The 115,343-nt window shown below is 41.8% G+C and carries 100 protein-coding genes (2 of these 100 cut by a window edge); 50 read left to right on the top strand and 50 right to left on the bottom strand.

Annotated elements, in window-relative coordinates:
* From QZ407_RS02400 to QZ407_RS02390, 3 genes are all read right to left on the bottom strand, one after another.
* Nucleotides 1–130 carry the beginning of a PAS domain-containing protein gene (locus QZ407_RS02400; protein WP_295767460.1) on the bottom strand. 3,353 nt of this gene lie to the left of the window's left edge, so the window shows 130 of its 3,483 coding nt (coding positions 1–130); it begins with the start codon at nt 128–130; its stop codon lies off the left edge, out of view.
* A 132-nt stretch (nt 131–262) separates the two neighbouring features.
* Nucleotides 263–3,058 carry a hypothetical protein gene (locus QZ407_RS02395; RefSeq protein ID WP_295767459.1) on the bottom strand — a complete coding sequence of 932 codons (2,796 nt, stop codon included), beginning with the start codon at nt 3,056–3,058 and terminating at the stop codon, nt 263–265.
* Between the two features lie 117 nt (nt 3,059–3,175).
* Complete coding sequence (locus QZ407_RS02390) at nt 3,176–4,042, bottom strand: PAS domain-containing protein (RefSeq protein WP_295767458.1); 867 nt, start codon at nt 4,040–4,042, stop codon at nt 3,176–3,178.
* Nucleotides 4,043–4,326: 284 nt separating this feature from the next.
* On the opposite strand from QZ407_RS02390, the gene QZ407_RS02385 reads away from it, so the two are divergent.
* The 3 genes from QZ407_RS02385 to sprA all read left to right on the top strand — a co-directional run bounded on the left by QZ407_RS02385 (nt 4,327) and on the right by sprA (nt 14,420).
* Entirely contained in the window at nt 4,327–6,627 is a 2,301-nt protein-coding gene (locus QZ407_RS02385) for an NADP-dependent malic enzyme (RefSeq protein ID WP_295767457.1), read from the top strand.
* 155 nt (nt 6,628–6,782) lie between these two features.
* The gene (ruvA, locus tag QZ407_RS02380) at nt 6,783–7,367 is read left to right on the top strand and encodes a Holliday junction branch migration protein RuvA (protein WP_295767456.1); all 585 of its coding nucleotides are present in this window, start codon (nt 6,783–6,785) and stop codon (nt 7,365–7,367) included.
* Between the two features lie 87 nt (nt 7,368–7,454).
* Nucleotides 7,455–14,420, top strand: a complete 6,966-nt coding sequence (sprA, locus tag QZ407_RS02375) for a cell surface protein SprA (protein WP_295767455.1) — start codon at nt 7,455–7,457, stop codon at nt 14,418–14,420.
* Nucleotides 14,421–14,489: 69 nt separating this feature from the next.
* On the opposite strand, the gene QZ407_RS02370 is transcribed toward sprA, so the two are convergent.
* Together QZ407_RS02370 and QZ407_RS02365 are read right to left on the bottom strand one after the other, a co-directional pair.
* The gene (locus QZ407_RS02370) at nt 14,490–16,073 is read right to left on the bottom strand and encodes a PAS domain-containing sensor histidine kinase (protein ID WP_295767454.1); all 1,584 of its coding nucleotides are present in this window, start codon (nt 16,071–16,073) and stop codon (nt 14,490–14,492) included.
* A gap of 82 nt (nt 16,074–16,155) precedes the next feature.
* Nucleotides 16,156–16,749: a DUF4202 domain-containing protein gene (locus QZ407_RS02365; RefSeq protein WP_295767453.1), complete on the bottom strand. Its 594-nt coding sequence runs from the start codon at nt 16,747–16,749 to the stop codon at nt 16,156–16,158.
* A gap of 269 nt (nt 16,750–17,018) precedes the next feature.
* On the opposite strand from QZ407_RS02365, the gene QZ407_RS02360 reads away from it, so the two are divergent.
* The 6 genes from QZ407_RS02360 (at nt 17,019) to QZ407_RS02335 (ending at nt 22,561) form a co-directional block, all read left to right on the top strand.
* Nucleotides 17,019–17,708 carry a Crp/Fnr family transcriptional regulator gene (locus QZ407_RS02360; protein WP_295767452.1) on the top strand — a complete coding sequence of 230 codons (690 nt, stop codon included), beginning with the start codon at nt 17,019–17,021 and terminating at the stop codon, nt 17,706–17,708.
* Nucleotides 17,709–17,775: 67 nt separating this feature from the next.
* Nucleotides 17,776–18,429: a hypothetical protein gene (locus QZ407_RS02355; protein WP_295767451.1), complete on the top strand. Its 654-nt coding sequence runs from the start codon at nt 17,776–17,778 to the stop codon at nt 18,427–18,429.
* Nucleotides 18,404–18,673: a hypothetical protein gene (locus tag QZ407_RS02350; protein ID WP_295767450.1), complete on the top strand. Its 270-nt coding sequence runs from the start codon at nt 18,404–18,406 to the stop codon at nt 18,671–18,673. The genes QZ407_RS02355 and QZ407_RS02350 overlap by 26 nt, the downstream gene beginning before the upstream one ends.
* Nucleotides 18,674–18,702: 29 nt before the next feature.
* Nucleotides 18,703–20,799: a phosphate acetyltransferase gene (gene pta, locus QZ407_RS02345; RefSeq protein WP_295767449.1), complete on the top strand. Its 2,097-nt coding sequence runs from the start codon at nt 18,703–18,705 to the stop codon at nt 20,797–20,799.
* Nucleotides 20,800–20,886: 87 nt separating this feature from the next.
* The gene (locus tag QZ407_RS02340) at nt 20,887–22,089 is read left to right on the top strand and encodes an acetate kinase (protein WP_295767448.1); all 1,203 of its coding nucleotides are present in this window, start codon (nt 20,887–20,889) and stop codon (nt 22,087–22,089) included.
* Between the two features lie 169 nt (nt 22,090–22,258).
* A complete protein-coding gene (locus QZ407_RS02335) occupies nt 22,259–22,561 on the top strand; it encodes a GIY-YIG nuclease family protein (protein ID WP_295767447.1) in 303 nt (100 codons plus the stop codon).
* Between the two features lie 135 nt (nt 22,562–22,696).
* Here QZ407_RS02335 and QZ407_RS02330 read toward each other — a convergent pair whose 3' ends face one another.
* From QZ407_RS02330 to QZ407_RS02310, 5 genes are all read right to left on the bottom strand, one after another.
* Nucleotides 22,697–23,716: a type I asparaginase gene (locus tag QZ407_RS02330; protein ID WP_295767446.1), complete on the bottom strand. Its 1,020-nt coding sequence runs from the start codon at nt 23,714–23,716 to the stop codon at nt 22,697–22,699.
* 52 nt (nt 23,717–23,768) lie between these two features.
* Nucleotides 23,769–24,536, bottom strand: coding sequence for a TatD family hydrolase (locus QZ407_RS02325; protein ID WP_295767445.1), 768 nt, complete (start codon nt 24,534–24,536; stop codon nt 23,769–23,771).
* A gap of 51 nt (nt 24,537–24,587) precedes the next feature.
* Nucleotides 24,588–25,616 carry an FKBP-type peptidyl-prolyl cis-trans isomerase gene (locus QZ407_RS02320; RefSeq protein WP_295767444.1) on the bottom strand — a complete coding sequence of 343 codons (1,029 nt, stop codon included), beginning with the start codon at nt 25,614–25,616 and terminating at the stop codon, nt 24,588–24,590.
* 109 nt (nt 25,617–25,725) lie between these two features.
* Entirely contained in the window at nt 25,726–26,700 is a 975-nt protein-coding gene (locus QZ407_RS02315; RefSeq protein ID WP_295767443.1) for an FKBP-type peptidyl-prolyl cis-trans isomerase, read from the bottom strand.
* A gap of 7 nt (nt 26,701–26,707) precedes the next feature.
* Nucleotides 26,708–27,718: a DHH family phosphoesterase gene (locus QZ407_RS02310; protein ID WP_295767442.1), complete on the bottom strand. Its 1,011-nt coding sequence runs from the start codon at nt 27,716–27,718 to the stop codon at nt 26,708–26,710.
* Nucleotides 27,719–27,837: 119 nt separating this feature from the next.
* Between QZ407_RS02310 and QZ407_RS02305 the strand changes: the two genes are divergently transcribed.
* Together QZ407_RS02305 and QZ407_RS02300 are read left to right on the top strand one after the other, a co-directional pair.
* The gene (locus QZ407_RS02305) at nt 27,838–28,257 is read left to right on the top strand and encodes a nucleoside-diphosphate kinase (RefSeq protein ID WP_295767441.1); all 420 of its coding nucleotides are present in this window, start codon (nt 27,838–27,840) and stop codon (nt 28,255–28,257) included.
* A 146-nt stretch (nt 28,258–28,403) separates the two neighbouring features.
* Complete coding sequence (locus tag QZ407_RS02300) at nt 28,404–28,607, top strand: hypothetical protein (protein ID WP_157540611.1); 204 nt, start codon at nt 28,404–28,406, stop codon at nt 28,605–28,607.
* Here the strand turns inward: QZ407_RS02300 and QZ407_RS02295 are convergent.
* Together QZ407_RS02295 and QZ407_RS02290 are read right to left on the bottom strand one after the other, a co-directional pair.
* Nucleotides 28,594–28,884, bottom strand: coding sequence for a DUF721 domain-containing protein (locus QZ407_RS02295; RefSeq protein ID WP_157540610.1), 291 nt, complete (start codon nt 28,882–28,884; stop codon nt 28,594–28,596). The genes QZ407_RS02300 and QZ407_RS02295 overlap by 14 nt on opposite strands.
* A gap of 84 nt (nt 28,885–28,968) precedes the next feature.
* Entirely contained in the window at nt 28,969–30,069 is a 1,101-nt protein-coding gene (locus QZ407_RS02290; RefSeq protein WP_295767440.1) for a DNA replication/repair protein RecF, read from the bottom strand.
* 142 nt (nt 30,070–30,211) lie between these two features.
* Here QZ407_RS02290 and QZ407_RS02285 point away from each other — a divergent pair, with 142 nt between their 5' ends.
* The 6 genes from QZ407_RS02285 to QZ407_RS02260 all read left to right on the top strand — a co-directional run bounded on the left by QZ407_RS02285 (nt 30,212) and on the right by QZ407_RS02260 (nt 34,429).
* Entirely contained in the window at nt 30,212–30,889 is a 678-nt protein-coding gene (locus tag QZ407_RS02285; protein ID WP_157540608.1) for a tetratricopeptide repeat protein, read from the top strand.
* Nucleotides 30,890–30,939: 50 nt separating this feature from the next.
* Nucleotides 30,940–31,434, top strand: a complete 495-nt coding sequence (gene ribH, locus QZ407_RS02280) for a 6,7-dimethyl-8-ribityllumazine synthase (RefSeq protein ID WP_295767439.1) — start codon at nt 30,940–30,942, stop codon at nt 31,432–31,434.
* Nucleotides 31,435–31,657: 223 nt separating this feature from the next.
* Nucleotides 31,658–31,987, top strand: a complete 330-nt coding sequence (gene ytxJ / locus QZ407_RS02275; RefSeq protein WP_295767438.1) for a bacillithiol system redox-active protein YtxJ — start codon at nt 31,658–31,660, stop codon at nt 31,985–31,987.
* Between the two features lie 133 nt (nt 31,988–32,120).
* Complete coding sequence (lipA, locus tag QZ407_RS02270) at nt 32,121–32,999, top strand: lipoyl synthase (RefSeq protein ID WP_295767437.1); 879 nt, start codon at nt 32,121–32,123, stop codon at nt 32,997–32,999.
* 33 nt (nt 33,000–33,032) lie between these two features.
* On the top strand, nt 33,033–33,584 hold the full coding sequence (locus QZ407_RS02265; RefSeq protein WP_157540604.1) for an RNA polymerase sigma factor: 552 nt from the start codon (nt 33,033–33,035) through the stop codon (nt 33,582–33,584).
* Between the two features lie 2 nt (nt 33,585–33,586).
* The gene (locus tag QZ407_RS02260) at nt 33,587–34,429 is read left to right on the top strand and encodes an anti-sigma factor (RefSeq protein WP_295767436.1); all 843 of its coding nucleotides are present in this window, start codon (nt 33,587–33,589) and stop codon (nt 34,427–34,429) included.
* 205 nt (nt 34,430–34,634) lie between these two features.
* Here QZ407_RS02260 and QZ407_RS02255 read toward each other — a convergent pair whose 3' ends face one another.
* From QZ407_RS02255 to QZ407_RS02240, 4 genes are all read right to left on the bottom strand, one after another.
* Entirely contained in the window at nt 34,635–36,143 is a 1,509-nt protein-coding gene (locus QZ407_RS02255) for an NAD(P)H-hydrate dehydratase (RefSeq protein WP_295767435.1), read from the bottom strand.
* A gap of 42 nt (nt 36,144–36,185) precedes the next feature.
* Nucleotides 36,186–37,109: a DUF6624 domain-containing protein gene (locus QZ407_RS02250; protein ID WP_295767434.1), complete on the bottom strand. Its 924-nt coding sequence runs from the start codon at nt 37,107–37,109 to the stop codon at nt 36,186–36,188.
* 95 nt (nt 37,110–37,204) lie between these two features.
* A complete protein-coding gene (uvrA, locus tag QZ407_RS02245; protein WP_295767433.1) occupies nt 37,205–40,051 on the bottom strand; it encodes an excinuclease ABC subunit UvrA in 2,847 nt (948 codons plus the stop codon).
* 151 nt (nt 40,052–40,202) lie between these two features.
* The gene (locus QZ407_RS02240; RefSeq protein WP_295767432.1) at nt 40,203–40,967 is read right to left on the bottom strand and encodes a lytic transglycosylase domain-containing protein; all 765 of its coding nucleotides are present in this window, start codon (nt 40,965–40,967) and stop codon (nt 40,203–40,205) included.
* A 231-nt stretch (nt 40,968–41,198) separates the two neighbouring features.
* Between QZ407_RS02240 and QZ407_RS02235 the strand changes: the two genes are divergently transcribed.
* The 3 genes from QZ407_RS02235 (at nt 41,199) to QZ407_RS02225 (ending at nt 45,399) form a co-directional block, all read left to right on the top strand.
* Nucleotides 41,199–42,671 (top strand): pseudouridine synthase, encoded by a 1,473-nt coding sequence (locus tag QZ407_RS02235; protein WP_295767431.1) that lies wholly within the window; start codon nt 41,199–41,201, stop codon nt 42,669–42,671.
* Nucleotides 42,672–42,800: 129 nt separating this feature from the next.
* Nucleotides 42,801–43,880, top strand: coding sequence for a lactonase family protein (locus tag QZ407_RS02230; protein ID WP_295767430.1), 1,080 nt, complete (start codon nt 42,801–42,803; stop codon nt 43,878–43,880).
* Nucleotides 43,881–44,256: 376 nt separating this feature from the next.
* Nucleotides 44,257–45,399: a lactonase family protein gene (locus tag QZ407_RS02225; protein WP_295767429.1), complete on the top strand. Its 1,143-nt coding sequence runs from the start codon at nt 44,257–44,259 to the stop codon at nt 45,397–45,399.
* Nucleotides 45,400–45,509: 110 nt separating this feature from the next.
* On the opposite strand, the gene QZ407_RS02220 is transcribed toward QZ407_RS02225, so the two are convergent.
* A complete protein-coding gene (locus QZ407_RS02220) occupies nt 45,510–45,992 on the bottom strand; it encodes a hypothetical protein (protein WP_157540594.1) in 483 nt (160 codons plus the stop codon).
* Between the two features lie 105 nt (nt 45,993–46,097).
* Entirely contained in the window at nt 46,098–47,234 is a 1,137-nt protein-coding gene (gene bshA, locus QZ407_RS02215) for an N-acetyl-alpha-D-glucosaminyl L-malate synthase BshA (RefSeq protein WP_295767428.1), read from the bottom strand.
* A gap of 221 nt (nt 47,235–47,455) precedes the next feature.
* Here bshA and QZ407_RS02210 point away from each other — a divergent pair, with 221 nt between their 5' ends.
* The gene (locus QZ407_RS02210; RefSeq protein ID WP_295767427.1) at nt 47,456–47,665 is read left to right on the top strand and encodes a hypothetical protein; all 210 of its coding nucleotides are present in this window, start codon (nt 47,456–47,458) and stop codon (nt 47,663–47,665) included.
* A 59-nt stretch (nt 47,666–47,724) separates the two neighbouring features.
* On the opposite strand, the gene QZ407_RS02205 is transcribed toward QZ407_RS02210, so the two are convergent.
* Both QZ407_RS02205 and QZ407_RS02200 read right to left on the bottom strand, forming a co-directional pair.
* Nucleotides 47,725–49,548 (bottom strand): serine hydrolase, encoded by a 1,824-nt coding sequence (locus QZ407_RS02205; protein ID WP_295767426.1) that lies wholly within the window; start codon nt 49,546–49,548, stop codon nt 47,725–47,727.
* The gene (locus tag QZ407_RS02200) at nt 49,535–51,178 is read right to left on the bottom strand and encodes an amidohydrolase family protein (RefSeq protein WP_295767425.1); all 1,644 of its coding nucleotides are present in this window, start codon (nt 51,176–51,178) and stop codon (nt 49,535–49,537) included. Before QZ407_RS02200 ends, QZ407_RS02205 begins: the two co-directional genes overlap by 14 nt.
* 183 nt (nt 51,179–51,361) lie before the next feature.
* Here QZ407_RS02200 and mutL point away from each other — a divergent pair, with 183 nt between their 5' ends.
* From mutL to QZ407_RS02155, 9 genes are all read left to right on the top strand, one after another.
* Nucleotides 51,362–53,227, top strand: a complete 1,866-nt coding sequence (gene mutL / locus QZ407_RS02195) for a DNA mismatch repair endonuclease MutL (protein ID WP_295767424.1) — start codon at nt 51,362–51,364, stop codon at nt 53,225–53,227.
* 9 nt (nt 53,228–53,236) lie between these two features.
* On the top strand, nt 53,237–53,923 hold the full coding sequence (locus tag QZ407_RS02190) for a rhomboid family intramembrane serine protease (protein WP_295767423.1): 687 nt from the start codon (nt 53,237–53,239) through the stop codon (nt 53,921–53,923).
* A gap of 42 nt (nt 53,924–53,965) precedes the next feature.
* On the top strand, nt 53,966–54,826 hold the full coding sequence (locus QZ407_RS02185; protein WP_295767422.1) for a rhomboid family intramembrane serine protease: 861 nt from the start codon (nt 53,966–53,968) through the stop codon (nt 54,824–54,826).
* Complete coding sequence (locus QZ407_RS02180; RefSeq protein WP_295767421.1) at nt 54,816–55,937, top strand: endonuclease/exonuclease/phosphatase family protein; 1,122 nt, start codon at nt 54,816–54,818, stop codon at nt 55,935–55,937. The genes QZ407_RS02185 and QZ407_RS02180 overlap by 11 nt, the downstream gene beginning before the upstream one ends.
* Before the next feature lie 82 nt (nt 55,938–56,019).
* Nucleotides 56,020–57,480 (top strand): cysteine--tRNA ligase, encoded by a 1,461-nt coding sequence (cysS, locus tag QZ407_RS02175; protein ID WP_295767420.1) that lies wholly within the window; start codon nt 56,020–56,022, stop codon nt 57,478–57,480.
* Between the two features lie 210 nt (nt 57,481–57,690).
* Nucleotides 57,691–58,560 carry a DUF4440 domain-containing protein gene (locus QZ407_RS02170; protein ID WP_295767419.1) on the top strand — a complete coding sequence of 290 codons (870 nt, stop codon included), beginning with the start codon at nt 57,691–57,693 and terminating at the stop codon, nt 58,558–58,560.
* 134 nt (nt 58,561–58,694) lie between these two features.
* A complete protein-coding gene (locus QZ407_RS02165) occupies nt 58,695–59,468 on the top strand; it encodes an ABC transporter ATP-binding protein (protein ID WP_295767418.1) in 774 nt (257 codons plus the stop codon).
* A 15-nt stretch (nt 59,469–59,483) separates the two neighbouring features.
* A complete protein-coding gene (locus tag QZ407_RS02160) occupies nt 59,484–61,190 on the top strand; it encodes a hypothetical protein (RefSeq protein WP_295767417.1) in 1,707 nt (568 codons plus the stop codon).
* 143 nt (nt 61,191–61,333) lie between these two features.
* On the top strand, nt 61,334–61,882 hold the full coding sequence (locus QZ407_RS02155; protein ID WP_295767416.1) for a ferritin-like domain-containing protein: 549 nt from the start codon (nt 61,334–61,336) through the stop codon (nt 61,880–61,882).
* Nucleotides 61,883–61,972: 90 nt separating this feature from the next.
* On the opposite strand, the gene QZ407_RS02150 is transcribed toward QZ407_RS02155, so the two are convergent.
* A complete protein-coding gene (locus QZ407_RS02150) occupies nt 61,973–62,905 on the bottom strand; it encodes an SPFH domain-containing protein (RefSeq protein ID WP_295767415.1) in 933 nt (310 codons plus the stop codon).
* Nucleotides 62,906–62,983: 78 nt separating this feature from the next.
* On the opposite strand from QZ407_RS02150, the gene QZ407_RS02145 reads away from it, so the two are divergent.
* A complete protein-coding gene (locus QZ407_RS02145) occupies nt 62,984–63,169 on the top strand; it encodes a hypothetical protein (RefSeq protein ID WP_295767414.1) in 186 nt (61 codons plus the stop codon).
* Nucleotides 63,170–63,281: 112 nt separating this feature from the next.
* Here QZ407_RS02145 and QZ407_RS02140 read toward each other — a convergent pair whose 3' ends face one another.
* Complete coding sequence (locus tag QZ407_RS02140; protein ID WP_295767413.1) at nt 63,282–63,830, bottom strand: NlpC/P60 family protein; 549 nt, start codon at nt 63,828–63,830, stop codon at nt 63,282–63,284.
* Nucleotides 63,831–64,102: 272 nt separating this feature from the next.
* Between QZ407_RS02140 and pdhA the strand changes: the two genes are divergently transcribed.
* From pdhA to QZ407_RS02125, 3 genes are all read left to right on the top strand, one after another.
* Nucleotides 64,103–65,098: a pyruvate dehydrogenase (acetyl-transferring) E1 component subunit alpha gene (pdhA, locus tag QZ407_RS02135; RefSeq protein ID WP_157540577.1), complete on the top strand. Its 996-nt coding sequence runs from the start codon at nt 64,103–64,105 to the stop codon at nt 65,096–65,098.
* A 42-nt stretch (nt 65,099–65,140) separates the two neighbouring features.
* Nucleotides 65,141–66,814 carry a pyruvate dehydrogenase complex dihydrolipoamide acetyltransferase gene (locus QZ407_RS02130; RefSeq protein ID WP_295767412.1) on the top strand — a complete coding sequence of 558 codons (1,674 nt, stop codon included), beginning with the start codon at nt 65,141–65,143 and terminating at the stop codon, nt 66,812–66,814.
* Nucleotides 66,815–66,893: 79 nt separating this feature from the next.
* Entirely contained in the window at nt 66,894–67,577 is a 684-nt protein-coding gene (locus QZ407_RS02125) for a hypothetical protein (RefSeq protein WP_295767411.1), read from the top strand.
* Between the two features lie 7 nt (nt 67,578–67,584).
* Here QZ407_RS02125 and QZ407_RS02120 read toward each other — a convergent pair whose 3' ends face one another.
* From QZ407_RS02120 to QZ407_RS02075, 10 genes are all read right to left on the bottom strand, one after another.
* Nucleotides 67,585–68,430 carry a hypothetical protein gene (locus QZ407_RS02120; protein WP_295767410.1) on the bottom strand — a complete coding sequence of 282 codons (846 nt, stop codon included), beginning with the start codon at nt 68,428–68,430 and terminating at the stop codon, nt 67,585–67,587.
* An 81-nt stretch (nt 68,431–68,511) separates the two neighbouring features.
* On the bottom strand, nt 68,512–71,649 hold the full coding sequence (locus QZ407_RS02115) for a CusA/CzcA family heavy metal efflux RND transporter (protein WP_295767409.1): 3,138 nt from the start codon (nt 71,647–71,649) through the stop codon (nt 68,512–68,514).
* Nucleotides 71,650–71,713: 64 nt separating this feature from the next.
* On the bottom strand, nt 71,714–72,811 hold the full coding sequence (locus QZ407_RS02110; RefSeq protein WP_295767408.1) for an efflux RND transporter periplasmic adaptor subunit: 1,098 nt from the start codon (nt 72,809–72,811) through the stop codon (nt 71,714–71,716).
* Nucleotides 72,812–72,864: 53 nt separating this feature from the next.
* Nucleotides 72,865–74,139 (bottom strand): TolC family protein, encoded by a 1,275-nt coding sequence (locus QZ407_RS02105; RefSeq protein ID WP_295767407.1) that lies wholly within the window; start codon nt 74,137–74,139, stop codon nt 72,865–72,867.
* Nucleotides 74,140–74,269: 130 nt separating this feature from the next.
* Entirely contained in the window at nt 74,270–75,637 is a 1,368-nt protein-coding gene (locus QZ407_RS02100; RefSeq protein ID WP_295767406.1) for an ATP-binding protein, read from the bottom strand.
* A 3-nt stretch (nt 75,638–75,640) separates the two neighbouring features.
* The gene (locus QZ407_RS02095; RefSeq protein ID WP_295767405.1) at nt 75,641–76,324 is read right to left on the bottom strand and encodes a response regulator transcription factor; all 684 of its coding nucleotides are present in this window, start codon (nt 76,322–76,324) and stop codon (nt 75,641–75,643) included.
* Nucleotides 76,325–76,470: 146 nt separating this feature from the next.
* Nucleotides 76,471–77,913 carry a TolC family protein gene (locus tag QZ407_RS02090; protein ID WP_295767404.1) on the bottom strand — a complete coding sequence of 481 codons (1,443 nt, stop codon included), beginning with the start codon at nt 77,911–77,913 and terminating at the stop codon, nt 76,471–76,473.
* Nucleotides 77,914–77,924: 11 nt separating this feature from the next.
* Complete coding sequence (locus QZ407_RS02085) at nt 77,925–81,086, bottom strand: efflux RND transporter permease subunit (protein WP_295767403.1); 3,162 nt, start codon at nt 81,084–81,086, stop codon at nt 77,925–77,927.
* Nucleotides 81,087–81,173: 87 nt separating this feature from the next.
* Nucleotides 81,174–82,310, bottom strand: a complete 1,137-nt coding sequence (locus QZ407_RS02080; protein WP_295767402.1) for an efflux RND transporter periplasmic adaptor subunit — start codon at nt 82,308–82,310, stop codon at nt 81,174–81,176.
* A 106-nt stretch (nt 82,311–82,416) separates the two neighbouring features.
* Nucleotides 82,417–82,815, bottom strand: a complete 399-nt coding sequence (locus QZ407_RS02075; protein ID WP_295767401.1) for a hypothetical protein — start codon at nt 82,813–82,815, stop codon at nt 82,417–82,419.
* A gap of 393 nt (nt 82,816–83,208) precedes the next feature.
* On the opposite strand from QZ407_RS02075, the gene QZ407_RS02070 reads away from it, so the two are divergent.
* The 6 genes from QZ407_RS02070 to QZ407_RS02045 all read left to right on the top strand — a co-directional run bounded on the left by QZ407_RS02070 (nt 83,209) and on the right by QZ407_RS02045 (nt 88,374).
* Nucleotides 83,209–83,892, top strand: a complete 684-nt coding sequence (locus QZ407_RS02070; RefSeq protein ID WP_295767400.1) for a response regulator transcription factor — start codon at nt 83,209–83,211, stop codon at nt 83,890–83,892.
* Nucleotides 83,893–85,248 (top strand): HAMP domain-containing sensor histidine kinase, encoded by a 1,356-nt coding sequence (locus tag QZ407_RS02065; protein WP_295767399.1) that lies wholly within the window; start codon nt 83,893–83,895, stop codon nt 85,246–85,248.
* A 102-nt stretch (nt 85,249–85,350) separates the two neighbouring features.
* Nucleotides 85,351–85,836: a hypothetical protein gene (locus QZ407_RS02060; protein ID WP_295767398.1), complete on the top strand. Its 486-nt coding sequence runs from the start codon at nt 85,351–85,353 to the stop codon at nt 85,834–85,836.
* 216 nt (nt 85,837–86,052) lie between these two features.
* Nucleotides 86,053–87,351 carry an amidohydrolase gene (locus QZ407_RS02055; RefSeq protein ID WP_295767397.1) on the top strand — a complete coding sequence of 433 codons (1,299 nt, stop codon included), beginning with the start codon at nt 86,053–86,055 and terminating at the stop codon, nt 87,349–87,351.
* A gap of 18 nt (nt 87,352–87,369) precedes the next feature.
* A complete protein-coding gene (locus tag QZ407_RS02050) occupies nt 87,370–87,669 on the top strand; it encodes a hypothetical protein (RefSeq protein ID WP_295767396.1) in 300 nt (99 codons plus the stop codon).
* Nucleotides 87,670–88,041: 372 nt separating this feature from the next.
* On the top strand, nt 88,042–88,374 hold the full coding sequence (locus QZ407_RS02045; protein ID WP_295767395.1) for a protein tyrosine phosphatase: 333 nt from the start codon (nt 88,042–88,044) through the stop codon (nt 88,372–88,374).
* A gap of 29 nt (nt 88,375–88,403) precedes the next feature.
* Here QZ407_RS02045 and serS read toward each other — a convergent pair whose 3' ends face one another.
* On the bottom strand, nt 88,404–89,675 hold the full coding sequence (serS, locus tag QZ407_RS02040) for a serine--tRNA ligase (protein WP_295767394.1): 1,272 nt from the start codon (nt 89,673–89,675) through the stop codon (nt 88,404–88,406).
* Between the two features lie 148 nt (nt 89,676–89,823).
* Between serS and rsmI the strand changes: the two genes are divergently transcribed.
* Entirely contained in the window at nt 89,824–90,507 is a 684-nt protein-coding gene (rsmI, locus tag QZ407_RS02035; RefSeq protein ID WP_295767393.1) for a 16S rRNA (cytidine(1402)-2'-O)-methyltransferase, read from the top strand.
* A 9-nt stretch (nt 90,508–90,516) separates the two neighbouring features.
* Here rsmI and QZ407_RS02030 read toward each other — a convergent pair whose 3' ends face one another.
* Nucleotides 90,517–91,056, bottom strand: coding sequence for a DUF922 domain-containing protein (locus QZ407_RS02030; RefSeq protein ID WP_295767392.1), 540 nt, complete (start codon nt 91,054–91,056; stop codon nt 90,517–90,519).
* A gap of 197 nt (nt 91,057–91,253) precedes the next feature.
* On the opposite strand from QZ407_RS02030, the gene pdeM reads away from it, so the two are divergent.
* Nucleotides 91,254–91,913: a ligase-associated DNA damage response endonuclease PdeM gene (pdeM, locus tag QZ407_RS02025; RefSeq protein WP_295767391.1), complete on the top strand. Its 660-nt coding sequence runs from the start codon at nt 91,254–91,256 to the stop codon at nt 91,911–91,913.
* Here pdeM and QZ407_RS02020 read toward each other — a convergent pair.
* Entirely contained in the window at nt 91,910–92,974 is a 1,065-nt protein-coding gene (locus tag QZ407_RS02020) for a thioredoxin-like domain-containing protein (RefSeq protein WP_295767390.1), read from the bottom strand. The two genes, pdeM and QZ407_RS02020, sit on opposite strands and share 4 nt — an antisense overlap.
* Before the next feature lie 166 nt (nt 92,975–93,140).
* On the opposite strand from QZ407_RS02020, the gene QZ407_RS02015 reads away from it, so the two are divergent.
* The 6 genes from QZ407_RS02015 to QZ407_RS01990 all read left to right on the top strand — a co-directional run bounded on the left by QZ407_RS02015 (nt 93,141) and on the right by QZ407_RS01990 (nt 98,602).
* Nucleotides 93,141–93,923, top strand: coding sequence for a succinate dehydrogenase cytochrome b subunit (locus QZ407_RS02015; protein ID WP_295767389.1), 783 nt, complete (start codon nt 93,141–93,143; stop codon nt 93,921–93,923).
* A gap of 90 nt (nt 93,924–94,013) precedes the next feature.
* Nucleotides 94,014–95,948 carry a fumarate reductase/succinate dehydrogenase flavoprotein subunit gene (locus QZ407_RS02010; protein ID WP_295767388.1) on the top strand — a complete coding sequence of 645 codons (1,935 nt, stop codon included), beginning with the start codon at nt 94,014–94,016 and terminating at the stop codon, nt 95,946–95,948.
* A gap of 89 nt (nt 95,949–96,037) precedes the next feature.
* Nucleotides 96,038–96,832: a succinate dehydrogenase/fumarate reductase iron-sulfur subunit gene (locus QZ407_RS02005; protein ID WP_157540552.1), complete on the top strand. Its 795-nt coding sequence runs from the start codon at nt 96,038–96,040 to the stop codon at nt 96,830–96,832.
* 128 nt (nt 96,833–96,960) lie between these two features.
* Complete coding sequence (locus tag QZ407_RS02000; RefSeq protein WP_295767387.1) at nt 96,961–97,512, top strand: hypothetical protein; 552 nt, start codon at nt 96,961–96,963, stop codon at nt 97,510–97,512.
* A 27-nt stretch (nt 97,513–97,539) separates the two neighbouring features.
* On the top strand, nt 97,540–98,088 hold the full coding sequence (locus QZ407_RS01995) for a hypothetical protein (RefSeq protein ID WP_295767386.1): 549 nt from the start codon (nt 97,540–97,542) through the stop codon (nt 98,086–98,088).
* Nucleotides 98,089–98,227: 139 nt separating this feature from the next.
* Entirely contained in the window at nt 98,228–98,602 is a 375-nt protein-coding gene (locus tag QZ407_RS01990) for a hypothetical protein (RefSeq protein WP_295767385.1), read from the top strand.
* 27 nt (nt 98,603–98,629) lie between these two features.
* On the opposite strand, the gene cdaA is transcribed toward QZ407_RS01990, so the two are convergent.
* From cdaA to QZ407_RS01945, 9 genes are all read right to left on the bottom strand, one after another.
* Nucleotides 98,630–99,418, bottom strand: coding sequence for a diadenylate cyclase CdaA (cdaA, locus tag QZ407_RS01985; RefSeq protein ID WP_157540548.1), 789 nt, complete (start codon nt 99,416–99,418; stop codon nt 98,630–98,632).
* Nucleotides 99,419–99,482: 64 nt separating this feature from the next.
* On the bottom strand, nt 99,483–100,187 hold the full coding sequence (locus QZ407_RS01980; protein ID WP_295767384.1) for a carboxypeptidase-like regulatory domain-containing protein: 705 nt from the start codon (nt 100,185–100,187) through the stop codon (nt 99,483–99,485).
* 122 nt (nt 100,188–100,309) lie between these two features.
* Entirely contained in the window at nt 100,310–101,320 is a 1,011-nt protein-coding gene (locus QZ407_RS01975) for an acyltransferase (protein WP_295767383.1), read from the bottom strand.
* Nucleotides 101,321–101,416: 96 nt separating this feature from the next.
* Nucleotides 101,417–103,384, bottom strand: a complete 1,968-nt coding sequence (locus QZ407_RS01970) for a M1 family metallopeptidase (protein ID WP_295767382.1) — start codon at nt 103,382–103,384, stop codon at nt 101,417–101,419.
* Between the two features lie 97 nt (nt 103,385–103,481).
* Nucleotides 103,482–103,829 carry a Spx/MgsR family RNA polymerase-binding regulatory protein gene (locus QZ407_RS01965; RefSeq protein ID WP_295767381.1) on the bottom strand — a complete coding sequence of 116 codons (348 nt, stop codon included), beginning with the start codon at nt 103,827–103,829 and terminating at the stop codon, nt 103,482–103,484.
* 13 nt (nt 103,830–103,842) lie between these two features.
* Complete coding sequence (locus QZ407_RS01960) at nt 103,843–106,278, bottom strand: TonB-dependent receptor (RefSeq protein ID WP_295767380.1); 2,436 nt, start codon at nt 106,276–106,278, stop codon at nt 103,843–103,845.
* A gap of 189 nt (nt 106,279–106,467) precedes the next feature.
* A complete protein-coding gene (gene pth, locus QZ407_RS01955; protein ID WP_295767379.1) occupies nt 106,468–107,028 on the bottom strand; it encodes an aminoacyl-tRNA hydrolase in 561 nt (186 codons plus the stop codon).
* A gap of 74 nt (nt 107,029–107,102) precedes the next feature.
* Nucleotides 107,103–108,068, bottom strand: a complete 966-nt coding sequence (locus tag QZ407_RS01950) for an AAA family ATPase (protein WP_295767378.1) — start codon at nt 108,066–108,068, stop codon at nt 107,103–107,105.
* A gap of 5 nt (nt 108,069–108,073) precedes the next feature.
* On the bottom strand, nt 108,074–109,450 hold the full coding sequence (locus tag QZ407_RS01945; RefSeq protein WP_295767377.1) for a peptidylprolyl isomerase: 1,377 nt from the start codon (nt 109,448–109,450) through the stop codon (nt 108,074–108,076).
* A 188-nt stretch (nt 109,451–109,638) separates the two neighbouring features.
* Here QZ407_RS01945 and QZ407_RS01940 point away from each other — a divergent pair, with 188 nt between their 5' ends.
* Both QZ407_RS01940 and rdgB read left to right on the top strand, forming a co-directional pair.
* On the top strand, nt 109,639–110,247 hold the full coding sequence (locus QZ407_RS01940) for a hypothetical protein (RefSeq protein WP_295767376.1): 609 nt from the start codon (nt 109,639–109,641) through the stop codon (nt 110,245–110,247).
* 3 nt (nt 110,248–110,250) lie between these two features.
* Nucleotides 110,251–110,838, top strand: coding sequence for an RdgB/HAM1 family non-canonical purine NTP pyrophosphatase (gene rdgB / locus QZ407_RS01935; RefSeq protein ID WP_295767375.1), 588 nt, complete (start codon nt 110,251–110,253; stop codon nt 110,836–110,838).
* A gap of 73 nt (nt 110,839–110,911) precedes the next feature.
* Here rdgB and QZ407_RS01930 read toward each other — a convergent pair whose 3' ends face one another.
* The 6 genes from QZ407_RS01930 to QZ407_RS01905 all read right to left on the bottom strand — a co-directional run.
* Entirely contained in the window at nt 110,912–111,367 is a 456-nt protein-coding gene (locus QZ407_RS01930; RefSeq protein WP_295767374.1) for a tail fiber domain-containing protein, read from the bottom strand.
* 88 nt (nt 111,368–111,455) lie between these two features.
* Nucleotides 111,456–111,776 carry a hypothetical protein gene (locus tag QZ407_RS01925; protein WP_295767373.1) on the bottom strand — a complete coding sequence of 107 codons (321 nt, stop codon included), beginning with the start codon at nt 111,774–111,776 and terminating at the stop codon, nt 111,456–111,458.
* 180 nt (nt 111,777–111,956) lie between these two features.
* Complete coding sequence (locus tag QZ407_RS01920) at nt 111,957–112,991, bottom strand: DUF2157 domain-containing protein (protein ID WP_295767372.1); 1,035 nt, start codon at nt 112,989–112,991, stop codon at nt 111,957–111,959.
* A 120-nt stretch (nt 112,992–113,111) separates the two neighbouring features.
* A complete protein-coding gene (locus QZ407_RS01915) occupies nt 113,112–114,044 on the bottom strand; it encodes a bifunctional riboflavin kinase/FAD synthetase (protein ID WP_295767371.1) in 933 nt (310 codons plus the stop codon).
* Nucleotides 114,041–114,817 (bottom strand): tRNA pseudouridine(55) synthase TruB, encoded by a 777-nt coding sequence (truB, locus tag QZ407_RS01910; RefSeq protein ID WP_295767370.1) that lies wholly within the window; start codon nt 114,815–114,817, stop codon nt 114,041–114,043. The genes QZ407_RS01915 and truB overlap by 4 nt, the downstream gene beginning before the upstream one ends.
* Before the next feature lie 150 nt (nt 114,818–114,967).
* Nucleotides 114,968–115,343, bottom strand: the 3' portion of a protein-coding gene (locus tag QZ407_RS01905) for an undecaprenyl-diphosphate phosphatase (RefSeq protein ID WP_295767369.1). It continues 419 nt past the right edge of the window; only the last 376 of its 795 coding nucleotides appear in the window; its start codon lies beyond the right edge, outside the window; it ends in the stop codon at nt 114,968–114,970.

The raw sequence follows: 115,343 nt of genomic DNA, 5'->3' as shown, positions 1-115,343 counted from the left end.
TACTAATCGCCTGCTTCAAACTTTCGGGCCAGGCATCGGGCATTCCCAGTGGATGGTTGGACCAGTCAGTTGAGCGCAGTAGCTTGCCGGTCTGGCCTCCGCCATGCAGGAATATGGTAGAATCACTCACGATAGTAGTATTATAGTAAATTGGCTAACCGCAAAATAGCATTAATAATCTTAACCTAAAAATCTAAAAATAGTTGACGGATTTAATAATTTTAACTATTAATTAGTTGTGTTAAATACAGTCTGCCGGTAATTATTTTTCAACCCTTATTGTTGACCTTTGTATACCAACATTACCCTGCAAATCGGCACCTTCAATATTAATAGTATAGCTGCCCACGTTATCAGCAGTGTAAAAGGTAATTTTTGCCTTGCCATCTTTACTGGTAACAATATTAGGGTCCCAGTGTACTGTTGAACGTATATCAGTCATATCCGGATTAGCACCTGCCTTATATTTTGGGGCATAAAAAACTTTAGGCAGTGCAAATGGCATAGGGCGGTAAACATAAGTACCAACCGCCTTTTTCATGAAAGGCCCGCTGCCGCTGCGTGTGGTAACCTCAACAAAGCAATGCTCAAACGGAATAGCTAATGGGTTTTTAGATGCAATAAACGCCGAAAAGTAGTTTAGCGAATATTTTGAGCTCGACATCACCTCAATTCCCTTAATTTCCTCGGCATCGTAATAATCCAGGTACTGGTCATAATATTGATAGCGTGCCAAGCCACCATCAGGGTTAAAAAAGTAGTCAATTTCAACGCCATCAATAATTAAGTGCAGCAAGTTGCTATTGATTACATACTCTTTGTTAAAATTCTTTAACGTTTTAAGATAAAAGCCTTTTACCCTTTTTTCGAGTAGTTGCCGCAAGGCTGTACGGCCCGATCGTTTTAGCTCTTCCTCGTCTATAACCACGTCAGACCCGCCTGCGCCATTGAGGTTTTTTGAACCCTTAATTACCTTTTTTGCTTTTACCTCTACGGCTTTCAACACATTGCCTTGCGTAACGCGGTTCTGCTCTTCTTTAAGTTGCTTTTGTTTATTCTTTAAGCGCAACTGTGTGGTATCAATATTCACATACCATGGCACAAGCCTCCCTGCCGGAGCTTTAAAAACAGGTGGTACAAACTCTTCCATTTCAATACCTACGTTGAAGCTTTTGCCGCGCTTATTTTTTGCCTGCAAGAAATAAACTGCCGTATCAGACGGGTAAATACCATTAAATATAAATATGCCTTTATCGTTAGACGTAGTATCAGTAATTAAAAATGGCTTTTTTGAAAACAGCGTTATACCTGAATTTGATACAGGTTTGTTAAAAGCGTTGGTTACCTTACCACGTATGGAAAACTGCTGTTCGGCATTAAATGTCATTGGTGCTGCCGGTTTAAAATAATTATCCCATTTGTAGCCTACCCATCCATGCACCATAAGTAACTGATCGGTTTGCTGCCACTTAAGTGCATCGGCGGCAGGGTTAGTATAGTACCCGGGATCTTCAATTACACCATTCAAACTTGAGGTAACGTACAAATAGCTATTGATACGATTGGCAGCAAGCGTATCGGTCTTAGCCTGACTATCATCTGTCACGGCTAAAGAAAATGATCCTATAACGGGGTTGCCATCTTTATCCCTCACTTCCATTTGTAAGGCAACACTGTCTCTGCGCCCGTAAGCCGGCTTTGAAGCAGATAGCTTTATTTTAAGCTTATCGGCATGATCAATATAAATCATACGTTCGTTTAAAACCGTCTTCCTGGCGTCAAGCAGCATAAAGCGTGTAATACCTGTAGGCAGTAGATTTTTTGCAATGCAAAGTTTCGTTGGTTCGGCCAGCAATTTGAACGATGCTCCGTAGCAAATCATGCCACGTGCCTGCGCAATTAAGTAATACGTTCGGCCAACAATTAACGAATCGGCAGAGCCATTAATTATTACCTCACAAGAGTCGGCTTTGTACGGATTACTAACCCGTAAACTGAGCCCTTTTAAGGCAACAGCAGGCAAAGTAAAACTTTTAGATAATACGCCATTATTTTGAAGCCTGGCGGTATAAACCTCATTTGCAGCAGGAGTAAAATCAAAAACACCAATTCCTTTATGTATTGATGCAAATGAAGCCACTTCCTCCATCTTTCTGTTGAAAACCTTTCCGCTAACGTTTGTACTTAAACCGTTTTCGGTAACTGCTTTAAATGCAACATGCGCAGGTATACCTGCAACAAGGTTACCACCTTCGGGCATAAACTGCACATCAATATTTTCCCTACGGTTAAGCATGAGGGGCATTTCGATAACACGGTTACCCGCATTTTTGCGCATGTCTTTAAGGCTTAATGAAAGGTTTTGGATATTGACCTTATCAGGCAAATTAAAATTGACATCCATTTCGCCCCCCAGGTCGGTTTGTACATCGCTCCGGAGCAAGGTACGTTTACCATCACTCAGCCGCAGTTGCATCTCTCTTACCCGTACCGGGTCTTTGTCTAACTGGTTAACCAACAATTTAAGGCGCACGTTATCTTTACCATTTAAGCTTGTTGTTGCAGCATTATAGTTCACCAGCCAGCTATCGTTAGTGGCAGCACCCGATACATAGAAGTGCTTTTGAAACGCTGCATCTTCACCAAAGTTGCGCATCCAATTGGTGTAGCCCCTTAAAACATATCCGCCTTGCGGCACATCCTCCGGTTGCAGCACAATGTTACCATAAGTTAAGCCCATGTAAACCGGCAGCATAACGCGCTTAACTAACCGGTTGCTGTCACTGGCCAATTCAACATATAACAAACCACTTTTAGTTGATGAGCTAAGCGATGCCTCGTTTAACAAATAACCTTTAAACCACAGGGTATCACCGGCCTGGTAAGATTGTTTATCGGTTTGGAGGTATAATTTTTCAATAGCAAGTTTTTCGGTAGTTGAATTTACTGTTGTAATTACGCTATTAAGGTAAGCCCGCGTTGGCGATTGCGCAAAGCAATTACCGCAAATGATTATACCGGTAATAAGAACATACCAGGTTATTAAACATTTTAGCATAAGGAGGTAGATTAGGTTAGCAAAAATAAAGTTATAGTTTATTATTCTAACTTTCAAAACATCGGCAATAACATGTATGCCATACTAATAAGTTCGCTTAGCTCTTACAAGCACCTATCAAAAACAAACCTGTGCGTTTATTCTCTTTACAGTTTCGTCGAGCTCATTAGCCGAAGTTTCTAAATAGTTTATAAGCTCAGGTAATGCTGCATCATCATTCACGTTAGCTTTAACCATAGGCATAAGTCCGAGCATGTTACAAAGCGGGCGCCTTATTTCATGCGAGTTTAGCCATGCAATTTCCTTCAATTTTTCATTTTGTGCTTCCAGGCGCAACCCGTAGTTTTTTCGCACGTCAATGTCTTGCATTGCGCCCAGCATGCGCACAGGCTCACCATGCTCGTCTAATATCAGATATCCCCTATCGGCAACATACTTATATGCACCATCGGCGCATAAGTAGCGGTACTCTGCGTTCCATTTGCGCTCTTTTCCCTCCAGTACTGTTTTAAAACTTTCTATAGTTGCCTTTCTATCATCCTCATGTATACGGTTCATGTTCCAAAAGGCATTCTCAACCGGTAATTCGTCGTCGCTGGCATAGCCAAATACTTCACTGTATCCGCTTAACCATTTAAGCTTATTATTTGCTATATCATAATCCCAAATTACATCATTGGTGGCCTTCATTACATATTCATAAGTATTAAGCAAGTGCCTTAGCCTACCTTCACTTTCTGTAAGCTGGCGGTTTAATATAGTTTGGCGTGCCAGTAACTGGCTGTAATAGTTAGCCACGATGTAAACAAGAGTTATTACGCTTACAACCAGAAATAATATGTTTTTAATTACTAATGCCAAGTCAAACCCGGCAAAGTAATCATGTAACTTCAATTGGTCAATTAACCATGTACCGCCAACCAGCCATAATAACCCGGCGGCAACATATCCAAGCATCAGCTTTAAAACAAACTTTTTACCCATCGGTATTGTAGTAACTACATTTACCTAATATAAGCAACAATATTTATTCTTAAAAAATATTATATAAGCTTTAAATTGACCTTATTTGATAAGCAATTGCAGTAACTCAACATCAGCTGGCCGAATAAAATTTGGGCGCACAGCGTTAATGTAGAAAAATAAAATAATGCCTTTAATATTTACGCAACCAAACCCTGCGAATGCTGCCAACTTCATAATATTGAGGTAATATGCAGCATGTTAAAAAGGAATCGTAATTTTGCCAACCTGAAAATTCGAGAAGAATGAGCACAACCAACAACAATAATAATGCTAAACGCCGTCAGGATGCTTTGAGCTACCATGCTAAAGGCCGCCCCGGTAAAATACAGGTGGTTCCAACAAAACCAACTAATTCACAGCGCGATTTAACTATGGCGTACTCTCCGGGTGTGGCCGAGCCCTGCCGCGAGATTGCCAAAAACACCGACGATGTTTATAAGTACACTGCCAAAGGTAATTTGGTGGCGGTAATAAGCAACGGTACCGCGGTATTAGGTTTGGGTGATATTGGCCCTGAGGCCAGTAAGCCGGTAATGGAAGGCAAAGGCCTGTTGTTTAAAATATATGCCGATATTGACGTATTTGACCTTGAGTTGAATACCAAAAACGTTGATGAGTTTGTAAATATTGTAAAAGCGTTGGAGCCTACCTTTGGCGGTGTAAACCTCGAGGATATTTCGGCACCAACCTGTTTTGAAATTGAGCGCAGGCTAAAAGCTGAAATGAACATTCCGGTTATGCACGATGACCAGCATGGCACGGCTATAATTTCGGGCGCTGCGCTGATGAATGCATGTGAAATTCAAGGCAAAAAGCTTAGTGAGATAAAACTGGTGATTAACGGAGCCGGTGCCGCTGCAGTATCATGTACTAAAATGTATTTGCAGTTAGGTGTGAAAAAAGAAAACCTTATCATGTTTGATATTAATGGTTTGATTACGCCCAACCGTACCGACCTTGATGATATACGCCTGGAGTTTGCTACGCACCGTACTGATGTAAGCAACCTTACCGAAGGCATGAAAGGCGCTGATGTTTTCATCGGACTATCTGCAGGTAACGTGGTTACTGCCGAAATGCTGCAAGGCATGGCACCCAACCCTATTGTGTTTGCTATGGCCAATCCTGAGCCTGAGGTTACCTATGATATTGCCGTAGCAGCCCGCCAGGATATTATTATGGCTACCGGCCGCAGTGATTATCCAAATCAGGTTAATAACGTTTTAGGATTTCCTTACATTTTCCGTGGTGCATTAGACGTGCGCGCTACTGCAATTAACGAGGAAATGAAAATTGCCGCAGTACATGCCATTGCCGAACTTACCCGTAAACCTGTTCCGGAAGAAGTTAACTTGGCTTATAACACCACCAACCTGCGTTTTGGTAAAGATTACATCATTCCAAAACCAATGGATCAGCGCCTTATTGTGGAGGTATCGGCCGCGGTGGCTAAAGCTGCAATGGAATCAGGCGTGGCCCGTACCGAAATTACCGATTGGGCCGAATATGCCGAAAAACTACACGGCCGCATAGGAAGCGATAATAAGCTGATGCGTAACTTAAGCGGTAAAGCCAAGCAAGATCCAAAACGTGTGGTTTTTGCAGAGGCCGATAACTACAAAATATTACGTGCTGCACAAATAGTAAAAGATGAAGGCATTGCCATTCCAATTTTGCTGGGCAACACCGAAAAAATTCAAAAGATAATTGCCGATCACAAACTTGATTTGGGTGATGTAAAAATCATTAACACCCTGCTGCCATGTGACCGCCAGGATGAATACGCACAACACTTGTACCAAAAGCGCCAGCGCCGTGGTATAACGCTTTATGAGGCTAAAAAAATGATGCGCGACCGTAACTATTACGGTGCAAGCATGGTTGAATTTGGTGATGCCGATGCCTTAATTTCAGGTTTAACCAAAAACTATGTATCAACTGTAAAACCTGCCCTGCAAATTATTGGTACTGCCGAAGGTGTTAGCCGTGTAGCGGGTATGTACATGATGATCACTAAAAAAGGTCCGCTGTTTTTTGCAGATACCACAGTAAATGTAAACCCAACCGTGCAGGATTTGGTTGACATTACTGTACTGGTGGAGGAATCAGTTAAACAGTTTAACATCAGCCCGCGTATAGCAATGCTATCTTATTCAAACTTTGGTTCGAATGATGGAGACGTGCCTGATAAAACACGCGAGGCAGTCAAGATTTTGCATAAGCAATACCCTGATATGGTTGTTGACGGTGAAATGCAGGCTAACTTTGCCATGAACCCGGCGTTGTTAGAAGACAACTTCCCATTCTCAACCTTAAACGGCAAGGCTGCTAACACCTTAATTTTCCCTAACCTGGAGTCGGGCAATATTGCTTACAAGCTTTTACAGGAAGTTGGCGGAGCCGAGGCTGTTGGTCCGATTTTACTAGGCCTTAAAAAGCCTGTACACGTACTTCAGTTAGGCAGTTCGGTACGTGAAATTGTGAACATGATTACCATTGCTGTAGTTGATGCTCAGCAAAAAGCTAAAGACGGCGCATTATAAGCTTCCGCTGGTTTAGCACTTATATTTATTATCAATTTAAAGTCATTTAGGCCTATCTTGCAGATAGGCCTAAATCTTTTTTACAAGCCCGCCGTATAAGCGTATGTTTTATTATTTTTAACGAAAAATAATAAACACACACTTATTGATTATACATGTACGCATACATTGATGGCAAGTTGGCTTTTAAAAGCCCGGCCTATGTGGTGATTGATGCTGGCGGGGTAGGCTATCACATAAACATCTCATTAAACACTTTCTCAAAACTGGGCGATACCGAACGCTGCAAGCTATTTGTATGGCTGCATGTTAAGGAAGATGGTCACACGCTTTACGGTTTTGCCGATGAAGGTGAAAAACGCCTGTTTCTTCATTTAATTTCGGTATCGGGCATTGGCCCAAACACCGGGCGCATGATGCTGTCATCCATTACGCCCGAAGAAATACAAACCGCTATAGTAAAAGGAAACGTTACCCAAATACAACGCATAAAAGGTATAGGACCCAAATCGGCCCAGCGGGTAATACTGGAGTTACAGGACAAATTACGAAAGGAAGGACCGGATACACTCATAAGCATGCCGGCCAACAATACGGTTAAAGATGAGGCACTTTCTGCACTGGTTATGCTGGGTTTTGCCCGTAACGCAGCCGAGAAGGTACTCGACGCAGAAATAGGTAAAAACACCGAAACTTTAACGGTGGAACAACTAATTAAATCGGCTCTCAAAAGTTTATAATTACAGCTTTTAATACCATTGGTAAGCTCGGTAAACAAATTTGCTGCAAGTGTTTTAGTGGGATTGTTGATGTTAACCTGTGGCGGGATGAGGCCTCTTTTTGCCCAGGTTACGCCTAATTCTAAAGACTCACTTACCATTAAGGTACCTTACAAAAAGCCGCAATCACGCAACGCTCGTGTGAGGCAGGGAGATTTCATGCCCGATCCGCCAAACCTTGAGCGGGTTATACAGTACGATGCAGCTACCAACCGTTATGTGCTTATTGAAAAGGTGGGTAACCTTATGTACCGGGCACCGCGTTATTTAATGTTCACCGAGTACCTGCAACTTACCCAACAACAAAACCGCCGCGAATACTTTCGGGAGCTGGCTGATAAATATGCCTATGACTCACAGCAACCGGGCTTTATACCGCAAATAAAGGTACGCAGCCGTACGTTTGAGCAAATATTTGGCAGTAATACTATTGATATCCGTCCGCAGGGGTCAGCCCAGCTCATATTTGCAGGACAGGTAAACAGCAACCAAAATCCGCTGTTTAATACCCGCCAGCGCAAACAGTTCAATTTTAATTTTGATCAGCGCATTCAAATGAACATTACGGGTGCTATTGGTGATAAGCTTAAACTGGCTACAAACTACAATACTGATGCCCAGTTTCAGTTTGAAAACCAGGTTAAGTTGGATTATACCGGCCGCCCCGATGAAATCATTCAAAAAATAGAAGCAGGTACCGTGAGTATGCCGCTTAACACGTCGCTAATTCGTGGCAGCCAAGCCTTATTTGGTTTAAAAACCAAAATGAAGTTCGGCAAATTGGATGTTACCAGTATTTTTTCGCAGCAGCGCTCGCAGGCCAAAACCATTACTATAACCAACGGCTCACAGCAAGGAGAGTTCAGGCTTACTCCGGCCGACTATGAAGCCAACCGTCACTTTTTCCTGGCGCAGTACTTCAGAGATAATTATAACAAAGCGCTTGCTAACATTCCTATTATCAGCTCAAACGTTACGATAACGCGTGTAGAGGTTTGGACTACCAACCGTACCAATTCCACTACCGATTCACGCGATATTATAGGTTTACTTGATTTAGGCGAAAACCGCCCTTACAATACTGTGCGCGTTCAGGGTGGTACTTCGGGCTTGCCGGCGGGGTTCATTGGCCCGGGGTTTACGCAGCAATCAAACAATTTGCTTCAAAACCTGCAAGCTTTGCCCAATCAAGGCCGTTTAACAAACTCAAATGACGTTGCCACATTCTTTCAGGCTACCGGTGCTACTGATAATTACGTAAAGCTGCCTTATGCACGTAAGCTTACCACGCGCGAATACACCCTGCATGCGCAATTAGGTTATATATCACTTAACTACCCTTTGAACAACGATGAGGTGTTGGCCGTGGCCTACCGGTACACCTATAACGGCAGGGAATATCAGGTAGGCGAATTTTCAAACGATATACCGGTTGATGCAGTAAACCCTAAGGCACTTTATGTAAAGATGCTGAAGAATGAGATATTGAAAACCAACCTGCCCACCTGGGACCTGATGATGAAAAACATTTACTCATTAGGTGCTTACCAGGTTAGTCCGGTAAATTTCAGGATGACCATTGCGCGGGTTGACGACCAATCAAACATTGAAAAGCCACTGCTTACCGAAGGTGATACAACCGTACGCGGCAAACTTTGGCTTCAGCTTACCAACCTTGATAACCTTAACCAGCAAAATGATAAGCGACCTGATGGATACTTTGACTTTCTGGAAGGTATTACCATTGATTCGCAAAACGGGCGCATTATGTTCCCAACCATTGAGCCCTTCGGCAGCGATTTGGCCCGGCGGTTATCAAACAGCCCTAACCTGCAAAGCCGTTATGTTTACCAGCCGCTGTATGACTCGGTACGTACCATTGCTCAACAATATTTTCCTCAGCTCAACCGCTATGTAATCAGGGGTACTTACACGTCACAATCCGGCTCAGAGTACCAATTAAACGCAGTGAACATACCTCAAGGGTCGGTAGTAGTTAACGCAGGAGCTTTACGCTTGCAGGAGGGAGCCGATTTTACGGTTGATTATAGCATTGGCCGCATACGCATCCTTAACCAATCGCTGCTATCATCAGGTCAACCCATTACCGTTAACATCGAAAATAATGAGCTTTTTGGCGTACAGCAAAAAACTCTGTACGGCTCAAGGTTTGATTATAGGGCCAACTCCAAGCTTAACTTAGGTGCCACTATAATGCACTTGTCTGAGCAGCCTCTCACTCAAAAGCAAATTATTGGCGAAGAGTCGGTTTCAAACACCATTGCCGGTTTCGACGTAAATTACAGTTCCGAGTCGCGCTGGCTAACTCGTATTATTGATCGTTTGCCGCTCATTAACACTAAAGTTCCGTCATACATCAATTTTTCGGGCGAATTTGCCCAGTTAATGCCGGGCAGCCCGCGTGCCATAAATTTTGCAGGATCAAAAAACGGAACGTCATATCTTGATGATTTTGAAAGCAGCCAATCAGTAATTGACCTTAAAAGTGCACTTGGCTGGCAAATATCAGGAACACCGCAGCTGTTTAACGAGTCGCGGCTGTTTAATGACTTAAGCTACGGTTATAACCGCGCCCGTTTAGCCTTTTACAACATCGACCCCATATTTTATACATCAACCGCTCAATTCAATTTAACACGCGCCGATTTATCAAACCATTACGTGCGCCAGGTGCTTGAAACCGAAGTACTACCCTACCGGCAGTCGGTAACGGGGCAGCCGTTAATTTTACCCACTCTCGATTTAGCTTTTTACCCAAACACACGCGGTCAGTACAATTATACCACAACGGGCATCAATCCTGATGGTACCCTGCAAAATCCACGCAGCCGTTGGGGTGGCATGTTCCGTAAGCTGGAGACTAATGATTTTGAATCGCTCAACGTTCAGTATATTGAGTTTTGGATGATGGATCCGTTCATTTATAAACCCAACTCGCAAGGGGGTGATTTATATTTAAACCTTGGAAGCATATCTGAAGATATTTTGAAAGACGGCCGTAAGTCTGTAGAGAACGGCTTACCTCCTGATGGCAGTGCTAACGGAACCGACGAAACCGTTTGGGGACGCGTACCCCGCCTGCAACCCGTAATTAATGCTTTTGACAATAACCCAGATGCACGCCGGCTGCAGGATATAGGTTTAGATGGTTTGAATGATGCCGGTGAGCAAACTAAATTTTCTGGCTTTGTACAGCAGTTAAGGTCTCAGTTAAGCCCGGCAGCGGCCAACGCACTTGCGGCCGACCCTTCTTCAGATAATTACCAGTACTACCAGGGACCACAACTAGATCAATCACGTGCCGGCATCTTGCAGCGCTACAGTAAATACAACGGAACTGAGGGCAACTCTAAAACAGCGGAGCAGTCACAAACCGAACTTGGCGTATCTACCTCGGCCTCCACATCTTTTCCTGACGGGGAAGATTTGAACAGAGATAACAGCATGAGCCAGGCCGACGAGTATTTCCAATACAAAGTATCCATCCGCCCGCAGGATATGGTAATCGGTCAAAACTTTATTAACGATCGTGTTACCGCACAAGTGCGTTTGCCTGATGGCACCACGCAAAGTGTTAACTGGTACCAGTTTAGGGTTCCTATTGCTGGTTATAACTCGCGCGAGGGAAATATTCAGGATTTTAAGGCCATACGTTACATGCGTATGTTTATGACCAACTTTGCCGATACCGCCGTTTTGCGTATGGGTACCCTTCAACTGGTAAGGGGCGAATGGCGTGGTTATAATGTAGAAAACAATGCTACCAAGGTTATTGCCGACCCTGCGCTCATCAATCCACCTTTAGATGCTTCGGTACTAAATGTACAGGCAGTAAACCTGGAGGCTAATGGCAATCGTTCGCCAATACCTTATGTGCTGCCTCCGGGTATTGAGCGTCAGCGTGATTACAATAACCTCCGTACTGATACGCGCCTTAATGAGCAATCTTTATCTTTAAATGTTACCAACCTGCGTAACGGTTACTCGCGGGCTGCATACCGTACGTTTTATAATGACTTACGCTCATACAAACGTTTACAACTCTTTGTACATGCCGAAGGCGAACAGCTTAACGATAACGACCTAAGCGCTTTTATACGTTTAGGTGTCGATTACCAGGATAGCTACTATGAGTACGAGGTTCCGCTGAAAATTACCCGCCCCGGCACATCAGATGCCAGTGCTATATGGCCTGCTGCCAATAACATGGACATTGAGCTGGCCGCACTTACCCGCGCTAAGCTTGCGCGCGATAACGCCATTGCAGCCGGACAGCTTGCATCAATAAATATTCCTTTCACGGTAACCGATGGTAACAATAAAATAACCATTAAGGGTCAGCCCGATTTAAGCCGCTTGAGGGCTATTATGCTGGGTATACGTAACCCGTACAGGCAATCGGGCGGGTTCGATAAAAATGCCATTGTGTGGTTTAACGAACTACGCCTTACCGATTTTGACCAGCGTGGTGGCTGGGCTGCAACTGCACGCCTAAACGCAAAACTTGCCGATTTTGCCGACATTACGTTGGCTGGCAGCAAAACTACCATTGGTTTTGGATCAATTGAGCAGCGCGTAAGCGAGCGTAGCCGTCATGATAGTCACACTTTTGATATGGCCGGCAGTTTAGAGTTAGGTAAGTTTTTCCCGGCTAAAACCGGTATGCGCATACCAATGTATGTAAACGTATCGCAACAGGTAGCTATGCCGCAGTTTAACCCGGCACAACCCGATGTTGAGTTAAAGACTGCTATTGCTAATGCACCAACGCAGGAGAAAAAAGATGAGATAAAACGTGTAGCGCAAGATTATACCATGCGCAAAAGCATAAACTTTACCAACGTACACAAGTCAAAATCAAACCAGGCAGCACCGGCCAAATTGTGGGATGTAGAGAACCTTAACGCTACATATGCTTACTCTGAGTATGAGCACCATGACTTCATTACCGAGAACGATATTCAAAAGATATACAAGGTTGCCCTGGCTTACAATTATCTTAACCAGGCAAAGTATTATACGCCTTTAGAAAAAGTAATAAAAACCAACATGCTGAACCTGTTGCGCGATTTTAACTTCAGCATTCTTCCTTCAAGGTTAAATTTTGCCATTAGTTTTGATAGGTTTTATTCAGAAAACACCCTGCGTAACAACGACCCTAATAATTACCTGCCCATACCTACCACAACGTTTAACAAAAACTTCAACGTTACCCGTGTTTATGGTATAGGCTGGAATTTAACCAAATCATTGCAAATGGATATTGATGCCACCAACCTTGGTGTTATTGATGAGCCTGCCGGTCGTATAAACGGAATGAAGCGTGATACGCTTTGGGAAAACCTTAAACGTTTAGGCCGTACTACCAACTATAATCACACCATTAACTTTAACTATACATTACCTATAAGTAAAATACCGGGATTTGATTGGGTAAGTGCCATTGCACGTTACAGCACCAATTTTAACTGGCAAACCCAACCTAAATTTGCTATTGATAATGCAGCTTATGATGTGGGCAATACCATACAAAACTCACGTTCGGTTCAACTCAACCCTACCCTTAACCTGAGCAATTTGTATAATAAGTTTAGTGCCATACGTAAGTTTAATAATGCCGATGCTAAAGGTGGCGGAAAGTTTTTAGTGAATTTGCTAACCAGCGTAAAAAATCTGGGCGCAACCTATACGCGCACACAAGGAACATTTTTACCCGGATATTTGCCAACAACCGGCTTTGGTGGACAGGATTTTAGCGCAAACGCGCCAGGTATAGGATTTTTATTAGGCAGCCAGGCCGATTTACGTTCAAGAGCCGTTGCAAATGGATGGCTCAGCCGCGATACGTTGCAAAATCAATTATACACAACCACGCTAAATGAGGATATGCACCTGCGCAGCACCATACGCCCAATACCCGATTTAAATATCGAGCTTACAGCCTTCCGCACGCGCGATCGTAATTTTCAAACTAACTATAAATTCAATCCGGCCACTAATAATTTTGAAGACCAAAGCCCTATAACATCCGGTACTTACAGTGTATCATTCCTTTCAATAGGTACCGCATTCAGCCGCGACAGGGGATTGAATAATACCTCTGCGGCTTTTCAACAACTTTTAAACAACCGGCAAATTATATCGCAGCGGTTAGCTGCACAAAACAGCAACGCCACCGGCGCTGGTAACAATGGCTATGCCGATGGGTACGGACCTAACCAGCAGGATGTACTGGTAAATTCATTCTTAACCGCTTATGCTGGCAAAGACGCGAGTAAATCGGGGCTAAATTCGTTTCCACAGATACCTATTCCAAACTGGCAAATTACCTATAACGGATTGAGCCGGGTAAGCTGGCTTAAAGACTTTTTTGATTCATTTGATTTACGCCACGGTTACCGTTCAACCTACAGTGTAAATAGCTATAATTCGCTCATCCGCTACCGTGAAGTAAATGGCGCGTCTGTTGAGCGCGATGTAAATAATGATTTCTTACCGTTTTATCAATTTACCCAGGTAACGCTTTTTGAACAGTTTGTGCCGCTTGTAGGCGTTGATGTGCGTTTTAAAAACAGCATGACGCTTAGCGCCGAATACCGCAACAGCCGTACCCTTAGCTTAAGCGTACTTAACAGTCAGTTAGCGCAGCAAAATGAGAATATAATGGTGGTAGGATTTGGTTACCGTACACGCAACTTTCATTTTCCGTTTGGCTTGTTCAGCAACTTTAAGCTCAATAATGATTTGAACTTTAAGTTTGACTTTGCCCTGCGCGACAACAAGATTGTGATTTACCGTGCCGATGTAGAAACCGCGGAGATATCATCAGGAGCTAAAAATATCACCATTCGCCCCTCTATTGATTATGTAATTAATCAGCGCTTTAACTTCAATATATTTTACGATTCAAACATTACCCGGCCCTACACTTCGCAAACCTTTAATACCGCCTTTACCAATTTTGGTATAAACCTTAAGCTTTTGCTACAGTAGTAGCGGTTTAAAAGTTTGTGCATTACATTATACGTTGTAAATGCTACCGATATAAGTTAATATAGTGTTTTACCCGGCCTGAGCAGCAAGCCATTGTTTGGCCTCATTAAGGCTGTCAAAGAATTGAGCAGTAACCTTCCCCATGGTAATATCGATGCTTTTATGTGCCGAAAGCCTGCTAAAGGTGCTTGGAGAGTAGATCCAGGCAAAATGTTTAAGCCCCGCTTCCTGCATAGCCGGAAACCAGTACTCGCCGCCCCAATCAGCCGCTTCCGACCAGTTTCCTAACACATGTGTGTTATCGTTCAAAACCTTCGCGCATTTGTTTTTTCGCAGCAGATCAAGCATAATGAGGCAACCCTTTTTCACCGAGTCATAATTTTGATAACCTAACCAATTAACATCAAGCCAGTTCATTTGCTCGTTGTAGTTTATAGTTATGAAGTTGCCTTTGTAAAAGGTTTGGTTGTCGGTATCTATATCTATAAAGTATTGTTTGCCATTAAGCGGCAATAAAAAATAGAACGTAGATCCCTTTCCTGCTTCACTCTCAATCCATAAACTGCCGTTATGCCTTTTGATAATCTCGGCAGCTATGTACAATCCTAACCCTAAGCCCTGAAAGCGCATATAGCTATTATCGGCGCGATAATACCGGTCAAATATACGGTTGAGGTTTTCTTCGCTTATTCCTATACCAAAATCCTGCACAGATACTACCAGGTTATCATGCTGTACAGACGACCGTATTACAACCTTGTTGGCATCAGGCGAATATTTGATGGCATTTGAAATAAGGTTATTAATCACCTGTTCAATACGCACCTGGTCACCCGTTATGGTAACGGCATCATTTTGTTCAAGTAATAACTGATGGTTACCGGCGGTGGACTGTAATAGGGAGATGGTGTCTTGAAGTACGGCTGCAAAGTCAAAGCTTTCTTTATTGTAAACCATCTTTCCTGCATGTATTTTTGATACATCAAGCAAGTCGGCAATTAGCCTTTCAAGACGCTTAAGCTGCCCTGATGCACGGTCAACAAATTGAAATACCTTTTCAGCCGGATCGGCCATTCGTTTACTTAAGTCAATAAGCGCCTTTGCACTTGTTAAGGGTGTGCGCAATTCATGACTGGCTATGCTTAAAAACTCGTCTTTTGCAGCTTCGGTTTCCTTTTGCTCGTGTATATCTATGATGGTGCCAAACCACTGTATGGTTTGCCCTTGAGCATTACTTATAGGCAAGGCCCTGGCCTGATGCCAGCGAAACGAATTATCACTTGCACGCTTTAACCGGTATTGTATTTCATAAGCGTTACCGGTTTCTATGGCCATTTGCCAGGCTCTTGTAGTAGCATCCAGGTCATCGGCAAACACAATATGAACCCAACCGTCACTTAATGCCTCTGCAATAGTTTGCCCGCAGTATTCTGTGTAGCCTTTGTTTACAAAGTCAACAAACCCGTCGGGCTGTGCAGTCCACACCATTACGGGTAAATAATCAGCTACTGTACGCAGCATCATCTGGTCAGTAAAAACCGTACTGCTGTTGCTTTCCTGTTGCGATTCAAGCAGGGCAACACGCTCCGTTAAAAGCTTTCGTTCGGCTTTTAAAAACTCAATCTCCTTTAACAGTTGGCTATGCTCGCTCAAAATGGGTAACGCTTATAATTGCAACCAACAAAGTAACTATAATTAGCGGGCTGTGTTTACAATTAAGAAAAATTTAATTCAATTAAGACATTTTAGCCATTGCCTGTTGCACTAATTTAAATCCCCCTTCACTATATTTAAGCTGTAATGCAAAATGATGCCCATGCGCATCCATCTTCAATAATGATTTGTAAAGAATATTGATCATTTTCTCTGGCTCATTCTCGTATTTTAACCTAAAATCGTCATACTGGTACTGCAAGAAAACAAGACATAACGCATTCTCGATAGTTTGTACATCAGCATCAACCTTAATACGCTTTTTGAGTATAATTTGCACTACACGTTCTATATCTGCATCGTTGTAGCCTGCCTCCATCATTAATTTACCAGCTATTGCACTATGATGTAAAGCTAAATCCTTACGCCATTTTAAATATGCGTCACGTCCTTCGGGGTATGATTCGCGCGGTATTTCCCACCTGCCTATGTGCTGACATCGCGAAGCTAAAATTAATTCGTTGGTAGCATCAGCATTAAGCGTTATTATCCAATCGTATAATTTGAGTGCATAAAAATATTCCTGCGGATAGCTTTTGCCATTGCTATCTATAACACGCGGATCTTGCTGATTATAGCTATCAAAAAGCTGTAGTGCAGCCTGCAAATTACTCATTATGCAAAGTAGCACCTTTGGCTCACTTTGCGAAATAAACAATTTTATAAGGGATACGATATTGGAACACTCAAATTATCGATTTACTTTTAATATATACTTCGCGACGACAAAACCATCAAAAATCAACGCTTAGATATAAATTACATAACAAACGCACATCTATTCTATACAGATGTTACATTTATATGCGTTTAAACATTAGTTTTGTCATTTAATTAGACATATTTTAATAAAAGACTCTAATTTTTAGTATTTAAAGCGCAATAATGAAAAGAAATAAAGCTACTTGTGACGCAAACTCCTGTTTTATGTGTCAAAATTGCATTGAGGAATGGCGTCCGGCTATATGCGCTAACAAAACCAACTATAAATTAAGAAAAGGTGAGCTTATTTTCAAGGAAGGTGATCCTGTTACGGGTATATACTTTGTTTACAGCGGAAACGTAAAGGTTTATAAAAAATGGGATGCTGATAAGGAACTGATTTTACGTTTTGCTAAAGATGGTGCTATTTTAGGTCATAGGGGTATTGGCGACGACTTAATTTATCCGATATCCGCCTCGGCACTTGAAGACTCGGTGGTTTGCTACATAGATATGAAGTTTTTTGAAAGTACGCTAAAGGTAAACAACCAACTTACTTTCCAATTGGTAAACTTTTTTGCAAATGAACTGCGCATATCAGAACGCCGTATGCGCAACCTGGCGCATATGCCGGTCAAAGGCCGGGTAGCAGATGCGCTGTTGAAATTACAAGCCCAGTTTGGCAAAACCGATAGTGGTTTAATAAACATTAACCTAAGCCGGCAAGACCTTGCCTCATACGCAGGAGCAACCTACGAAACCGTTTTTAGGGTAATTAATGAATTGGTAAATGAAAATTGCATAAGCTTAACCGGTAAAAGCATAGCCATTGTAAATACTGATGCGCTCACTGAGCTTACCAAATCAATATAAGTAATTTATTTACATCAGAGAATGTAAAAGTTTCTTAATACCTTTCGGCAAAGGTCATGATAAAACTATGATGACACATACCGAACAAACCTTATGGCGCAAGATTGAGAATTTCAATCTTGACGATGATGAAAGCAGTTTTAATTTTACGGCCCGGCTGTCACGCGAGAACGGCTGGAGCAGCGCTTACACAAAACGCGTGATTGAGGAATATAAAAAATTCATTTTCCTTTGCTGTATATCACCAACAGGTGTTACCCCGTCTGATGCAGTTGACCAGGCCTGGCACCTGCACCTCACTTACACACGTTCATATTGGTTTGATTTTTGCCGTGACACTTTGGGACAGGACATTCACCATAACCCCACCAAAGGTGGCATTGCCGAAGCCGAAAAATTCGACAGTTATTACACACAATCTTTCAAGCTTTACGAAGATAAATTTGATACTCAACCTCCTGCAGATATATGGCTGGATAATGAAAGCCGCTTTACAGATATTAATTTTCAGCGGGTAAATATTAGCCAGTACAAGCCAGTTAAGCGCTCTATCATTAGCAAAATGCAGTTTTTACTGTTTGCATTTGTATTCATAGCTCTTTGCTTTATTATACCTTACATTATCAGCCATTTTGATGATGTAAAGATTCACCTATTTTTTTGTGGGGTCTTTTTATTTATAAGCATAAGTATTTATGCTACTGAAAAACGCCAACGCTAAAATGAAAATTCGGCTGGAGGGTGTGGTGACAGCAATGATTCGTCATTTGACAATGATTCGCATGGTGGGCATAGCCACGGAGGGCATGGACATAGTGATAGCGATGTCGGACATGGTTGCAGCAGTGGCTGCTCGGGCTGTTCATCATCCGGATGCAGCGGTTCTGGAGGAGGCTGCGGAGGCGATTAAGCCAAATCAAATAGCAATTGCACAAGAACTATTAGCTCCTATATTTGTCATGTAAGCTATTGGCTTACTAACACCTCTGCCTGTATGATAAAAACCGTTTTTATTACCAGTACCGAGCCGTACAGCGGTAAATCCATCGTATCTCTCGGCCTTATAAATATGCTGTTGGGCAAGGCTCAAAAAATAGGCTACTTTAAACCCATTGTAAGCCGGCCGGCTACTCAGCATAAAAGCGATCATATACAAACCGTACTAAGCTACTTTGATTTACCTATTACCTATGATGAGGCACATGCCCTCAGCTGGCAGGAAGCTATGCGCCAGTCAGAAACAGGCAGCCAGGGCGAAATGATTGATACCATCATTCGCAAATACAAACAGCTTGAAGACAAGTACGACTTTACCGTTATAGAAGGTACCGATTACCAGGGCGAAGGTTCGGCGTTTGAATTTGAGGTAAATGCATCTATTGCCAAAAACCTGGGCGCACCGGTTATTGCCGTAATATCAGGGGAGAACAAAACCACGGCTCAGATTGCTAATTCGGCCATTACAATGGTGCGCAACTTTGAAGCACGCGAAATACAGGTGCTTGCTGTTATTGCCAACAAAATAACTGAGGAACAAACAGACGACGTACGCGAACTGCTTGCTGCCCAACTGCCTGACGATGTTATTGTTGCTATCATACCTGCTATGCGGGTATTGCAGGCGCCCACCATGAAGGAGATTTGTGAAAGCTTAAACGCAACACTCCTATTTGGCGAAGAGCGCTTAAGCAACCAGGTAGATAATTTTGTTACTGGTGCTATGCAGGTGCCTAATTTTTTAAACTATATTAAAGATAACCTGCTCATTATTACACCGGGCGACAGGGGTGATATCATAATTGCTGCATTACAAGCAAATCTATCTACCAGCTATCCGCAAATTGCCGGCATAGTTTTAACTGCCGATACTATACCGGAGGAACCTATTATAAGGCTGATACAAGGTTTGCAAACTGTTGTACCTATTATAGCGGTTAAAACCGGCACCTTTCAAACTACTACCGAGATTGGTAACATCCGCTCAAAAATTACGGCCGATAATACCAAGAAAATACAATTGGCTATTGATGTATTCAACAAGTACGTTGATGTAGCCAAGCTCGATGAGCAGATTGTGACTTTTAAACCAAGCGGAGGCATTACGCCGCGCATGTTCCAGTATCAAATTACCAATTGGGCAAAAAGCCAAAAGAAACATATTGTATTGCCCGAAGGTAACGATGAACGTATTTTACGAGCCACAGCTCGCTTAGTAAGCCAGGATATTGTAACGCTTACCCTGCTGGGTAACCCCGATGATATTACTGCCAACATCAAACGCCTTGGCCTTAATCTCGACGTAAGCAAGATTAATATTGTTAACCCGGCTGCTTCTGAATTTTACCAGGACTATGTAAACACGCTTTACGAGCTTCGTAAAAATAAGAACGTAAATATGGAAATGGCTACCGATATGATGACCGATGTTTCATACTTCGGCACTATGATGGTTTATAAAGGCCACGCAGATGGTATGGTATCAGGCGCAGTGCATACCACGCAGCACACCATTCGCCCGGCATTGCAGTTTGTTAAAACCAAGCCGGGTATTTCTGTGGTTTCGTCGGTATTTTTTATGTGTTTGCCTGATCGTGTTTCGGTATTTGGCGATTGTGCCGTTAACCCCAACCCTACCGCCGAGCAGCTGGCCGAAATTGCTATATCATCAGCCGAAAGCAGTCAGCGATTTGGTATTGAACCACGCATTGCCATGCTATCTTACTCATCAGGCACCTCCGGCGAGGGCGAAGATGTAGAGAAAGTACGCCGCGCTACCGAAATAGTGAAAACCAAGCGACCCGACCTTAAAGTTGAAGGACCAATACAATACGATGCCGCAGTTGACCCTATTGTGGGTAAAAGTAAACTTCCCGGCTCAGAGGTTGCCGGTCAGGCCAGCGTACTTATCTTTCCTGACTTAAATACCGGCAACAACACTTATAAAGCCGTTCAGCGTGAAACGGGTGCTTTGGCCATTGGCCCTATGTTGCAAGGCTTAAACAAACCGGTGAATGATTTAAGCAGAGGTTGTACAGTAGACGATATTTTTAATACGGTGATCATTACGGCTATTCAGGCACAAGAAGATTAATTTTAGTTCATAGTTGATGGTTCATTAACTATGATAATTTGATAAACTATGCTATATATATGGTCTATTGACCATAAACAAAATCACATGAACATCTTTGTAGTTAATTCCGGCAGCAGCTCTATTAAATATCAGTTATTTAAAATGCCAACCAACACGCCTGTTTGCAGCGGATTGGTGGAGCGCATTGGCTTGAGCAATCCAACCATAACCCACAAGGTTTTTGTTGATGGCGAGGAGAAAGTGATTAAACTTACGCCTGAAGAACTGCCCGATCATGAAGCCGGACTTAAAGAAGTAAACACTTTGCTTACAGAAGGCGAACTTGCCGTTATACAAGACCCTGCCGACATTAAGGTAGTTGGACATCGCATTGTGCATGGCGGCGAGCGTTTTACCACCACTACCATTATTGATGCCAAGGTAAAAGAGGAGCTGAAAGGCACTTTTCAATTAGCCCCCTTACATAATCCGGCCAGTTATTTAGGTATTGAGGTAGCTGAAAAGATATTTGTTAATGCTACCCAAATAGGTGTTTTTGATACCGCATTTCATCAAACTTTACCTCCTGAGGCGTTTCGTTTCGCTATACCAAATTCATATTATACAGATTTTAATATACGCACCTACGGCTTTCATGGCACCAGCCATAAGTATGTGACTGAACAAGCTGCCGACTACTTGGGTAAGGCTGATAGCAAACTCATTAGCATACACCTGGGCAACGGCTGCAGTATGGCTGCGGTTAACGATGGGCAGTCGGTTGATACCAGTATGGGATTTGGTCCGTTGAGCGGGCTAATCATGGGCACACGTTCGGGCGATATTGATGCTACGGTGGTATTTTACCTGGTTAACCAATTAGGCTATGACATTGAACAAGTGAGCAACCTGCTTAATAAGCGCAGCGGTATGCTGGGCCTTACCGGCCACAGCGATATGCGCGATATTACCGCAGCCATTGAACAAGGCGATGAGCAGGCAAAACTAGCTTACGACCTGTATGCCTACCGCATTAAAAAGTACATTGGCTCATATACTGCTGTTTTAAACGGACTTGACGCCATCATTTTCACTGCCGGCGTTGGAGAAAACGACGCCCTGATACGCGAGCTGATTTGTACCGATTTGGAGTATTTAGGTATTGAACTTGACACTCCAGTAAATAGCACCCGCGCTAAAGGCATTCGTGAAATTAGTACGGCAAACTCAAAGGTTAAAATTTTAATTGTGCCAACTAACGAAGAACTGGAGATTGCGCAGCAGTGCTATGAAATAGTGAACAAATAACTATCACGTTGAACTCATTTCACATACAACAAGAAAACAGATTTCCAACTAAGCATCTGGGGTGCTAAACAGGTTGAACATGACCTTAAAAGGATTAGTTAACGAAATACAGTCATGCCGAATTTATTTCGGCATCTCACAGGACAGGTTATGAAGGGATTATAGTAATATGCTATTCAAACAAGGCCATGTGTACATTATGTCGAACCAGTACAGAACAACTTTCTATATTGGTGTTACCAGTAACTTAAGCGCAAGAGTTTGGCAGCATTTAAACAGCAGTGAAGGCTCAAAATTTGTAAAGAAATATCGCCTTTATGATTTGATTTATTACGAATACTATGAACGCATTAGTGATGCTATTGATAGAGAGAAGCAATTAAAAAATTGGCACAAAGACTGGAAAATCAATCTCATTACTTCAGTTAATCCTACTATGAAGGATTTAAAACTTGAGTTGGAGCTGGATTAGATTAGCATGGTTGAATGCCATTGTTTGTTATAATAAATTTATTTCAGCACCTCATTAGGCAAGCAAACAATCGGCTTAGCATAAGGGATGCTGAAATAAATTCAGCATGACGCGCGGGATATAAAGCCCTTCTTCTTACGAAACTGTCAATTCGCCGCGAATATCCTGCTCAAGCCAGTAGTTCACTTCCTTAGGATCTTCAAACTGGCTTAATAAAAACATTGTTTTAGTGATAGCGGCTTCAAACGTCATATCGTAACCATTGGCAACGCCAATATCCTTAAGTTGCTTGCTGGTTTCGTAACGGCCTAACTCAACAGTACCCACCTTACATTGAGATATATCAACAATAACCTTTCCGCTGTCAATTGCACCTTTCAGTAAATCGGTAAACCATTGGTCGGTTGTTGTATTACCTGCTCCGAAGGTTTCCATTACAATACCACGCACATCAGAATTTACAATGTTTTCAACAACTTTAGGGCTAATACCCGGATACAGCTTTAAAACGGCAACATCACTTGTAAACTCTTTATGCACAATCAATTCACCTTCGCCTGGTTTGCGTATATCATTTATACTGAAGCGCAGGTGTACACCCGACTCGGCTAGTACCGGATAGTTTGGTGAGCGGAAAGCCTCAAATTTTGATGAATTATATTTAAACGCGCGGTTACCTCTAAATAATTTGTAATCGAAATATATACAAACCTCAGGTACGCGTACTCTATCGTTCTTTTTAGCCTTGGCCAGCTCTATGGCCGTCATTAAATTCTCTTTAGCGTCAGTACGTATAGCACTGATAGGCAATTGCGAACCAGTAAAAATTACAGGCTTGGCCAGGTTTTCAAGCATGAAACTTAATGCAGATGCCGAATAGGCCATCGTATCTGAGCCGTGTAAAATCACAAAGCCATCAACCTCGTCGTAATGCTTTTGAATTAAACCGGCCAGGCGGCTCCAAATAGCCGGACTCATGTTTGATGAATCGATAATATCCTCAAACGAGTGTACTTTAATACGGCAGTTTAAACGCTCCAATTCAGGAACGTTCTCCATAATTTGCTCAAAATTTATGGGCACTAAGGCTTTAGTGCGTGGGTCGCTCATCATACCTATTGTCCCACCGGTATAGATGATCAGTATCTGGCACATTTAATAATTGGTTATACTTTTGAAAATAATAAATTGTTAATTAATAACACCATTAAACCCCAAAAATCATTTTGGAGTTTTCAGTTGTAATTTCGGCAACTGCCTCAATACTTATACGGTGCAAATCGGCTACCTTTTGGGCCACATGTACCAAATATGAGCTTTCATTAGGCTTACCACGAAACGGTACGGGAGTAAGATACGGAGAATCTGTTTCTAAAACCACATGTTTTAGGTCTATTTGTTCAACAACCTTGTCCAACCCGGCATTTTTGTAAGTTACAACACCGCCAATTCCAAGCTTAAAACCCAGGTCAATAATTTTATTGGCCTGCTCTAGCGTTCCCGAAAAACAGTGAAATATCCCCCGTAGCTTATCATCATACTGCTCGGTTAATATCTCATATACCTCATCAAACGCATTGCGGCAATGAATATTAATGGGTAAACCTGCAGCTTTGGCCCAACCAATTTGTCGGCGAAAGGCTTCCTGCTGCTCGCTTATAAAGGTCTTGTCCCAGTATAAGTCAATTCCTATCTCGCCAACAGCATATACTTTGTTTTGTTGCAGGGCAGCGTAAATAACCTCAAGTTCCTCCTCCCAATTGGCTTTTACATCGCATGGGTGCAATCCCATCATGGCGAAGCAGTTTTGCGGATACCGGTTTACCATATCCATCACTTGCGCAATACTACTGCTATCAACATTAGGTAAAAACAACCTGCTAACACCGTTGCTTATGCACCGCTGTATAACTTCATCCTTTTTAACAGAATCAGTTTCATAATATTGATGAGTATGCGTATCGGTTAGTACCATGGCGCGAAAGTAAAAAGCCCTGCGATGTTAACGCAGGGCTTTTGCACAATATTATTTTTTGGTGACTTTTCTTTTAGTTGCAGTCCTTTTACCTGTGGCTTTTTTTGCCGGGGCTCGCTTAACACCCGTCTTAGCAACGGCCTTCTTGCGTACACCAGGTATTACCTTTACAACCTCAACATCAAAAACCAGCGGACTATAAGGCTTAATATCAGCACCGGCTCCGCGCTCACCGTAAGCTAAAGCCGATGGGATAATGAATTTGGCTTTTGCGCCTTCGTTAACCAATAACAAACCCTCATCCCATCCGCGTATCACTTGTCCGTCTCCAACTACTACTTTGATAGGCTCATAGTTCCGGCCGGGTTGCTGAAGGCCTCCGGCTTTTGCTACCTCTTCAATGCTTGAATCAAATAGTTTACCATCCATGGTACGCCCTGCATAGTTGACCAGTAATGTATCGCCATTTACGGGCTTCCTGCCGGCAGATGGAGTAGTAATAATATATTTTAAGCCGGATGTTGTGGTTTGTGGCGTAAGTTGATTATCGGCTATATACCTCGCTAAAGTTGCTTTCTCTTCACCGCGTAATTTTTCGGCCATGGCTGCGCGTTCGGTCTTTTCTTTTTCCATAGCAGCATTCCGTTCGGCCATAGCCTCATCAAGGCTTTGCGTTTTCTCAACTTTTATAGTAAAGTTAAGGTAGCTGCCTTTTGGTAAAAACGGCGGACGCCCATCCTCATGCCCTGCAAAAATAGAATCAGTTGGTATACGTACACGTGCGCTGTCATTAACACTAAGCACTGTAAACACCTCCATTAAATCAGAAACGCTACGGCTGGGCTGCACCTGTACCATTGCGGGCTTACCCATTTGGTATGAGCTGCCTAAAAGCGAGTCGCGATCATTTTTTTGTGTAAACTGGAAGGTTATTACCTCACCCTGTTTAATTTTTGCACCGCCACCGGCTTTTAAGATAGCGTATAATGCCCCTTTAGGTGTTTTGATATAGTTGGCTTGTGCAACAGCCTGACCAATGTATGCCGCTGCAAAAACCGTTAATAAGAAAGCTTTTTTCATTCTGTAAATGTCCTAATACATCAATTGCGAGGAACAACGCAACCGTGCTGTTTTTTAAACGTACAGTTGCATTGTTTCTCGCAATGAGGAGAAAGTATAATATTAAATTTTATTGTTTTGCCGGAGCCTGAGTTGGTGCAGGTAGTTGCATAGTTGGCGCTGCTGCACCAGCTTTTGGATGCACAATGTCAACCAATTCAACATCAAATACAATTGGCGCAAACGGAGGAACCGGGCCTAAGCCTTGCTCGCCGTATGCCAGGCTTGATGGTATAACCAATGTAGCTTTAGCACCCTTGTTAAGCAACTGCAAACCTTCATCCCAACCAGGTATAACAGCACCTGCACCTACAGCAATGCGAATAGGCTGGTAAGGGCGGTTAGCGTCATAAGTTTTTTCTTTTTGAGCAATTTCTTTGATGCTGGTATCAAATACTTTACCGCTAACAAGTTTACCTGTGTAGTTTACTACAGCGGTATCACCTTTTGCAATAGTTGGGCCTGAGCCTGGTTTAGTTATTTGATACTGGAGGCCGGTTGAAGTTTTGGTAGCTTTGATGTTGTTTGCAGCAATATATTTACTGATTTTGCCTGGCTCAACACCTTTAAGCTTAGCCGACTCTGCTTTAAAGTAATCAGTTATACGACCCTGAAATACCTGATCGCTCAGCTTACCTTTTGGAATAATTTTAACAACCTTCACCTGGTAAATAATGTATTTACCTTTTAAGTTAGCCGGGCGCGGAGTTGGGCTTGCCTTAAACATTGAGTCGGTGTTGATTTTGAAGGTTGCGCTGTCACCTTCGCTCAGCTTGCTTATACCCGCATAAATATCACCTTTATACTGTGGTTTAGGCATTAAGGTAGGCATAGGTTTACCCTGATCATAAGAGTTAAAAAGTACCGAATCGGCATCAGTTTTAGCAATCAGGTTTACACTTATAAAATCCCCCTCCTTAACCGGAGCACCTTCTTTATCTTCATGAATGGTGTACAGCAAACCGCCGTCACCCTTTTTAAATCCGCTGTTACAGCTGGCCAGGCCAATTGCTGCTGCGGTTAAAAACATTAAACTTTTTCTCATTGTTTGTTTATTGAATTAACAGTGTTTTGTATTCGGGTAGTATTTGTTTAAATTGTTGAATAGTCTCTTCAAGGCTATTGCCCGACTGGCCGCCCGCTGCATTCCGGTGCCCGCCGCCGTTAAAATACTTTTTACATATTTCATTTGCCGGGAACTCGCCTGTTGACCGTAACGATAGTTTAACCATGTCAGTACGTTCAACTATAAAGGCCGCTAACCGTATGCCGGTTATTGATAAAGCATAATTTACAATGCCTTCGGTATCTCCGGTGTTTGATTCGTATTTTTTAAGTTCTTCTTTAGTAACGCTGATTAAGGCCGTATTGTATTCGCGTAAAATTTCGAGCTTGTTACTTAAACAGTAGCCTAAAAACCTAAGCCTGTTTTCAGGAGCATTGCTGTATACCAACTCGTGTATGCGCCAGTTAACAGCACCTGCATCAATAAGGTTAGCCACAATGCGGTGCACCGCAGCAGTAGTATTTGGCAAACGGAATGAAGCAGAATCAGTCATGATACCTGTATACAGGCAAGTAGCAACATCGGCATTAATAAGCTCGGGGTGTTGCAGCTCTTCAACTATGAAGCTATAAACCAACTGGGCAGTTGCACAGGCATTAATATTCCAGTAGCGATAGTCATCAAAATCCTGCGGCTCAAGGTGATGATCAATCATCACTTTAACAGCACTGCTTTCGCCAACCAGTTCACCCATTTGGTTAATACGACTCAGATGATTAAAATCGAGGCAGAAAACAATTTCAGCTTCGGCAATCAACCGGGCTGCAGTTTCGGTTTTTTCGGTATAGATGATAACCTCTTCGTTACCCGGCATCCACCATAAAAACTCAGGATAATCTGTTGGTGCTATAACTACGGCGTGGTGCCCTTGCTGCACCAGGTAATTATATAAACCCAATGAAGAACCCATAGCATCACCATCAGGTTTATGATGCGTGGTGATAACAATTTTGCGGGGCTGGTTTAATAATTCGCTAAGCGAGGCTATATCTAACATCAACTAAAAAAAGAAGTGCAAATCTAAATAATAATATCAAAAACGCGCCATGCAAATTCTATAAAAAGCTTTAGGTTTCAGTAACAAAACTCTATTTTTGCCGCAACTTTAAAACAAACATGGAAAATAACAAAACTTTCACCATGATTAAGCCAGATGCAGTACGCAACGGCCACATAGGTGCTATATTAAACCACATTACCAAAGGCGGTTTCAAAATTACTGCTATGAAGTACACTTATTTAACCCCTGAAAAAGCAGGTGAGTTTTATGCTGTGCACAAAGAGCGTCCTTTTTACAAAGATCTTGTTGGCTTTATGTCTTCAGGCCCTATTGTAGCGGCAATTTTAGAAAAAGAAAACGCTGTTGCTGATTTCCGTACCCTTATTGGTGCAACTGACCCAAGCAAAGCTGACGAAGGAACTGTTCGTAAACTGTATGCAGAATCAATTGAGGCTAACGCCGTTCACGGTTCTGACTCTGATGAGAATGCTGCTATTGAAGGTAGCTTCTTCTTCTCAGCTTTTGAGAAATTTTAATTTTTCCTTTTAAGGAATTCAAGCTAAAAGACCAAATTTTACTCTTAAAGAAATCCAAATTTCACTTAAGGTAAAATTTGGTCTTTTTTTATAGCCTGCTGGCATAATATTTTCTTGGTAAAAAGAGTGTTTATTATATTAGCAATATGAAGAAAGCATCAAGAGCCGCTATTTACTCAGTTTGTGTGGTGTTGTTTATAATTGGAAGCTGGTCACTGGTTAAGGCGCATCCTGAAGTGCAATTTACTTTCTATATCCCTGCAGCCTTGGTAATTATCTATGCTGTAATACGCGATGATCTTTTCAGCAAGCCAGGCGCTCACGTTCGTCACGCGCTTAGAGAAGAATAATTTCTTCTATTATTGCGCTGCCTGCACGGGCATTGATTTTCTCTATAATTTGTGAACGCATCATCATCAATTCGTTTTTTACTACTGATGATTCTATACGCAAAAACAATCGTTTGTTATTAACAAAAAGTTCGCTTGTACGGTTGGCTACCGGCTTACCTACAATTTCGGGCCAGGCGGCAATCATTGACGTTTCATCAAACCGCTGCTTTATTTTGTAAACACTAAGCATTTGCTCAATTGCTTCCTTTATTGATTTATCGTTAGGCTTGCGCATGTTTTCTAATTAAATATAGTTTAAAGTAGCAACACCTTATTAAAAGCTGCACTCTCGATCTCACTACTTTTTAAAGACTTACAATTAACCGGAAACCTCTCCCCGGCTTACCTCAAATAACTTCACCTCAACCTTTATCTTGTTAAAAATATTGGTAACTCGTTTAGGGTTGGCATCGGTTATAAACACCTGACCAAACTCCTTATTGCTCACCAACTGCATTAGCTTGGTAATACGGCTATCATCCAGCTTATCAAAAATATCATCAAGCAATAACAAAGGCTTAAACCCTTTTTGCTGCTGCAGGTAAACATACTGCGCAAGTTTAAGTGCAATCAAAAAAGACTTTTGCTGCCCCTGCGAGCCAAATTTCTTTAATGGCATACCGTGTACACTAAAGTGCAAATCATCGCGGTGAATACCCGCCGTAGTACGCTCCAGCACCCTGTCTTTTTCAATTACCTTTTTTAAAAGTGCTGCAAAATCATTTTGCAGTAACTGCGAATCATAAATTAGCTCAACCAGCTCCGCATCCTCACTCAAAAATTGATAATATTGATTAAACAGTTGGGTATAAACTTCGAGAAATGCTTTCCTTTTATTGAAAATTTTTGTTCCGGATATTATAAGCTGTTCATCCAAAACTTCGAGTAATCCAGGATCAAACCTACCTGTATCGGCTATACGCTTTAATAGGGCGTTACGGTTAGCCAATACTTTGTTGTAAACAATAAGCTCGTCAAGGTAATGGTTATCTGTTTGCGAAATAACGTTGTCAACAAACTTACGCCGCTCTTCGCTTCCTTCCATGATGATACTGCTATCATACGGCGAAATCATCACGAGGGGAATAAGACCTATATGATCGGCCAAGCGCTGATAATCCTTTTTATTGCGTTTGAATATTTTCTTTTGATTACGTTTTACCGAACAGGCAACTGTTTCGGGCAACTCGTTACGTTCAAACGTGCCGTTGATGATAAAGAAGTCGGCACCCTGCTTTATCTGCTGGCTATCAATAGGGTTAAAATAGCTTTTACAAAGCGAGAGGTAATGAATAGCATCAAGAATATTGGTTTTGCCGGCACCATTATTACCAACAAGCGCATTTACACCACTACTGAACGTTAATTCGGCCTCGGTATAATTTTTAAAATTGATAACAGATAGTTGCTGCAAATACATAAAGCGGCTTCAAAGTTAGCACTAAAACCCGACGAATGGAGCTTTTAACACGCTTAAATAAGAGCTACAAATATTTACGGTTTTTAATATTGTATAAAAAAATAGAATAACGTAGTTTTGCAAACTTAATTTTAGCATAGAAATGTCAAATACGGAAGTGAATGCCAACGTTGCACCAGAAAGAAAAACTCATGTACCAACAGGTGGCTTCGTAAGAGAGAACCAGAAAAGTTTACTATTTATTGGTGCAGCTATTATTGCACTGATAGCCATATACATTGCCTACCAAAAACTGTACCTGGCTCCGCGTGAGGTTGAAGCTGCAAACCAAATGTATGTAGCACAGGATTACTGGGCTAAAAAAGAATGGGATAAAGCTTTAAAAGGTGATGCCAGCTATCCGGGTTTTGAAAAAATCATTTCTAACTACAGCAACACCAAGGCAGCTAATTTAGCTTATTACTATGCAGGTATTGCTTACCTTAACAAAGGTGAATATAACAAAGCCATTGATAATCTTAACAGTTTCAGCAGCAACGACAAAGTAGTATCTGCAGAGGCACTAGGTGGTATTGGCGATGCTTATGTTGAACTAAAAGAATTTGATAAAGCAGAAAGCAATTTTAAACAAGCTGCTGATAAGGCCGATAACAAATTTTTGTCGCCGTTTTACCTTAAAAAATTAGGTTTGGTTTACGAAAAACTTAATAAGGCGAAAGAAGCTGCAGAAGCTTATAAGAAAATAAAAACCGACTATCCGGCAAGCACTGAAGCTCAAAATATTGATGCTTATATTGCTCGTGTTGAAGCAAAACAATAATTAATAGTTTTACGTATAACATCCTGCGGTTAACAAATTAATTATTTTGCATGGCTACACAGCTTAAAAATCTTTCTGATTTTTCAAACACCACCATACCCAACGCGGGTGCATACCGCTTTGGCATTGTAGTGGCCGAGTGGAATGCAAAAATTACAGGAGCCCTTTACGAAGGTGCTTACCAGAGTTTAGTTGATAACGGCACGTTAGAAGAAAACATTTTCACCTATTCTGTTCCGGGTAGCTTTGAATTAACAACAGGGGCCGATATTTTACTTAAAAACAAAAACTTAGATGCCGTTATTTGCTTAGGCTGCGTTATACAAGGCGAAACACGTCATTTCGACTTTATTTGCAATGCCGTAGCAAATGGTGTAAGTAATGTTAGTATTAAATATTCAAAACCTGTTATATTTGGTGTACTAACCACTGATAATGAGCAACAAGCCGAAGACAGGGCCGGAGGAAAGCACGGAAACAAAGGCGTTGAAGCTGCTGTAACTGCTATCAAGATGGCTGACCTTAACAAACAGTTACAAGATTAATTATTTGATTTAAGCAGTTAACATGAAAAAGCTAATTTACATTGCCTTGCTGGCCGCCACTTTAATCGGCACCTTCTCATCGTGCTCAAATAAATTATGCCCTGCGTACGGTAACTCACGCCGCCGCTAAACCAACACAGCCATATTTTGACAAATTGCTGAAAACCATTTGTAACAGATAGCGTATTTTTGCTAACAGTTATACAATTGACTAATTTTAAATATGACCTGGACGGCATTAGACTCGGCTGAGCAGTTAAGCAGTATTAAGCAACAACCCGGCTACAGTATTATTTTTAAGCACAGCACACGTTGCTCAATAAGCATGATGGCTAAACGCCGTTTTGAACTTGACTGGGATCAGCTGCCCGATAGCATTCCGCTTTATTTTCTTGACCTGATTAAATTTCGCGAAATATCTAATCAAATTGAGTCAGATTTTAAAGTTCATCATGAATCGCCGCAATTGCTTTTGATTAAAGACGGCGAGTGTATACTTGACCAATCACACGGTGGCATCTCGGTTGAAGAGACACTGGAGATGGTACAATAACTGCAGAGATAGTAGATAAGAAACAAGAACCATTAGCCAAAATTGATGTGGCGTATTGGTTATGTATTGTAAAAAATCTTGTTTCTTGACTCCTGGCTCTTGCTTCTATCCTAAAATCCCTACTTTTGTTATTATGATTGATTTACCGGTAATTCCAGCCAACCAGGTACAACGTAAGCCCGATTGGCTTAGGGTTAAACTGCCTGTTGGTAAAGAGTATGCACATGTACGTAGTTTGGTTGATACCCACAAGCTGCATACCATTTGCGAAAGCGGTAATTGCCCAAACATGGGTGAGTGCTGGGGTGCCGGTACTGCAACGTTCATGATATTGGGTAATATTTGCACGCGCTCATGTTCATTTTGCGCCGTAGCCACAGGCCGTCCATTAGCGGTTGACATGGATGAACCAAACCGTGTAGCAACATCGGTTAAACTTATGCAGGTTAAACACTGTGTAATTACCTCGGTAGACAGGGATGACCTTAAAGATGGAGGATCAATTATATGGGCCGAAACCATCAATGCCATACGTAGGGAAAGTCCCGAAACTACTTTAGAAACGCTTTTACCAGATTTTAAAGGAAACTGGGATAACCTTGCCCGTGTATTGGAGGTACGCCCCGAAGTAGTATCTCATAATCTTGAAACCGTACGCCGCTTAACCCGCGAAGTACGTATACAAGCCAAATATGACCGTAGCCTGGAATGTCTTAGTCAGATATCTGCTGCCGGCTTACGTACAAAATCGGGCATAATGCTTGGTTTGGGCGAGCAGCAAGAAGATGTGCTGGAAGCAATGCAGGACTTATATAATGCCGGAGTGCATATATTAACACTGGGCCAGTACCTTCAACCAACCCGTAACCACCACCCGGTAATTGATTGGGTTACACCCGAGCAATTTAACTATTATAAAGAGGTAGGCCTGCAAATGGGCTTTAAGTATGTAGAGAGCGGACCCCTTGTACGCTCATCTTACCATGCTGAAAAACATTTGTTTGATTTATAATGTTGTGGTATAATATTTTATATTTACTGCACTTTGGCCAAAAAGCATAGAATTACCCTTACTGAAGAAGAACTTGTTTCAGCACTTCAGCGCCATGATAAAATAGGCGCTGAAGCATTGTATGATATGTATTCTGCAGCACTTTACGGGGTGATTGTACGCATTGTTAATGATACGTCGACAGCCGAAGACGTTTTACAGGAAACTTTTGTTAAAATTTGGCATTCTGCCGCCAGCTACAGCGCCGAAAAAGGCAGGCTGTTTACCTGGATTGTGAATATTGCACGCAATCTTGCAATTGATAAAATAAGATCGAAAGATTTTCGTAATCAATTTAAAAACCAGGAGCTCGAAAATAACGTAGGTTATATTGATCAAAACAACAGCACGGTTTATAAGCCTGAGCTGCTGGGTGTAAAGGATTTGATTAATACGCTGAGACCCGAGCAAAAATCAGTACTTGATTTGATTTATTTTAAAGGTTACACACATACCGAAGCTGCTGATGAGCTGGGTATGCCGTTAGGAACCATTAAAACCCGCCTGCGTATGGCAATACAGCAATTACGTAAGCATTTTAACTAAAAGTGGAAGAGACAAGGGAATATATAGAATCGGGTATTTTGGAGCTTTATGTTCTGGGCGATTTGAGCACAGAAGAAAAGCTGCAGGTACAAGCTATGGTTCAAAAACACCCCTTAGTTAAAGCCGAACTTCAGGAAATTGAAAAGGCAGCTTACCTTTACGCAGATCTTCACCAAACAGAACCCTCTCCCGTATTACGCGACCGTGTTTTAAACAGTTTACTTACCAACTTAGCCGACGACAGAAATTTAAAGACTGTAACAAACAGGCATGAAGAAGCTACTGTAAGAAAAATGAATGCCGCGTCTGCAGCCAAGCCTACTGTAAGTGTATTTTACAAATATGGTTTTGCAGCAAGTTTGCTTTTATTATGCGCAAGCATTGCCGCTACGGCAATTTTATACAGCCGCTTACGTCAATCGCAGCAGCAGTTAATCACTTTAGCGCAAAGCAATCAAAAGTTTGCCAATCAGGTAAGCTTCATGCAGGATGAAATCAGTGTGTTCCGCGATCCGTCTTTCAAACTTATTCAATTAAAGGGAACGGCTAAAGCGCCTAACAGTGCACTTACTGTTGCCTGGAGTGCAACACGTAAAAAGGTTATGGTTGATTTAAAGAGTGTTAAACTTCCGGAAACCAACAAAGATCAGCAATACCAATTGTGGGCAATTGTAGATCAAAAACCGGTTGATCTTGGCGTGTTTGATGGAGCTCTTACCGATAATGCTGATATGCAGCTTATGAAATCAGTAAGCACAGCACAGGCTTTTGCTGTTACAATTGAACCAAGGGGAGGAAGCTCAAACCCAACTATGGAGCAAATGGTTGTAATAGCCAGTTTATAGAATTTTATTTTAGTAAATTATATAAATCAATATTTAATTTCAAATCCAAGTTTTTAAGCTTCGCAGATAAAATAAAATTTTGATTGAATTTTGTGTAACTATTTACATTTGACCGCGTCTTATGAATAACTTTTAAAAAGTATTTGTTGTTCTTTATAAGGTCAGTTAATAGTGAAAGGGTTACATTCAAATACATGTAGCCCTTTTATTTTTGCATCAGCTTAGCTATTGTTGCAGGTACACGTGCAGCAACCTGCCCCGGCAATACAACATTTAATTTATCAGGCAGTGCAAGCTCATCGCCGGCACGGCCATGCAGGTATACTCCTGCTAAACAAGCTTCCAAAGGGCTGTAGCCTTGCGCTAGCAAAGCCGTTATAATTCCCGTCAAAACGTCGCCCATACCGCCTACCGCCATTGCGGCATTACTGCTTGAGTTAAAATATAGTTGCCCTTCTGGGGTTCCGGTGATGGTGTAACTGTTTTTTAAAACGATATAGATATCAAGTTCACTTGCTTTTTGCCGCATGGTTTGTAAGCGTTGCCACCAACTTGTGTGATTGCCAAACAAGCGGTCAAACTCTTTCATGTGTGGTGTAATAATACTTTTTGCGGGCAACTGATTCAGCAGTATTGTGTTACCGGCCAATAAGTTTAGTCCATCTGCATCTATCACTAACGGCTTTTGGTAATCTGTAATTACATGTTGCAACAAAGCCAAAGCATCATCGCCTGTGCCTAATCCAGGCCCAATAGCAATTGCCTTTAACTTTTCCAGCTCTAAATCAGGCAACTGATATTCGTTTCTTACAATGGCCATTACTTCAGCCTGATAACTGTTTAGCGCGGTTAAACCAGCCTCAGGTACACATGCTGTGGTTAACCCTGCGCCTGCATACACGCACGCTGATGAGGATAGTAATGCAGCACCCATTGTTTTGGCCTGCCCAGCAATAATTAAGGCATGTCCAAAAGTGCCTTTATGGCTAAATCTCGTTCGCGGCTTAAGTATGCTTTGGATATCCTTGTCCTCAACCATTTGATAAGGCGATTGCAGCGAACGGATAAACTTGGTATCCAGTCCAATGTTAACCGCTTCCCAGCAGTCAACGTATGCACCAGATTCGGGTAGCAAAAAGTTTATTTTAGGTTGCTGGAAAGTGATCACCAAATTGGATTTTAGTGCGCCCCCCTCCAACTCTACTACTCCATCGGTATAAAATCCGGTAGGAACATCTACTGCTACTACACATTTGCTTAAGCTGTTAAGGTGATCAACCAAAGCCTTAAAACTACCATCTAACGGTTTATTCAACCCGCTTCCTAATAAGGCATCAATAAGTATATCGGCGTTTTCTTGTGGTGAGGTTTCCGACTCGGATAATTCAATTAAGGGAATTTGCATGGCTTGCAGTCTTTGCAAGTTAATGTCAAAATCTGCTGTTGACCTGGTTGAATAACGCGCAATTTTAACGTTGATTCGCCTGTAATCATGCTCAAAAAGCAAACGGGCAATAGCCAGTCCATCTCCACCATTATTTCCGGTACCACAGTAAACTGATATAGCTTCATGCTTATCAGGAAAATGATTTACGAACCAACTTACAAAAGCTTTAGAGGCGCGCTCCATTAAATCAACGGAGCTTATGGGCTCATGAGCTATGGTGTAAGCATCGGCTTCGCGAATTTGTTGTGCAGTAAGTAATGGTAGCATAACTTGTTAAGATGAGTTACGCGCTTTTGTTTGCAACCAGTGCTAATTGGCTGGTAGATGATACTCAATTCCCCATTGTTTAACATAGTCCTCCAGCGGTTGCAAGCCAACTGCAGCCCTACGCTTATTTACGTTAGGTTCATCATCAATAGGATCAATAGTGGCTTTGCCGGTTTTATCAATTGAAATTTGGCTACCGTAAATTTGCTTTTTACCTTGGCGTATAGCAACTCGGTCTTCAAGTAAAGCCAGGTTTGCCGGGTGTGCCTTGCCTTCCTTAACGGCTGCTCGCAGCATAGGAAGATACTTTTCCTGCGTTTTAATATCGGCATGCTGAATTACCAAAAACAAGGTTAAATTGCCTTTATCGCCTACAACATCAGCTCCAAGCCAACCATGATCATCTAGAATTGCTTTTACTTTTGATAAATTAATAGAATCTTTTTGCTGGATGGTGGACCACAAATCCTTTAGTTCTTTAGAATTGCGTCCGTATTTCTTACCTACCGAATCCAGTTTCAACCGGTACGACTGATCATCGTTATAAATACCGGTAAGTTCTTTTACCAAAGGTTTATTGAGTTTTTTTTCAACCTCTTGCTCATTTAACTTTACCTGCTTAAGTAATTTAGGCCAACGTTTATCGGCATATAACGAGGTTAAGTCAGTGTCTTGCGTAATATGCTGGTAGTTATGGTAGCCACCTATATAAACTACACGCTGTAAATTAGTAAAGGCACTATCCGTATAATTTGCAAGTGCCCAGGCGCAGGCAGCATTGTAACGATCATTTATAAGCCCTTGCCACTTGTTACTTTTAAAAGCAGAAGAATAAGCCCACGCCGAGGCTTTATAATTTTTAGCCTGATATAAGGAGTCGGCTTTAGAAATTAGTGCTGTGTAAGTTGCTTGTTGTGCTTTGGCAGAAAAAGCTAGTAATAGAAAACAGATGTATAAATATTTCATCGTGTAAAACTGTGATAAGCAAATTAAACAAAAAGAGGCACAAATTATTGTGCCTCTACATATTTTGTCCTGGTTCCTGTCTCTAACTTCTTTCTCTATTTTACACCCATCTCCTTAGCCAGGAATTTACCAGTAAAGCTTTCTTTAACTTTGCACAAACCTTCGGGTGTACCTTTGTACAAAATTTGTCCACCTCCCGAACCACCTTCCGGACCAAGGTCAATTACGTGGTCAACTACTTTAATTACATCGAGGTTATGTTCAATCACCAGTACGGTATTGCCTTTATCAACCAATTGTTGCAATACGCCTAACAGTACGTTAATATCTTCAAAGTGTAAACCTGTAGTAGGCTCATCAAGAATATAAAATGTGTTTCCGGTATCTTTTTTAGACAACTCGGTTGACAACTTTACACGCTGTGCCTCACCGCCTGATAATGTTAAGGATGACTGCCCTAACGTGATGTAGCCCAAACCAACATCATTTAATGTTTTCACCTTACGATAGATGGCCGGGATATGCTCAAAAAATGCTGTGGCATCCTCAATACTCATATCGAGCACATCACTGATGGATTTGCCACGATAGCGCACTTCAAGAGTTTCGCGGTTGTAACGTTTACCACCACATTCTTCGCAAGGCACCTGCACATCGGGCAAAAAGTTCATTTCAATAACCTTCATACCGGCGCCCTGGCAGGTTTCACAACGGCCACCCTTTACGTTGAACGAAAAGCGGCCCGGTTTATAACCACGTATCTTTGATTCGGGCAATTGCACGTACAAAGCCCGGATATCCGAGAATACACCAGTATAAGTAGCCGGATTTGAGCGCGGCGTGCGGCCAATTGGCGTTTGGTCTATCTCAATAACCTTATCAATATTTTCGAGTCCTTCAACCTTGTCATAAGGTAGCGGCTGCTTTTTAGCCCTGAAAAAGTGATGATTCAGAATAGGGTACAGCGTTTCGGTAATTAAACTTGATTTACCACTACCCGATACGCCTGTTATACCTATAAGCTTTCCCAACGGAAACTCTACCGTTACCTTTTTAAGGTTATGCCCTGTAGCCTTTTTAAGGGTTACAGATTTACCGTTACCCTTACGGCGTTGTTTTGGTATGGCTATTTCCCGTTCACCATTAATATATGATGTAGTGAGTGTATGCATAGCCATTAACTGCTGCGGTGTACCCTCGGCAACTACAGTACCACCATGCACGCCTGCTGCAGGCCCCATATCAATAACGTAGTCGGCCTCAAGTATCATGTCTTTATCATGCTCAACAACCAACACTGTGTTACCTAAATCGCGCAGGTTTTTTAGTGCGTTGATAAGGCGATCATTATCGCGCTGGTGCAGACCTATGCTTGGCTCATCTAAAATGTACATTACATTCATTAGCTGCGAGCCAATTTGCGTAGCTAAACGTATGCGCTGCGCCTCACCGCCCGATAGGGTACGCGCCGTACGGTCAAGCGTTAAATAGCTTAAGCCTACATCAAGCAAAAAGCCAATGCGTGCCCGAATTTCTTTAAGTATCTCTCGTGCTATGACGTTTTGACGCTCGCTAAGCCTGTCTTCAATACCTACAAACCAATCTTGCAGGGTGCGTATATCCATTGTAGCCAGCTCGAAAATATTCTTCTCGCTAACCTTAAAGTGTAATGACTCCTTTTTAAGTCTTGCGCCTTCGCAAACGGGACAAACCTTTAACGTGCGGTAAGCTTCTAAATCGTCTGATACATCCTCGCTTTTGCGTTCTTGCTGCTCTTCAAGCATACGGATGATACCATCAAAAGTAACCTGGTAATTTTGAACGTTCCATTTATTGTATTCAACAGCAACAGAAATAATTTCCTGTGAGCCGTTTAATATAATGTCCAGCTTTTCGCGTGGAATTTTTTCAATAGGCACTGATAAAGAGAAATCATACTTTTTACCTAAAGCTTTTAACACCTGAAAAACCCAGGTTTCGCGGTACTCGCCAAGGGGCGCCAAACCGCCGTTAATAATACTCAGTTTTGGGTTTGGTATAACTGATGACTCATCTACAACAAAAATATAACCTAAGCCATCGCACTTATCACAGGCGCCATAAGGCGAGTTAAATGAAAATGTATTGGGCTGCGGCTCATCATAAGAAATACCCGAAACCGGATCCATTAAAAACTTGCTAAAATAAGATACATTGTTGTCCTTATCGGCAATACGTATAATGCCTTTAGCTGTTTTAAGTGCCGATTGTATCGAAGTATGTAAACGCTTGCTGTCTTTTTCGCTAACCACCAAACGGTCAACTACAATATCAATATCATGAATTTTATAACGGTCTACCTGCATTTTAGGCTCAACATCCATAATGTTGCCATCAACATATACTTTCAGGTAACCTTGCTTGCGTATTTGCTCAAATAATTCGCGGTAATGACCCTTACGGCCTTTCACCACCGGTGCCAGAATATTTACCGGCTGCCCGTCAAATTTTTCGGCAATGGTGCGCATAATCTGATCTTCGCTCATGCGCTCCATTTTTTGCCCGCTTACATATGAGTATGCCTCACCGGCACGGGCATATAGCAAGCGCATAAAATCATATATCTCGGTAATGGTACCTACTGTTGAGCGTGGGTTTTTACTGGTTGTTTTTTGCTCAATGGCAATAACCGGACTCAAGCCTGATACCTTATCAACATCGGGCCGCTCCATACCGCCCATAAACTGGCGCGAGTAGGCCGAAAAAGTTTCCATGTAACGGCGTTGCCCTTCGGCGTAAATAGTATCAAAAGCCAACGATGATTTACCGCTGCCGCTCAACCCGGTTACCACCACCAGCTGGTTACGCGGAAATGAAACATCAATATTTTTAAGATTATGCACCCGGGCCCCGTATACCTCTACTTCACTTTGTTCGCCCAGGTCAATTGTTTTTTCAGCCATAAATTTTTTAAACAACAAGTATGTAACTTGTAAACGGCCGCTAAGTTTTTTGGCCGTGTATAATTATCTAAAAACGAGCCGCAAATATACTAAAAAAGGCCTGCATGCACAATGCATACAGGCCTCGCTTGCTCCGTAATTACTAAATATTTTAGTTTAATGACAATGTGTCGGCAGGTACTATGTTAGCCATCATAGGGCCATAGTTTTCCTCTATTTCCTTATCCATAACCTCTTTCATGGCTACAAGGTTGTAAACGTACATGCCCGTTTCGCGGTTAAGGTGCATAAAGAAATAGTTGCCGCCGTTTTTGCGGTTAATTGCCTTGTGCATACGCGGCGAACCGGCGTTGTAAGCCGCTGCAGCCAGCGTCCAGCTACCCATTTCATCATATAAGTCTTTAATGTACTTGCAGGCGGCAATAGTAGCTTTACGGTTGTTCAGGCGTTCATCTTTGCCGTGTCCAACCTTAAGACCGTACTGACGTGCGGTACCAGGCATAAATTGCCATATACCTGCTGCGCCTCGCGGCGAACGCACATGTTTTTGAAAACCCGATTCCAGTAAAGGAATATATTTAAAATCTTCGGGGATACCATAAACCTGCAAAATGGGTACAATCATCGGAAACCATTTTGCGGCCTGAGCCTGCAGTTGTTTGGCTTGAGAGGTGTATCGGCTATGCTTCCAAATGGAGTAGCTGATCTTGCGTTTTACTTTAACGTTTTTCACCGGCACTTTCTCGTCGGCAAAGTTTAAATTTGGTTTCTCTTCAACTTTTTTGGTTTCAAAAACGTTGAAAAGAACAGGACTGCTTTTCAATTCCTCTTTGTGATCAACACTGAAAACAAAGAGCCTTGAAATGATAAACAGCACACATATTACGGAGCACGTAATGAGGTGATTTTTAATCATTCAATTTAATTTAGTTCAACAATACACAGGTAAATGTGTGGCGCAAAGGTATAAAACATATCACACAATCAAACACTTAGGCCTGCTTAGTGTTTTGAGCGATGTGGAAAAAATGTGAAAACAATGGGTTGACGGGTGTTTAAACGCCGATTTCGCATGTGGAAACTTTTTTTGCAATAAGGCAATTTTTCGTACCTTTGCTCCCCGCTTTTAAAGCTTTAACAAAAAAATATGGTATTCAAAAAACCAGGGAACAGTCGCGACGACAAGTCCAACAAATCAGCCGGCAGGCGCACCGGCGGCAGTGGCCACGAACCACGAAACAGCTCTTCACCGCGTACACGTAATGCTAATTCAGGTTTCAAAAAATCAGACGATGGCGCACCTAAAAAAAGGTTCGGTACCGATGGCGACAAAAAACCGTTTACAGCAGGACGCAAAACTTCATCAGGTGGTTTTAACGCAGATGACAGGCCAAAAAGGAGCTTCGGCTCTACCGCCGGAAAAAAACCGTTTGGCGACCGCAGCAACCGTGGCGAAAGCACAGGTGCTGACCGTCCGTTTAAGCGCAATAGCGAAAGCCGTGGCAGCAGCACCGACAGGCCATTTAGAAAAAGCACAGGCGGTGACTTTAAAGGTGGCGATAGAAGCAACTTTAAATCACGCACAGGTGAGCAAAGCGAAGGTGGCGAAAAGAAATTTAACCGTGCTGTAGGTAGTAGCCGCACCTGGGCTGATAAACCAGCGGGTGATGACAATGGTAACAAACCATTCCGCGAACGCCGCGAACAATCAGGCGAAAGATCTTCAAACTTCCGTAAAAGCGGCAATGATGAGCGTAACAAACCTTTTCGTGAACGCCGGGAGCAATCGGGAGAAAGGTCATCAAGCTACCGTAAAAATTCTACCGAGGATTTTAACGAAGACCGCTCTAAAACGAACTTAAGGGGCCGCAACAAAAAAACTTCAGAAAACGACGACAGTCATTTAATACGTCTTAACCGTTATATATCAAATGCAGGTATTTGCTCGCGCCGTAAGGCTGATGAACTTATTACCGCGGGGGTGGTATCGGTAAATGGCGAGGTAGTATCAGAGTTAGGCCATAAGGTTGATCCATCAAAAGATGTGATACGCTACAATGGTGAAACTTTGAAGCGCGAGAAAATGGTTTATGTATTACTTAACAAACCTAAGGATTACATTACCACTACTGATGACCCACAGGAGCGCCGCACCGTTATGCACCTGGTTGACAAGGCAAGCAAAGAGCGCATTTACCCTGTAGGCAGGCTGGACCGAAACACAACAGGCTTAATACTAATGACTAACGATGGCGAACTGGCCGACAAGCTTTCGCACCCACGCAATAGCATTACTAAAATATACCAGGTTGAACTTAATAAAAGTTTAACCCAGGGCGACCTTAATAAAATTGAGTATGGTTTAGAGCTGGAAGATGGCTTTATTAAACCAGATATGGTAAGCTATGTGCAAGGTGGAACCAAACGTGAGGTTGGCATCCAAATTCATAGCGGCAAAAACCGTATTGTTCGTCGTATTTTTGAACACCTGGGTTATGAAGTGGTAAAGCTCGACCGCACTATTTATGCAAATCTTACCAAAAAAGATTTACCACGCGGGCGCTGGAGATTCCTCGAAGAAAAAGAAATAATTCAATTAAAGCATTTGGTTAAAGCTTAATAACAATCTATCTGTACAATTTACAGTAGCAATAAGTAAAGGGAAATTTCTACAAGGAAATTTCCCTTTTTAACTTTTATGAAAACCCAAAGCCTGCTATAGCGTTAAACAAATACAACTTATAGCTATATGAAGAATCTGGTTTTCAATTTAATTATAGGTTCGTACACTGAAGACGGTACCGATGGACTATATGTTTACAGGTTTGATGCAGAAAGCGGAAAACTATCGTTTTTAAATAAAACCGCTGTACCTGTTGAAAACCCAACTTACCTTTGCATATCAGCTAACAATCGCTTTGTTTATACTGTTAACGAGGTTGGAATAGAAAGCAGCGGCTACGTTAGTGCATTTTCTTTTGATGCTAATGATGGTACTTTACACCTGCTTAATACACAGCACACTGGCCCCGGCCCCTGCCATGTTACCATAGACGGGGCACATAAACACTTGTTTGTTGCAAACTATGAAGGAGGTAGCGTTTATGTTTTTCCTATAAATGAAGATGGTTCTCTTGCACCGGTAAAACAAATAATACAGGAACATGGCTCAGGCCCTAATCATGAACGCCAGGATAAATCACACGTTCACATTGCGCTTCTATCGGCCGATGAAGACCACTTGGTATATACCGATTTAGGTGCCGACAATATAAACATCCGCAATTACAACCCTTACAGTAATGATGATGTATTAGTTCCTGTTTCAGCACCTCTTGCAAAAGCGGAGCCTGGTGAAGGCCCCAGACATGTGGTATTCAGTCCGGACAATAAAAACCTTTACCTGGTAAATGAAATGAGCGGCAACGTTACCGCGTTCAAATATGACAACGGTACGCTTGAACAAATTCAAAAAAAAAGCATGTTACCTGATGGTTTTGACGGAGAAATTAGCGGTGGCGATATCAGAATTTGCCCTAACGGTCGTTTTGTCTACGCTAGTAACCGGGGAGATGCAAATGAAATTATCGTTTTTGAAAGAGATTTTGCAAGCGGTTTACTGACTTTTGTACAACGGCAGGATAGTGGTGGTAAAGAGCCTCGTAACCTTGCCATTGATCCTACCGGAGGCTTTTTGTTATCGGCCAATCAAAAAAGCAATAATATAGTTGTTTTTAAAATTAATGGCGAAAAGGGTGAACTTACTCCCGCCAGGGTGCAAGTTTCAATAAGAAGTCCAAGCTGTCTGAAGTTTTCACCTGTAGCGTAAGCTCAAATCCAGTATTTACTTAGTTCCTTACGTGATATAATGTGGTAGCGACTTTTGACACAGCAGGCACAGAAGAAGATTTTTACCGGAATAATATCTTCCAGCCACTTAAATATAAGTGGCGTATTTTTTTTATAATGATACGGACGCTTACACTTCGAACAACACAACTCCGGCTTTCTCATAATTTAAGGTTAGTAACATTATATATAACATTTTTGTTACAAAAAAATTGTATTTGACTATCAAATACTTACAACCCATGCTATTAACACTGTGCTTTCGTAACGCCGAGGGAGGACTAAACAGCACTCATGCGTAAACCATACCTCAACCAAGAATTTGCTACCTTGCAAATAATTAAAGCGTTTTCCTTATGAAAAAACTAATACTGATTTTGTGCTTACTACCTGGCTTACTTAGTGCACAAAGCAAAAACAAAGGACCTAAAATATTGGATTTACTTATTGGCACTTACACCACCGGAACCAACAGCGAAGGCATTTACGTTTATCGGTTTTACACAGAAACCGGTCATGTAGCGTATTTAAGCCGTACCGGTCAGGGTGTTGATAACCCATCGTACATTTGCGTTTCGAATGACAGGAAGTTTGTTTACGCAGTAAATGAAATTGGTGATGATCGCAAAGGCAGTGTAAGCTCTTTTACTTTCGACCCTAAGGTAGGCACGTTGAATTTAATTAATAAACAGGTATCGGGTGCGGGTCCGTGCTACATATCCGTTGATAAGGATCAGAAGCACGTATTTTCGGCTAATTACGCAGGTGGAAGCCTATATATTTACCCGGTTGCTGCTGATGGATCATTAGGTGCGGCCTCTCAAATTATACAAGACCCATCGAATGATCTTGGTCCGGATAAAAAACGCCAAGAAAAACCGCACGTGCACACGGCAGTACTATCTCCTGATGAGAAACATTTGTTATACACCAATCTCGGCAGCGATAAAATTCATGTTTATAAATATAAAGCCTCGCAACCACAACCGTTAAGCGAACCAGTATCGGTAAGCGTAACAGGTGGCGATGGCCCGCGCCATATTGATTTCAGCACCAACCGTAAATACATGTACGTTATTACCGAAATGGGGGCCCATGTATTTACTTACGAGTACAACAGTGGCAAACCAAAAATGCTGCAAAAAGTAAGTATGATGGAAGATGGCTCAACCAAAGAACCCGGAGGTGCAGATATCCACGTATCGCCCGACGGCTTGTTTCTTTACGCCAGCAACCGTGGTACAGCTAATGAAATTGTGGTATACCGCATTAATCAAGACAACGGCATGCTGAGCTTTGTGGAACGTCATAATACCGGCGGCAACCATCCCCGCAATTTTGTGATTGATCCTACGGGAAACTTCCTGCTGGTAGCTAATAAGAACAGCAATAACGTGGTTGTATTTAAAATTAACCGTAGTACCGGTCAGATCACTCAAACAGCTAATAAAATTGAGGTGGATAGCCCGAGTTGTTTAAAATTTGCCTCGATAGAGTAAGTCACGAAGCCATTTTATACTTTTCAATTTGAACTGTTCCAGTTCAAGACGCAAAAAAAAACGCCGGCTATTACTAACCGGCGTTTCCTTATTAAAAGAAAAAAACTATTTTATTGCTTGTTGAAGCTGTACACCACGTAACCGGTGCTGTTACCAATGGCTACAGGTGTTTTTAGCACCATGCTATTACCATCATTGCTGCTAACCATTAACTGGTAACCTTGCTGCACATTTTTGGCTTTATCACCTTCAAATATCTTTTTAAACTGGAACATTTGTCCGCTTGGTCCATTGTTGTTAATTGACCAGAAGATGGTTTGTGACACGCCGCTGGTTAAGGTATAAATACCGTTACCGCTATTGGTAAGTTTCCAGGTGCTGCCAACAAAAGCCGATGGTTTTGCTTCGTCAAACGCGCTTGAAACTGCGTTTTCAACCAAGCCTTCATAACTTACGTTATTTACTACCCAAGTGCCGGTAAACTTACCGCGGCCAACATTTTGAACGCCGGTTGCAGCGTTTTGAGTTGAACAAGCCGTTACAGCAAAACCTATTACCACGGCTGTTAAAACAATTTGAAGTATCTTTTTCATTGTAGTGTTTATTTGAACGTATAATAATACACACAACCGGCAACCTTGTTTTTGCCGGCCCTGAGCTTTATTACCAACAGACGTTTTAAAGGAGAAACGGTTTAATTAAAAGCGCTTACTGCTTTCGATTACTTCCATGTAAAAGTTTTCGTATTCAGGCAAAATGTTGGCCAAATCAAACTTACGTGCATGTTGCAGGGCATTTTCCTTGAACTGGGCAAGCCGGGCTTCATCTTGCAGCATGTAAACAGCACGCTCGGCCATACCATCAACATCACCTACATCGCGCAGGTAGCCGGTTACACCTTCCTCATTTAACTCGGGCAAACCACCGGCGTTACTGCTTATAACCGGTACACGGCAAGCCATAGCTTCCAGCGCAGCTAAACCAAAACTTTCTGACTGTGATGGCATCAGGAATAAGTCAGATACCGACATGATTTCTTCAACGGCATCCTGCTTACCTAAAAACCGCACGTTTTGACTTACGCCAAGTTCACGTGCCAGCTCTTCACATTCAGGGCGGTCTTGCCCATCGCCTACCATTAATAATTTTGATGGTATTTGTGCATTCACCTGTGCGAAAATCCTGATGACATCTGGCGTACGTTTTACCCTGCGGAAATTGGAGGTATGTACCAGTATTTTCTCGCCCTCAGGCGCTATTGCTTTTTTAAAGTGCTCCTTAGGCGAGTGACTGAAACGGCTCAGGTCAATAAAGTTGGTTATTACCTTAATATCCTTTTCTATTTCAAAAAACTTGTAAGTGTCCTGCTTAAGGTGCTCCGATACCGATGTTACGCCATCGCTTTGGTTAATGGAAAATGTTACCACTGGCTTATAGGTACGGTCATTACCCACCAGCGTAATATCAGTACCATGCAAGGTTGTTATTACCGGTATGTGGATGCCATAGGTTGCCAATATTTGCTTGGCCATAAAAGCTGCCGATGCATGCGGTATAGCATAATGCACGTGCAACACGTCCAACTTTTCAAACCGCACCACATCAACCAAACGGCTAGCCAGCGCCAGTTCATAAGGCGGATATTCAAACAGCGGGTACTTGCTTACAGCAACCTCGTGGTAAAATAAATTTTCGGAGAAAAAATCGAGCCTTACCGGCTGGTTATAGGTAACAAAGTGCACCTGATGACCGCGGTCGGCCAGGGCCTTGCCCAGTTCAGTTGCCACAACACCGCTACCGCCAAAGGTTGGATAGCAAACTATGCCAATTTTCATGAAGATGTTTTGATTAAGCGTTGAAATGAAGCCATACCATAACTCTCAACCTCTTGGTACCCGATAATTTGGTTTGATTTCATGCCCACAAGTTTAACAGCTATTTATGGCAAATGTGTTATGTATATGTAAACTTTACACAGCCTTACAATTGTTGTATAAAGCACAACAATACAACGCTAAACATCTATATTTACTTTACAACTTAAACCAAAAAAATCATGGGCTTATTTTCTGCCGAAGAACCTAAATCATACGAGATTGATAACAGGCAACTCATTTGCACTTTTTGCAAAAACACTACCTTTTATACCCGCCGCGAACAACTACACTCACCAACCCGCACATTCTTTAATGTAGAATGGACAGATAGTACAGCCATATGTTTTGTATGCAGCAACTGCGGTTTTATGCATTGGTTTATGCGATAGCCTTGAGCAAAGAATATCTAAAGTTGATGCAACAGGCAATACCATCAACGCTTAATGCACTACTGCATTCCCTTTTGTATGGCTTCATAAACCACATCCATAATGCGCGGCCTTATACGGCGACTGTTTAACAGCTGCGAATCTTTAGGATATACCCTGTTTGACAAAAACACATACACCAAACCCGACTTAGGATCAACCCAAACACACGTGCCAGTATAGCCTGTATGTCCGTATGTTTCTGAAGAAGCATAATTTGATGGATAGTGCTTGCTTACCTCAGGGTCCCAACGGTCAAAACCCAGCCCCCGGCGACTTACATTTGATTGCCTGGCAGTAAATTGTGCTACCGTTTCGGGTTTAAAGTATTGAGCCCCTCCGTAACTGCCGCCGTTAAGCACCATTTGGAATAAAATGGCCATATCATTTGCCGAAGCAAATAAACCGGCATGGCCAGACACTCCCCCAACCATTGCTGCACCCTGATCATGCACATAACCGGTCAACAGGTTGTGCCTGAAATAAGTATCGTTCTCGGTAGGTACTATTTGTTCTTTAGCAAAGCGATTACGTGGCAAAAAGCCGGCAGTTTGCATACCCAGCGGGTTGTAGAAATGAGTTTGCACATACTCGTTAAGCGGAGTGGCAGTTACTGTTTCTACAATTTCCTTCATAAAGTACATACTCAAGTCGCTGTACACGTACTTGCCACGGGTGCGTAATGCCGTGTTGAGCATTTGTGGCCACATCACATCCTTAAAATAATCTTTACGCATGTAATATCCATCAGTAACTTTAGTAGGATAAGCGGCAGATGAGTCGGAACTATGGTCGGTTGGCTTTATACGTTCATAAAAGGGTATATAGGGTATTAACCCGGCCTGATGTAGCATTAACTCGCGTACACTGATATTCTTTTTATTGGTATTGCGCGCCAAAGCAATATATGAGCTTACGGTAGAATCGAGGTTCAACTTGCCCTGCTCCACCAACTGCATAACCTCCATAGTAGTGGCCGAAATTTTGGTAACCGATGCAAGGTCAAATATGTCGGTGATTTTATCAGCCTGAGTGTTATCATACACATGATATCCGTAAGCCTTGTTTAAAATAACCTTTCCGTCTTTAGCTACCAGTACCACAAAACCCGGTGTTGCCCGATCACTGATAGCCTCGCGGGCAATATTATCAATAGGCAAAAGGTTTTCGCTTTTAATACCCACAGCTTCGGGTACGGTATATTGCAAACGTGTTTTGACAGTAGCAAAGCCTGAGCCTGCAACATACTTGGCAGACATTGTTTTCTGCATTTTTTGCGTAATTGCCACTCCTCCAAATATTGCCTGTGCAGTAAATGCAGCAGCCACCGGTGATATACGCGAACACCATAAAACCGGCGTAGTAACGGCGTTAAGCTTATCAAGCATAAGCCCGCTGCCAAAATAAGCTATTACAACTTTTTTAAGCTTATCGTTCATCGCAACAAACTCGAGCAAACGCGGGTTATTTAAATCACGATCAGTAACCTGTAAAATAACTGTATTGAAAAGCTTTAAATCATCGGTTAGCTTGCCTACAGCTAAGTAAGTAAGCCCATTAAACGGCTTAATAAGGGTATACTTGTTAAGCAGACTATCAAAAGATGTAGCATACTCATGATTAAAGCGCACACTTGCAATAGCAGATCTATCTAAATCTTTTAATGGAATCGCACCTTGCTCATTATTAAGCAACACGGTTGACTGTGCTGAAAGATTTTCTTCACTTAAATAAGCTGCACCTACAGGCATTGGCTGCACGGGCGGAACCTGCGCACATGCAGTATTCAGAACTACAAAACCACAAAAAAAGGCCGCAATAAAACTTAACTTATTTCTTCTCATACACTTTCTCGCCGTTCACGTAAGTTTTTAACACTTTAATATTTGGCAGGTCGGCTCCTTTTACTTTCATAATGTCTTTATCCAGTATTACAAAATCTGCGTACTTACCCACCTCTATGCTTCCCTTTTCAGTCTCTTCAAAATTTGATTTTGCTGCCCATATGGTCATGCCACGCAATGCTTGTGTACGGTTTAACGCATTTTCTTTTTGAAACCCTTGAGCAGGTAAACCCTTTAAATCCTTTCGCTCGGTTGCTGAATAAAACGTTAGAAGCGGATTGATATTTTCTACCGGAAAATCAGTCCCCAGCGGAATCCATCCGTTTTGTTGCAGCAGTTGTTTATAGGCATAAGCACCTTTTAAACGTTGCTGTCCAAGGCGCTCAGCGGCCCATCCCATATCTGATGTGGCATGCGTTGGCTGTACTGATGGTACAATATTATTTTCGGCAAAGTATTTAAAATCATCAGGAGCTATAACCTGGGCATGTTCTACACGCCAACGGCGGTCGTTTTTACCTTTTAAAGCCCCGGCATATATTTTTAATATCGTACGATTGGCCGAATCGCCTATGGCATGTGTACACATTTGAAACCCTTTGGCTGCTATACGCCCCGCAACATCTTCAAAGTGTTTTTGATTGCTAAGCAAAAAGCCTTTCCAGCCTTTACGGTCATTATAATCATGTAGCAAACAAGCACCACGCGATCCAAGTGCGCCATCAGCATACACCTTAAATGAGCGTACGTTGAGTCCGGGTGTTTTGTAAACGCCCCTTTTAAACAGGTAATTAATATTTGCTTCGTTGTCAGACAACATCACATACATGCGCATTTTCAACGCTTTTTTATGTTGCAACTCGGCAATAACGTTTACCATGGGGTAGTCCAGCCCGCAATCATCTACAGTAGTTAAACCAACGGCAAAGCAATTACGTTGAGCATCAAGCAAAGCCGCCTGCACTTGTGCCTCAACCGGATCAGGTATTTTGCGGGTAACTAAACCCACCGCATTATCAACCAAAATTCCGGTAAGCTTATTATCCACCGTCTCTAAGGTTCCGCCATCAATTTTTTGTCCGGGCTTAATGCCTGCAATATTAAGCGCGGCCTGGTTGGCAATGGCGGCATGCCCATCTACCCTGCTCAAAACAACAGGGCGTACAGGGTATAACGAGTCGAGCTTTGCTTTATTTGGAAATTGCTTTAACTGCCAATCATTCTGATCCCAGCCGCGGCCAATAATCCAGCCATCAGCATTACGCCCCGCATAAGTTTGAACCGAGTCTAAAACCTCATCCCAGCTTTTAGTGCCTTCAAGGTGAACTTCGTTCAAACTCATACCGTAACGGTAAAAGTGGGTATGGGCATCAATAAAACCAGGATACACTGCTTTACCGCCTGCATCAACCACTTCGCGTGCCAGGTAAATTTTCTCTAAACTATCGGCCTTGCCAACTGCTACAATTTTCCCGGCATTTACAACAAAAGCTTCGGTGGTTGTAAATACACTGTCAACAGTATAAACCGTTGCGTTTTTAACCAGCATATCGGCATTATAATCTTTCTTTTGCTGCTTACAGGCTATACCCAAAGGCAGCAGTAAAAGCAGAGCCAGCTTTTTATTCATAAGTATTGATTTAGCCCCTCCTTAACCCTTCCCCTGAAGCGGGAAGCCTATGCCATGTATCAACAATCTCCTACGTTAAAGGACACGGAAGGGGCAGTAGTTTTATTATATACAACGTTTCAAAGGTAAAGTTATGCCATCAAATATTTAATTTAGCCGATTGAAATTGAAGGGATTTTTTTGATGTCAGATATAATACAGCTTTTACCCGATTCGGTAGCCAACCAGATTGCAGCAGGTGAGGTAGTGCAGCGCCCGGCGTCGGCAGTGAAAGAGCTGGTGGAGAACGCAATAGACTCGGGGGCCGACAAAATACAGCTAATTTTAAAAGATGCAGGCAAAGCGCTTATACAAGTAATTGATAATGGTTGCGGTATGAGTGCCACAGATGCGCGCATGTGTTTTGAACGCCACGCCACTTCAAAAATACGCAAGGCCGAAGATTTATTTGCGATACGCACTATGGGTTTCAGGGGTGAAGCCATGGCCTCAATTGCCGCCATTGCACAGGTTGAAACCAAAACCCGTCGCCATGAGGATGAATTGGGCAACTGCATTATAATAGAAGGCTCAGAAGTAATAAGCCAGGAACCTTGTGCTACCGGCGCAGGTACGTCAACATCAATTAAAAACCTGTTTTACAATACGCCCGCCCGCCGTAACTTTTTAAAGAGTAACCCGGTTGAGCTGCGCCATATTATTGATGAATTTCAGCGTGTAGCATTGGCTCACCCGCAAATATTTTTCACCATGCACCACGACGGGCAGGAAGTTTACCACTTACCGGCCTCACAACTAAAACAGCGCATTGTACACCTGTTTGGTAATAATTATAACCAGCGCCTGGTGCCTGTTGAAGAAGATACTACCATTATTAACTTACGTGGTTTTGTAGGCAAGCCCGAGTTTGCGAAACGCACCCGTGGCGAACAGTTCTTTTTTGTAAATAACCGTTTCATTAAAGACAATTACCTTAACCACGCGGTAATGACTGCCTTTGAAGAATTGCTGCCCGAAGACACCTATCCGTTTTACGTGTTATTTATTGACATTGATCCGGCTAAAATTGATATCAATGTTCATCCTACCAAAACCGAAATTAAGTACCAGGATGAAAAGGCAATATACGCCATCATCCGGTCGGCGGTTAAACGGTCATTAGGCCGCTATAATATAACACCTACTTTAGATTTTGACCAGGAAAATAGTATTGAGCACCTGATAACGGCCAAACCACTGGAGCAAATAACTCCGCCAGGCATAACCTTTAATCCTAACTTTAATCCTTTCGATACCCCTGCAAAGGCAACGCCGTCTTCACGCGAAGGCAGTTATCAATCATCAAATAACCCTTACAGGGGAGGTATGCCCAATAACTGGGAAACGCTTTATGAAATAAGCAAACAACCAACTGAGCAGGCACAACAGGAAATATTGCTTGATGCCAGTTTTGAGGTTAATAACCAGGCAGTAAGTAAAAATAGCGAGCGCCAGCTATTTCAGATACATAACCGGTATATTCTGTCACAAATAAAATCGGGCTTTATGCTCATTAATCAGCAGGCGGCTCATGAGCGTATTTTATACGAGCGCTTTTTGCTGCAATTGCAAAACCACTCGGGCACCAGCCAGCAAAGCCTGTTTCCGCAAAGTGTTACCTTAAACGGCAGCGACTTCGCTTTACTCATGGAGCTGTTGCCTGATATTAAAGCCCTTGGCTTTGATATACGCGAATTTGGCAAAAACACCGTTGTTGTTGACGGCGTACCTGCTGACGTTAATCAATCAAGCGAGCATCAATTGCTTGAGCACTTGCTTGAAGGGTTTAAAAACAACATGGCTATATTGAAGTTAGATAAGCGCGACAACCTGGCACGTACGCTGGCCCGCAACGCAGCTACCAAAGCCGGCGTGCGTTTAACTTTAGAAGAAATGAACCTGCTGATTGACCAGCTCTTTGCATGCCAGATGCCTAATTCGGCGTTAAACGGCAAACCGGTAATCAGCACTTTTACAATGAACGAACTTGCTGAAAGGTTTGAAAAATAAATAATTGATATGTACAGGCAAAGCCCTTTTGGTGATATAACACCGGTTGTAAAAAACCTCCTGATCATTAACGTGATTTTTTTTATAGCTTCAAACGTTATACCCGTTTTAAACGAGATACTTGCTGCCTATTACCCGGCATCGCCCCTTTTTAAGCCATGGCAAATTATAAGCTATATGTTTATGCATGGCAACATATTCCATATATTTTCAAACATGCTGGGGCTTATTTTCATTGGGCCGATATTAGAGCAAACGTTTGGACAGAAGCGGTTTTTTAACTACTACTTTTTAACCGGCATTGGCGCGTTGGCCTTACAATTTGCAGTGCAGGCATACGAGGTGCACCAGATAACCGGCTCATTTGGTATTCCTGCCGACTACCAGCCTAAAGACATGTCTGAGTCACTTACCCTGCAGAGTATTTACGGCATAGGTATCGTTGGCGCGTCAGGTTCTATATTTGGTTTAATGATGGCAATTTTTTTACTTTACCCCAATTTAGAAGTATATTTATACCTCACGCCCATCAAAATCAAGTACTTTGTTCCGCTGTATCTTCTGCTTGAGGTATTCCAGGGATTAAGGCCAACTCCGGGCGATTCGGTTGCGCACTTTGCCCACATAGGTGGTGCGTTATTCGGATTCATTTTAATTAAATTGTGGGGATATAAAAACTCAAACAATTTTTATTAACTAACGTAAGTTATGTAAGTATAAAACAACATCTCTTCGGTTATGAACTCGCTCTGGCAAGATATTCGTATAAAGTTAACTCAATCAGGCAGCCGCATAAACCTGCTTATAGGTATTAACGTACTGGTATTTTTACTCATCAATATACCAAATGTGTTTTTGCACATGATGGGTAATGACATGGTTGCCTATTATGCCAACGAATACCTTGCCCTCCCTGCATCATTAAGCAAATTAGCAACCCGTTTTTGGACACCTGTTAGCTACATGTTCATGCACGACGGAATTTTCCACATTCTGTTTAACATGCTTTGGCTGTATTGGATGGGGCAAATTTTTGAAGAGTATTTGGGCAACAAACGCATTGTAAACCTTTACCTTATGGGTGGCCTCGTTGGCGCAGTATTCTTTGTGCTTTCATTTAACGTATTCCCCATATTTGCGGGTACCAATGCCGTAGTGGTGGGCGCATCAGCCAGTGTTACTGCCATTGTAATAGCAACCGCTACGTTACTGCCTAATTACACCATTTATATGATGTTTATCGGCCCTGTTAAATTAAAGTGGCTTGCCCTGTTTTTTGTGGTGGTTGACTTTTTGAGCATTGCCGGCCCTAACGCTGGTGGAGAAATTGCGCATTTAGGCGGTGCGCTTATGGGTTTCATTTATGTCAAACAGCTTAACCGCGGCAATGATTTAAACCGCTCGGTAAATCAAATTTTCAGCCAGCGGCCTAAAGTAAAGGTAGCTTCGGTAAACAGATCATATCAGCAACAAAGCTCCTCTATACCCCGCCAGGAAGAAATTGACCGTATACTTGATAAAATTTCGGCTACCGGCTATGACAGCCTGAATAAACAGGAAAGAGATGCACTGAGCCGCGCCAGCAAACATGAGGGCTAAACAGAAAAAAAGAAGGTTATTTTTTCTTGATAAGATATTTTTATGGCTAAGCATAGGCTTTGGCCTTGCATTGCTTGTTTGCTACCTTGCCCCGGTTACTGATCCGCGAACGTTTTGGCCTGTTGCCTTTTTTGGTTTAGGATATCTGCCCCTGCTGCTTGTAAATTTTTGTTTGTTGCTTTACTGGCTCATCAGGCGCAGCAGGTATATATTGGTACCGCTGTTATGCATTGGGCTGGGCTGGAATATACTGCGAGATAATGTTGGCTTGCGCACAAAAAAGCATCAAAATACAGGTAGCAATGCTATAAAGGTAATGACATACAATGCCCATAACTTTAAACCCTATGGGCAACAGGTAAATGACCCTGTTACCAAAAAGCGCATGCTACAACTAATAAGCGCCCAAAACCCTGATATTATAGGCATAGATGAGTTTTACACGCGCAGGCGAGGCGAATATGCCATTAAAGACTCCATGAAAAAGCTTATGCACTCTGATGAGTGCTATGTTGAACCGTTTAGCTTTAACACCGATCATGAAGCTATGGGGATGGCTATATTTTCAAAGTTCCCGGTTGTAAACAAAGGCATTATCATGCTTTCTACAAAGCCTAACAGCAGCAATCAATGCATTTTTGTTGACGTGAAGAAAGGTGACAAAACCTTCAGGTATTACAACGTTCACCTGCAATCTATAAGGTTTGACCCTGTTGACTATGAATACCTGAGCAGGGTTTCAAAAAAAGGAAAGCCCGATGTGAGCTCATCGCGCCGAATAGGCAGCAAACTTAAACGTGCTTTCATTAAACGTAGCGAACAGGTGTTTAAAATTAAGGCCCATGCAGCGCAATGCCCCTACCCTTATATTATAGCCGGAGATTTTAATGATACGCCTGCATCCTACGCAGTAGCCCAAATGACCAAAGGTTTGAAAAATACCTTTCGTGAAAAAGGCGTTGGCTTTGCACGTACCTATAACGGCTCGTTCCCTAATTTTCAGATTGATTATATACTGGTAAACAGCGGCTTTGACGTAGCTGATTATTACACCTTACGAAAGAAATTATCTGACCATTACCCGGTTTGCAGCACCCTTTTACTTAAATAACAGCCATTTTTTTGACTTTGCAATAGCTGTACATTGCAGCAAAAAATTACAAGCCTGAACTAAAAATTGTAAGTTTGCCATCATGAAACAAAATGTATTTGTTTACAATACGTTAACCCGCACTAAAGAAGAGTTTATACCGCTTGATGCTCCGTATGTGGGCATGTATGTTTGCGGCCCTACCGTTTACAGTGATGCACACTTGGGCAACGCCCGCACCTATATATCTTTTGATTTAATTTTCCGTTACCTTACTCATCTTGGCTACAAGGTTAGATATGTACGCAACATAACCGATGCCGGGCACCTTGAGGGCGATAGTGACGAGGGTGAAGATAAAATATCAAAAAAGGCAAAGTTATCGCAGCTTGAACCCATGGAAATTGTACAAAGGTATGCTACAGGTTTCCATGAGGTAATGCGCCAGTTTAACGTATTGCCGCCAAGTATTGAGCCAACAGCAACCGGCCATATTATTGAGCAAATTGAGTTGGTTAAAATTATGCTCGACAGGGGGTTTGCTTATGAAGTTGACGGCTCTGTTTATTTTGATGTTGAAAAGTATAACAGCACCCAAGATTACGGCGTACTAAGCGGCCGGCATCTTGAAGATTTGCTTAACAATACCCGTTCGCTTGGCGGTCAGGAGGAAAAACGTGGCAAGCTGGATTTTGCCCTATGGATTAAAGCAAAGCCCGAACACCTGATGAAGTGGCCGTCGCCATGGAGCCTTGGCTTCCCGGGCTGGCACCTGGAGTGCTCGGCCATGAGCCATAAATATTTAGGAGAGCAGTTTGATATACACGGTGGCGGGTTAGATTTAATACCTACACACCATACCAATGAGGTTGCGCAAAACATGGCATGCTATGGTAAAAATCCGGCTAAATACTGGGTACATACCAACATGCTTACTGTTAACGGGCAAAAGATGTCAAAATCATTAGGCAACAGTTTTTTACCGCATGAATTATTCAGTGGTGATAATAACATCCTCAACAAGGGCTACAGCCCTATGACGGTGCGTTTCTTTATGCTTCAGGCCCATTACCGTAGCACGCTTGACTTTAGCAATGATGCTATGGAGGCATCTGAGAAGGGCTTTAAGCGTTTAATGAACGCCTATACTTTGCTTGATGGTTTGAAACCATCTGCCGAAACAGAAATAGAGATACAGCCTTTGCTTACCCGTTGCTACGAAGCTTTAAACGATGATTTTAACAGCCCGGTGCTAATAGCTGAACTGTTTGAAGCATCGCGCATTATCAATTCGGTACACGATGGCAAGATGAAGATTAACGAAGCTAACCTTGTTGAGCTTAAAAATTTAATGAACACTTTTGTTAACGGCATTTTAGGCTTACAAAATGAACAGGCCGGCACTGATGAACTGCCTCAGCTTATGGAGTTTATTGTAGACTTACGCAGCCAGGCGAAATTAAACCGCGATTATGCAACATCAGACCGTATACGCGATGGATTACAGCAAATTGGCTTTCAGTTAAAAGACAGCAAGGAAGGCACCACCTGGAGCAAAATTTAATTTATTAAAAAATTTAAACACCTGATAAATATTATAACCATCAGTATAATTTGCAGGCGGGCACAAACAAATGGTTCACTTTTGTTTTTTGTACACACGCGATAGCAATATACCCGCATAATAAATTTACTGATTTTAAGTTATCATTCTAAACTACCGCAGCTACATCAGCTTGTTAAAGCATGCCGATTGGGTTGCATCAATCTAACTATGAACATGATTAAAGCTTTTTTAACTGTAGCTGCTGTAAGCATAAGCACCTCAATTTTTGCCCAAACCGCTACGGTACAAACTGTAATTAAAGCCGAAGAGGATTTTGCTAAACTTACTCTTAAGAAGGGAATTAAGGACGCATTTTTAACCGTAGCCGATCAGGAAGGGATTGTATTTAAGCCCGAGGCTGTTAAAATAACCGAATTTTACAGCAAAATTGACAAGCAGCCTGGCACACTTACCTGGACACCAAAGTTTGCCCGCATAGCAACAAACGGTGACCTTGCCGTTACTGCCGGCCCTTATGTTTATCAAAATGGCAAAACTGATGACGATAAGGTTTACGGCGATTACGTGTCTATATGGAAAATGGATGCTTCAACCAAAAAGCTTAAACTGTTTACCAATTTGGGTATACAGCATCCGCAAACAGATAAGGTTGAGCTAACCGATATTAAAGATCCGGCATCTGCCAGCAAGGTAGCACCCAGTACAGATCCGTTCAACCCTAAAAAAATCATCATTGATAATGATCGCCAGCTTAATCAGGCGTTGCGTATATCAACGGTGGGTGCATACAAAGAATTTTTTATGCCTGAGGGACACTATTACTTTCCGGGCTTTAACCCTATGGTTGGGTCAGATAAGGTATTACAGTTTTTTGCAAACCAAGCCATTGTTATATCAGGAGAAACTGTTGACGCAAACCGTTCAACCAGTAATGATTTAGCCTACAGTTACGGCAGAGCCCGTATTCAAAAGGGCAATATTGTAAGTAATTACAACTATGTACGCATTTGGCAACAGGACGAAAAACACCGCTGGAACATTCTACTGGAAATACTATCAGCAGTTGAAAACGAGTAAACCAAAATCCGATATTAAAGACCTGCCCAAACAAGGCAGGTTTTTTTATGCCTATTATTTAAAGTTTACATTTTGACGCACTAAGGCTATAAATTATGATTTGATTACTATATTACGGTAACTTAATTAATGCTATGAGCAATAATCCGCTAATTCAAATTCGTAATCTGTCAAAATCATACGGCTCAAAACTGGTTCTTAAAAACCTGTCGCTTGATATATGCCCTGGTCAGGTTATAGGCTATATTGGGCCTAACGGAGCTGGTAAATCAACAACTGTTAAAATACTCACAGGTTTGATTCCGGAGTTTGAGGGCGAAGTTTTGGTGAACGGTATAAGCATGCAAAGCAATCCTCAGGAAATTAAGAAGCTCATAGGTTACGTTCCTGAAAACGCAGAGCTTTATGAAGTGCTTACTCCAATGGAATATTTAGACTTTATTGGCAAGCTGTACAACATGGAAGATGAGCAGTTGTACTCGCGCGCCAGCAGGTTGCTAACTGCATTTGGTTTGGGCAACAATAAGGATGACCGTATGGATACCTTTTCGAAAGGCATGCGACAAAAAGTACTGCTTATTTCAGGCATCATACATAATCCTCAAATTATTATTCTGGATGAACCACTTTCGGGTTTAGATGCCAATGCAGTAATTATGATCAAAGAGTTAATTATGCGCTTATCACAAGAAGGCAAAACTATTTTTTACTGCTCGCATGTAATGGATGTAGTTGAAAAGGTATCAGACCGCATACTGTTAATTAATAAAGGCGAAATTATTGCCGACGGAACCTTCGAATCATTAAAGCAAAACCACGCCGACACGCTTGAAAGGGTATTTGCAAAACTTACAGGGCGAGACGAGTCAGACAATGAAACAGATGCCATTATAAACGCCTTTAATTAATAAGCCGCCGTTGATATGAATAAATTGCTGCTTAAAATGGTTGGTCCGCTTATGCCCATGCTGCAACGTACGGGTGTGGATACCTATCAGCTTCACCACATACTAAGGGTAAAGCTACTGATGGACGACCGCCGGCCCAATAATACATTTGCACACACGCGTAAAGCCTCGGCTAACGGCAAAACTACAAACCCATGGGCGATATCATTATTTACCGTGCTTATGGGCCTCTTCATAGGTGCATTTCTGGTTATGTTTGATGCACCGTTTATTGGTCACACTATATACTTCAGCATCTTTATGGTGCTTATATCGCTAACCCTCATTACTGATTTTACCACGGTGCTGTTTGACGTTCGCGAACAATTTATTATTCTGCCACGCCCCGTTAATGATCGCACCCTGGCAGTTGCGCGTATAATGCACATAAGTTTGTACGTTTTTAGGTTAGCCTTTTTGCAAGGCCTGGCCGGAATGGTGATTGTAGGTTACACTGATGGCATACTTGCCGTTCCTGTATTTTTAGTGCAGCTTGTAATGGCTACGTTTTTAAGCATTTTGTTTGTAAACATTGTTTACCTGCTGCTAATGAAGTCAGTATCGCCTCAACGGTTTAAAGACATCATCAGCTACTTTCAAATTGGCTTATCTGTTTTTATTTTTGCTGCTTACCAAATACTGCCACGTGTAATTAATGCAAGCGCTTTAGCAAAAATTGAGTTGCTGAGCCAGTGGTGGGCATACCTGCTTCCGCCGGTTTGGATTGCAGCATTAAATGAAGTTTTGATGCATCCCGGCCGGTCAAATATCTTCACCAGTTTAATGGCCATTATTGGCATTACCTTACCGATTGCTGGCTTATGGTTGGTGGCCAAAGTATTAGCTCCCGGCTTTAACAAGCGTCTTGCCGTAGTTTCAACTTCTGACGCCAATACAGAAGCCAAACCCATTGCTGACAAAGCTGTAAAAAAGGGCAGGTTTAACATTGTTGACAAGTTGGCTAATATTATTGCTCGCGATCCTGTTGAAAATGCAGGCTTCAAAATAACCTGGAAATTAGCGGCCCGTATACGTGAGTTCAAGATTAAAGTATATCCGGCGTTTGGCTACGTCCCGGTGTACTTTGTATTTTTTATGCTCAACCGCCAGGGCAGCCTTAATAACCGCATGGAAGATGTACAATCAGGCTATAGTTACATAGCACTCATTTACATGAGCACATTTGTTTTATCGGCAGTATTGCAGCACATATCCTATTCTGAAAAGTTTAAGCCGGCCTGGGTATATTATGCGCTTCCTATAGACAAGCCGGGTAAAATTCTTTCGGGAATGTATAAAGCCGTAATCAGTCTTTATTATTTGCCGTACTGTGCTGTGTTAGGTATTGTTAGTATTGTGGTATGGGGACCTGATGTAATAAACGATGTTATTTTAGCTACACTGGCCGGAATGAATTACGGCATATTTATGGCGCTGTTTATGGTAAAAGGGCTACCATTTTCAAAACCTGTATTAGTTAAACAATCGGGCGGACGTGTTATTATCTCTTTACTAATAACTTTTTTTATCGGCGCCGTTGGCTTTGGGCATTACATGCTGGTAAAAATGAAGTGGAATACTGCGGTTAGCATACTTATTGTACCGGCGTTCTTGCTCTATTTACTCATGATGTATTACTATAAACGTCAGAGTTGGGAAAGCATCGAACAGGAGGAGTTTTAAAACCTAATTAAACACCCGTCACTTCAACGAAATAATTGAAACCACGAAAGACCTTCAATAATTTAATACTATTATTTTTTAATAAATAATTAAAACCTAACCATTTGCCGTGTGTTGAATACTTACTTAAAAGAATCTACACTATGGCAACTACAAAATCAAAAAAACAACCGGAGAATACCGAAAACGTTGAAGAGTCGGCATTAAAAGAATTATTTGTTGATGAGTTAAAAGACATTTACTGGGCTGAAAAACATTTGTCAAAAGCACTGGTAAAACTGGCTAAGGCAGCAACATCAGAAGAGTTGCGTTCAGCATTAGAAACTCACAAAGAAGAAACCGATAATCAGGTATCACGCCTTGAGCAGGTATTTGAAATAATTGGCGAAAAAGCATCAGCTAAAAAATGTGATGCGATGGAAGGCCTAATCAAAGAATCTGAAAGCATTGTAGGTGATACTGAAGACGGATCAATTACCCGTGATGCCGGTATTATTTCAGCAGCACAAAAATCAGAACATTATGAAATTGCATCATATGGTACATTACGTACCCTTGCCAACACACTGGGCTTCGGTGATGCAGCGCAATTGTTAGAGGAAACTTTGGCCGAAGAGAAAAAAACTGATGAGATGTTGACTCAACTGGCCGAAAATATGATTAACGCTACAGCCAAAACTGAAAAAGCATAATCAAATAGTCAATTATAAAAAAGGCATCAATGTGCTAACTTAACAGTTGCATATTGATGCCTTTTTAGTTTTATATAAGCTTTAAACAGCTTAGGCCTTCTTTACTTCGTCTGTTTGCAACGCATGCATAGCCATCATTTCTTTCATGGTTTTTTGCATGTTCTCTGCCGATCCGTCAAGGAATATGACGTTGCCTTTTGAGTTTTCGCTAAAATGCTTGATAGCTTCCGTCCACATGGTAAATAAAATAACCGACGTATCCATGTTGGCCTGATGCATTTCTTTTGCAGCTACCGACATACCCTTGGCTACCTCTTCTCTGAACAATGCCACTCCCTGTCCGCGCAATTGCGACGCTTGCCTGTCGGCTTCGGCAGCAATTTTTATGGCGTTACCTTCGGCTTCCGCAGCTTTAGTTTTGGTAATTAACAAAGCCTGACCTTCGTTTTCAGCGGCTGCCTTCAGGTTGTTAGATGCCACAACCTGACTCATTGATTTCATAATGATATCATCAAAGGTAATATCGTTAAGCTGCAGGTCTTGCAGGTGGTAGCCCCATCCTTCTAATATATTGTCAATCTGCTCTTTAACATGTTCTACAATTTCGCGGCGCAGAATAAGAACGTCACTTTGCCTTTTTGTAGCAACGTAAGCACGTATCGAACCTTCAACCGTGCGCACCAAGGCTTGCATCAGGTTACGCTCGTCAACAAATTTAAAGGCAACCGCTTTTATCGCTTCTTCGCTCTGGTCAAACACCGAATACAGTATCATGGCTTTGAAGTATACATTAGCCTGATCAACGGTTACAGCCTGAAATTCTAACTCCACCGAGCGATTTTGAATTGAGATGCGCGAGTACAACACCTCAATCAACGGAATTTTCCAATTAAGGCCAGGTAGTAGAATACGCCGGTATTTTCCAAAAATGGTAACCACACCTACAGTACCTTGTTTTATGGTAACAAAGGATGTAAATATTACTACAACTAAAATTAATACAATAATCCAAACGGCAATCATAAATTGGTGTTATAAGGTAACGAATATAGAGAAATGATTATTAATGCATTGTATTCTGTTTAACCAAATTTATTACATATGAACTTAAAGCGTACTTTCGGCGCCATACTCACGGTACTGGGTATTATTGGCCTAATTTATACCGGCATTGGTATAATTCAAAAAACATCATCAGTTACCACACTGGTTGTAACCGGCATTATTGCAGTCATATTTTTCTTCGCAGGCATTGGCCTGGTGAAGAATACGAAAGATACCGACTAACATTGGTTTATCTTTAGCAATAAGCATTAAACAAACACAAAAACGTAAAACGAAAAAAGCTCCTGCTTAAAACAGGAGCTTTTATTATGCAACTAAGTGTTGACAATATATATTAGTTATTTTGAGGGGCATCTGCAAGTAACCGGCCGCCTTTAAAATAGTAGCGGGTCCAGTACGGATCAGCAAGATAACTGATCATTACACCTTTACTGGTTGAGGCGTGGGCAAATTTACCGTTGCCGATATAAACACCAACGTGAGTAATTGAGCGGCTGTGTATTTTAAAGAAAACCAAATCGCCTTCCTTTAAATCAGTTTTACCAACAGGATTAACCATGCTGAAAATGTTACGGCTGTTATTACCTATGGCAGTGTTAAACACTTTGGTGTAAAGCTGGTAAGCAAATCCAGAGCAATCAATACCACGTTTGGTATCGCCACCTAAGTGGTAAGGGGTACCAATCCAGTCGTAAACAAATTGAAATAATTTCACATTTGAGGTGGCCGACATTGCCACACCCATAATTTGCGAAAAGTAATCTTTTGCTAAACTCTTATCTTCATCGGTTTCTTCAACCTGCTGATTTGGAACACTTTTTGTTTGCGCGCTCGACGCTAAAACACTAAAACACAGAGCGAAAGCCAGGAACAATTTCTTCATTTAATCAACAATAATTAGGGGTATCTGATCTATATGTTTATTAAAATGGACATCAATGTCTACTGTTGTCTACAAAGTTATATAATCCTTTTAATTATGCAAATCCTGAAAACAAATTATTTTAAAATTAATTTTTATACGGATTAAGTTAATCAGAGGTTACTATTGCGGGCCGCAAGATAAAATATTTTTAATATAGGCCTCCCAAAATCTGTTTTTTTCAAGGATATAATTAGATTTGCGAATCCTAAAACAGAAAGATTGTTTAATAAATGAGTTCAATCGAAATAACTAAAGACACCTACCTGAAGTGGTACGAGTTGATGCTGTTGATGAGACGGTTTGAAGAAAAAACCGGCCAGTTATACGGACAGCAAAAGATCAGAGGATTTTGTCACTTATACATCGGGCAGGAGGCTGTTTTAGCCGGAGCCGTTTCAGCATTACGTCATGAAGATAGTATGATTACTACTTACCGTGATCACGCGCATGCTTTAGCTAAAGGCACTTCTCCAAAAGCTATTATGGCCGAAATGTATGGTAAAGCTACCGGCTGTTCAAAAGGCAAAGGTGGCTCTATGCACATGTTCGACAAAGAGAACCATTTTTACGGTGGACATGGTATTGTAGGCGGTCAAATTCCGTTAGGTGCCGGTATTGCTTTTGCCGAAAAATATAAAGGTACTGAGTTTGTTAACGTTTGCTACATGGGCGATGGCGCTGTACGCCAGGGTGCCCTGGGCGAAACCTTTAACATGGCCGCACTATGGAAATTGCCGGTAATTTTTGTTTGCGAAAACAATGGCTACGCAATGGGTACATCAGTTGCTCGTACCACTGCCGATGTTGATATTTATAAATTAGGATTACCTTACGGCATACCATCATCAGCGGTTGACGGTATGGACCCGGTTGCTGTACACAACGCAATGGATGAGGCTGCTCAGCGTGCCCGTGCCGGCGAAGGACCAACTTTCCTGGAGATGCGTACCTACCGTTATAAAGGTCACTCTATGTCCGATCCTCAAAAATATCGTACTAAAGAAGAAGTTGAAAGCTACAAAGCCAAAGACCCTATCGAGATTGTAAAACAAGAGATAGAGAAAAATGGTTATGCTGATGAAAAATGGTTTGAAGAAGTTGCGGCTCGCATAAAGGCTGAAATTGAAGAGGCTGTTAAATTTGCCGAGGAGTCACCATGGCCTGAGGCATCTGAGCTTTATACTGATGTGTATGTTCAGAGCGACTACCCTTACATCCGCGACTAATACTATTACTAACAATATTTAACCAAACTATTCATCAACACTATGGCTGAAGTAGTTAAAATGCCCAAAATGAGCGATACTATGACCGAAGGGGTCATCGCTAAATGGCATAAAAAAGTTGGCGACAAGGTAAAATCAGGCGATTTATTAGCCGAGGTTGAAACCGATAAAGCCACAATGGATTTTGAATCGTACCAGGAAGGCACCCTGCTTTACATTGGTGTAGAGGAAGGTAGTGCTGTACCGGTTGATGCTGTAATTGCCGTTATTGGTGATGAAGGTGAAGATTATAAACCACTTTTAGAAGGTGGTGACGCTGCGGCGAAAGAAGAAAAACCAGCCGAAGACAAGAAAGCCGATGCTCCTAAGGAAGAAAAACCTAAAGAGGAAAAAGCTGAGGAAGCGGTTGACACATCTAACATTAAAGCTGCTGTTATTCGTATGCCGCTGTTAAGCGACACCATGACCGAAGGAACCATTAACAAATGGAACTTTAAAGTGGGCGATAAAGTAAAGGCTGATGATTCATTAGCTGACGTAGATACCGACAAAGCTACCATGGAAGTGGTTGGCTACGAAGAAGGTACCCTGCTTTACATTGGCGTTGAAGAAGGCGCCGCTGCTAAAGTGAATGATATTATTGCCATTGTTGGCGAAGAAGGTACCGACATTCAGCCTTTGTTAAAAGGCGGATCAGGCGCACCAGCTGCTAAAAGCGATGATAAAGGTGAAGCTAAAGAAGAGAAATCTGCTGAGGCTGCTCCTGAAAAATCAGAATCAACATCTGATGATAGCCGCGTAAAAGCATCCCCGCTTGCCCGTAAAATGGCAAAAGATAAAGGCATTAACTTAAATGAAGTTAAAGGCACTGCTGAAAACGGCCGTATAGTTAAAAAAGACATTGAAGGCTTTACGCCATCAACCAAAGAGGTTACACAAAAAGCTGCGGCTGAAGAAGCTGCAATAAGTGCAAACGCTAAGGAAGGTGCAGCAAAAGCTGGTCCAACTATTACCTTAGCTCCTTTTATTGGCGAAGAGAAATACACCGAGAAACCGGTTACTCAAATGCGCAAGGTGATTGCCAAACGTTTATCTGAGAGCTTGTTTACCGCGCCTCACTTCTTTGTTACCGTTTCTATCGATATGGATTCGGCAATGGAAGCCCGCACTAAAATGAACGAGGTATCGCCAATAAAAATTTCATTTAATGATATGGTGGTTAAAGCTTGTGCTGCTGCGTTAAAACAGCACCCGGCTATAAACTCATCATGGTTGGGTGATAAGATACGCTTTAACGAGCACGTTAACATTGGTATTGCTGTTGCTGTAGACGAAGGTCTTTTAGTACCTGTTGTACGCTTTGCTGATGGTAAATCATTAAGCCGTATTAGTGCCGAGGTTAAGGAATTTGCTAAAAAAGCAAAAGACAAAAAACTTCAGCCATCTGATTGGGAAGGTTCAACCTTCACCATTTCTAACTTAGGTATGTTTGGTGTTGATGAATTTACTGCAATCATTAACTCTCCTGACTCATGTATACTTGCTGTTGCAGGTATACAACAAGTGCCTGTAGTTAAAAACGGTGCTGTTGTACCGGGCAATGTTATGAAAGTTACTTTGAGCGCTGATCACCGTACGGTTGATGGTGCTACTGCTGCAGCTTTCTTAAACACTGTAAAATCTTTACTGGAAGAACCTGTAAGATTACTAATATAACCATACAAGCTCTTAATACTGAAAGCCCTTTGGTGAAAACCAAGGGGCTTTTATCTTTAACCAACCAATTATAAGAGTTATGAAAAAAGCATGGCTCCTTTTTTTAATGTTGCTAACGGCTGCCCTGCTTGCGCAAGCTCAAACTAAGCGGAGTAAGCTCAAGAAGCTTTTGGAGCGCAACATTGCTTGCAATATGGAAGGGCGCACCATTTCGCTTTCTGACACCGCATTATATGCGCAAAGCCGCAATGTATCATACAGCTACTCATACGTATATCCTAAAAATTTCCGCGAGAGTTGGCCTAAAGAGGAAGTGGTGAGCGAAGTAAGGCAAAACAATGATCCTTATATTGACACGGTTACCTACACCAGCCAGGACAAGAAAGCTGTATTTAAAATTTATGCCGGGAATGTAGTTGTTTTACCATCGGGCAGGGTACGCAAAATAGGCATAGCAGATGTGATGAAGATTGACCAGTTCGCCAACGACCATATCGCCAATATTAAAAAAGGCAAGGATAAAGAGTTAGGACCGGCAAAAATTCAACACATATGTAAAGGTGTAAAAGGCTATAACTACACCATATGTGTGAAAGCCAATAAGGGCGATGAACAACTTTTATATAAAATAATAATGGTTGAAATGCCCGTATCGGGCGACTTAATATTCTCCCACTTTTTATACCGCTATCCTACTATAGATAAAGATAAGTACGAAGCATTAGGCATAAGTCTGGCCCGCGAATTTAAAGCCGACGAATAGTACCGCACTAACAACCAGTGATAGTATGCGTGCCGGCATGCTTAAATAGCTTACCTATCTCAGCCGGTTTTGACAGGTATAGCGTAATTGACATTACATTTTCGCTGCCCGATGTATCCACCAACAAGTCGGGAACGGAATCACCGTCAACGTCACCTACAAACAGAATAGTACAACCGTAGTCGGGCTTACTATGTGCAACTAATAAATCATTATAGCTTATTCCGCTTTTTACAACGGAGCAATGTAGCCGGTAACTAGTAAAAGGATATACGGCGTTTGCCTTCAAAGCCTTTTTACCGCCTGCAGCAAGCGTATAATCAACATCATTATACTGATACTTTTGCACCTGCCCCGATATCATTTCTCCCGCGGTTGGCAGCAATCGTTCAACCGTATGGGTTGACAGCGTGTAGCCCGATAACAGAAAGAAACAGGTATCTTTAACATCAGTAGTTACCTCCCAGCCTGTTTTAGCTACGCCTTCATCAACCATATCATCCTTAACCTGCTTTATTTTAATTTGTGCCGGAGAGATAAAATATCTGCCGTGTTTACTTTTAAAAAGCCCGTACCACGTTAATGTTTCTGAACCGGCGGCAACCTCATCATGATGAAAAGTACCCGTTGTTAATAATTTAAACTTGCCTTGCGCATCATCCGGAAGCTCTTTGGTTACAGTATCGTTCTCGCTTTGTTTAGTCACCAAACCAGAACCCGCCAACTTTATTGCCGGTTCTTGTTTGTTTCGGGGCCTACAGCCTACGTAGGATGCTACAATAACAGCTGAAATAATTAACGGCAGTACACGCATGTTTTTTTCTGTTAAGCCAAAGTAACCTTTATTTATCATATAGCTAAAAAGAAAAACGCAGTCCGGCTCGCCCGGGCTGCGTCTCAACAAACACACTCAACCTCAACCGTTACCACACGGTTAAGAACTTATGGCCCCAAGCTTTTTAAGCAGCTTGCGGTTTTCGCGACGGTGTATAAGTTTATACACCATTGCATATATGATTGGCAAAATCAATAACGTAAGAATGGTAGAGGTAACCAATCCACCTATAACCACAATGGCTAAAGGCTTTTGCGTTTCAGAACCAATACCGGTTGATATTGCTGCCGGCATCAAGCCTATAGCAGCCATTAACGCCGTCATCACTACCGGCCTTACCCTTGATATTACACCTTTAAGTATAGCGTCATCAAGGTGCATGCCCTCTTCAATGTTTTTGCGGAACACCGATATCAGTATTACACCATTTTGTATACATACCCCAAACAAGGCAATAAAACCTATACCGGCTGATATACTGAAATTGATACCCGTAATGTGCAGTGCAAGTATGCCCCCTATTAAGGCAAATGGTACATTAAGGATAACCAATATGGCATCTTTAGCATTACCAAACATGCTAAACAGTATAAGGAATATCACCACCAAACAGATAGGAACAACTTGTGACAAGGTTTTTGACGCACGAATTTGATTTTCAAACTCGCCATTCCAAGTAAAGCTGTAACCATGGTCAAGCTTTACCACCTTGCCCACTTTATGCTGTGCTTCGTCAATAGTACTGCCCAAATCGCGGCCACGCACCGAGAATTTAACAGCAATATAACGGCTGTTATTATCACGGAATATGAACGCCGGGCCTGTAATTTGCTTAATTTTTGAAATTTCTTTAATTGCTATCTGCGATCCGTTCAGTGTGGGCACCATCAGGTTTTCAATTTTGGCCTGCGCATCGCGAAACTCTTTTTGATAGCGTATGCGTATATCAAACTTGCGTTCTCCCTCGTAAAGCTCTGACGCGGCTTTACCTCCTATTGCCATTTCAATAACCGAGTTGGCATCGGCAGTAGCCACTCCATAGCGGGCCATTTTCTTTTGGTCAAGTTCAATCCTAAACTCCGGCTGGCCAAGGTTGCGCAATACACCCAAGTCTTCAACACCTTTAATATGTTTAAGCACGCCCATTACCTCATTGGCCTTGTGGTCGAGCACCTCAAAATCGGGCCCGAATATTTTCACTGCCATTGAAGCCGGCACACCTGCAACAGCTTCGGCCACGTTATCAATAATAGGCTGCGAGTAATTGTAGATGATACCCGGAAACTGACTCAGCTTTTTATCCATTTGGGCAATCAACTCCTCCTGGGTGATGTGACGCTTCCATTGTTTTTTTGGCAGCAGGTCAACCTGTATTTGTACGTTAAAAAAGCCTTTGGGGTCGGTACCATCATTGGTGCGGCCTACCTGCGACAGCGTTTGCTTAACCTCCGGAAACTGCATCAGTATATCGCGCATTTTGTTGGTAAGGTTAACTGAGCTTTCAATTGAGGTACTCATAGGCAATTGTGCAGTAACCCAAAGGGCTCCCTCATTTAACTGCGGTAAAAATTCAGTACCTAAAAGTTTGGCCGAGGCAAAAGTTAATGCCATGAAAGCCACCGATACAATAAGGCTAAGCTTTTGATTGCGGAAGGTAAAGTTAAACATACGTCTAACTCCGTTTTCAAAAAAGTTAACCACCGGGTTATGCTTTTCCTTTACATTTTTGCGCAACAATATGCTTGATAGTGCTGGCACCAATGTAAGCGTGAATATGAGTGCTCCCAATAATGCAAAACCTAATGTATAAGCCAGCGGCGAAAACATTTTACCTTCAACCTTTTGAAAGGCAAAAATTGGCACCAAACAGGTAAGGATAATTAATTTGGAAAAGAAGATAGCCTTTCCCATTTCGGCACCAACATTTTTAAACAAACCAAGCTTTGCCAACTTGTTGAAGCGCTGCATACCCACCTCGTGCGCTTTATGGTCGAGCGCTACAAATATACCTTCAACCATTACCACGGCGCCGTCTATAATAATACCAAAATCAACAGCACCCATTGAAAGCAGGTTGGCCGTCATACCTTTTAAGCGCAGGCATATAAAGGCAAACAGTAACGCCAGCGGAATAATAATGGCAACAGTAAGTGTTGTGCGCCAATCGGCCATAAATAAAAACACAATTACGGTTACCAAAACGATACCCTCAACCAGGTTATGTATTACGGTTTCTGTACAAAACTCAATAAGGTTGGTACGATCATAAAAGGTGGAAATTTTAACGTCTTTAGGAAGCACGTTTTCATTCATGTCTGTCACCTTATCACGAATTCTTTCCAATACATCGGCAGGGTTTTCGCCTTTACGCATCACCACAATACCTTCAATAACGTCATCTTTTTTGTCCCTGCCAACCTGGCCTAAACGCGGCAAGCCACCCTCTTTAATATCAGCTACGTTTTTAACCAGTATAGGAACATTGTTTACGTTTTTAATGATGATATTTTCTATCTCGCCAATGTTGTTAATGAGGCCTATACCGCGTACAACAAAGGCCTGATCATTCTTTTCAATAATGTCACCACCTACGTTTATATTACTGCGGTTTACGGCGGTGTAAACATCTAAAGATGTAAGCCCGTATTTGCGAAGCAACAGCGGGTTAACACTTACTTCATACGTTTTTTCTTCGCCACCAAAGCTATTTACGTCGGCAACGCCGGGTATGGCTTTAAACTGGCGGTCTAGAACCCAGTCTTGTATGGCAGTAAGCTCATGTAATGATTTTGTACGGCTCTTAAGCGTATAACGGAAAATTTCACCTGTTGGGCCATACGGCGGTTCAATTTCAGGCTTTACCCCATCAGGTAGTTCCGCATTCATAATACGGCTCATTACCTGCTGTCGGGCAAATGAATCATCTACATCATCATCAAATATGATGCGCACATATGATAAGCCAAAAGATGATGTAGTGCGCAGGTTTGATTTCTTTTGAACGGAATTAAGCACGGTTTCCATGGGTATGGTAACCAGCTTTTCCATTTCTTCGGCACTGTGACCCGGCCACTGCGCTATAATAATTATCTGTGTGTTGGTAACATCAGGAAAAGTCTCGATGGGGGTATTTGTATAGCTCCAAACACCAAGTATAGCCAGCACGCCGGTCATAAAAAACACCATGGCGCGGTGACGTAACGAGAAATATATTATATTTTTAATGAGCTTGTTCATTGTGTATGTTGATTACCGGCAAACTGAAGTTGCCTGCCAATTAATAAAAGGGGAAAATGGCTAACTATTCTTCGGTTAAGGCATTATATAGCAGCAACTGATTTTTGGAGATCACCTTATCGCCTGGCTTTAATCCTGATGACAGGTACGCAACATTGTCAAGCGTTTTAATTACATTAACCTCGCGCACCTGCAAATCACATTTGCTATTATAAACCACCACATAGTTTTTACCGCTATCAAAAATTACAGCATCGTTTGTAATTGACACAGCCTGTGACGCCTCGGCATTGGTGACAAGCACATTGGTAAACATCTCGGGCTTTAATAACCTATCGGGATTGGGAAGTACAATACGTACGTTGAGAACCTTGCTGTCAGGATCAAGCACCGAACCAACATTATCAACCTTGCCGGTAAATTGCTTATCAGGATAAGCCAGCGTGGTAACCTGCGCTGCATAGCCTACCTTAACTTTAGCAATATCAGTTTCAAATACGTTGGCATTTACCCACACATCTTTCATATCTGATATGGTAAACATACTACTGCCGTTATCAGGACGTATGTAATTGCCTGCACTTATGTTTTTTTCAACAATGTAACCGCTACGTGGTGCCTTCACAATCAATGTACCGGCAGCGTTAGTATTACCACCGCCATTAATGGCAATTTGCTCTTGCACCTTACGGTTGGCAGCAATGGCTTTAGTATAATTTTCTTTAGCCTCAGTATAATCTCGCTCACTTGATATACCGTTTTTATAAAGATACTCGGCCTGCTGCAATGCACGCTGGCTGATAGCCAGATCGGCTTTGGCCGAAGTAAGGTCAGAGTAATTGCCGGCAACGTCGGCGCTGCGAATTACAGCAAGTGTTTGGCCTTTGTTAACCTTATCACCTAATGATACGTTTACATTCATTACCTGGCCGCTGGCAAACGGAAATACTTTTACCACGCTGTTTTCGTCGAACGACACCTCTCCGCTAAGCTTCAGCTCGTTTTTCATGGCCGATTCGCGGGCGGTATCAATAGTAATCATGCGGGCAAGTGAATCACTGATGCAAACCTGCTTGTTTTCCATTGTGCCGGTTTTCTTTTCTTCGCAAGCGGTTAAAACGGTGATTGCCGCCATTGCCACGTATATAATTCTTGAGTTCATTGTTGTATGTTTTAAGGATTTCACCGGCGCTTAAAGTGATTTCGATTGTATGATTATTGTGCTGCTATTACTGTAGAACCTACTGCATAATTTAAATCAGCTATGGATCTTTGTAAGTTCATTTGTAGTTGAAGAATTTTAATTTTAGTCTCTTTGTAAGAGTCAAAAAAGTCTATAAACTCTGGCAAACTAATTTGCCGTTGCTGAAAGCTTTTCATCATGGCAGCAAAAATCTGATCGTATTTATCATAGAAATCACTTTCAGTTTTTCCTAAAAGCTGCTGGCTAAGGTTATACTGCTGCACGGCGTTATAAACCTCGTTTTTCACCTGCAATTCGCTGTTTTTTACAACAAACTCCTGGCTTTGAGCGGCCAGTTTAGCCGACTTGATATTGCCCTGATTACGATTAAAAAAAGGTAGCGGGGCACTTATTTGCAGCCCGATTACATTGCGAGTGTAGCTACTGTTTTGGTCAAAACTGGTTCCTATAGTTATATCGGGTTTTGCCAGGGCTTGCTGTAGCTTAAGGTTGCTATTATTTTGATCTAACGTATATTGGTTTACCAAATAATCGGCACGTGAAGTTTTGGCTTGCTCAGCAAGTGCTAAAGGATTAAGTGTAGTACTCTCATGCGGAGGACTTATCAACGGCAGAATGGCCTGATCTTCTTTAACACCCAGTAAAGTTTTCAGCTCGGCCTGTAAATCATTTAACTGGCGCTCATTGTCAACCAGCTCATTCTGAAGGTTAAAAAGTAAAGCTTTCAACCTCACCAAGTCTTTAAGCGATGTATTTCCGGCCTGGTAAGCTTTATCTGTGGCATTAATCAAACCGGTAGCCGATTTAATTTCGGTTGCGTAAACCTTGCGTTGCGCTATCAAATTGGCTGCTTCAGCAAAATCAAGCTGTAAGTTGTAACGCAGGTTACGCAGCAAATCATCAAATGCAGCCTGTTGAATTCTTGTACCGTCTTCGGCTACTTTAATTTGCTTGCCGCGTTTACCCGCAGTTTGTATAAGCTGGGTTAACTGAACAAATACCTGCCCGCTACCATTACGATGATCAAAAAACTTACCTGAGTTATCAACCACATTCTGATCAGTTGACAAAACAGGGTTATCCCACAAACGGGCCTGTTGCACTAATGCCTGCGCGGCGTCAACATTGTATTTTTGAGCAAGCAAGCTCAGGTTATTTTGAAGAAACAGCTTTTCGGCATCTTTAAAGCTTAACCGAAGGCTATCGGTTTGGGCATGAGCCTGCCCGGCAATAAAGGCAATGAGTGGTATAAGCAGGAGCTTTGCTCCTTTTGATATATTGAACATGTTGTTTTGAACTGTTGATAATTCAAAACTATTGTGGCAGAATTAGACGTGCATTAAACGTGCATTAGAATGACATTAGAAAGCAAAAGCAGGATTTTATATTAAATGTAGCCACTTGGCAAGCAACTAATCAGGTACTTTTAACAAAGGTTAAAATGAACGAACTTCCGGATGAACCATCTGATACAACTTTAATTGTGCCATTGCAAAGTTGTATAATTTTACCTGCTATATACAAGCCTATACCACTACCCTGTACATGGTTACGGGTACGCTCGGCACGGTAAAAGGATTTAAAAATCTGGTCAGTATCTTCGGCTTTTATACCGGGGCCTTTATCAGTAATTTCAATTTGGATGGCATCCGGGCGTACATCAAAAGTTACATTCACTGCTGCATCTTTTGAATACTTGAATGCATTATCAATAATGTTATTGAGTGCTATGGCAAGTAATGATTTATTTGCCATAATAATCAGTGAATTTTCATCTTCAGGAAATTCTTTAAACTGCAAAATGAGCTTATCACTTCCCTTCTTTTCAATCCAATACTCATTAAGCTCCCACATCAGCTCATCCATACGTACAGGCTGCAATACCGTTTGAGTATAATTAAAATCAACCTGGGCAAGCTCCATTAAGCTGGTAATGGTAGTTTGCAAGTGCATGGCATCATTGGATATGGATTGTAGTACGCGATTATACTCCTGCGCACTGCGTGCCTTTTCAAGTGCTACGTCGGCCTCGCCCATAATACTGGTTAGCGGCGTACGCAACTCGTGTGATGCATTAGACACAAAACTACGTTGCAGCTCAAAAGCATTTTCCAAACGTTCGAGCAGGTTATTGAAGTTGCTTATCAGTTCGGCTATCTCATCGTTATTTTTAACACCGGCAATACGCAGGTGCAAATTACTTGACCTGATGTGCCGTATTTCGCCTATAATACGTTGTATGGGAGCCAGCGATTTACTGGCAAACCACTGACCTGCAAAGAATAATATAGCACTGAAACCTAAAAAAAGAATAAGGGTTATGCGTGCAAGCATAGTTACCCTGGGGTTAAAATTACGATCAACGGCAGAAGCCAGAATCACAAAATCACCCTGATTATCATGAAAGTAACGGCCTATAACCTGCCTGTTTTCTTCTTCGTATTCAATCTCTCCTTTACGCCTTACTTCTTCAATGGTTGAATCGCGCCAGTATATGCCGTTTGATGATACAAAAGCGGCCTTGTTACCGTCATTATAAACCCGTATAACTTCATTGGGCAGCTTTTCAAGATACTTTTGCTGAACCTGAACCAGTGAATCTGCACCAATCTCATCAGCCTTCAAATACAGTTGCGCCGCAACGTTTACCCTGTCAGACAGGCGCTTGTTAAAATCCGTTTTAAGAAAGCCGAATACGGCAAAGTACAAGGCCAGTAATACCAGCAGCAATGTGCCCGAGCTGATGAGTGTAAAGTATAACGATAGCCTTGTTCTTATCTTCATTATCTATTGCTGAACCTTCATAATATAGCCCATACCTATAACGGTATGAATCAGCTTATTATTGAAACCTTTTTGCACTTTGTTACGCAGGTAATTAACATATACATCAACCATGTTGGTACCGGTATCAAAGTTAAGTCCCCAAACTTTCTCCAGCATATACTCGCGCGAAAGCAGCTTACCGGGGTTGCGCATAAATAATTCTAGTAACGCGTACTCTTTTGCGGTGAGCGTTATTTTTTTGCCGGCTCGTTCGGCAGTTTTATCCCAGGTATCTAGCTTTAAATCGGCAAATGTTAACAGGTGCGTGGTGGTTTCGGCCATGTTGCGCCTGCGTAATAAAGCCTCAATACGGGCAAGCAGTTCGTTGAAATGGAAAGGTTTAATTAAGTAATCATCGGCACCTGCATGCAGCCCGGTTACCTTATCATCAATGGTACCTAAAGCACTTAACATCAATATGGGTACCTGGCTTTGCTTTTGACGAATTTGCTTACAAAGGTCAATACCGTTTATAAGCGGAAGCATTACATCAAGTATAATAAGGTCGTAACTATCTTGCAAAACATTGGTTAAACCGGCAATACCGTCTTTGGCCACATCAACCTGGTAATGATGTTCTTCTAACCCTTTTTTTATAAAAGACGACACCTTGTCTTCGTCTTCAACCAGTAAAATTTTAGCCATGCCCTGCACTTGTTTTAAAGCAAACATACATAAATAGCCCAATTGTTTTAAATGGCTTACACCGCTTCGATGATGCAACGAAAAAAGCCCCGGCACAAAAGTGCCAGGGCTAAGCAGGGTTGCAGGAAAAAACTAAACGCAGAAACTTAACGTTTCCAACCGCCTCCTACAGAACGGTATAAGTTAATGGCTCCAAAAAAGATGTTCTTTTTAGTATGAGCCAGTTCAAGTTCAGCATCAAGCACGTTGCGCTGTGCAGTAATTACTTCAAGGTAATTTGCACGGCCCACCAGGTACAAATCATTGGCTACCGATACGGCATTGTTAAGCGCTTGCACTTCCTGCTGTTTATTGCGATAAGCAGTAGTATAGTTTTCAATACTTTTCATGCTGTTGAGCACTTCCTGGTAACTGTTGAGTACTGTTTTTTGATAGCTGTACAAAGCTTGTTTACCCTCGGCTATAGTACGTTCATAATCTGCCTTTATTTGTTTACGGTTAAATATGGGCGCAGTAACTCCACCCAAAATTCCGTAAGCTAATGAACCCGAATTAAATAATACAGCTGAACGGAACGCATTAAACCCAACATATGGAGATAAGGTAAGCGTTGGAAAGAATGCGGCATGAACGGCTTTGATATCAGCATTCATAGCTCTTAGCTCAAAATCGGCCTGTTGAATATCCGGACGGTTCAATAGCAATTGCGATGGTATACCCGCCTTTAAAACAGAAGGCACTTTGAGGGTATTAATAGATGTATCGCGCGGAATGCTTTTTGAAAAATTACCGGTGAGAAAATTTAGTTGATTTTCCGTTTCGGTAATTTGTTGCTTAGTCATTGCTTCTAAACCTTGCGTACGCTTAAGCTGCGCCAAAAACTGTTGCACTGCCAACTCCGTTGCACGTCCGCCCAGCTTTTGAACCTTGATAATTTCAAGCGCGTTATTTTGCAACTCTATGTTCTTGCGTATTACGCGCAGCTCATTATCTAATGCCAGTAACTGGTAATAGGCAGTAGCAATTTGCGAAGTAAGTAAAGTTGTTACCATTTTATAACCACTACGGCTGGCTAAAAAACGGTTAAATGCTGCTTTTTTTCTACTGCGCAACTTTCCCCATAAATCAAGCTCCCATGAACTTTGGAAACCTAAAAAATACTCAGGGGTAGGGTTAGGTATACGCTGATTGCCATTAATGTTTGGTGATAAATTGGTATCGTAATTACCAACGCCATTGAGCGTGTAATCACCATAACGCTCAACGCCTGCACGGGCGTTTAAATTAACAGCAGGAGCCCAAAGTAACCCATTATATTTCAAGTTTGCGTTGGCAGCTTCAACCCGTTGCAAAGCGGCAAGTATATCGGGGTTTGCACCAAAAGCAGTATCAATTAATTGCAGTAAATAAATATCGGTAAAAAAACTTGATACCGGTAGGGTGGCAATAGTAGTGGTATCGGTTGATCCGTTATAGCTGCCCGGTATTTCATCGGGCAGCGTGGTATCAACCGTTTTTAAAGTGGTGCATGCCGTAAGCAATGCAACAACTACGATGGTAATATATGAATGAACTTTGTATTTAAACATTGTAAAACTAATTAATGATAGGTACTGTTCAACTCGGGTTCCAGCACCACAGGAACAGGTTCTTCTTTCTTTTTGGATTTGCTAAGGCTGGAGAATATGACGTACAATCCCGGAATTAAAATCAAACCGAAAATTGTTCCCATTAACATTCCGCCGGCGGCTGCAGTACCAATTGAACGGTTGCCCATAGCACCTGCACCGCTTGCAATACATAATGGCACCAAACCTGCAATGAAAGCAAACGAAGTCATTAGAATTGGTCTCAACCTTGATACGGCACCCTCAATGGCAGCCTTCAAGACTGTTGCCCCTTCACGCTCTCGCTGCACGGCAAATTCTACAATAAGAATGGCATTTTTACCTAATAAGCCAATAAGCATTACCAGTGCTACCTGCGCATAAATATTGTTTTCCAATCCGGTAATTTTAAGGAAGAAAAATGCTCCCAAGATACCCGTGGGCAGTGATAAGATTACCGCTAGAGGCAGCAACAAGCTTTCGTATTGTGCTGCCAATAGCAGGTAAACAAACACTAAACAAACAATAAAAATGTATATGGCCTGATCGCCCGATAGTATTTGCTCGCGCGTCATACCCGACCATTCAAATGAGTAACCTTTAGGCAGTTTTTCTTTAGCAATACGTTGTATTGCTGCAATAGCATCACCACTACTGTAACCGGGTGCGGCATCTCCCGTAACCATTGCCGAGGTGTACATGTTGTAACGGGTTAACTGCTCCGGACCGTAAACACGCTCCATCCTGATGAAAGTAGAAAACGGCACCATCTCGCCTTTGTCGTTTTTTACATATAGCTGCAGTACATCTTCGGGTTTTGATCTGAATTCCGGCGATGCCTGAACCATAACCTTATACATTTGACCAAAGCGAATAAAATTGGAAGCGTAATAACTACCCATTAATGTTTGCAGCGTGCTCATGGCCTTATCAATGGTGATGCCTTTTTTGGCTGCCATCGGCTGATCGACCGTGATTAAATACTGCGGAAAGTTGGGGTCGAAGCTGGAGAATGCATTATCAATCTCTTTGGAATCATTAAGCGCTTTGATAAAGTCGTTTGATACAGTGGCCGTTTTTTGAAGATCGCCTGTACCACTTTTATCCAGCATTCGTATTTCAAAACCACTGGAGTTACCAAAACCTGGTACGGTAGGCGGCGGAAAAAACTGAATGGTAGCATCGCCCATGTTTTTGGTGCGGCGGCGTAACTCATCTATAATATCCTGTAATGATTCTTCGCGTTCCTCCCAAGGCTTTAAGTTGATCATGGCCATACCATATGAGGCACCGGCAATTTCATTCACCAAACTATAACCCGATAGTGTAGATACCGACTCAATGGCTTTAATATCTTTAGTTTGCCGTTGTATGGCAGCAACAACCTCCTCGGTACGTTCAACGGTTGCACCCGGAGGGGTGGTGATGTTTACGTAAATCATACCCTGATCTTCGGTAGGGATGAAGCCCGTTGGCAGAATTTTACTTAAGCCAAATGTGCCTACAAAGAACACGGCCAGCATAACAAAGGTTACGATACGCCTGCCGGCAATTTTGCTGATGAAGCCCGAATATTTGTTTTGAACGGCATCATACCTTTTGTTAAAGCCTGCAAAAAACTTATCAATAAAGCCTTTTTTAGCACCGTGATTATTTTTAAGCATAATAGCGCATAATGCAGGCGTAAGCGTAACGGCGTTAACACCTGATATAACAATAGCAATAGCCATTGTTAATGAAAACTGCCTGTAAAATACCCCCACCGGACCGCTCATAAACGCAACTGGCACAAACACGGCCGACATTACCAGTGTAATAGCCACAATTGCCCCGCTAATTTCTTTCATGGCGCTTACCGTAGCATCCATAGGGCTCATGTGCTCTTCGTGCATTTTCACATGCACGGCCTCAACCACTACAATGGCATTATCAACCACAATACCAATGGAGAGCACCAGCGCAAAGAGGGTAAGCAGGTTTACCGAGAAGCCCAGCATCTGCATAAAAAACAGCGTACCAATCAAAGCCACAGGTACGGCAAGCGCGGGTATTAATGTTGAGCGGAAATCTTGCAGGAAGATGTACACCACAATAAATACCAATATGAACGCCTCAATAAGTGTGTGCAAAACCTCATCAATAGATGCATCAAGAAAACGTGAAACGTCATAGTTTACATTATACGTCATTCCGCTTGGGAATGAAGTTTCTTTGAGCTCAGCCATACGGGTTTTGATGTTGTGTATAACATCACGTGCGTTTGAGCCCGGGCGCTGCTTAATCATAATGGAAGCTGATGGCCTACCATCAGTATTTGACACCATGCTGTAAGTAAGCGAGCCGAATTCAATATTGGCTACATCTTTAAGAGCTAAAACAGTACCAGATCCATCGGCACGTATCACAATGTTTTCATACTGCTTAGGCTCGAAAAATTTACCGGGGTAACGCAGTACATATTGCAGCATTTGCGGCGACTTATCAGAGCTTTGACCGGTTTTACCAGGCGCAGCTTCAACGTTTTGCGCGCGAATGGCTTCTATCACTTCATCAGTTGACACCTTATAGGCCATCATGCGGTCGGGGTTTAACCATACACGCATGGAGTACTCCTTTGCACCCATAATTTCGGCACGGCCCACACCATCAATACGTTTAAGCTCTTGCAGCACGTTGATGTCGGTAAAGTTATAAATGAACTTTTCATCCATTGCCTTATCATCACTCATGATGTTGAGGTACATAAGCATACTGTTCACCTCCTTTTCGGTGGTAACACCTGCTTTAATTACCTCTTCGGGCATCTCATCTATAATAGTGGCAACACGGTTTTGAACGTTTACGGCAGCCTGATCGGGGTCGGTGCCTACGTTGAAGTAAATTTGTATAACGGTTAAACCATCATTACTACAAACCGACGACATGTAAGTCATGCCCGGCACACCATTAATGGCACGCTCAAGTGGTGTAGCTACGGCCTTGGCACATACCTCGGCGTTAGCGCCCACGTAGTTGGCAGTAACCGTAACCGACGGCGGAACAATATCAGGGAACTGGGTTACCGGCAATGTAAGCAAAGCCAATACGCCCAATAAGGTTATTATTAGTGAAATTACAAGCGACAGGATAGGCCGCTTAATAAAAGTTTCAAACATTACGTTAAGATTTATATCAGAAAACAGCCATTGCATACCTCATACGGAGTGTATACACAGCAACTCAGAATAAAATGGAAAGCTCGCTTATTTTACAGCCAACATAGGAGCCTCTTTCATCATGTTAGGCTTTATTACCATACCATCGCGGGCGTTTTGCGCACCCTCAAACAGTATTTTATCGCCTGCTTTAAGTCCGTCTTTTACAACATAAAATTGCGAAAAACGGGTAAGTGGCGTAAAGCTGGTCATGTGGAGTTTATTGTTGTTATCCACTTTGTATACGTAGCTCTTATCCTGTACCTCAAAAACAGACTTTTGCGGAATCATAACTGCGTTATCCATTTCGGTGGTGATATAAATTTTACCGCTTGCACCATGGCGCAATAACTTATGCGGATTTGGGAATTTTGCACGTAATGCTATTGAACCGGTAGTTTGCTCAATCTCGCCCTCAATAGTTTCAATCTGGCCTATGTGAGTGTAAGTACTACCGTCAGACAGTTTGAGCTTTACTTTACCGTCACCCTGCTCTTCGCCGCTATTGCGGGAGCGTTGGTATTTAAGGTATTCATTCTCAGGGAAGCTGAAATAAGCGTATATAGAGCTTAAGTCTGATATACTGGTTAATAAAGTTCCCTCATCAATTAAACTGCCGCCTTTTAGCGGTATACGGTCAATAATACCATCAAATGGTGCCCTGATAATGGTGTAGGCGATATGATTTTGAGCACTTTGTACATTGGTACGCGCTTCATCAATGGTGGCCTGATCGGCTTTTAGTTTTGATTGGGCAACCTCAAGTTCGGTTGCTGCAAGCACTTTTTTGTTAACAAGCATTTTAACGCGGTCAACTTCAAGCCTCGAGGCAACAGCATCGGCCTCTGCATTGCTTAAAGCAGCTTTGGCGCGGGCAAGTGATACCCGGTATTCTTCGTCATTAAGCTTAAACAGCACCTGGCCTTTGTGTACCGGCATGCCCTCGTCAACATATATTTTTTCAAGAAAACCGCGCAAACGCGATCTGAGCTCAACATTTTTGAGTGCCTGTATATCGGCAACGTAAGCAGTTTGCAGGGTTGTGTCTTTGGCTTTAATGGTTAGTACAGGTAGTTCAAGCGTGTCTTGCGCTTCGGTATTTTGCTTGTTTGAAGAACAGCCGGCAGCTACCGATAAAATAACGGCAGCAGCAATCCAGCTATATAAATATTTAACGGAAATCATGGATCTGAGTGTATTCTAAAATGTATTAAACGCATGTGCCAGCGTGGTAACAGAAGGCACGGCCGGTTAAACCAGCTTGTAGTTAACGTTAAAAAAGAATACGAAATCAGAATGGGGATAGCCGGAACAGAAAGTTGTAGTAAGCAGGCAATTTGGCCATGCCTATAAAACTTTTATTCACTGTATGCAGTACAGTAATTCTTACTGTTTCAAAAGGCAGGTAAAATGCGGTAGTGGGAACAAATACACGGTCGTTTGCCGAGCGGTTGCGTACGTAACGACGCTGATATTTGATTTTATGCGCTTTTTGTGCCGGAGAGTCATCATCATTGGTAACACTTTCAAGCAGGCAATCGGCCCAACTGTTAACGTTAACGTATGATTCCTCGCCGTTATCGGCTATATGGCCATGAATAAAACTATCGGCCGGGTTACCCGAGTGCAAAAACGTGACTGAATTAATCAGCCAAACCGATAAAATTATATGTAACCAATTTTTAAGCATCGCTCAATTACAAAATTACAAAAATCAGGTTCATAAATTTAATATTTCAGCAACAAAAATGATACATACACTCAAATACATGCAAAAAAAAAATATGTTACAACATGCATTTTTTTGTTTTAACCTTCAAGATAAGTAGCTTACTATAAACAATTTATATGCCGTATTGTGATATGACTTTATTAATTGCCTACAGTGACAACTTTGCTGCAATACATTATTAATCCCTAATTATTAAATATAAACATGTTGCAACTTACTTTATGAAAGTGAATTCTTATTAGTTTTTAATTGAATGCTTATATGTTTGTTGATGAGCCTGTAAGCTACCGGTTATACTTATTGCCTTAATCTTTTTTGCATTGCAGTTGTTAAACATTTAAACCACCATCAATGGCTTTATTATTAGTTGAAGACGAACCGAATGTAGTATCGGTAATTAAACGCGGACTGGCTGATTTCGGCTTTGATGTAAGTGTTGCCGGAAACGGATTAACAGGTTTACAAATGGCGCTTAGCCATCCGTTTGATCTTATTATTCTTGACGTTATGCTGCCTGGCATAGATGGGGTTCAAATTTGTAAACGCATTAGGGAGAAGAACACAAGCGTGCCTATTTTGATGCTTACGGCTCTTGACTCAACCGAGAATATTGTAACCGGACTTGACACCGGTGCCGATGATTACATGGTTAAGCCGTTTAAAATTGCGGAGCTTGCGGCAAGATTACGCACTTTATTACGAAGACGCCAAAATGATAATCAACCGGCAAATACGCTTTATAAAATTGCCGACCTGGAAGTAGACGTAGAAGCAAAGACGGTTTACCAGGGCGATGTAGCGCTTAACCTTACTCCTACCGAATACCGCTTACTGGAGTATTTTGTAAAAAACCAGAAGAAGGTATTATCGCGCATACAGATACTTGAAAACGTTTGGGACATTGATTTTAACCTGGGTACCAACGTGGTTGACGTGTACGTAAATTACCTGCGCAAAAAGTTAGAAAAAAACAGCAACCATAAACTTATACACACCATATTTGGCATGGGTTATATGTTTAAGGATTCGGACTAAATGAAGATACAAACCAAAATAACACTCCTGTTTCTTATTCTATCAACAGGAATACTTGTTTTGCTGAACACCTTCATTTTGTACTTTGACTATCAGTTTAATTATGACGATTTTTTTAAGCGCCTTGAAGCAAGAGTAAACCTTACCGCTGAAACCCGACTTTTTCCCGGAGAACGCAGCCGGGCTTATGAAGAGGTGAGAAACAAGTACCTTGAAAAACTAGACAGCGAAACAGAATACATTATAAAGGCCGACGCAAAAGGCAAATTTGACACCAGGCAGTTCCCGGCCGAGTTTACAGAAGAAATATTTAGTCAGGGTAAATCAAGGTACAAGCATAAAAACAGGTTTTTGGCCGGCAAAATTGTCGCCGCCATTCCTGATGAATATATTGTTATAGTTTCGGCGCGTAACCCTTATGGCATGCGCGAGCTTAAAGAGCTGCAAAAAATTATAATAGTAGGTTTCACCGGCTCCCTCATCATCGCTTTTTTTGTTGGCAAGGTATTTTCATACTATACTTTTGATCCTATACGGAAACTTACCGACCGTATGAAGGTGATTACCTCTGATAACTTGCACCTGCGGCTAAACGACTGGAACGGCAAAGATGAAATATCAGAACTTACACAAACTTTTAATGATATGCTCAACCGGCTCGAAACCGCGTTTGAGACTCAAAATAACTTTGTAAGCAATGCATCGCATGAGTTGCGCACACCGCTTACTATTATAAATGCCGAGGTTGAACTGGCACTCACTAAAGCGGACCTCACCGAAAACCAGCGAGCCATATTCAGCACCATTTGCGCCGAAACGGATAAGCTTACGCAAATATTAAGCAGTTTGCTGCTGCTTGCGCAATCAGGCTTCAACGGCCGTAAGCAAAGCTGGCAAACCATTAGGGTTGATGAACTGATTTGGATGTCGGTTGGATCAGTCAAAAAAATACAGGCACAAAGTAATATCGAAGTTGATTTTGAAACCCTGCCTGAAAATGAGGAACTTCTTCAAATATCGGGTAATAGCAATTTGCTCAGGTTGGCTATCACTAACATCATAAGCAATGCATGCAAATACTCACAAAACCAACTAGTAACGGTTAAACTTATGGTACAAAACAAGCAAATTGGCATTACAGTTACCGATCAGGGTATTGGCATTCCATCGTCGGAGCTTCCGTACATTTTCGAGCCATTCTTCAGGGCATCGAACACGCTTAACTTTCAGGGTTATGGCGTTGGTTTACCCTTAACGCTTAATATTATAAGGCTGCATAAAGGCACAATTGATATCAGCTCAGAGGTAGGCAAAGGCACACAGATACTTATTTTGCTTCCTGTAGCAACAGCCTGATGTATTCTAATTAAATTTTAACATCCTTCTTAGTTGTTGCTAATTAAATAAGGCTACCATTGTAATGTAACCAATGCGGGTTGTGCTTTTAATTAAGGCATTATGCAAAAACTGCTTATTCCAACTGATTTTGATTTACGTACGCTAAAGTACATACCCGGAATAGCAGACCGCCTTGCTCTACAAAAAATAACCATTGTTTTGGTTCACATGATGAAGGTTACCGATAACGTAAGCGAGCTTAAAATGCTTGCCAAACGATCGGCTGAGAGAAAGTTTGTACCGCCTGAATTTTATGACGCCTGTAAATTATTAGTAAAGGAGATTCCCGGTTTAGCAAGTATTAAAATTGAGTTTTTTTACGGCAGTACACTTGCCTCATTTAAAGCTTTCATAACCGAAAATAAAATAAGCGCCGCTGTACTACTAAGCGGATATGATTATAAACTGCTTTTTAAACACAGTATTGAACCGACCTTATTGATAAACCGCAGCGGTATTAATGTAATTAACGCACACTATAAGACTAAGTTAAACCTGCTTGTTACGGCCCTTAACAACTCCGAGCAGCAGTTTTATATAAAGTAAGTTAGAATATTAAGTATTTAGCCATACTTAAAATGAACATGCCTTGCAGCATGCAGGAAAGGTAAAAGCCGCTTAAACGCAATGTTTATATCCTGTAGTTTTTTGTTTAGTGTTTGTTTTTTAATGCAAGGGCTGCCCGGTACCACGGTGCAGCCCTTTGCTATTAAAATGCTTACATTAAGTTCATTTTAGTATATTAAGCCTAAATTAACGGGCATGAAAAAGCTTTACTTTATAGCAACCTTACTCTACACAACCGTATGCTTTGGGCAAACCACGCTTAAAACAAAAGCTGCGCAACAGGCCGAACAACTCAAGGATAAAGTAATTGCCTGGCGCCGTGATTTTCACGCAAACCCTGAGCTTGGTAATCATGAAACCCGTACTGCAGGTATTATTGCCAACCATTTAAAAGCGTTGGGTATTGAAGTTAAAACAGGCGTAGCCAAAACCGGCGTTGTTGGCCTGCTTAAAGGCGGCAAACCCGGGCCTGTAGTTGCCTTACGGGCCGATATGGACGGCTTACCAATTATTGAGCGCACGCCAGTACCATTTGCATCAAAAATCAAATCCACTTATAACAATGCCGAAGTTGGCGTTATGCACGCTTGCGGTCATGATACACATGTAGCCATATTAATGGGCGTGGCCGAAATACTGTCGGGCATGAAAAAAGAGCTTCATGGTACAGTAAAGTTCATCTTTCAACCGGCAGAAGAAGGTGCTCCATTTGGTGAGGAAGGCGGCGCCGAGCTAATGATTAAGGAGGGCGTACTTGAAAGCCCTAAGGTTGATGCCATTTTTGGTTTACATATCAATGCACAAACCGAAGTGGGAAAAATCACTTATCGTCCAGGCGGGACCATGGCAGCCGTTAACGATATGCAGATTGTTGTTAAAGGCAGGCAGGCTCATGGCGCTTACCCATGGAGTAGCGTTGACCCTATTGTGGTATCGGCACAAATTATAAACAGCCTGCAAACTATTGTAAGCCGTAACATTAATGTAACCGAAAATGCCGCTGTGGTTACTATCGGCTCTATCCAAGGCGGCAACCGCTCCAACATTATTCCCGAGCAGGTAACCATGCTGGGCACTTTAAGGGCGTTAAGTACCGGAGACGAAAAAACGCTTATTGAACGCGTAAAAACTATTGCCACTAAAACTGCCGAAGCAGCCGGAGCCACCGCCGAAGTAAAAATACCACTGAGTGTACGCTACCCTGTAACTTATAACGATCCCAAGCTTACTGAAAAAATGCTCCCTACTTTGCAAGCTACCGCCGGCGCCGCCAACGTACTTTTACGCCCCGCTGTAACCGGCGCCGAAGATTTTAGCTTTTTCCAGGAAAAGATACCTGGCCTGTTCATCTTTTTGGGAGGCATGCCCAAAGTACAGGATCCGCTTAAAACAGCAGCGCACCACACGCCAGATTTTTACGTAGATGAAAGCGGATTGACGTTGGGTGTAAAAGCGTTATGTAATTTAACATTGGACTATATGGCTGGGAAGTAAGCCTACACCTAAACTATTATGCAAAATACATTTATTCAATACAGAAAATTCGATGACCCAGCGCTTGCCCAAAATCTTATAGCCTTATTAATTGCCAATAGCGTTACTTATCAATCCGAAGAAAATAAACTAAGCTTCGATCCCTCATTCGGCGCTGCTAGCGAAACCTCCACTGAATATGTAGTAAAAATAGCGCCCGTTGATTTTGAACTTGTGAACCAACTCGTTATGGCTGACGAGGAAGCAACTCTAGATCAAATAGAGGAAGATCATTATTTGCACAAATTTACAGACGAGGAATTGAGGATATCCTTATAAAACCTGATGAATGGAGTTTTACTGACGTTATTTTAGCCAGACGACTTTTAAAAGAAAGGGGGGCTCCTGCTGATGCTGAGACCATAGAAACACTGAAACAGCAACATTTAGCAGAACTAAGGATGCCTGCTCCCTCTCAAACTAACTGGATAATTGCAGGTTACCTTTTAGCGCCGCTTGGCGGTATAATAAGTGCATTTATTGGTTGGCACTTAATGAGCCATAAAAATATACTACCAAATGGGGAGTACGTTTCCATTACCTAGAACGCGACAGACAGCACGGACGCATCATATTTATCGTGGGCATTATGTTTATACTAATCATCACAGCTTTCCGCATATGGCGAGAACAGTAATCACTTAACCAACCTTGCCCAACCTTCTCTTTATCTGCAGTAAAAATCAATGGCGCAGCCCCACAGCCGAGCATTTGTTTAAAAATCACCAGGTTTATGAGGCACGTTCGGCTGGTACGAGTGAGAAGGCACGTATAAAGGTTAGCGCTAAACTATTGGCTTGGGCCGATGTAGTTTTTGTAATGGGACGCAAACACAAGCAATTATTGCAACAACGCTTTGCCGAAGTTATAATTGAAAAAGAGGTCGTTGTACTGGATATTGAAGACAATTACCAGTACAACGACCCCGAATTAGTTGCTTATTTAAGTAACGCGCTAAAGCCTTATCTTGAAGATGCGGATTAAATCCTAATGGAGGATCCGACTTCTGAAATTTAATCAATGTATTCAAAACGGGTATAAGGCACCAACGCTTCAGGGATTTTTATACCGTTTTCAGTTTGGTTATTTTCTAATAGTGTAGCCACAATACGCGGTAAGGCTAATGCACTACCATTTAAAGTGTGCGCCAGTTGCGTTTTACCCTCTGCATTACGGAAACGCAGCTTAAGGCGGTTGGCCTGGTAAGTTTCAAAGTTTGATACTGATGACACCTCTAACCAACGTTGTTGTGCAGCACTCCAGGTTTCCATATCATAAGTTAACGAGGCTGTAAAGCTCATGTCGCCGCCGCATAAACGTAAAACCCGGTATGGCAGGCCAAGCTTTTGCAACAAGCCTTGTACGTGGCTGCTCATTTCCTCAAGTACACTGTATGACGTATCAGGGTGAACAACCTGAACTATCTCTACCTTATCAAACTGGTGTAGGCGGTTCAAACCACGTACGTGTGCACCATATGAACCCGCTTCCCGACGAAAACAAGGTGTATAGCCGGTATTTTTCACGGGTAGTTCGTCGGCTTTTAAAATTACATCGCGGTACAGGTTAGTAACCGGCACCTCAGCGGTAGGTATCAGGTACAGGTTATCCTGACCAACGAAGTACATTTGTCCTTCCTTGTCTGGTAACTGACCGGTACCAAAGCCTGATGCTTCATTAACCAGCAAAGGCAGCATAACTTCGCTGTAACCTGCCTTTTCAGCCTCATCTAAAAAAAAACTGATTAATGCACGTTGCAGCTTGGCACCTTTACCTTTATAAACAGGGAAACCTGCACCTGTAATTTTAACACCTAATTCAAAATCAATTAAATTGTATTTTGCAGCAAGTTCCCAATGGGGTAAGGCATTTTCGGGCAGCGTTGGTTTTTCGCCATGTTCCAGCACTACTTCATTTTCTTCGGGCGTTATACCAACGGGTACGCTGCTGTGCGGCAGGTTAGGCAGCTGCACAAGCTTTTGATGCAATTCCTGCTCAATACTGGTTAGTTCTTCACCAAAACGTTTAATATCCTCTTTCCAGGTTCCGGTTTGCGATTTTACCTTTTCGGCTTCTTCTTTTTGCCCGGTGCGCATCAGCTCACCAATACGTTTGGCAGCAGCATTGGCCTCGGCCGATGTACTGTCTAAACGGTTTTGGGTTTGCTTACGATTATCGTCAAGCGCCAAAATTTCATCAACCAGCTCGGGTTGTTTAAAGTTTTTAACAGCCAAACGAGCCAAAACCTGTTCCTTGTTATCGCGGATATAACTAACTTGCAGCATTATTTTTAATTTCTGAACGGCAAAGATATGATTTTGTGGTTCATTGTTAGTAGTTCATGGTTGATGGTTCATAGTTCATGGAAAGAGTATATCCGGGAGCATGTATCACCCACATTTTGCAACTACCATGAACCGTTAACTATGAACTATGAATAACACGACCGGTAAACTCTATTTAGTACCCACGCCCATTGGTAACCTCGAAGATATGACCTACCGCGCTGTGCGCGTACTAAAAGAGGCCGATTTGATACTGGCCGAAGATACCCGTACGTCGGCCCCTATGCTCAAGCACTTTGGCATTGAAAAACGTGTATTTGCCCACCATCAGCACAATGAGCATCAGTCGAGCAATGAGATTGTTAAGTTTTTGCTTGAAGGAAAAAACATTGCTCTAATATCAGATGCAGGCACGCCTGCCATATCCGATCCTGGTTTTTACCTGGTGCGTGAGGCATTGAAATTTAACTTACCTGTAGAGTGCCTCCCCGGAGCTACAGCATTTGTACCTGCGCTGGTAAACTCAGGTTTCCCTACTGATAAGTTTTGTTTCGAGGGCTTTTTGCCACTTAAAAAAGGACGACAAACACGCTACAAGTTTTTGGCCGAAGAAGAACGTACAATCATCTTATACGAATCTCCGCATCGCCTGCTAAAAACATTGGATGAAATGGCTACTTACTGGGGAGAAGATCGTATGATATCTGTATCGCGCGAGCTTACTAAAGTATTTGAGGAAACAGTACGTGGTACGGTTGCCGAGGTCAAAACTTATTATGAAAACCACCCGGTTAAAGGCGAATTTGTTATTTGCGTAGCAGGAAAAGAATAAGGTTATAATTTACCGCCCCATAACCAGGCTGTTTGATTCATTAAGCTGCCTGTTCAAGAAATTGGTCCAGGCGGCTTGTTGCTTGCGGTCTTGCATGTGCATGGTTTCGCGGTCATAATCAGCATTCATACGACGATACTTGTCATCAATACGATTGAAAATGTTGTTAGCCTGGCGCTGATAATCGCCTGTGTAATGAAAAGCGTTAAGCTCGCGTATAAGTTCCTGCTGCATTAAAAATGCAATAACATAATGTCCTTGCTCATGATGAATTACTTCTTTCATCATATCATCATTAGTTATCATTTTACGATTTATCCATGACCTTTCAGGATTAAAATTTAAGGGAATGAAAAAAGTTAAGCGATAATTACTGCGGTAGCTTTGCACATTATAGCGCATACTTACATTGCAACTGGTATGCGCCACATAAAAACCACTTCCGGCCGGTACCTGGCCTGTAAAATCTTCGGGGGTTAGCTGGCGGTAACTCTGGGCTTTAATTGCATATGGGCCGCACAACATAATTAACATCAAAACCACTTTCACACATCGCTGCATCATCAATAAATTTAAATTTACAATACTGACATTTATTAAAGCGTTTGGTTTAACACAAACAAGCTCTTAAGCATATTGTGTTGTACGTAACAACGCTTTAAGTAAGCGTAAAAAGCATTCATTATAATATTAAGCGTCGCCCAAACACTAACATTATTAGCAAATATTTTATATTTGCCGCCGAAATGATGAGTGAAGGATTGAACTTTAATTTACTTGACCAGGATTTGCTGCTGCTGCCCGAGCGTGCAATTTACTGGCTGCAACAAAAAACACTGATTGTAGCCGATGTGCATTTAGGCAAGGCCGGTCATTTTCGCAAAGCCGGTATAGCGGTACCCCGCCAGGTGGGTCTTGATGATCTTGATTGCCTTACCAGGTTAATAAAGCAGCATGAGCCTCAAAAAATCTGGTTCTTAGGAGACCTTTTTCATAGTGAAATGAATGCCGATTGGCACGATTTTGCAAAATGGCGTCAAGATCATCAGCATATTATTATGCAGCTGGTTATTGGTAATCATGATATTATAAAAGAAAGGCATTATCATGATTTAAACGTTTCAACTCACCATCAGCTTACCGAGGGGCCTTTTTTAATGCAACATCATCCAAAAGATGAGAACTGCATTGCCGACGGTACACATTACGTATTTTGCGGCCATATTCATCCCGGGGTTAAACTATCGGGCCGGGGCGGACAATCTGTTACACTACCCTGCTTTAGTTTTGGTCAAAAGCAGGCCATACTACCTTCATTTGGTAAATTTACAGGGAAGGTAGCCTTAAGGCACCGTAATGGCGATAAGGTATTTGGTGTACTGAAAGAAAAGGTAATTGCGGTTTAATGATGTGCTAAATAATCATTAACCACAAATTCAATGCGGTCATAAGTAACGTCACGTTCAATAACCTGCCATTTGCCGTTTAAAATGTAGTAAGTGGGTATACGGATAATTGCCCAAGCCTCAGCATTGTCTGATTCATCACCTTTTAAATCAGAATACTGGGTCCAGTTCAACTTGTCGTCGGCTATGGCTTTGGTCCACCAATCCTTTTTATTATCTAATGAAATGCTTACAAAACCAACTTTCACCGGATTTAAGGATTTAACCATGCCACTTAACATATCCTGATGGTTAAGGCGGCTTACCTTGTTACCTGCTTTCCAAAAATCGAGCACGTATACCTTTTTATCGAGCGCACTTTTGTCAAACTTTTTTCCATTTGGAGTAGTACCTGCAACCAAAGGTGCATCTTTACCCGGCAGCAGCTTCATCATGCCTGATAGCTTTTTTTGTAAAAACAAACCCTCTTCTGTTGCCTTAACTCCGGCATTAAGTTTTTGAAATATTGAGTAATATCCTTCCACATCTCGCTCATAGTTCATTTTAAGCATTAAATGTGCTGCAGCATTGCTATTGGGGTTTTTGTCAATAAACTGCTTAAAGGCCTTTAACTTTAAACCATCAATATCGGCATCGCCTTGCTTTACCTGGCTGGCTACTTTACCCTGCGTTTTTAAAAAAACCTCATCCTGAGTGGTATAAAATGCGGTAAGTTCGTTTTGCAAAGCAGATGAAGATTTTATTGCAGGATAACGCTCCAAATGCCCGGCATCAGCGTTTATAGTATACTCGCCGGCTTCAAGGTACACGTCCGCCTCCTGTGGTTTGTCACCATTTTTATTGATAACGATTACACCATAACCCGGATTTTCAAATGCTGTATCAATTTTAACCGTGCCATCCGTAATATTTTGGCCGGCAATACTATTACCACTTATATCAACAATATTAATAACGCCATCTTTTAACCCTTCAACACGGCCGTTAACAGTAATATGGGGTAATTTAGTACAGCTGCAGGTTAAAATGGCAATGGCAAAAAGGTATAGGTATTTTTTCATGAGTAAATGCTGTGGGTGCTAATATATGATTTTAAAATTTTGATAGTAAAGCAGCATTTTAATTTTTAGAATGTTTCTAAATAGACAATAACCTGACAATAACGTAAATCAATCTGTATGATTTGGGTTATATTAAATATTTTTGCTTGATTAAAATTCTGACATAATGAGTGAATTAAAACAGACCTTTAACTCTTCACTGGGGAAAAAGCTGATCATGGCTTTGACAGGCTTGTTTCTGAGTCTTTTCTTGATTGTCCATTTGGGCGGCAATCTTTTATTATTTAGTAACGATAATGGTTACAGCTTTAACATGTATGCTAACTTCCTTACGCATTTTCCGCCTATTGAAGTAATTGCATGGTTACTATATGCTACCATTATTATACACGCAATTTACGCCTTACTACTTACTGTTAAAAATCGCCAGGCCCGCCCTGTAGGTTATGCAGTTACGCCTAAGGCTCCGGCATCATGGTCATCAAAAAACATGGGCTTGCTGGGTAGCATTCTGTTCTTGTTCATTGTTATTCACATGGGCGACTTCTGGTACAAATACAAGTACACACATTCAGTTGGCTTTAAAGAGTACCGCACCAACCTATCAACAGGCGAGCGCACAGTAAATGATTTCACTCCTCAAAAAGATGACTTTGAGCATTCACAAACTTTTGATGGCGACGTTGAAATTATTAAAGTAAAAGACTTGCATACCAAGGTTGCAGAAAGCTTTAGCATGCCTGTATACGTAATTATTTACGTTATAGCTATGATTGCTTTATCATACCACTTGCTGCACGGTTTTCAAAGTGCCTTCCGTACATTGGGTTGGGTACACCGTAAATACCTGCCAATAATTCAATTTATAGGCACATGGTTGTTTGCAGTAATTATACCACTTGGTTTTGCAGCCATGCCAATTGTTTATTTTATACAGAGTTTAAAGTAAGGTTGATTGGTTAAGTAGTTGATTGGCTAAGTAATTTTATACACACTAAAGCTATTCAACAACTCACCACTCGCTAAAAAATAGGAAAAGATGAGTTTAGATTCTAAAATTCCACAAGGCCCGTTGGCCGAAAAGTGGAGCAAACATAAATTCAATTTAAAGCTTGTAAACCCTGCCAATAAACGTAAATACAACGTTATTGTAGTTGGTACTGGTTTAGCAGGTGCATCAGCAGCGGCATCATTAGCCGAGTTGGGTTACAATGTAACCGCATTTTGTTTTCAGGATAGCCCACGCCGTGCACACTCAATTGCTGCACAAGGTGGTATAAACGCCGCTAAAAACTATCGGAATGATGGTGATAGCATTTACCGCTTATTTTACGATACCATTAAAGGTGGTGACTACCGTGCCCGCGAAGCTAACGTTTACCGTTTAGCTGAGGTATCAGTGAATATTATAGACCAGTGCGTTGCGCAAGGTGTGCCTTTTGCCCGCGAATATGGTGGCTTGTTAGACAACCGCTCATTTGGTGGTGCACAGGTATCACGTACGTTTTACGCCCGCGGTCAAACCGGACAGCAATTACTTTTGGGTGCCTACTCTGCCCTTAACCGTCAAATACATGAAGGTAAAGTAAAAATGTATACCCGTACCGAAATGCTTGACGTGGTTGTGGCCGACGGACAAGCTAAAGGTATTGTTACACGTAACCTTAAAACCGGTGCCATTGAAACGCACTCGGCACATGCAGTACTACTTTGTACTGGCGGTTACAGTAACGTATTCTACCTTTCAACTAACGCAATTGGTTCAAACGTAACTGCGGCATGGCGCGCGCACAAACGCGGTGCTTACTTTGCAAACCCTTGCTATACTCAAATTCACCCTACCTGTATACCAGTGTCAGGTGATCACCAGAGCAAGCTTACGCTGATGTCTGAATCGTTACGTAACGACGGACGCGTTTGGGCACCTAAAACTGCCGAAACTGCACAACGCCTGCGTAAGGGAGAAATTAAAATTGACCAAATTAAAGAAGAAGACCGCGACTACTTCCTCGAGCGTAAATATCCATCATTTGGTAACCTTGTACCACGTGACGTAGCCTCTCGTAACGCTAAAGAAATGGCTGATGAAGGCAAAGGTGTTGGTTCATCGGGCTTAGCTGTATATCTTGACTTTGCCGACGCAATTAAACGTTTAGGCGAAGATACTGTACGTGCTAAATACGGTAACTTGTTTGACATGTACTTACAAATTACTGATGAGAATCCGTACAAACAACCAATGCGTATATATCCTGCAGTACACTATACCATGGGTGGCCTTTGGGTTGATTACAACCTGAGCACCAATATACCTGGTTTATACTGCTTAGGTGAGGCTAACTTCTCGGACCACGGTGCTAACCGCCTTGGTGCATCAGCACTAATGCAGGGACTTGCTGACGGTTACTTTGTAATACCATACACTTTAGGTGATTACCTGGCAACCATCGGACCAAAAGCTATTGATGCCACGCACCCGGCATTTGCGCAAACCAAAAAGGATGTTGAGGAGCGCATTGCCAAGTTGTTATCACTTAAAGGCAACAAAACCGTTATTGAATACCACCGCGAGCTTGGACACATTATGTGGGAGTACTGCGGCATGGCACGTAGCGAAGAAGGTTTAATTAAAGCACGTGGCTTAATACAAGCATTGAAAGATGATTTTTGGGTGAACGCCATTGTTGTTGGTGAGAATGAAGAAATCAATGCTTCACTTGAGCGTGCAGGCCGTGTAGCCGACTTTATTGAACTAGGTGCCCTAATGGTTGAAGATGCCTTGGCTCGTCGTGAGTCATGTGGTGGCCACTTCAGGGTTGAATCACAAACCGAAGAAGGTGAAGCACTTCGTCATGACGATGAATTTGCTTACGTTGCTGCATGGCAGTACACAGGTGAAAACCAGCCCGAAGTTCTTCATAAAGAAGATTTGGTATACGAAAACGTTAAGTTAACACAAAGAAGTTATAAATAAGAGAGAGTACAGATTACAGAATCAGGAATAAAGACTTTTCTTCTCTTGACTCTGTACTCTTGATTCTTGACTCTAATCTGAATAGAAACATGAGTGCAAACGGAAATATGAATCTAACGCTGAAAGTTTGGCGTCAGAAAAATTCTCAAACTGCCGGAAAGTTTGAGACTTATAAGGCGGAAAACATATCTCCTGATATGTCTTTCCTGGAGATGCTGGATGTTGTGAATGAGAGCCTTATTCATGCCAAGCAAGAGCCCATAAACTTTGACCACGACTGCCGTGAGGGTATTTGCGGTATGTGTTCACTGTACATCAATGGTCGTCCGCATGGTCCAAAACGCGCAATTACAACCTGCCAGTTGCATATGCGTAGCTTTAAAGACGGCGAAACCATTACCATTGAACCTTGGCGCGCAGCTGCTTTTCCGGTTATTAAAGACTTAGCGGTTGACCGCTCAGCATTTGACCGTATACAGCAGGCCGGCGGTTACATATCAGTCAACACTGGTGGTGTGCCCGATGCCAACGAAATTCCAATTCCGAAGGTTATTGCCGACGAGGCCTTTAACTCAGCTACCTGTATTGGTTGCGGCGCTTGTGTTGCAGCCTGTAAAAACGGTTCGGCTATGTTATTTACCTCCGCAAAAATTTCACAGCTGGGTATGCTTCCTCAAGGACAGCCTGAACGTTATCGCAGGGTTCAAAGCATGGTGTCACAAATGGACGCTGAAGGTTTTGGTAGCTGTACCAATACCGGTGCTTGTGAGGCCGAATGCCCTAAAGAGATTACGCTTACCAACATTGCCCGCATGAACTTTGATTTCTTCAGCGCCAAATTATTCCGCGAAGAAGAAATTGGTGAAGTTAATCATGGCGGATAATTAAGTTAACACGCATAATTAAAAGGCTTGGAGGTTTTTCTTCAGGCCTTTTTTTATTTAAAAAATAATATTACTAAGTATATTAGCACAGCATAAAAGTTTGTATATTAGTGCAATTAAAACACAACATGAAAAAAACCTTACTCACAATTGCTATTGCCCTAACGGCATACACAGCATCTGCTCAAAAATTACTTAAACCGGAAGTTGATAAAATTTCAGGTGATACAACTTGGAAGACTTCAGAAGAGGCTTTATATGCAAAACTTACGTTAGTTGGAGCTAACGAGTTAGTTACTATCCAACCAGTAAAAGATCAATCTGTTTGCTTTGTATGGATTTGCATTACCAAGCCAAAAACCGACAACAAACTTTATTCTATCCTTTCGGGAGATAAAACAATTTTAAAGCTTAGCGATAAAAGTCTCATCAATTTGACTGCAGCAAAAAATAATCTTACTGAAATGATGGGATCGAATACAAAAACTTATGGTAGCGTAGGAGAAGGCACCAAAACGTTAACTCCATATGCAATCACTAAAGAAGACTTGCAAAAGCTTCAAACTAGTCCAATTGAATTTGTTCGTATTAGCACTACCAACGGAGATCAGGATTACGATGTAAAACCTAAAATGGGCGAAAAAGTCAGAAAAGCTTTTGAACTTATAGCAAGCAAATAATTAATTCGTTAAACACCTTATCACGTCATGAAAAACTGGATTTTAATATTCATGTTTATTTGCCCGTTGTTGCTAAAAGCACAAAGTGCGGCAACTCCTCCTATAGGTAGTATAAAATATCTTGATTACAAGAGAAGCTATAAATCAATTAAATTAGGGAGTGAGATAAGTACGTTAAACAGCAAATATCTTATTAAACAATCTGAAAAGGCAGATGATCAGGGGCGTTATATGTATTCATATAACAATCCTGAGGCTTTAAATTTTGGCAATAACGTTCAACTTAAGCGTATACAGATACAAAGCTATCTTGATAAGATCGCAGCTATTTACTTAATTTTTGAACAGGAAGATGGCAACAAGGTAAAAGAAGTGCTTACTACAGCATACGGAAGCGATTATAATCAAAGCGACGAAACAAAGGATAGCTACTTGTGGAGAGGTTCATTTGCAGACGTATATTTAACTTATGAGAGAGAATCTTTATCAGCTATGATATATTCTGATGTAATAATAGATAAGTTTATAAAACGCCGAGTAAAAAGCGATGCGAACCAAGCTGCAAGCGATTTATAATATCAGCTTTTTGTTAACACAAAACGGCTGCCTGGGTAAAAACAGGCAGCCGTTTTGCTTTAGGCAATCGTTAAAAATGTTAAATGGTTAGGAATACACATTCTCATGACCTATATTGCTTTATCCTAACTTTAACGCCATGAAAAAGTTGTTTTTATGTGTTGCAATTGTTGCCACAGCCTCTACCTATACTCAAGCACAAACCGCCGATACTATTGCTAAAAGGTCCGATCAAAGCAACCCTACATTGAATATTGAGTTTAGTACAAAAGCCTTGGTAAACGGCCTAAAAACCGCCGATGAGGTATGGCGTAAGAAACTGCATAATGATTCTTTAGCAGCATCTCAGATATCCTCACCAGATATTTGCTACAGCACCATGCCTATCGCAGGGAAACGAAATGTAAAACAATACCGTATGCCCGTAGCCCAAACAGGAGATAGAAGTACAAAGTATACTATGTTGATTAAGCGGGCGAAGATTGAGCAGGTTTCAACTGAAAGTCAAAAATAGAGCACTTACAACAGTATAAGGTATTAATTAAAAATCCTTGTTTAAAAGCTTTTCCAATTCGGCAAAGCTAATGTTCATCTTTACCCGCCCATGCTTGGCGTAAGATATCTCCCCTGTTTCCTCGGATACAATAAGGGCCGTTGCATCATTAGCTTCAGTTACACCTATACCTGCCCGGTGACGCAATCCAAATTGAGCGGGTAGATCACTGTTATCGGTTAACGGTAATATGCAGCTGGCAGATTTAATTTTATTTCCCGATATGATAACGGCACCATCATGCAAGGGACCATTTTTTTGGAAGATAGCCTCAATCAGGCGCTTTGAAATTTTGGCATCAACAACCTCACAACTGGTTTGATAGATCTGCTCGTCATAATCTTTCACAAAAACAATTAACGCACCGGTGTGGGTTTGCTTCATACTTTTACAAGCATCTATAATTGGTTTTATACGTTTATAGTTATCCTTTTCGGCTTCGTTTTTACCTAAAAAGTATCTCCACCAGGCACGGTTTCTTTGCAGGGATGCATTGCGCCCAACCAACACCAAAAACCGCCGTATTTCTTGCTGAAACACCACAATTACAGCAATAATTCCCACGTTCATGAAATTGCCCAGTATGGTGGTAAGCAATTTCATGTCCAAAGCCTTAACTACAAAATAAAGCAGGCATATAAGGGCTAAACCGATAAATATATTGGCAGCTATAGTACCTCTTATAAGATTATAAAGCTGGTAAAGCAGGAAGGCTACCAGCAACACATCTAAGGCACTGAAAAGATTAAAATCAAACAGTTTTAATACTGATTGCATGTATAAAAATAACAGTTTACCGGCCGCATTGCAAAACGGCCGTCAAAAGATTGTAAATTATAGACTATGGTTTGCTTTGCTGCGGCTGAACTTCAGAAGTAAGCTTTGGTACTACACGCTTTTCAGGCGGAAGCGCCTGATATTTTTTATAAGAATCGTTTATGTAAGCAGCCATTGATGCACCACCATTACTACGCACAAATTCATATGTGGGTCTGTAAAGACTCATAAAATTATCCAGCTCAACACCCTTAAGCGGAACCAAGCTCCCTACGTAAACCTTGGTGAATACCGAGTCAACATGGCGTTCCTCAACTTCTTTTTCAAAGTACTTTTTTAAACGGCGGGCATCCTTAGCTTCCTTACCAAACCATGTGGTGGGTGATAAAACATGAACCTTGCTTTTTTGATAAACCTGCGCGTACTCTACACGAGGATCAAAACGCTGACCACGTACATTAACTGCACCTAAGGTGATACCGAGCGGAGTCATCTTTACATTTTTGAACTTCATATCGGCAACAAATAACGTATCTGATACGTAGCCTGGTGATGATATAATTAATGTATTACCTATCAAGCCTCTTATTTCGAAGTTGCCGCTATCAGTAGTTAACGTAACCTGACTGTTAGTAATATTTTTTACCAGTACGCTAGGCAGCTTAGCATTTGTTGCATCGGTAACTTGCCCTCTTACAACGTTCTGCTGGCCCTTTACCGTTACAGTAAACAGCGTCAGTAAAAAAACTATGATGAATCCTGATCTCATAATTGAAGGTGTATATGTGATTAAACCGCCAATTAAAGGCATGGTTTAGATTAAAGTGTTAAAGTTACTCAATAAAAAAAAGACTTAGCGAAACTGCCATAAGTTGGATTGGAATCCAACAGCTAAGTAATTGATTGCTTTTTGGCTGTAAATAATTTTTGCAATCCAATTGAACCATTAATAGCTCTGAACAACCGTTTAAACCATTTTTCAATGCAATAAATTATAATAAAGCTAATAGCAATAGATGCAATTGGGTATAATATTTGAAAATCAACCGAATTTGCATTTATATATGGTTTGATTATACTGTACAAAACAGATATCACAATGGGATGATATAAATAAATAGGTAACGAGTATTTACGTCCGTAATCTGATAGTTTACTAGGCAAGCCAGTAGAAGTTACCGCATAAATAAATATTCCCATAGCATATAAACGCGTACTAATGCCTAGATGGTAACCTATTACTTGAACATTGTGATAGTAATTTATCATACCTATCTCAATAAATTGAAAAAGGTAACCGGCAATGGCAATGCGTATACCTAAGGCAGCCGACAATCTTTCTCGTTTTTTTGCTAAATAGTAACCTACGGTCATTAAAGGAAAGGCAACCGCATTACTGGCGAATAGGGCAAACTTAGGTTTTAACAATAGTGGATATGCCTCTGTCACCAAATTGTAGCCATACATTAAAATTGCTAAAGGAATTAAGAATTTTTGCAATTTAAACTTAAATAGTATCCACCACGCCATATATGTGCCTATAAGCGAATTCAAAAACCATAGATGAAAGTTTGTACCATAACTTATGAATGTGTACACAGAAAATGACGAACGCAATGTGCCACTAGCGAAATGGAATGCAGCAAAAACTAGATTTACAACTATAAATATCCCGATAAGGTTAATGAGTGTTTTGAAAAATATATCCAACCCAGCTTTTGAATACTGTACGAAGAAAAAGTATCCACTTGCCATAAAGAAAAAAGCAACAGCCCAGTGCATTGTTTGCAAGGCTACGCCACCTGCCATGGTTCCAGCTCCTATAGTATGTATGATGACTACCGAGAATGCTCCTATTAAACGGAAGGCATCTATAGTATAATTTCGGGGTGGAGTAAGCATGTAATTTTGACTGTAAAGTAGTATATTACGACAGTATCTGCAAATACTATTCAATAAGAAAACTGGCGATAAGACCGGTTTTCTTATTGAATTAGATTACTGTTTCCAAACGTTGTTGGCCTCATTGTAATCTGGTAACACCTTATCAGGATCATAAGTCACTGATTCAATCTCGGCGGTAGATGGCTGTCTGAAAGTCCAGCTAACATTACGCTCCCATATTTCTACCGGAAGCTTGATACGCTCGGTTTTACCACCTTTGTATTTAACTTCTAAAATTACTGGCATTGCCATTTTTTCGAGGTTATCAAGTGTAATAAGTGCACCTTTCGACGGATTGTTGTCAACGTATTTTACATCCCTTACTGCTACGTCCAAGCGCCAGTTATTCATGAACCAGCCTCTCCAAAACCATTGAAGGCTTTCGCCGGCTGCATTTTCCATAGTACGGAAAAAATCATCAGGTGTTGGGTGTTTGAACGCCCAACGTTCAATGTAAGTACGGAAGGCAAAGTCAAAACGCTCCGGACCTAAAATTTGCTCACGCAGCATGGTTAAGCCTGCACCTGGTTTTGAATAAAGCAACAAACCGTTGTTACGCTCTTTTATACCGGCAGGAGTATTCATGATGGCTTCAACCTCAGGGCGAGTATAGAAAGCACCATAACGATGCATGTCCATAGGACGTTCTTTGTATTCACCATTGTTAAAAGCATCGGTAGATAGGCTGTTTATGAAAGTATTAAAGCCTTCGTCCATCCAACCGTATAAACGCTCGTTAGAGCCAACAATCATCGGGAACCAGGTGTGGCCAAATTCATGATCATTTACACCCCACAAACTGGCACCTTTGGCGCGGTAACCGCAAAATACAATGCCAGGGTATTCCATACCACCTACTATACCTGCAACAGTGTTAGCCACAGGGTAAGGAAACTCAAACCATTTGGCAGAATAATATTCAATTGATTTTTTAGTGTATTCTGTTGAACGCCCCCATGCAGCATTGCCATCACTTTCAACCGGGTAAGCAGAAACCGACATACATTTTTTACCGCTTGGCAAATTAATTTTCGCTGCATCAAGTATAAAAGATGGTGATGAAGACCATGCTGCATCACGTGCGTTCTTTATTTTAAACTTCCAGGTAAGCTCTTGTTTACCGGCAGGACGAGACGCTGCGTTGGTAACTTCGCCGGCCGAACGTATGATAACTGTCTTATCACTTTGAGCAGCCTGTGCCCAGCGCTTTTGCTGCTCGGCAGTGTAAACCTCCTGTGGGTTTTGCAACTCGCCGCTAGCCAAAACTATATGGTTGGCAGGGGCAGTAATCGCAAGGTCAAAGTCACCATATTCAAGGTAAAACTCACCCGGACCTGTATATGGTACTGTATTCCAGCCCATAACATCATCAAACACGCATACACGTGGATACCATTGAGCTATAGTAAATATTTTACCGTTTTTTGTTTGTAAGATACCTGTACGGTCTGAACCGTAATCAGGCTCAATAAATGAAAAGTCTATCTTAACTTTAATTTGCCCGCCGTTAGCAGCAACCTCCTTTGGAAGGAATATCTGCATGCGGGTATCATTAATGGCATATTTTACATCAGCATCACCAACCTTTACCGATTTAATTTTATAACCGGCATCAAACACCTGTCCGCGGCCGCCGTTGCGGCTACCAGATGTAGGCACAATGGCCGATCCGCGTGAATCTTGTTTGAAAAGATTCTGATCTAACTGCATCCAAACAAAACCCAGCTTTTGAGGGCTGTTGTTGGTATACGTTAAAACTTCAGAAGCCGTAATTTCATTGGTTTGATCGTTTAAGCGTGCGCTTAACTGGTAATCGGCTCGGTTTTGCCAGTAACGTGGTCCGGGTTCACCACTTGCAGCCCTGTATTCGCTGCCATTTTTGGTGTAAAGCAAGGGGCCAAAGGCATCATGGTAGTCATATTTACTAACCGGGGCCGAGCCCGCCGGCTGTTGCTGCGCCTGGGCAAAGCCATTGAAGGCCATCATTGCCAGCGACAAGCAGGTGATTAAAGATTTTTTCATCTCCAGGAATAACAGTAGTAGTAATTAAAAAGCAATTATAATATTATTTACGCTATTGCCCATGAGGTAAGCGCATTGTTACTCAATATTAAACTGCTTATTTACTAAAATGTTGCTCGTATGCTTTCTCGTCGAAACCAAAAAACAGGAAGTCGTTATCTTCAATCACCGGCCGCTTTATCATGCTTGTTTTCTCTTTAAGTAAAGGAAGTGCATTGGCGGCTTCCGTTACACCAGCCTTGGTCTCAGCATCAAGCCCTTTCCAGGTAAGCCCCTGTTTGTTTAAAAACTTTTCGTACCCGGCTTTTTCATTCCATTCGTTAAGTTTTTCGTCGCTTACACCCAGCTTTTTAAAGTCGTGAAATTCGTAATTAATATTATTTTGCTTAAGCCAGTCTAACGCTTTTTTAACCGTGTTACAGTTAGTTATGCCATATACTTTCATGGCAACAAATTTATTAATTTCTTGAACCTCCGCTTACGTCGTCGTTATTAATACCACGCTGGTTTTTCTTAAGTCCGCCATCAAGCTTACCAAATTTATAGTTAAAGCTGATGTTGATAGTACGGGCAAACATTTCGTTAACGGTATATTGGAATGATGTAGGCGTACGCACTGTGTTATCAATTTTACGTATACGCTGGAACGGTGTATTAGCAAACAGTGAAATGGTGGCTTTTTTATTTAATATCTCTTTAGATGCACTTAAGCCGTAGCCTAACCAGTAATTGTCACGTCCCTGCAGCATTACGTAACGGCTGTCATAATCAAAGTTGGCACCAAAGCGGTAACCATTGTCAAGCTTGTAACTTAAGCCTGAAAATATGTGCCCCTGGTACCCTCTTGCATTATACAGCTGACCGTTAACCGATCCTTTAAGCCATACGTGCATAAGCTGGCTGTTGACGTTTACGTTAAGGGCTTTGGTTATAGGGTAATTGATACTTAAATCAGCACCCAAACGTTTGTTTGCACCAACGTTTTGATAAGTAGTAATACTGGTGGCGGTAGTGGCGTCAAATACTGTTACGTTTTCAACAGTATTGTTGGCAAAGCGATAGTTAACACCAAAATTTATTGATCCCTTTTTAAACCAACTGTAAGTAGCCTCTACGTTACGGCTTACCACGGGGCGCAAATCGGGATTACCAACGTATATAATATTAGGGTTTTGGTTATTTACAAATGGGTTAAGCTGCCATATGCCCGGGCGCTGAATACGCTCCGAATAGCCCAGGTTTACACTGCTGCTTTTGAAAGTGCGCTGTAACGAGGCTGACGGTATAAGGTTAGAGTAATTTTGATTTACACCTATGTTTGAATTAACCGTTGTATGTTCAAAACGCAAACCACCCTTTGCAACCCATTTATCGTTAAACTTATACTGATACGAGTTGTAAACGCTGTAAACATTTTGCTGGTAATCAAAATTACTTCCTGGCAGGGGTATGTTTATATATGTATTGCTTGTGCCGTCAAATTGTTCGTTACGGCTATCGCTAAAGTTATCTCTGAATATAGCCTTGCCGCCCGCTTCAAAATTCAATTTTTTAAAGGGTTGCACATAATCCAATTGTAAAGTATGCTCATTATTACCCGAATTGTTGAATTGGCGGTAATTAGGATCGTTAAAATTAATACGATCAAGAAAGCTGATGTCATTCAACTGATCATTTTTTGAGGAGTTGTACTTATATGATGCTGTTAGTAGCTGCTCTTTGTTACGTTTAAACCCTAACTGGTAATTTAAACCGGCACTAAGTCCGCGGTAAGTATTATCGTTATCATTCAGCGAGCGGTAGCTTCTGCTGTTTACCGCATTTGAGCTAACTAAATTAGAGTATAAATCGCGGTTGTTGTAGTTATTCCCTTTGTAAAATTCAATGGTTCCGGTAAGCAGGTTCAAGCTATCACCCTCATAGGTTAATTCGCCACTGGTGTAAGTGTTATTACCTTTTTGCGTATTGCTTCCTAACTGAGTTAAATCTGATGACCGAACAGTGCCGTTAGGATCAAGGCTTTGATTAATTGTGTTATTTGACGAATTGTTGGTTAAAGTATTTCTGCGGTTGTAACCAGCGTAACCGCCAAAACCAAATTTACCTTTTTTGACAGTAAGGTTTACGTTAACACCCGGACCCCACAAATTACTGTAACGGGCATTAACGCTACCGTTATAGCCTTGCTCAATATCTTTTTTGGTTATAATGTTTATTATACCTGCTATACCTTCTGCATCGTATTTTGCCGGTGGAGTAGTAATCACCTCAATTTTTTGAATATTACTTGCAGGCATCGACTTGAAGATATCACCCGGGTTGCGTGCTATCAAAGCCGACTCTTTACCGTTGATAAGAATTTTGTAATTGGTATTTCCCTGTAGTTTGATCTGGTCAGATGCATCTACCGACAGCAAAGGCACTTTGCGCATTAAATCAAGCACAGTAAGTACTTTGCTTTCCGGGTCGGCCTGTACGTCATAAGCAATGCGGTCAACCTCACGCTTCATCAGCGGTTTAACCATAGTTACGCTTACTTCGCCTAACTGGTTTGACACCGGCGACATATATAGCTTTCCTAAATCAGTTGTTGTTTTGGGGGTACCAATGTTGATGTTTTTGGTTCCGTAACCCACATTTACTAAAGCAAGTTTGTAGGGTTTTAAGGCAAGGCCGGCTAATACAAAGCTGCCGTCATCTTTAGTGAAGGTACTTTTTACAGGAGCATTTGTAGCGGCATCAACCAAAGCTACGGTAGCATAACCTAAAGGCTCCTTCTTAGCCGAATCAATAACCACACCCTTTACAGTAGCAGTTGCTGCGGGCTGAGTTTGCCCAAAGGTTAAATTAAAGGTTAAAACAAATAGTACTGCGCTTAGTAAAGCTTTTTTCATTTTGGGTGTGATAAGTGGGTGTCAGTTAATAGTATGTAGCTCAACAACGGTTTACGCCGTTTCTATCTAATAGATGTTGTTCCTTTTAAAATAGTTACAACAATTGATCATTTTTTTTGCAAATTACTAAACATCAACCTATTAAAAATAGCTCACAGCCGGTTTAACCAAAATTTAACATTTTTTAACTTACTTGTTAAAGCGAGTCATAGTCAGTTCGGTGCCTACGGTTGCAAAGCTTTTAATCATTTCAATAGAGCGGTCAATTAAAGCAGGGAGTTCAGGTTTTTCGTCGTCATCAAATCCGCTCAGTACAAAGTCAACCTGTTTACCTTTTGGGTAGTTATCACCTATGCCGAAACGCAAGCGCGGATAGTTATTATGACCAAGTATCTGCTCAATATTTTTTAACCCGTTATGCCCGGCGGCACTGCCCTTAGGCTTAAGGCGAACGGTACCCAAAGGTAGCGCTAAGTCATCAACCAGCACCAACACGTTTTCAACCGGTATTTTAAGCTGCCCCATCCAGTAGTTTAAGGCCTTGCCGCTTAAGTTCATGTAAGTGGTTGGCTTAATTAGGTGAAGCGTGCGGCCTTTGTAACCTACCTCGGTATAATAGGCCAACCGCATGTTATGAAATGATGAGCCTTCCTGTTTAGCAAGCTCATCCAAAATCATAAAGCCAATGTTATGGCGTGTATCACGATACTCAGGACCTATGTTGCCCAAGCCTACTATAAGGTATTTCATATTTCAAAAAAAGAGGCTATTCAACCTTTGCGAAAACGCTAAGCCGAATAACCTGCATATCAATAAATAAAGTTTTAAAAAAGCTGCTCAATAATCTGATCCGTTGATAAACCTTCGGCTTCGGCATGGTAACTGCGCACTATGCGGTGCCTTAATATAGGTTTAGCTACAGCTTGTACATCTTCGATATCGGGCGAGTATTTGCCGCTTATCACCGCATGGCATTTTGCGCCAAGTACAAGGTATTGCGATGCACGCGGACCGGCTCCCCAGTTTAAAAAACGCTTCACGTTGTCTGTGGCCAACTCTCCCTGCGGGCGGGTTTTAGCTACCATTTTTACGGCATATTCCAACACATTATCACTTACCGGAATGTTACGTACCAGTTGCTGAAATGCTACAATCTCGGCAGCCCCGATGATTTTACTTAACTCAACTTTGCTGGTACTGGTAGTATTTTTTACCACCTGCAATTCTTCGGCAAAGGTAGGATAGCCCAATGTAACGTTAAACATAAAACGATCTAACTGAGCCTCCGGAAGCGGGTAGGTGCCCTCCTGCTCAATTGGGTTTTGCGTTGCCAGTACAAAAAACGGCTGCTGAAGTTTATGCGTTATACCTGCTGCGGTAACTGCCTTCTCCTGCATGGCTTCCAGCAAGGCTGCCTGCGTTTTTGGTGGTGTACGGTTTATCTCATCTGCCAGAATGATGTTAGAGAAAATAGGGCCTTTAATGAATTTAAAGTGGCGGTCTTCACCTAATATTTCGGCGCCAATAATGTCTGATGGCATTAAATCGGGCGTAAACTGCACACGGTTAAAATCAAGGTCAAGCACCCGCGCTATGGTTTGCACCAGCAAAGTTTTTGCAAGGCCGGGCACACCTACCAATAAACAATGACCGTTACTGAATATGGAAATTAAAACAGATTTAACTACCTCATCCTGCCCAACAATTACTTTGGCAATTTCGGTTCTTATATTCTGATAGGCCGTTTTAAGGGCATCAGCAGCTTCTACATCCGAACGGTATAATGACATTGTTTTTATGGCTTAACTTGCGCGCTTGTGGTCGGCGTGCTCCAATCCTTTAATTGCTTGCATGACTGAAACTCCGGGTCAATACGCGTAAACGTGCTTTTGCGCTTTTTCTCAAACCACTCACTTACTGTACGGTTAACTTTATCACTTTGCGCTAACTCTTTAATTTTAGGCAAATCTTGAGCAAGGTTAGCTTTATGCGCATCAGTTACCGAGCGTAAATAAAATATTTTATAAGTTGATTTTCCGTCCTGGGCAGTTATTAACTGGGGCTTAGATATGGTGTTAACCTTCATGGTATCAACAACAAGTGCCACGGCAGGCTCAAGTTTATCGGTAGGAATTAAGGTTGAACGTGCCTGTACGTTTTCAGCATTCATTAGCATACCACCGTTGTACTTGGTTTCTTTATCATCAGAATAAACTGAAGCTGCAGTTGAAAAATCAAGCTGTTTGTTGGTTTTTAACAGGGTGTATATACTATCGGCTTTAACCTTTGCCCTGTCTAAACTTGCAGGGGTTATAACCGGAGTAATTAGAATGTGGCGTGCATGCACCTGTTCGCCGCGGCGCTCAAGTACCTGCAAAAAGTGGAAGCCAAACTCTGATTCAAAAACCGGAGATAGTTCGCCTGCTTTAAGCTTAAATGCAGTTGCCGAAAACTCCTTAACCATTCCCTGGCGGTCAAAAAAGCCTAAATCGCCACCCTCTTGCGCCGAACCCGGATCCTGTGAGTATAAGCGGGCAATGTTGGCAAAGTCTTCACCGTTTTTTATACGTGTGCGTAAACCTTCGGCCTTATCTTTATAAAACTGTTTTTCTTCTTTGCTAAGTTTTGGCTGAAAAACAATCTCTCCTACCTCAACCTCTTTGTTGTAAGATGGCAAACTGTCTTTAGGTATATTCTGGAAAAAACGGGTTACTTCCTGGGGAGTTACACCTACCTTTTCAGTAATTTTTCCCTGCATTCTTTCAGCAATCATTTGCTCTTTAATGTCAGGTCTTATCTCATCTTTATACTGAATTACCGAGCGACCTAAGAACTGCTCCAAACGGTCTTGCCCGCCGGCGCGCTGAATCATTCCGCGCATACGTCTGTCAATCTGGCCATCAACATCATCTTCAGTTACGGTAACACTATCAATCACTGCCTGCTGAGCCAAAAGCTTTTGTGTAAGCAAACGCCCTAAAATAGTGCATTTGATATCGACGTCGGGTTGCCCGCCAGATACAAGGTACTGTGCATATTGCAACTCAATGTCCGATTTTAAAATAACACTGCTACCCACCACACCGGCAACTTTATCAAGCGATATTTTTTGCGCAGATACAGCCGTTGCAATAAGTAAAAAACTTAAAAATATAAATCCAAACTTTCTCATTTACCTTTAATTGAACACCTAACAGTATATATTGCATGGCGTTTTAATAAAACCTCCGAATTTCGCAAAATTTCTGCACTTAGGCGGCATAAATATGTCATTATATGCCTGTGCTATAATATTATGCGAATATGCCCATAAAGCATCACTTGCTTTAACTATTTTTGTTAAAAATTGTTAAAGTGATAATGGATATGCAGGCAAAACATCTCAGCTATTTTTTACAGGAAGATTTGTTTTTGCTCCAAAGCGACAAATCTTTATATCAAAACCTGAATATAAATCAACAGGTCAACGATGCTGCAAACACTCAACCTGTAGCTCAAAATCCTGTTAATGCGCCTGAAGCAAGCAACGTTACTGTTGCACCACAAACCGTTATCTTGCCTGCAACCCCTACACCTGTAACGCCGGCAATTACATTTAATTACTTAGGCGGTAATCTAAAAAACTTTCTGATACTGGCATGCTATACTGACGTTGATCATATGCCTGCCGAACACCTGAATGCACTTACCGGTACTTTAACACGTATAAATTACGTGCAGGACGATGTTGCTATTTTAAACATGGCAAAAGCCAATAGCAAGCAGTGGACTGATATAAGGCATTTTTTTAAACCTGAAAAATTACTGATTTTAGGAAAAAACGCACTACCCGCTGCTATGCCTGCACTAAGTCCTAATGAAATACAGTACACCGGTCAAGTAAAGACGCTCTATACATTTGGGTTTGGCAACATGCTGGGCAATAAAGATTACACGCGCATATTCTGGAACTTAATAAAAACCTTTTAATACATGCAACCAACTTTAGTATTTGCTACACACAATCAACATAAGTTAGAGGAAGTAGCCGCCAAAACCGGCGACAGGTTGCAGCTACAAAGCCTTACCGACATTGGTTGCCATGACGAGATTGAGGAGAATGGTACTACCTTTAACGAAAATGCTTCCATTAAAAGCCATTACGTGTTTAATAAATACAATCTTAACTGTTTTGGTGATGACAGCGGCTTACAAATAGAAGCGCTGAATAATGAACCTGGCGTATACTCGGCACGCTACTCGGGCGAGCATGGTAATCATGAAGCCAACATTGCAAAAGTGTTGCATAACCTTAAAGGCGTAGATAATCGTAAAGCGCGTTTTATTACTGTTGTTTCACTCATATGGAACGGTGAGGAGCATTTTTTTGAAGGTGTAATTAACGGAACAATACGCGAAGAAATGGTTGGCGTTAAGGGCTTTGGTTATGATCCAATTTTTGAGCCTGAGGGTTACAATATAACTTTTGCCGAAATGAACATGGAAGAAAAGAACCGCATAAGCCACCGGGCTATTGCCATGGAAAAGCTGATTGCTTTTCTTAATGAAAAGACAAAGTAGAGAGACAGATAAAAAATAAAATGCCCGGTTACAACACCGGGCATTTTTGCTAAAAAGAAAAAGAAGAATCAAATTATTTAATAGCTGCAGAAGTATTGCTTCCACCCTTAGTACGTAAGGCTTGTACCTCGGCCTTAAGGGCATCAATTTGTTGTTGCTGTTCTTTTATTGCACCCAACAACACCGGCACCAAGCTTTGCACATCAACTGTTTTAATATCAACTGACTGTACTGAGCCTTTACGTGGCGCTGCAGGTAACATGCTGTGCGTGCGTACTATGTTTGGTAAAACAGATTGAACGTTATCGGCATTAAAGCCATATTGGGTTCCACCAGGTAGCTTTAAGCCATTTAACTGGTTATTATAATTGTAGCTAATAGGCTCAATTTGGTTAACGGCACTTAAAGCACCTTTTATAGGTGTAACATTTTGTTTAAGCTGATTTTCAGAAACTTTACTTTGAGCAAATGATACGGTAGAGAATAGTGACAATGCTGATAGCACTGCTATAAAATTTGAAGTTTTCATAACTATATTTATGTAAATTGAGGTAAAAGAATGGTGCGCAGGCAACAATTATGCCTTACAGCACATGTTTAAACTGTTTGTTTACAGCTTAGCAATTGGGCGGGGGTGTAGGAACGTCTGGGTAGAAGTGATACGGAAAATCGGCCCGGTGAAAAACAATATGCTTAACCACTATAACAAACACCGGCTGGCAGAAACGAAACAGATTAACCTCATGTAAGAAATCTTTAGCTGATTCTGAACGAATATTTTCAGACTCCTTAACCGGATCTTCGGAGTATCCTTTATCGCTTTGCTCTGTGGTTTTGCTATAATTTCCCCATACTGATATAACCGGCACCTGGCTGTATTCTAAAATACCGGCCAGGAGGCAAACCAGGGTTATATATTTAAACAGTTGAGTTATCATTGCTTTCTTTCAATAAGTTAAGCACATCAAAAGTACAACTTATATAATAAAACAACTATAGTAAACTGCTTTTGTTTACCTGTATTATATTATTTAAAATATATTAACGATTATACGTAAGCTATTAAAGATGTGATAACCGCAACGTTAGAGCAATTAAGAATATTTAATAAACGCCATTTACGCGTTCAAATTCCATATTTTTTCAGCACGGCGACCAATGAACCAAAATGACGCCGCCAAAACAGCGAAGAACACCGTTCCTGGTATATGATTCCATAAATACTCAAAGTATTTAGTGTAGATAAAAATAAGCACGAAGGTAATACCAAATTCTCGAGCAATGGCATCCTTACTTTTAAGACCGTAAAGCGTAAACCCGCCTGCTATGCCCAATGAAATTATTCCCCAGTAATATAAAGTGATTTGCTTCACCTGAAGCCAATCATTTAGCTGGCCGAAATTTCCGAAAATACTGAGCAACCATAATGATATGAATAGATACAATAAGGCCACTACGTAAGTTAAATCCCAAAATTGCTGTATAAACGGTTTATCCTTAAGCAGGTAACATACAACCAGTAAAACCATGCTAAATAAAACGAAGCGCAGCGGGTAGTTCATCCCCAAAAAGTAATAAGCCCACTTGGTTTGATAACCGGTTTCGGTACCAAACCAGCTGCCTAATGATACCAGTGCAAACAGCCATATCATGCGTGAGTTAAACTTCCAGGCCAAAAATCCGTAAATGAATACTGAGATAAGAAAGAGGATGGAGTAATGCCCGGAGCCATTATCGAAGGTTTTACCAAAGTAGGCAATGCTACAAGCAGTAAATAATATACCGGTAAATATGGTTGCCTCGTTACTAAAAACCCTTTGCGGAACCATTTTTTCGCGACGGCGGCCAACATAGAAACAACCGGCAGCAAGTATTCCCGAACCAATGGCAATGATAATATCGGGCGTATAATAAAGGCTCTTGATCCAGTTAATTACCTGATCGCTTATTATAAGCGAGCCAACGGCAATTGCCCCGCAAATTAACGCCACCCAAAAGGAATATTGAGCCAGCCTCATCCAGTCAAAACCTTTTACCTCGGTAGATGCACGCAGCTTTTCAGCTTGCTCCGGCGAAAGCAGTTGCTCCTTTTCCCAATGGGCAATTGCCTTGTTTAAGAATTCGCTTTCCTGCTTATCAAGATTCAGTTTCATTTGTTAGGTTAGCCAATAGCTTATTTTACTTACTTTTTCAACTATCAAGAAGCTGACATTATAGTTGGCTACACCAATATATGAAGATTACTTCGAAATTGAATGTAGCAGCTGAAAGTATCAGAAATTGTTGAGCACAGTCATTACCGCAATTTTGTCTTCCGCTAGTTGTTCTTTTAAACCCTCAAGGGAAGAAAACTTAACATCGTGCCTTATGAAATGATGAAAGTTCATTTGAACAGTTTGATTGTAAATATCACGGTCAAAATCAAACAAATTCACTTCAATGTTGCGCGTCATGCCGTTGATGGTTGGCCTGTGACCAATGTATGCCATCCCTTTAAAAATTTCGGCACCAATTTTTACGGTTGCCGAAAATATACCATCGGCAGGTATGAGCTTATACCCCTCTTCAACAAGCAGGTTAGCTGTAGGGTAGCCTAACTGCCGTCCAATTTGATTGCCACGTATAACTTTACCTGTTAAATAAAATGAGTATCCTAAAAAGGTATTAGCCTGCTCTATATCTCCCCTTAATAATGCCTCACGTATACGGGTTGAACTTATAGCCACATGATTAATGTCCTGCTCCGGAATTTCAATTACATCAAAACCATATTCAGGACCAGCCGCCTGCAAATCCTGCAACCCGCCACGGCGGTCTTTACCAAACCGATGGTCATAACCAATGATAATAGTTCGGGTACCAATTTTTTTAACCAGTACATCATGAATGTAAGCTTCGGCCGTTTGGTTAGAAAAATCGCGGGAGAAAGGAGTTATAATCAAATGATCGACACCAAGTTCTTCAAGCAGCGCTGCACGTTCATCAATCGTACTGATTAACTTCAAACTCTGATCTTCAGGATGAATGATCATTCGCGGATGCGGGAAAAAGGTGAGGATAACAGTTTCGCCACCTGTTTGGCGGGCAAGCTCTTTCAAGCGCGCAATAATTTGACGATGCCCCTGGTGAACGCCATCAAACGTACCAATGGTTACTACTGCATTAGGTAGCGGTGTAAAATCGTCTATGTTATGATAGAGTTTCATACTTCCCCTCCCGTGTTAACGCTTTCTGTTGCCGCGTCCACATCCTCCCGGGGAGGGTTTGGTTGGGGCGAATTTTTGCTACGAATTACATTAACCAATTCCATAATTTCCCACGCATCTTCAACCTTAAAATTACCACTGCGTGTACGCCTTAGTCTTGATAAGTAAGCACCGCTATTTACGGCTTTACCAAAATCATTTGCCAGCGAGCGGATGTAGGTGCCTTTACTGCATACAACCCTAAAGTCAACTTCAGGCAGCTCAATACGGGTTAGCTCAAATTCTGTTATTGTTAATGTGCGTGCTTTAAGTTCAACCTCCTCGCCCCGGCGGGCCTTTTCATAAAGGCGCTCACCATTTACTTTAATAGCCGAGTGCGCCGGTGGGTATTGCTGAATTTCGCCAATAAATTGTGCACAAGCCTCTTTCAAAACCAGATCAGTAAGGTGAGCCGTTTCAAAGGTTTGGTCTACCTCAGTTTCCATATCATAGGATGGTGTAGTGCCCCCCAGTGTGAATGTACCGGTGTATTCCTTTTCTTCGGCCTGAAAAGTATCAATTTGCTTGGTCATTTTGCCGGTGCAAACAATTAGTAGCCCGGTAGCCAACGGATCAAGGGTACCCGCATGGCCAACTTTCAACTTCAGTGGCTTAAATGCATTACGCACTTTACCTACAATGTCAAAACTGGTCCAGCGGTAAGGTTTGTTAATCAACAATAGTTCGCCTTCAACAAAATTGAAGTCTTTATATTTTGGATGTGCTTCGTTCAAAACTTTTTGTAAAGCACAAAGGTAACAAATAACAATCAAGAGTACAGCGTGCAGAATCAAGAGGATAATTGTGTAAAAACAAAAAGCGATCTACCCTTTCAACGGATAGATCGCTTCAATATCTTGGGTATTGTTTCTGGGATCTGGCTTTTAAATTATCTCCAGGTTATGCCCCGTTGCATAAAGGCCTATAATAACTGCACCAACTAAAATGCGGTACCAGCCAAATAGCACAAAGCCTTTTTTCTCTAAAAAGGTGATAAATGTACGTATAGCTAAAAGGGCAACTATAAATGCTACCACATTTCCTATTACCAGTAACTTAATTTCCTCACCATTGAAGGTGTGCCCGTCTTTAAAAAAGTCAAGTAATTTTTTTGCTGTAGCAGCAAACATGGTAGGTACAGCCAAAAAAAATGAAAACTCTGCGGCGGCTTTTCGGCTTAGCTTTTGCGACATACCGCCTACAATGGTAGCAGCCGAACGCGAGGTACCCGGAATCATGGCAATACATTGAAAAAAACCT

Origin of the sequence: uncultured Mucilaginibacter sp., from assembly GCF_913773635.1 — a bacterium.
In the GTDB taxonomy this organism is placed as follows: domain Bacteria; phylum Bacteroidota; class Bacteroidia; order Sphingobacteriales; family Sphingobacteriaceae; genus Mucilaginibacter.
This window is presented reverse-complemented; position numbering and strand designations above follow the sequence as displayed.

What these genes read in the sequence shown, in the direction of transcription:
- QZ407_RS02010 (WP_295767388.1), top strand. Translation starts at nt 94,014, where the DNA reads ATGAGTTTAGATTCTAAAATTCCACAAGGCCCGTTGGCCGAAAAGTGG.
- QZ407_RS02315 (WP_295767443.1), bottom strand. Translation starts at nt 26,700, where the DNA reads ATGAGAAAAAGTTTAATGTTTTTAACCGCAGCAGCAATTGGCCTGGCC.
- cysS (WP_295767420.1), top strand. Translation starts at nt 56,020, where the DNA reads ATGAAACAAAATGTATTTGTTTACAATACGTTAACCCGCACTAAAGAA.
- QZ407_RS02230 (WP_295767430.1), top strand. Translation starts at nt 42,801, where the DNA reads ATGAAGAATCTGGTTTTCAATTTAATTATAGGTTCGTACACTGAAGAC.
- QZ407_RS01940 (WP_295767376.1), top strand. Translation starts at nt 109,639, where the DNA reads ATGGATATGCAGGCAAAACATCTCAGCTATTTTTTACAGGAAGATTTG.
- QZ407_RS01980 (WP_295767384.1), bottom strand. Translation starts at nt 100,187, where the DNA reads ATGAGATCAGGATTCATCATAGTTTTTTTACTGACGCTGTTTACTGTA.
- QZ407_RS02250 (WP_295767434.1), bottom strand. Translation starts at nt 37,109, where the DNA reads ATGAAATATTTATACATCTGTTTTCTATTACTAGCTTTTTCTGCCAAA.
- QZ407_RS02050 (WP_295767396.1), top strand. Translation starts at nt 87,370, where the DNA reads ATGCAAAATACATTTATTCAATACAGAAAATTCGATGACCCAGCGCTT.
- QZ407_RS02285 (WP_157540608.1), top strand. Translation starts at nt 30,212, where the DNA reads ATGTCAAATACGGAAGTGAATGCCAACGTTGCACCAGAAAGAAAAACT.
- QZ407_RS02000 (WP_295767387.1), top strand. Translation starts at nt 96,961, where the DNA reads ATGAAAAAAACCTTACTCACAATTGCTATTGCCCTAACGGCATACACA.
- QZ407_RS02320 (WP_295767444.1), bottom strand. Translation starts at nt 25,616, where the DNA reads ATGAAAAAAGCTTTCTTATTAACGGTTTTTGCAGCGGCATACATTGGT.
- QZ407_RS02100 (WP_295767406.1), bottom strand. Translation starts at nt 75,637, where the DNA reads ATGAAGATAAGAACAAGGCTATCGTTATACTTTACACTCATCAGCTCG.
- pdeM (WP_295767391.1), top strand. Translation starts at nt 91,254, where the DNA reads ATGATGAGTGAAGGATTGAACTTTAATTTACTTGACCAGGATTTGCTG.
- QZ407_RS02145 (WP_295767414.1), top strand. Translation starts at nt 62,984, where the DNA reads ATGAACTTAAAGCGTACTTTCGGCGCCATACTCACGGTACTGGGTATT.
- QZ407_RS02060 (WP_295767398.1), top strand. Translation starts at nt 85,351, where the DNA reads ATGCAAAAACTGCTTATTCCAACTGATTTTGATTTACGTACGCTAAAG.
- QZ407_RS01990 (WP_295767385.1), top strand. Translation starts at nt 98,228, where the DNA reads ATGAAAAAGTTGTTTTTATGTGTTGCAATTGTTGCCACAGCCTCTACC.
- QZ407_RS02290 (WP_295767440.1), bottom strand. Translation starts at nt 30,069, where the DNA reads ATGTATTTGCAGCAACTATCTGTTATCAATTTTAAAAATTATACCGAG.
- QZ407_RS02140 (WP_295767413.1), bottom strand. Translation starts at nt 63,830, where the DNA reads ATGAAGAAATTGTTCCTGGCTTTCGCTCTGTGTTTTAGTGTTTTAGCG.
- QZ407_RS02015 (WP_295767389.1), top strand. Translation starts at nt 93,141, where the DNA reads ATGAGTGAATTAAAACAGACCTTTAACTCTTCACTGGGGAAAAAGCTG.
- QZ407_RS02255 (WP_295767435.1), bottom strand. Translation starts at nt 36,143, where the DNA reads ATGCTACCATTACTTACTGCACAACAAATTCGCGAAGCCGATGCTTAC.
- QZ407_RS01950 (WP_295767378.1), bottom strand. Translation starts at nt 108,068, where the DNA reads ATGTCATTATACCGTTCGGATGTAGAAGCTGCTGATGCCCTTAAAACG.
- QZ407_RS02155 (WP_295767416.1), top strand. Translation starts at nt 61,334, where the DNA reads ATGGCAACTACAAAATCAAAAAAACAACCGGAGAATACCGAAAACGTT.
- QZ407_RS02355 (WP_295767451.1), top strand. Translation starts at nt 17,776, where the DNA reads ATGATGACACATACCGAACAAACCTTATGGCGCAAGATTGAGAATTTC.
- QZ407_RS02165 (WP_295767418.1), top strand. Translation starts at nt 58,695, where the DNA reads ATGAGCAATAATCCGCTAATTCAAATTCGTAATCTGTCAAAATCATAC.
- QZ407_RS02055 (WP_295767397.1), top strand. Translation starts at nt 86,053, where the DNA reads ATGAAAAAGCTTTACTTTATAGCAACCTTACTCTACACAACCGTATGC.
- QZ407_RS02295 (WP_157540610.1), bottom strand. Translation starts at nt 28,884, where the DNA reads ATGCGCAAGCCTAACGATAAATCAATAAAGGAAGCAATTGAGCAAATG.
- QZ407_RS01975 (WP_295767383.1), bottom strand. Translation starts at nt 101,320, where the DNA reads ATGCTTACTCCACCCCGAAATTATACTATAGATGCCTTCCGTTTAATA.
- QZ407_RS02300 (WP_157540611.1), top strand. Translation starts at nt 28,404, where the DNA reads ATGAAGAAAGCATCAAGAGCCGCTATTTACTCAGTTTGTGTGGTGTTG.
- QZ407_RS02075 (WP_295767401.1), bottom strand. Translation starts at nt 82,815, where the DNA reads ATGCTTAAAAATTGGTTACATATAATTTTATCGGTTTGGCTGATTAAT.
- QZ407_RS02095 (WP_295767405.1), bottom strand. Translation starts at nt 76,324, where the DNA reads ATGGCTAAAATTTTACTGGTTGAAGACGAAGACAAGGTGTCGTCTTTT.
- QZ407_RS02365 (WP_295767453.1), bottom strand. Translation starts at nt 16,749, where the DNA reads ATGAGTAATTTGCAGGCTGCACTACAGCTTTTTGATAGCTATAATCAG.
- QZ407_RS01970 (WP_295767382.1), bottom strand. Translation starts at nt 103,384, where the DNA reads ATGAAAAAATCTTTAATCACCTGCTTGTCGCTGGCAATGATGGCCTTC.
- QZ407_RS01965 (WP_295767381.1), bottom strand. Translation starts at nt 103,829, where the DNA reads ATGAAAGTATATGGCATAACTAACTGTAACACGGTTAAAAAAGCGTTA.
- QZ407_RS02395 (WP_295767459.1), bottom strand. Translation starts at nt 3,058, where the DNA reads ATGCTAAAATGTTTAATAACCTGGTATGTTCTTATTACCGGTATAATC.
- QZ407_RS02115 (WP_295767409.1), bottom strand. Translation starts at nt 71,649, where the DNA reads ATGAACAAGCTCATTAAAAATATAATATATTTCTCGTTACGTCACCGC.
- QZ407_RS02080 (WP_295767402.1), bottom strand. Translation starts at nt 82,310, where the DNA reads ATGATTTCCGTTAAATATTTATATAGCTGGATTGCTGCTGCCGTTATT.
- QZ407_RS02340 (WP_295767448.1), top strand. Translation starts at nt 20,887, where the DNA reads ATGAACATCTTTGTAGTTAATTCCGGCAGCAGCTCTATTAAATATCAG.
- pta (WP_295767449.1), top strand. Translation starts at nt 18,703, where the DNA reads ATGATAAAAACCGTTTTTATTACCAGTACCGAGCCGTACAGCGGTAAA.
- QZ407_RS02190 (WP_295767423.1), top strand. Translation starts at nt 53,237, where the DNA reads ATGTACAGGCAAAGCCCTTTTGGTGATATAACACCGGTTGTAAAAAAC.
- ytxJ (WP_295767438.1), top strand. Translation starts at nt 31,658, where the DNA reads ATGACCTGGACGGCATTAGACTCGGCTGAGCAGTTAAGCAGTATTAAG.
- QZ407_RS02170 (WP_295767419.1), top strand. Translation starts at nt 57,691, where the DNA reads ATGAACATGATTAAAGCTTTTTTAACTGTAGCTGCTGTAAGCATAAGC.
- sprA (WP_295767455.1), top strand. Translation starts at nt 7,455, where the DNA reads ATGAGGCCTCTTTTTGCCCAGGTTACGCCTAATTCTAAAGACTCACTT.
- QZ407_RS02125 (WP_295767411.1), top strand. Translation starts at nt 66,894, where the DNA reads ATGAAAAAAGCATGGCTCCTTTTTTTAATGTTGCTAACGGCTGCCCTG.
- pdhA (WP_157540577.1), top strand. Translation starts at nt 64,103, where the DNA reads ATGAGTTCAATCGAAATAACTAAAGACACCTACCTGAAGTGGTACGAG.
- bshA (WP_295767428.1), bottom strand. Translation starts at nt 47,234, where the DNA reads ATGAAAATTGGCATAGTTTGCTATCCAACCTTTGGCGGTAGCGGTGTT.
- QZ407_RS02005 (WP_157540552.1), top strand. Translation starts at nt 96,038, where the DNA reads ATGAGTGCAAACGGAAATATGAATCTAACGCTGAAAGTTTGGCGTCAG.
- QZ407_RS02310 (WP_295767442.1), bottom strand. Translation starts at nt 27,718, where the DNA reads ATGTTAGATATAGCCTCGCTTAGCGAATTATTAAACCAGCCCCGCAAA.
- QZ407_RS02225 (WP_295767429.1), top strand. Translation starts at nt 44,257, where the DNA reads ATGAAAAAACTAATACTGATTTTGTGCTTACTACCTGGCTTACTTAGT.
- QZ407_RS02120 (WP_295767410.1), bottom strand. Translation starts at nt 68,430, where the DNA reads ATGATAAATAAAGGTTACTTTGGCTTAACAGAAAAAAACATGCGTGTA.
- QZ407_RS01995 (WP_295767386.1), top strand. Translation starts at nt 97,540, where the DNA reads ATGAAAAACTGGATTTTAATATTCATGTTTATTTGCCCGTTGTTGCTA.
- QZ407_RS02360 (WP_295767452.1), top strand. Translation starts at nt 17,019, where the DNA reads ATGAAAAGAAATAAAGCTACTTGTGACGCAAACTCCTGTTTTATGTGT.
- QZ407_RS02020 (WP_295767390.1), bottom strand. Translation starts at nt 92,974, where the DNA reads ATGAAAAAATACCTATACCTTTTTGCCATTGCCATTTTAACCTGCAGC.
- QZ407_RS02235 (WP_295767431.1), top strand. Translation starts at nt 41,199, where the DNA reads ATGGTATTCAAAAAACCAGGGAACAGTCGCGACGACAAGTCCAACAAA.
- QZ407_RS02205 (WP_295767426.1), bottom strand. Translation starts at nt 49,548, where the DNA reads ATGAGAAGAAATAAGTTAAGTTTTATTGCGGCCTTTTTTTGTGGTTTT.
- QZ407_RS02330 (WP_295767446.1), bottom strand. Translation starts at nt 23,716, where the DNA reads ATGTGCCAGATACTGATCATCTATACCGGTGGGACAATAGGTATGATG.
- QZ407_RS02350 (WP_295767450.1), top strand. Translation starts at nt 18,404, where the DNA reads ATGCTACTGAAAAACGCCAACGCTAAAATGAAAATTCGGCTGGAGGGT.
- QZ407_RS02105 (WP_295767407.1), bottom strand. Translation starts at nt 74,139, where the DNA reads ATGTTCAATATATCAAAAGGAGCAAAGCTCCTGCTTATACCACTCATT.
- QZ407_RS02065 (WP_295767399.1), top strand. Translation starts at nt 83,893, where the DNA reads ATGAAGATACAAACCAAAATAACACTCCTGTTTCTTATTCTATCAACA.
- QZ407_RS01920 (WP_295767372.1), bottom strand. Translation starts at nt 112,991, where the DNA reads ATGAAACTGAATCTTGATAAGCAGGAAAGCGAATTCTTAAACAAGGCA.
- QZ407_RS02385 (WP_295767457.1), top strand. Translation starts at nt 4,327, where the DNA reads ATGAGCACAACCAACAACAATAATAATGCTAAACGCCGTCAGGATGCT.
- QZ407_RS02085 (WP_295767403.1), bottom strand. Translation starts at nt 81,086, where the DNA reads ATGTTTGAAACTTTTATTAAGCGGCCTATCCTGTCGCTTGTAATTTCA.
- rdgB (WP_295767375.1), top strand. Translation starts at nt 110,251, where the DNA reads ATGCAACCAACTTTAGTATTTGCTACACACAATCAACATAAGTTAGAG.
- QZ407_RS02325 (WP_295767445.1), bottom strand. Translation starts at nt 24,536, where the DNA reads ATGGTACTAACCGATACGCATACTCATCAATATTATGAAACTGATTCT.
- uvrA (WP_295767433.1), bottom strand. Translation starts at nt 40,051, where the DNA reads ATGGCTGAAAAAACAATTGACCTGGGCGAACAAAGTGAAGTAGAGGTA.
- QZ407_RS02150 (WP_295767415.1), bottom strand. Translation starts at nt 62,905, where the DNA reads ATGATTGCCGTTTGGATTATTGTATTAATTTTAGTTGTAGTAATATTT.
- QZ407_RS02090 (WP_295767404.1), bottom strand. Translation starts at nt 77,913, where the DNA reads ATGTTTAAATACAAAGTTCATTCATATATTACCATCGTAGTTGTTGCA.
- mutL (WP_295767424.1), top strand. Translation starts at nt 51,362, where the DNA reads ATGTCAGATATAATACAGCTTTTACCCGATTCGGTAGCCAACCAGATT.
- QZ407_RS02200 (WP_295767425.1), bottom strand. Translation starts at nt 51,178, where the DNA reads ATGAATAAAAAGCTGGCTCTGCTTTTACTGCTGCCTTTGGGTATAGCC.
- ruvA (WP_295767456.1), top strand. Translation starts at nt 6,783, where the DNA reads ATGTACGCATACATTGATGGCAAGTTGGCTTTTAAAAGCCCGGCCTAT.
- QZ407_RS02220 (WP_157540594.1), bottom strand. Translation starts at nt 45,992, where the DNA reads ATGAAAAAGATACTTCAAATTGTTTTAACAGCCGTGGTAATAGGTTTT.
- rsmI (WP_295767393.1), top strand. Translation starts at nt 89,824, where the DNA reads ATGAATAACACGACCGGTAAACTCTATTTAGTACCCACGCCCATTGGT.
- lipA (WP_295767437.1), top strand. Translation starts at nt 32,121, where the DNA reads ATGATTGATTTACCGGTAATTCCAGCCAACCAGGTACAACGTAAGCCC.
- QZ407_RS02210 (WP_295767427.1), top strand. Translation starts at nt 47,456, where the DNA reads ATGGGCTTATTTTCTGCCGAAGAACCTAAATCATACGAGATTGATAAC.
- QZ407_RS01925 (WP_295767373.1), bottom strand. Translation starts at nt 111,776, where the DNA reads ATGATAACTCAACTGTTTAAATATATAACCCTGGTTTGCCTCCTGGCC.
- QZ407_RS01915 (WP_295767371.1), bottom strand. Translation starts at nt 114,044, where the DNA reads ATGAAACTCTATCATAACATAGACGATTTTACACCGCTACCTAATGCA.
- serS (WP_295767394.1), bottom strand. Translation starts at nt 89,675, where the DNA reads ATGCTGCAAGTTAGTTATATCCGCGATAACAAGGAACAGGTTTTGGCT.
- QZ407_RS01930 (WP_295767374.1), bottom strand. Translation starts at nt 111,367, where the DNA reads ATGAAAACTTCAAATTTTATAGCAGTGCTATCAGCATTGTCACTATTC.
- QZ407_RS02390 (WP_295767458.1), bottom strand. Translation starts at nt 4,042, where the DNA reads ATGGGTAAAAAGTTTGTTTTAAAGCTGATGCTTGGATATGTTGCCGCC.
- ribH (WP_295767439.1), top strand. Translation starts at nt 30,940, where the DNA reads ATGGCTACACAGCTTAAAAATCTTTCTGATTTTTCAAACACCACCATA.
- QZ407_RS01945 (WP_295767377.1), bottom strand. Translation starts at nt 109,450, where the DNA reads ATGAGAAAGTTTGGATTTATATTTTTAAGTTTTTTACTTATTGCAACG.
- QZ407_RS02185 (WP_295767422.1), top strand. Translation starts at nt 53,966, where the DNA reads ATGAACTCGCTCTGGCAAGATATTCGTATAAAGTTAACTCAATCAGGC.
- QZ407_RS01960 (WP_295767380.1), bottom strand. Translation starts at nt 106,278, where the DNA reads ATGAAAAAAGCTTTACTAAGCGCAGTACTATTTGTTTTAACCTTTAAT.
- QZ407_RS02305 (WP_295767441.1), top strand. Translation starts at nt 27,838, where the DNA reads ATGGAAAATAACAAAACTTTCACCATGATTAAGCCAGATGCAGTACGC.
- QZ407_RS02110 (WP_295767408.1), bottom strand. Translation starts at nt 72,811, where the DNA reads ATGAACTCAAGAATTATATACGTGGCAATGGCGGCAATCACCGTTTTA.
- pth (WP_295767379.1), bottom strand. Translation starts at nt 107,028, where the DNA reads ATGAAATACCTTATAGTAGGCTTGGGCAACATAGGTCCTGAGTATCGT.
- QZ407_RS02070 (WP_295767400.1), top strand. Translation starts at nt 83,209, where the DNA reads ATGGCTTTATTATTAGTTGAAGACGAACCGAATGTAGTATCGGTAATT.
- QZ407_RS02180 (WP_295767421.1), top strand. Translation starts at nt 54,816, where the DNA reads ATGAGGGCTAAACAGAAAAAAAGAAGGTTATTTTTTCTTGATAAGATA.
- QZ407_RS02130 (WP_295767412.1), top strand. Translation starts at nt 65,141, where the DNA reads ATGGCTGAAGTAGTTAAAATGCCCAAAATGAGCGATACTATGACCGAA.
- QZ407_RS02335 (WP_295767447.1), top strand. Translation starts at nt 22,259, where the DNA reads ATGCTATTCAAACAAGGCCATGTGTACATTATGTCGAACCAGTACAGA.
- cdaA (WP_157540548.1), bottom strand. Translation starts at nt 99,418, where the DNA reads ATGCAATCAGTATTAAAACTGTTTGATTTTAATCTTTTCAGTGCCTTA.
- QZ407_RS02160 (WP_295767417.1), top strand. Translation starts at nt 59,484, where the DNA reads ATGAATAAATTGCTGCTTAAAATGGTTGGTCCGCTTATGCCCATGCTG.
- QZ407_RS02240 (WP_295767432.1), bottom strand. Translation starts at nt 40,967, where the DNA reads ATGATTAAAAATCACCTCATTACGTGCTCCGTAATATGTGTGCTGTTT.